Origin of the sequence: Denitromonas iodatirespirans, assembly GCF_018524365.1 — a bacterium.
In the GTDB taxonomy this organism is placed as follows: domain Bacteria; phylum Pseudomonadota; class Gammaproteobacteria; order Burkholderiales; family Rhodocyclaceae; genus Nitrogeniibacter; species Nitrogeniibacter iodatirespirans.
The window spans coordinates 57,298-160,343 of the sequence record NZ_JAEKFT010000009.1 but is presented as its reverse complement, the minus strand read 5'-3'; the positions used below and the strand labels follow the sequence as shown (position 1 = coordinate 160,343).

The window sequence follows — 103,046 nt, the reverse complement described above, 5'->3', positions numbered from 1 at the left end:
AGCGCGCCCAGGCCAGACCCTGAGAGATCACTGCGAACACTTCCTCGTAGGCCGCTTCGGGGTAGAGGCTCAGCGCCATGCAGTAGTAAACCCCGGCCACCGCCGGGAAGCTGCGCACACGCTGACTATTGCAGCCATGTTCATCGAGAATTTGATGAATCTGGTCTGCCGAATAAACCCGAGCGAGCAGACTGGCGCTCAGGTAGTCGCTGAGCCGAGCGCCCGCCCCAAGCAATGCCTTCGTTCGCGCCATGTGACCACCCCTATTGAGATGGCGTTACTATAGCGCCAAATGGCTAAGCGAACAGTATTGAGACCTGACCCAGAACTCTACAGAGCTCTATGACCCCGAGCTCTGCGGGTTCTGTGCGGTACCGCGCACGGCGAGCGCAGGACGGACGCACCAATTCGCGCAATGGATTATTTTGACGGTGAGATCGTGCTGGCAACCGTGGAACGATCAGGGCGTTTGCGTTTTCTACAAAAGCCAAACTCCGTAAGGCCCAATATCCACCATCAAGGCCGGCGCAGGCGTCGATGAACAGTCAAGGAAAGAACGCCCAAACCCGCCAGCAACATCGCGAACTGGCTTGGCTCCGGCACCGGGGCAATCGTCAGAGAACCGGCAGCAAGCAGGTAGTTGAACGCAGCACCTTGCAACCTGTCACTGGTAAGCGAAAAATCAACGGCCAGGTCGACTTGCCCCACAAACGAGCCAAGATTGATCGCGTTATTGACGAAGAAGCCGCGTGCATCGGACAAGGTTGTGAAACTACGGGAAAACAGCGTCTGCCCGGAGTTTGTCACCGAAAAATCCAAGCTCATCGGATTCGATGCGTCATAGCCGGAAAAGTCCATCAACCCGAGCAGAACGTCCGTCGTCTGATCGAACGCATAAGAGAACTCCGCATTCCCCGAGTACGTGCGCTGCCCAATTGCAAATTCGCTGTAGTTTGCGCCGATGACGCCTGCGCCAATCAGGTGACGCCCGGAGCCCGCGGCGAATGCGTTTTCGAGTGCGCTGTGGCTACTGACCAAGGCCTCAAATTGCCCGCTTCCCAGCAATCCATCCGCATAGGAAAACGCCTCGATGCCGTTGCTGCCGGCGGACAGATTTGGCAGCGCTCTGGGCGAGGCGACAGAAAATGCGGTCACGGCAACGCTATTCACCTGCTGCGAGACAAGCGAAGCGTTCGCCGTGTTCTCACCAACCTGCGAGGTGGCGCCAGCCTTCACGACGGGATGAACATATCTGCGCGCAGCGCCGCTACCGACTTCATAGGAATGGTTCGTCAGGCTTGACGCATTGGCGTGACCGCTATTTCCCGCCGCATAGGCATTTGCCTCGGCGAAGCCCACACCGCGTGATCTGGCGACGGCGTCGGCAATGGCTGAACCTCCGCGGGTACTTGGGGTATCAGGGGAAACGGCCCTGGCAGTTGTCCGCGTGGTAGAGCCGTTCATCTGCGATCCAATGGAAATATAGGCCGTGGCGTTCCCGCTGCTGCCGGCAATTCCCGTACTGGTGGTCCCGCCTCTGCCGCCCTCTGCCGTTACGGTCCCAGTCAGACTTCGTTCACCATAGGGCGAGAACGCTGGAGCAAGCCGGGATATGGCGTTACCGCCATTCCCCGCGAGCGCGCTCTCTGAATACCCGCCATTGCCGCCTCTGGCGAATTGGGACAAGGACAAAGAGCCATTGGACGAGCCCCGCGCACCATCAATAATGACGGTGTCGGCACCGTCACCACCCGAGGCCCCCGAATAACCCGACCCACCGTTGCCACCAACCGCATCGGCCCTGACGCTGAGGGTCCCGGAGCCTTGTTGTCCGTAGGTCGAGCCAATGGAGGCAACCCCACCATCGCCGCCACGTCCGCTTCCATAGCTCGCCGTACCGCCTGCGCCTCCAATGGCTTCGCTGACGAGGCTGGCATTGGTGAAACCGATGAAATGCCCCGACGAAGCGGCAACCGCGCTCCCGCCCAGTCCACCGTCACCGAAATAGCTGCCGCCCCCCGCACCACCAACTGCGCGGGCAGACACGCCGTAGAACGACCCGTTGCCGCCGGACATGCCGCGGCCAATCGCTGCAGCACCCCCGCCTTCTCCACCATCGTAACCGGCACCTGCGGCCACGCCACCGAAACCACCGGAGGCCTGAGCAACAACCGACGCACTACCCGACAACACGGTGGAGTTGCCGTCCGCCGTCGCTGAGCCACCATCACCACCGCTACCCGTGACGTTCAGTTGCCCATTGACGATGCCGACGCCCTGCGTCTTGTCGCCTGCCCATCCACCTTGACCGCCCGTTGCCTTCGCGCTGCTGGAGTTGTCATTGTTGAGCGGAAGCGTAGCAGTTGCGCTGCCACCGTTCGTACCGCCACTACCATTGACGCCATCGCTTCCGTCGACACCCACCACATTGGCCGTTGCCGAGTAGGCTGGAAAAACGGGAACGCCAAGACCCGCCACAAGCAATCCAATCACCGACAAAGGCCGGCGAATACGTTCCACTGTCTTCTGACGCATCGTTCACTCCTGGTGACGCTCTCGTGTGTTGATCGGAAGATCGAAATCCTGCCGCATCACGCAAAAAAGATGCCCGGAAAAATATCACCATTCATTACATATGGTTACCCTTCTGAGCTCCAGCGCGCATGGCTGCAGCTGTAAAGCTGCCCGACATCTACCATCCGGAGATCCCGCTGAAGCCGCGGTTCGCGGTGCGTTGGCCACCACCATTGCATCCGGAATGCAAAACTGAAGCCGGAAAGCGCCACCTCCCCTTGGTCAGCTGGCGCTCAGCCCGACTCGGCCTGAGAGACGGCGCTCGGAAAGGACCCTGCTCAGACGAGTGCCGTAAGTCCCTCCCGTATAATCAACGCCCCTACCCCCATCCTCGCCACCCGCATGCCCGCCCCGCACCCACTGTTGCCCTCCCTCGCCGCCCTCCCCGCCGCCAAGCCCGGCCAACGGGTCGATCTGCCGGCGCTCGCCGGCTCGTCCGACGCGCTGGCGATCTCTGCACTGGGTAATGGCACGATGCAGGTCGTGGTGGTGGCCAACCCGATCGATGCGCAGCGGCTGCGTGACGAGATCCTGTGGTTTGCGCCCAACTTGCGGGTGTGCGTGCTGCCGGACTGGGAGACGCTGCCCTACGACGCGCTGTCGCCGCACCAGGATCTGGTCTCCGAGCGGCTGGCGACCTTGTATACGGTGACGCGCGGCGAGGCCGACGTGGTGCTGGTGCCGGCGTCGACGGCGCTGTATCGCATGGCGCCGCCGAGTTTTCTGGCGGCGCACACCTTCTTCGTGAAGCGTGGCGAGCGCATGGACCCAGAAGCGTTCAAGCAGCAGATGACGTTGGCCGGCTACGCGCATGTGACGCAGGTGGTGAGCCCGGGCGAGTACAGCGTGCGCGGGGGCATCATCGATCTGTTTCCGATGGGTTCGACACTGCCTTACCGCATTGATCTGTTTGACGATGACGTCGACACCATCCGCACTTTTGACCCCGACACGCAGCGCACGGTGTATCCGGTGGATCAGATCCGCCTGCTGCCGGCGCGGGAGTTTCCGCTCGACGAGGCGGGCCGCACGCGCTTTCGCAGCAGCTTCCGCGAAACCTTTGAAGGCGACCCGAGCCGGGCGTCCATTTACAAAGATGTGTCGAACGGCATTGCCTCGGCGGGGGTGGAGTATTTTCTGCCGCTGTTTTTTGAAGACACGGCCACGCTGTTTGATTACCTGCCGACGGCGTGCCGCGTGTTGCTGCATGGCGATGTGCCGACGGCGATTGCCGACTTCTGGCGCGATACGCAGTCGCGCTACGACTTGCTCAAGGGCGATCGCAGCCGGCCAGTGATGGCGCCGCGGGCGTTGTTTCTGGATCAGGAGGCGTTTTTCTCGCGCCTGGCGGATCACCCGCGCTTGCAGATTGGCGCGCCGCGCGAGGGCGAGGTGGCCTCACTGCCGGTACCGACCGTGGCGGTCGAGCGCAAGGCGAATGACCCGCTGCAGGCGCTCAAGCGCTGGCTGGATGGCTTTGACGGGCGGGTGCTGGTGCTGGCCGAGTCGGCCGGCCGGCGCGAGACGATGGCGGAGTACTTTGCCGAGTACGACTTGCCCTACACCCAATGCGATGATCTGAACGCCTTCCTGAGCAGCAAAGCGCCGCTGTGCCTGACGGCCGGGCCGCTGGCGCGCGGCTTTATCTTGCCCGAGGCGAAGCTGGCCATCCTCACCGAGACCGAGCTTTACGCCAACACGGCGCGCACCCCGCGCCGGCGCGACGGCGGGCGCAAGGCCACCGTCGAGGGCTGGCTGCGGGATTTGTCGGAGCTGAAGATTGGCGACCCGGTGGTGCATGTGTCGCACGGCGTGGGGCGCTACCTTGGCCTGGTGCACATGGACCTGGGCGAAGGCGATACCGAGTTTCTGCATCTGGAATACTCGGGCAGCGACAAACTGTATGTGCCGGTGTCGCAACTGCATGTGATTACCCGCTACGCCGGCGCCGACCCCGAGGCGGTCGACCTGCACCGGCTGGGCTCCGGCCAGTGGGACAAGGCCAAGAAAAAAGCCGCCCAGCAGGTGCGCGACACCGCTGCCGAGCTGCTGGCGCTGTATGCCCAGCGCGCGGCGCGCACCGGCCACCAGTTCAGCTTCAAGACGCATGACCTCGACGCCTTTGCCGAAGCCTTCGGCTTTGAAGAAACGGCCGACCAGCAAGCGGCCATCGACGCGGTGATCAAGGACATGCAGTCCGGCCGGCCGATGGACCGGCTGGTGTGCGGCGATGTGGGCTTCGGCAAGACCGAAGTCGCTCTGCGCGCGGCCTTCATTGCCGTGGCCGACGGCAAGCAGGTGGTGGTGCTGTGCCCGACCACGCTGCTGGCCGAGCAGCATTACCAGACCTTTGCCGACCGCTTTGCCGACTGGCCGATCAAGATCGCCGAGCTGTCGCGCTTCAAGAGCGCCAAAGAGCAAGCGCAGGCGCTCAAGGAGCTGGACGAAGGCAAGGTGGACATCATCATCGGCACCCACCGCCTGCTGCAAAAAGACGTGCAGTACAAGCGCCTGGGGCTGGTGATCATCGACGAAGAGCACCGTTTCGGCGTGCGCCAGAAAGAGTCGCTCAAGCAGCTGCGCGCCGAGGTAGACATCCTCACCCTCACCGCCACACCGATTCCGCGCACGCTGGGCCTCGCGCTGGAGGGGCTGCGCGAGTTTTCGGTGATTGCCACGGCACCGCAAAAGCGGCTGTCGATCAAGACCTTTGTGCAGCGCTGGAGCAAGGGCATCATCCGCGAGGCGGTGCTGCGCGAGTTCAAGCGCGGCGGGCAGGTGTACTTCTTGCACAACGAAGTCGACACCATCGAGAACGTGCGCGACTCGCTCACCGAGCTGCTGCCCGAGGCGCGCATCGTGGTCGGCCACGGCCAGCTACCCGAGCGCGAGCTGGAGCGGGTGATGCGCGACTTCACCCAGCAGCGCGCCAACCTGCTGTTGTGCACCACCATTATCGAAACCGGCATCAACATCCCGACCGCCAACACCATCATCATGAACCGCGCCGACCGCTTCGGCCTGGCGCAGTTGCACCAGCTGCGCGGCCGCGTAGGGCGATCGCACCACCAGGCCTATGCCTACCTGCTGACCGACGCGCACGCCAAGCCGACCGCGCTGGCGCAAAAGCGGCTCGAAGCCATCACGCAGATGGAAGACCTCGGCTCGGGCTTCTTCCTCGCCATGCACGACCTGGAGATTCGCGGTGCCGGCGAAGTGCTGGGCGAAAACCAGTCGGGTGAAATTCAGCAGATCGGCTTTTCGCTCTACACCGAGATGCTCAAGCGCGCGGTGCGCGACCTGCAAGCCGGGCGCGAGCCAGACCTGACCAAACCGCTGGATGTGGTGTCCGAGATCAATCTGCACAGCCCCGCCCTGCTGCCCAGCGCCTACTGCGCCGACGTGCAGGAGCGCCTCACGCTCTATAAGCGCCTGGCCAACACCGACACCGAAGACGAGCTGCGCGAGCTGCAAGAAGAGCTGATCGACCGCTTTGGCGAGATGCCGGCGCAAACCCTGGCGCTGCTTGAGACGCACCGCCTGCGCGTGATGCTCAAGGATATGGATGTGGTAAAGCTCGATGTGTCGGAAAGCCAGCTGAGCATTCAGTTTGGCGTGGCCGCGCCCATCGACCCGATGAAGGTTATCGGGCTCATCCAGAAAGACCGCAACACCCGCATGGCCGGCCAGGATCGCCTGATCTGCAAGATCCTCGCGCCGACGGTCAAGCAGCGCGCGGCGGCGGTCAAGGAACTGCTCAAGCAGATCTGCTGATCAGATTGCCGCGGCCGCGGCCTCGGCCGCGGTGCGTGACAGCGCCCGCGACAGCGCCGCCGGGCTCTCGTAGCCGGCCGCTTGCGCCGCCCGCTTGAGCCCGCGCCCGGCTGTGATCTCGCGCCGCGCCAGGGTGAGGCGGTAGCCGTTGAGATAGCGCCGCGGCGTGATGCCGAGGCTGCTGCGAAAACGCTCGGCAAAAATGGAGCGCGACAGCCCGGCCGTCTCGGCCATGGCCTCGAGCGACCACGGCGCCGCCGGGCGCGCATGCACCGCCACCAGCACCCGGGCCAGCCCGGGATCGCCCAGCCCGGCCAGCACCCCGCGCGGCAGCACATGGTTGGCCACCAGATGGCGCAGCAGGCCGATCAGCAGGATCTCCCCCGCCCGACTCAGCAACACCCCGCTGCCGCAGCGCGGCTGGCCGACCTCCTGGTCGATCAGCGCAATGGTGCGGGTCAGGTCGGCGGTGGCGGCCGACATCGGCAGAAACAGCGGCACGTCGAAGGCGTCGAGCAGCAGGGGCGCGGCCGGGCCGTCGAAATGCGCCTGGGCGCAGAAGACGCGGCAGGCGTCGATAGAGACCGGCGCAAGCACGTGCGCCTGGTCGGCACGGAACACCGCAATCGCCGGCGCCTCCAGCGTCTGCCGCCCGGCGGGTGTGTCGAAGGCCACGGTGCCGGCCACCAGCAAATGCACATGCAGATGGTCGGCCGCGGCCGCCGGCACCACCGCCGGTTCGGCCTGCGCGCCCGAATGGCCGATGTCGACCCGCGGCATCAAGCCCGTGAGCAAGGCGGTCAGGCGATCGAGGCGAGGACTTGTCATTGGCATTTTCGGACGAACTGCAAACGGATCCGGACAAATGATTGCATATCGTCCGCGATACTCCAAGCATCGAATTTCCGTCTGGAGCGCCGTCCGATGTTGATCCCCCGCCAACCCGTCCCCCCACTGAAGGTGGCCACTCTCGCCGGGGTCCCGTTCGACATCCACGCCGACAACCCCGACACCTTCACCATGGTGGCGTTCTACCGCGGTCTGCATTGCCCGATCTGTGCCAAATACCTGATGGAACTGGAGCGCCTCACACCGGAATTCGCCGAGCGCGGCGTCAACACCATCGCCATCTCCAGCGATGACCAGACGCGCGCCCAGGCCATGGCCGACAAGGTCAATGCCCAGCACCTGCGCTTCGGCTACGACCTGCCGCTGTCGGTGGCCCGCCAGTGGGGGCTGTATGTCTCGGCCAGCCGCGGCAAGACCTCGATCGGCATCGAAGAGCCTGCGCTGTTCAGCGAGCCCGGCCTGTTCATCGTCCGCCCCGACGGCACGCTCTACTACGGCGCGGTGCAGACCATGCCCTTCGCCCGGCCGCTGTTCTCCGAATTGCTCGGCGCGGTGGACTTCGTACTCAAGAACAACTACCCGGCGCGCGGCGAGGTGGTGGCCGACGATTGACGCTACGCCCGGACACCGCGAGGGGCCGCCCGCTGCGGCCCTTTTTTTGTCCACGGCCGACAGCGCAGCGTGCGCCCGGCATAGGCTCGGCCCGGCCCGTGACCACTCAGGTGTTACCCGTCTGACGAATTGCGCGCCGGCGCGATAAACTATCGGTTTTCGCCGCCCGGAAGTGCGCATCATGACCGTCGCCCAGACCGAAAACCTCAATATCCTCGCGCAAGACCACATGCCTTCACCGGAAGAAGTGAAGCAGCAGGTCCCGCTCACCGACACCGCCGCCAAGACGGTGCTGTCCGGACGCCGCGCCCTGCAGGCCATCCTCAACCGCGAAGACCCGCGCCTGTTCGTGGTGGTGGGCCCGTGCTCGATCCACGATCCGATCGCCGGGCTCGACTACGCCCGCCGCCTCAAGGCGCTGGCCGACGAGTTGTCCGACACGCTGCTGCTGGTGATGCGCGTGTATTTCGAGAAGCCGCGCACCTCCACCGGCTGGAAAGGCTTCATCAACGACCCCTACATGAACGACTCGTTCCGCATCGACGAGGGCATGACCAAGGCGCGCCAGTTCCTGCTCGACATCAACGAGCTCGGCCTGCCCACCGCCACCGAAGCGCTCGACCCGATCGCGCCGCAGTACTACGGCGACCTCATCGCCTGGACCGCCATCGGCGCGCGCACCGCCGAATCGCAGACCCATCGCGAGATGGCCTCGGGCCTGTCCACCCCGGTGGGCTTCAAGAACGGCACCGACGGCTCGCTCGACGCGGCCATCAACGGCATCGTCTCGGCAGCCAGCCCGCACAGTTTCCTGGGCATCAACAACCACGGCCGCTCGGCCATCCTGCGCACCCGCGGCAATGCCTACGGCCATGTCGTGCTGCGCGGCGGCGGCGGCCGGCCGAACTACGACACGGTGTCGGTCAACCTCGCCGAAAAGGCGCTGGCCAAGGCCGGGCTAGCGCAGAACGTGGTGGTCGACTGCTCGCATGCCAACTCCTGGAAGAACCCCGAGTACCAGCCGCTGGTGCTGCGCGACGTGGTGCACCAGATCCGCGAGGGCAACCGCTCGGTGGTCGGCGCCATGATCGAGAGCTTTATCGAGGCCGGCAACCAGTCCATCCCCGCCGACCTGTCGCAGCTCAAATACGGCTGCTCGGTCACCGACGCCTGCGTGAGCTGGGACACCACCGTCGACATGCTGCGCCATGCCCGCGACATCCTGCGCGCCACCTTGCCGAACCGGACCTCGCCTCAATGAATCTCGTTGTTTTCGGCCCCGACATTGAAACGCCCCTGCTGAAACAACTGGCCCGCCACTGCGATGCGCGGGCCATCGAACAGATCGATCCGGCCGCCTTTCGCCTCGTCGAGGCGCAGCGCCGCGACGGCGTGGCCGAGCTGTGCGACGCCGCCGGCATCGACTATGCCTTCGTGCCGGCCAAGCGCCGGCTGGCGGATTTCGGCCTGTTCGTCACCGACATGGACTCGACCCTGATCGACATCGAGTGCATCGACGAGATCGCCGACCAGTGCGGCAAGAAGCACCAGGTGGCCGAGATCACCGAGGCAGCCATGCGCGGCGAGATCGACTTCCGCGAATCGCTGACCCGCCGCGTCGCCCAGCTCGCCGGCCTCGACGCCGGGGCACTCGAGACCGTGTTCCGCGAGCGCCTGCGCCTCAACCCCGGCGCCGAGCGCCTGCTCGCCACGCTCAAGGCGAACGGCATCGTCACCGTGCTGGTCTCGGGCGGCTTCACCTACTTCACCGACCGCCTCAAGGCCCAGCTCGGCTTCGACCACGCCTATGCCAACACGCTGGAGGTGGTCGACGGCAAGCTCACCGGCAAGGTCACCGGCCCGGTGGTCGACGCCCAGGCCAAGGCCGACCACCTCAGCCGCATCCGCGACCAGCTCGACCTGAGCGCCGATCGCGTGATGGCCGCGGGCGACGGTGCCAACGACCTGCCAATGTTCCAAGCCGCCGGTTTTCGCATCGCCTACCAGGCCAAACCGGTACTGCGCGCGCAGGCCGACTGCAGCCTCAGGCACAGCGGCCTGGACGCGGTCCTCAAGCTCTTCGCCTGACCGGCGCAGCCCGGATGTTGCCCTTCGCCACCCGTGACCCCGTCGCGCTCTTCGACGACAACCTCGTCGACCAGCATGCCCGGCATCTGCACGGGCTGGTGGACACGATCTGCTGCGACAGCCCGGACACGCTCGACGCCGCCTTTGCCCGCATCGAAGCGGCCACAGCCACCGGCCACTGGGTAGCGCTGGCCGCCGCCTACGAGCTCGGCTATGCGCTCGAGGCGCGCCTCGCACCGCTGCGCCCGGCCAGTGCCACGCCGCTCCTGCGCGCCTGGATCTTCACCCACGGCGAGCTCATCGACGACGCCGGCTGCGAACAGTGGCTGGCCGCCCAGGACGACGGTCGCGCCACCGGGCTGATGGACCTGTCGGCCGACCTCCATGTCGCCGACTACCTGACCGCCGTCGGGCGCATCAAGCAGTACATCCGCAACGGCGACTGCTACCAGACCAACTTCACCTTCGGCAGCCACGGCCGCGCCTACGGCCAGCCGGCGCGCCTCTACCGCAAGCTGCGCGAAGCCCAGCCGGTGCGCTACGGCGCGCTGATCCTGCATGCCGACGGCTGCCTCATGAGCCGCTCGCCCGAACTCTTCGTCGCCCGCCGCGGCGAAACGCTGACCTGCAAACCGATGAAGGGCACGGCGCCGATCGACGCGTCGCCCGCCGCCCTCACCGCCAGCGACAAGAACCGCGCCGAAAACCTGATGATCGTCGACCTGCTGCGCAACGACCTCGGCCGGCTCGCGCCGCCGGGCGGCGTGGCGGTGCCGGCGCTGTTCGAGGCCGAGGCCTACCGCACCGTCTGGCAGATGACCTCCACCATCACGGCCTCGCCGGTGCGCGCGAGCCTGGCCGAGATCTTCCGCGCCCTCTTCCCCTGCGGCTCGGTCACCGGCGCACCGAAGATCCGCGCCATGCAGATCATCCGCGAGCTCGAACACGGCCCGCGCGGCGTGTATTGCGGCGCACTGGGCTGGATCGCACCGGGCGGCGACTTCCAGTTCAACGTACCGATCCGCACCCTCGACATCGCCGCCGACGGCGCGCTGCGCTGCCATACCGGCAGCGGCATCGTCGAAGATTCGGTGGCCAGCGACGAATGGGCCGAATGCCGCCTCAAGCTGGCCTTTCTGAACCGCATGCCGGGCGATCTGCGCCTGATCGAAACCCTTCGTTTCGACGGCAACACCCTGCCCTGGCGCGACGATCACCTCGCCCGCCTCGCCCGTTCGGCCGCCGCCCTCGGCATGGCCTGCGATCCGGACGCGGTGCGCGCCGCCCTCGACCGCGCCACCGCACCGCTGAACGGCGAGCATCGCGTGCGCCTGACCCTCGGCCACGCCGGCGACATCGACATCACCACCGCCGCGCTGACACCGTTGGTCGGCCCCCAAACCGTCTGCCTGGCCGACGAGCCCCTCGACAGCACCGATCCGCTGCTGCCGCACAAGACCACCGAGCGCGCCATCTACGAGCGCCAGCTCGCCGCGGCCATGGCCCGCGGCCATTTCGACGCCTTGTTCTTCAACGAGCACGGCCAGTTGGCCGAAGGCGCCCGCAGCAGCGTGTTCGTCGAACTCGACGGCAACGTCTTCACCCCCCCGCTGAGCGCCGGCCTGCTCGACGGCATCTGCCGCCGCCGCGCGCTGCGCGAGGGCTTTGCCCGCGAGCGCCCGCTCACCCACGACGACCTCGCCCGTGCCAGCCGGCTGTGGGTGGGCAATGCCTTGCGCGGCTTGATCGAAGTGACGCTCGCCGATTGACGCCCCGCCGTTGGCGCCGACCATGGCAGACAGGCATTACACGCTGAACATGAACACCACCGTCGCGACATAGGCGGCCAGCACGAACACGCTCTCGAAGCCGATGTTGGCAAAGCCGCGCTTCTCGCGGTGCAAGAGCCCCATCAACAGCACCCCCGCCTGCAGGATCGCCACGCTGACCAGGAAAACCTGACGTTCGCTGACCGCATGCAGGATCGACCCCTCCCGGTAGAACAGGTCGGAGACGGCGACGAACAAGGTGTCGAAGACGTTGCCGCCGATGATGTCCCCGACCGCCAGCGTGAGCGCGCCCTGGCGCACGGCCGCGATCGCGGTGACCAGTTCGGGCAAGGAGGTGGTCACCGCGGTAAACACGCCGCCGACCGCCGATTCGTTGATACCAGTCTGACGCGCGAGCGCAATGCCGCTGCCCGCCAGCGCCCAGCCGGCGGTGCCGACCATGCCGGCAAGGAGCGCGAACTCGGTCCACAGGCGCGACATGCCGGCAAAGCGCAGGCGCACCCGCGGCGTCTCGCTACGCGTCTCCTCGGTCTGTTCCGGCAGCCACATCGGCCGCTGATGGGCCGAAGACACCAACCTCAGCCCGGCCACGTAGGCGGCGGGCAGCAGCACCGAGACCGGGTGCACACCCCACAGCGCGATCTCGGGCGTAGTCATCGCCACCAGGATCAGCGCCAGCAGGCTCACCAGCATCGCCCCCTGCATGATGTTGGCCGCCGAGGCGGCCGCATGTTCAAGGTTGGCACGCGGATAGGTCAGATCGGCAATGGCCAGGAAGGCCGTCTGCGCGGCGATGCCGCCCAGCGCATTGGCCACCGCCAACTCGGCGTGGCCGCTGGCGGCCGCGGTCATCGACGTGACCGAACCCGGCAACGAGGTGACTGCGCCGAGAAAGAGCGCCCCGGTCACCGCTTCGCCGAGGCCGGTGCGCCGCGCGATGCGCGCGGCCACATTGGCCAGCCGCCAACCGCCGACGCCGATCACCAAGCCCATGGCCACAAAAACCGCAATGTTGATGGCGAGCGGCAGCGCGTCGAAATCGATCATCCTAGCAACCGTAGTTGGACGCGCCCGAGTGTGCGTCTGGCGATATGAGCGCAGGCCCCCACGCTCACTTCGTTCGCTGCCCCCCGAGGGGGCGGTACCCGCTCTTGGGGCGGCCCGGCGAGCGGGTGGGCAAGGCCCGACGACGCACAGCCTGCACGCTGTAAGGAGGAGCTACGCGGCCAGGCGGCCCGCCAGACGTGCAATCGGGTGCGTAGCGCTGTCACCCACCGGGTGATCGGCCTCGAAGCCGAAAAGGTTCGCATGTTCAATACCTTGCTCATGGGCACAAGCGGTCAACTGCGGTTTCTAGGATCATTGCTCTCCTTTCGGCTACTGGCTGGCGTCGCGCAGCGGGCAAACGCCTATGCCAAAGGCAAGCCAGGCGTTGTCACGGCCGCTGGTGATCCGTTAGTCATTGGCTCGCCGCGGCAGTTCAACCGCATGGCGCGGGAACAGCGCGCCGCATGGTTTGTCCCATTTGAAACCGACATGCGGTTCGCGATCCCCCCGCGCCGCGCCCGAATCCCTGGAGCCACGATGAAACGCAATGCGACCCAAAAGCTCATCGCGGATCACTGCCTCGACGGGCGCATGAGCCCGGGCGAGGAGATCACCCTGCGGATCGACCAAACCTTGACACAGGACGCCACCTGCATGCTGGCCATGGGCGCTGAACTGGGCGCCACGGCGACGGTGTTTCCGTCCGACAACGGGGTGCGGCGTTGCCTGGCCGGCCAGGGATCGAGCGGCGAGCACGCGGCCATCGCACCGCGCTTTCTCGGCTGGCGCGCGTTGCCGGCCAAGCGCTTTGCACGGATCCACCGGCAGAACCTGATCAATGTCGGCATCCGGCCCCTGGGCTTCGACGACCCAGCGGACTTTGAGCCGATCGAACGGGATGACATCCTGGCCCCGCACCGGCTTGACGAAGCGCTGACGCAAGACGGCCCGCCGGTCGTGCACTGACCCCGTGGGACGGCAGCGCGGCGCACTCCATCGCTCGGAACACCAATGACCAACGACACCGCAGCCACGACACCGAACGAACGGCGCCCCCTCGATCTGGGCTGGCTGGTCTTCGGCGAACCCGGCCCGGAGGCTGCCGAGGTATTGCGCCTGGCCCGCCAGCGCGTGCTCGACCGCCTCGGCGAACTGTTTCCTCGCTTCGACTGGCAGCTGACGGTGATCCGTCGCCCCAAGGCCGTCCTACACAGCCCGTGCGAGGGGTCGTTGTTGCTGCAGGAGGGATTGGTCGAGCATGACGAACGCGGCTGGGACTTCAGCTTCGTCATCACCTCGGCCGATCTCCAGACCTATTACAAGTCCTACGCCTTCGCCATGCCCTCCCGGGCGCTGTCGGTTGCCGTGGTGTCGCTGGCCCGCCTGCTGCCGCATGACGGCGCTGCGAAGGCCACCGACCATGCGGCACAGGCCGAGCGACTCTGCCACCTGTTCCTGCATCTGCTGGGCGATCTGAACGGCATCGAGCATCGTGCCGAGGCGACGGACTACATGTCCGCCCCCACCGAGGCCGAGGCGCTCGACGCCATGGACCACTTCGACCCGGCGACGGTCGACGCGCTCGGCGCCGAACTGGATGACGTCGCGGACATCCGCCTCGAAGAGCGTCCGCAATCGAGCACGACCGGGATGCTCGGCTTTTACCTGCTGGCCATCTGGCATTTGCGCGGCGACATCTTCAGCGCGGTCATCCAGGCCGAGCCCTGGCAGTTTCCGATCCGGCTCAATCGCCTCACCACCGGTGCGGTGTCGACACTGTTGATTTTGATGATGACGGCCGAAGCCTGGGATCTCGGCCTGGGGCAGCCGCTCGGGCGCATGAGCGCACTCTCGCTGGCGATCCTGGTCGGCACCTCGGTCTTCATCCTCCGCCGCCAGAAGCTGCTGCTGCGCCGCGCCCGCGGGCACTTGTCCGAGCAGATCGTGCTGACTAACACCGCGATCACGCTGGTGGTGTTCCTCGGCATGGCGAGCACCTATCTGCTACTGCTGTCGCTGAGCCTGATCGCCGCGCATCTGCTGTTCAGTCCGGCGCTGGTGAGTGGCTGGGCGCCATCGGTCACCGGACCGATCGGCGCGGGCCACTATGTCGCCCTGGGGCAATTGATCGCGTCGTTCGGCATCCTCATCGGCTCGCTCGGCGCGTCCTTCGAGGGCCATCACTACTTCCGCCACATTGCGTATGTCGATGAGGAACTGTAAGGCGGACCTGAAATGACACAGGGCACTTCCGAAAGAAGTGCCCTGTGCGATCAAACTGGCGCGCTCGGCAGGATTCGAACCCACGACCCCCTGGTTCGTAGCCAGGTACTCTATCCAACTGAGCTACGAGCGCGTTGCCGGCTTGGGGTCAGACAACCCGACCACCGGACTAAAAAAGCCGCGCGTTCCGCGGCTTTTCAAACTGCTTGTTCTGTGTGGCGCGCTCGGCAGGATTCGAACCCACGACCCCCTGGTTCGTAGCCAGGTACTCTATCCAACTGAGCTACGAGCGCAACCGCGAAGCCAGCGATTATACGATGAAGAATAAACGCCGTAAAGCATCTGTGTGGCGGAGACGGAGGGATTCGAACCCTCGATACCGTTTTTGACGGTATGCTCCCTTAGCAGGGGAGTGCCTTCGACCTCTCGGCCACGTCTCCTCACCACAGGGCCGCGATCATATCGGTTTCGCGCCCCGGGGTCAAACCAGTTTAAGACGCCACGCCATCCAGCCCGAAAGCCTTGTGCAGCACGCGTACCGCCAGTTCCAGGTACTTCTCGTCGATGACCACCGAAATCTTGATTTCGGAGGTCGAGATCATCTGGATATTGATGCTCTCTGCGGCCAGCGTGCGGAACATCAAGGAGGCCACGCCCGGGTGCGAGCGCATGCCGACCCCGACGATCGACACCTTGGCCATGGTCGTGTCGCTCAGGATGTCGCGTGCGCCGATCTGCTCGCGCACCTGTTCGAGAATCGCCATCGCCCTGTCGTGATCGCCACGGCTCACGGTGCACGACAGGTCGGTCGTGCCGTCGTGGCTGACGTTCTGGATGATCATGTCGACATCAATATTGGCCTCGGCGATCGGGCCGAGGATGCAATAGGCGGTGCCCGGCTTGTCGGGCACGCCGAGCACGGTCAGCTTGGCCTCGTCACGGTTGAAGGCGATGCCGGAAATGATCGGCTGTTCCATGGGACGTTCATCCTCGGTGGTGATCAAAGTGCCTTCGCCGCCCTCCGCGAAACTCGACAGCACCCGCAATTTGACCTTGTACTTGCCGGCAAACTCGACCGAGCGAATCTGCAACACCTTCGAGCCGAGACTCGCCATCTCCAGCATTTCTTCGAAGGTGATGCGCTCGAGCTTGCGCGCCTCGGGCACGATGCGCGGATCGGTGGTGTAGACACCGTCTACATCGGTGTAGATCTGGCACTCGTCGGCCTGCAGCGCGGCGGCCAGGGCCACGCCGGTGGTATCGGAACCGCCGCGCCCCAGGGTGGTGATGTTGCCGGCGCCGTCGACGCCTTGGAAACCGGCGACCACCACCACATGCCCCGCCTCCAGATCGCGGCGCAGGGTCGTCCCGTCGATGGACAGAATGCGCGCCTTGGTGTGCGCGCTGTCGGTCAGGATGCGCACCTGGGCGCCGGTATAGCTCTTGGCCTTGACGCCGATGGCATGCAGCGCCATGCACAGCAGGCCGATGGTGACCTGCTCGCCGGTGGACACCACCACATCCAGCTCACGCGGATCGGGATTGGCCGTGATGCCCCGGCTCAGGGCGATCAGCCGGTTGGTCTCGCCACTCATGGCCGACACCACGACCACCACCTGATGCCCTTCGGCCTGCGCGCGCGCAACACGCCGGGCGACATGCTGGATGCGCTCCGGCGTGCCGACCGAGGTTCCGCCGTATTTCTGGACGATCAGCGCCATGGCCGCCCCTGAGGGGACGCACCGACCGCCCGCCGGGTGAAGACGACCGTGCTTCGCGATGCGCCGAGGCGAATCGACGCAGCACGGAAGTGCCGAGATCTGCCACTCCCGGGCAAACCCGCGCGCGCCCCGGTCATTGGCTTACCAGAGCCGTTCGAGTGCCGCCAGCGTGTCGTGGCGCGAAAGCTGCCCGACCAGGCGACCGTCTTCCATCACCGGATAGCAGCGCCGATGCTGTGAGACGAACATCTCGGCAGCATCGGTCAGGGTGGATTCGGCATCGATGGAGACCGCCGGTGCGGTCATGAACTGCGAGACCTGACCGCCGAACTCTTCGTAATAGGATGCATTGAGCGCCGCCTTGAGGCAATCGCGCTCCGACAGGAAGCCGACCAGCCGACCGGTATCGTCCACCACCGGCGCACCGCTCAACTCATGCGTGAGCAACAGATGGACGGCCTCGAGGACCTCCATCTGCGGCTTGAACGACAGCGGATCCCGCGTCATGTAATCCTTGACCTTCAACGAACGCAGCATGTTTATTCCTCTTCTTCCGCCTGCGCTTTCATGCGGGCACGACGCTTCGGGCAGGGCTTGGCACAGCCGGCCTCGCACTCGAGGCCGACCGCCCCAAGGCCGCCGCAGCTGCCGCCGATCGGTTTGCGCCCGGCAATGACGCCGATGGCCATGGCCAGCACGGCCAGCAGGATCACCCCAAAGGTAACGACAAAAACACTCATTTCGACCTCCTACACCCGCGGCAACCCGGTCAACCGCCGAAGTCGTCGAGCATGATGTTTTCACGCTCGACCCCGAGCTCGACCAGCATGTTGATCACCGCCGAGTTCATCATCGGGGGGCCACACATATAGAACTCGCAATCTTCGGGGGCCGGGTGGTCCTTGAGGTAGTTCTCGTAGAGCACGTTGTGGATGAAGCCGGTGTAACCCGTCCAGTTGTCTTCGGGCAAGGGATCCGACAAGGCCAGATGCCAGGTGAAATTCGGATTTTCTTCCTGCAGCTTGTTGAACTCGTCGACATAGAAGGTCTCGCGCAGCGAGCGGGCACCGTACCAGAAGGTGATCTTGCGCGTGCTCTTGAGCCGCTTGAGCTGGTCGAAGATATGCGAGCGCATCGGCGCCATGCCGGCACCGCCACCGACGAACACCATCTCGTTATCGGTCTCGCGCGCGAAGAACTCGCCGAACGGCCCATACACCGTGACCTTGTCACCCGGTTTGAGACCGAACACCCACGAGGACATCTGCCCCGGCGGAATGTCGTCGCGGCTGGGCGGGGGCGATGCAACGCGGATGTTGAACTTCACCACGCCCCGCTCTTCGGGATAGTTGGCCATCGAGTAGGCGCGGATGACGGTCTCGTCCACCTTGGAGACGAAGCGCCAGAGGTTGAACTTGTCCCAGTCGCCGTGGAAGCGCTCTTCGATGTCGAAATCCTTGTACTTGACCACATGCGGCGGGCATTCGAGCTGCACGTAGCCGCCGGCCCGGAAGTCGACGTTCTCGCCCTCGGGCAGGCGCAGCGTGAGCTCCTTGATGAAGGTGGCGACGTTCGGGTTGGACTCGACGGTGCACTCCCATTTCTTGACGCCGAACACCTCTTCGGGCACTTCGACCTTCATGTCCTGCTTGACCGGGGTCTGGCAGGACAGGCGCCAGCCTTCGAGACGCTGACGCTTGGTGAAGTGCGATTCTTCGGTGGGCAGCATTTCACCGCCGCCCTCCTCCACGATGCACTTGCACTGGGCGCAGGTACCACCGCCGCCGCAGGCGGACGACAGGAAGATGTTGTGGTTGGCCAGTGTTTGCAGCAGCTTGCCGCCGGCCGGCACCGTCAGCTTGTGCTCGCCGTTGATGTCGATCGTGATATCACCGCTGGAGACCAGCCGGGCGCGCGCCATCAAGATGAAGACGACGAGGGCCAGGACGATCGCGGTGAACATCCCGATTGCGAGGATGATTTCCAGATTGTTCATTGAGTCGTTCCGTCCTTACAGCTGAACACCGGAGAAGGACATGAAGCCAAGCGACATCAGCCCGATGGTGATGAAGGTGATGCCCAGGCCCTGCAGCCCTTCCGGGACATCGCTGTACTTGAGCTTTTCGCGGATGCCGGCCAGCAGCGCGATCGCCAGTGCCCAGGAGAAGCCGGAGCCGAGGCCGTAGACCACGCTCTCGGACATGTTGTAGTCGCGCTCGACCATGAACAACGTGCCGCCCAGAATGGCGCAGTTCACGGTGATCAGCGGCAGGAACACGCCCAGCGCGTTGTAGAGACTGGGCACGTATTTGTCGAGCAGCATCTCGAGGATCTGCACGATCGCCGCGATCACGCCGATGTAGGACAGCAGGCCGAGGTAAGACAGATCGACGTTGGGGAAGCCGGCCCATGACAGCGCACCTTCGCGCAACAACAAATTGAAGATCAGGTAGTTGGCGGGCACGGTGATCGTCTGCACCACGATCACGGCAATACCCAGGCCCACCGCCGTCTCGACCTTTTTCGAGATGGCGATGAAGGTGCACATCCCGAGGAAGAACGCCAACGCCATGTTCTCGATGAACACGGCCCGGACGAACAGGCTGATCAGATGCTCCATGTCAGTGAGCCTCCTGGTTGGCCACTTGCGGGGCAATCGTGAAGGTGGGCGCTTCGACCTGGCTCTTCTTCCAGGTCCGCAGCCCCCAGATGATCAGGCCGATCAGGAAGAAGGCCGACGGCGGCAGCAGCAGCAAGCCGTTGGGCACATACCAGCCGCCATCCTTGGCCAGCGACAGCACCTCGAAACCCATCAGCTTGCCGGCACCGAGCAGTTCGCGAATCACGCCCAGTACGATGAGCATCACGCTATAGCCCAGGCCGTTGCCGATACCGTCCATGAACGAGAGCATCGGCGGGTTCTGCATGGCGAAGGCTTCGGCCCGACCCATGACGATGCAGTTGGTGATGATCAGGCCGACGAACACCGACAGCTGCTTGGCCAGGCCGAAGGCATAGGCGCGGAGGATCTGGTCGACCACGATCACCAGCGAGGCGATGATCACCATCTGCACGATCATGCGGATCGAGCTGGGGATCTGCTTGCGGATCATCGAGATGAACAGGTTCGAGAACGCGGTGACCAGTGTCAGCGCGATCGACATCACCAGCGCCGTCTTGAGATTGGACGTGACCGCCAGCGCCGAACAGATGCCGAGAATCTGCAGCCCGATCGGGTTGTTGTTGAAAACCGGATTGAACAGTACTTCCTTGACGGTGGGTTGTGCCATGGTCAGACCCCCTGTGAACGCAGTTTTGCCAGATACGGGCCAAAGCCCTGCTCACCCAGCCAGAATTGCAGCAAGCGATCCACGCCGTTGCTGGTCAGCGTCGCCCCGGCGAGCGCATCGACCTGATGCACCGCCGACGCACTGGCCGGATCGACACCGCCCTTGACGATGTGGATCACCGGCTTGCCGGTATCGTCGAAGAGCTGCTTGCCCGGCCAGATGGCCTTCCACTTCGGATTGTCCACCTCGCCGCCGAGGCCCGGCGTTTCGGCATGTTGATAGAAGCCGAGACCGACCACGGTGTTCAAATCGGCCTTGACGGCGATGAAGCCGTGCAGCGTCGACCACAGCCCGTAGCCGCGGATCGGCAGGATCAGCGACTCGAGCTTGCCGTCCTGCTCCACCGTGTACACCGTGGTGTAGCGCTCACGCCGTTTGATCAGGGCGATATCCTCGCTGCCCGGCAGCGCTTCGGACAGCTTCGGGTCGCGCGCCGCCTTGAGCGGATCGAAGGTGGCAGGATCGAACTTGTCGACATACTCGCCCGTCTCCAGATCCACCACCTTGGCGGAGATCTTCTCACCGAACACGCGCTTGACGTCGCTGCCGCTCATGCCCTGCTCGCCGAGCCCGGCGATGGCCAGGATGCTGCGCTGCTTGTCGAGTTGACGGTTCTCGATCTGGATCGGCTTGAGCGACACCGCCGCGCCGGCCACGAAGATCGAGCTGACCAGACTGACCGCCAGCGCGACCATCAGCGTCCGGGAGGTCGTTTCCTTGTTAGACATTGCGCGCCAGCCTCCGCTTGATGTTTGCCTGCACCACGAAATGGTCGATCAGCGGTGCGCACAGGTTGCCGAACAAGATCGCCAGCATCATGCCTTCGGGGAAGGCCGGGTTGACCACGCGGATCATCACCGCCATGCCACCGATGATGGCGCCGAAAATCCACTTGCCGGTATTGGTCATCGACGCCGAAATCGGGTCGGTGGCCATGAACATCATGCCGAACGTAAATCCGCCCAGCACCAGATGCCAGTACCACGGCATGGCGAACATCGGGTTGGTGTCGGAGCCGATGGCGTTGAACAGCAGGCTGATGCCGATCATGCCCAGCATCACCCCGGCGACGATGCGCCAGGCGGCGATCTTCATGATCAGCAGCGCAATGCCGCCGATCAGGATGGCCAGCGTGCTGGTCTCGCCGATCGATCCTTGCATGAAGCCGAGGAAAGCATCGGTCCAGCTCAGCCCGGCCATGACGATCGCGTCCACGCCGCCGGCCGCGCCGTTGGCCAGTGCCGTGGCACTGGTGTAGCCGTCGACCGCGGTCCATACCGCATCGCCCGACATCTGCGCCGGATAGGCAAAGAACAGGAAGGCCCGTCCGGCCAGCGCCGGGTTCAGGAAGTTTTTGCCGGTACCGCCGAACACTTCCTTGCCGATCACCACGCCGAAGCTGATGCCCAGCGCCACCTGCCACAGCGGGATCGACGGCGGGAGCGTGAGCGCGAACAGCACGCCCGTGACGAAGAAGCCCTCGTTCACCTCATGCCGGCGCACCGCGGCAAACAACACCTCCCAGAACCCGCCGACCACGAAGGTCACGAAATAGATGGGCAGGAAATACGCGGCCCCGTGTACCAGGTTGTCCCACACGCTGCCCGGATCGAATCCCGCCAGCGACTGGATGAACCCGATCCGCCAGCCCTCCAGCGACGCCATCAGGTCGGCATTGGCCGCCAGCGCCGTATTGGCCTGGAAGCCCACGTTCCACATGCCGAAGAACATCGCCGGGAAGGTGCACAACCACACCGTGATCATGATCCGCTTCAGGTCGATGCCGTCACGCACATGGGCGTTCGACCGGGTCACGCTCCCGGGACGGTAGAAAAAGGTATCGACCGCCTCGAAAAGTGCATACCACTTCTCGTGCTTGCCGCCTTTGACAAAATGGTGCTCGATCGAATCGAGGTATTGACGCAGCCCCATGCTCAGCCTTCCTTCTCGATGCGGGCCAGGGTATCCCGCAGGATCGGACCGTATTCATATTTGCCGGCGCACACATAGGTGCACAGCGCCAGATCGTCTTCGTCCAGCTCGAGCGCACCGAGCTTCTGTGCCATTTCGGTATCGCCCACGACCAGATAGCGCAGCAGCTGGGTCGGGAGGATGTCCAGCGGCATCACCTCTTCGTAGTTGCCGATCGGCACCATGGCCCGCGGGCTGCCGTTGGTGGTGGTGGTCATGTCCAGACGCTTTTCGCCCAGCAGCTTGGAGATGAAGATATTCATCACCGAATGCTTGTTGACCCCAGCGCGCATGAAATGCATGAACTCGCGATCGTCGCCCTCCTTCAGGCAGGAGACCTGCTGGTGAAAGGGGCCCAGATAGGCCAACGCGTCGCGTGCGGTGCGCCCGCCGAAGACCGATCCGGAAATCACCCGGTTCTTGCCCCCTTTCAGCATCCCCTCCGTAAGCTCGGCGAGACTGGCGCCGACCCGGGTACGCAACAGGCGCGGCTGCTTGACCACCGGCCCGGCCAGCGACACCACCCGCTCGACATGGAGCTGCCCGGTGGTGAACAGCTTGCCGATGGCAATGACATCCTGCGCGCCGACATACCACACCGACCGCCGCTCGCTGACCGGCGTCAGAAAATGGATATGCGTGCCCGGCAGGCCTGCCGGATGCGGCCCGTCGAAATCGGCCCGCTTGATCTGCGACACGCCGTCCGGCAGCGCGATCTTGGCGCCGGAAGAGGCACACACCCAGACCGCACCCTCGGTCAGGTGCGACAGGACCGTCAGGCCATTCTGGAAATCGACCGGGTGCTGAGCCACCACCAGGGCCACGTCGGCAGCCAGCGGATTGGTGTCCATGGCGGTGACGAGGATGGCATCGGGCGTGTTGTCAGGATCGGGCACCTTGCTGAACGGACGTGTGCGCAAGGTCGTCCACAAACCCGACGCACAAAGCTGCGCCACGACTTGTTGACGGTCCAGACCGGCGAGTGCGGCCGCATCGTGTGCCCCGAAATCCACCGCCTCCTCGGCGTCATCGATCCGGATGACCGCCGACAGCAGCGCGCGACGCGCGCCACGGTGGATGGCAACGACTTCGCCGCCGGCGGGTGCGGTGAAACACACACCCGGCAACTTCTTGTGCTCGAACAACGCCTGACCGCGCTTGACGCGATCGCCCTCGGCAACGCGCATGGTCGGCTTGAGGTCGATGTAGTCCACACCGACGACCGCAACATGCTGAACTGGCACTGCCTCATGGATGCGCTGCTCAGGCACTCCGCTGATGGGTAGATCCAAGCCTTTCTGGAGCCTGAAATGCATGAAAACGTGACCTATCGATTGAGAGTGAGCAACAGGGCCACCGCCGTATCGACAAGATCACGGCGCCCCCCAGAGCAAAACGAGTCGATTTTACCGATTGAAGGGCCATGCATCCAACTTTATGGAAAATCGTTGCGCGAGCACCCAACCGACCAAGCACACTCTTCCCGGAACGTGCAAGCGCTCCCGTCAAGTGAAATCAACTTTCAACCAACGGAATACGCGCGCCGATCAGATGCCGACCCGGACGCCGTGCCCACGCCGGCAACCCATGTGTGATTTTTGATACACTCGGCGACCATCCGACGAACGGCTAAAAGCGGGGCTTTCGCAGCCTTTTCAGCCCCTCGGTTTGCACTGCCCCGGCTCGCTCGAAAAGCGCCAACGCCTGCAACGGCGCAGCTTGCGCCCGACCAGGGTAGCAATATGCTCGCCGGCATATCCAGGCACCAGTCCCGACCACCCTGATTAGATATTCAAAAGAACTAGCCAAAGATTGCGAAAAAATGCTTGTGTGGTTTCGATGGAGTTTTTTATACTCGCCACGTCGTATGACCAAAGTAGTACATCGAACTCTTTTCAGGAATTCCGGTCATACCCCGGTGAAATACGCAACATCGATATGCGAGGAACCCATCATGAAATCCAGTGACAAGATCGACGTCCGCGAAGTGCGGCGCAAACTCGGCCTCAATCAGTCCCAGTTCTGGTCGCGCATCGGCGTCACCCAGAGCGGCGGATCCCGTTATGAGAGCGGCCGCAACATCCCCCGCCCGGTGCAAGCCCTGCTGCGCCTGGTGCACATCGAACAGGTCGACATCGAGAAAGTGAAGCGTGACGACATGGAGATGGCCGAGTACCTGAAGAAGTCCAACCCCGAGTTGTACAAGACGCTCAAGAAAGAAGCCCGCGCTGCGCGCAAACCAAAGAAGGCCTGACCGGACCCGATCCGGCGCTCAGGGGCTGACGCGAACCGTCAGCCCTTTTTCTTTGATGCGCTCGGCAATCGTCATCAACACCGACTCCGGCAGCGCGGACACCCGCGGCGCTTCGGGCTGCATCGAGACCCGCGCCACGCCGTAGAGCAAGACCCCCTGCAAGGCATCGACACCTGCCGCCGCGATACAGTCCACATAGGCATCGATCGCCGCCGTATCCGGCGCCTCGCCATCCCAGGCGAACATGCAGGTCTGCACCCAGGTCGGACACAGCCCGGCACACAGCGCCAGCGCACGCGACACCGAGGCCGGATCGAGCTCCACACCGTTGATCCGGGCGATATCCTCGCGCCGCCCGCCGTCGACCTTGAACCACACCTCCCCGCCGCCGGCCGCCAGCCGCCGCAGGCCTTCCTGCACCGCCTCGCGCCGCACCAGGCTGCCATTGGTGATCAGGCGAACCGGCACCTTCGCCAGGCCGGCCGCATCACGAATCGCCAGCACATCCGCGACGATCTCGGCAAAGGCCTTGGCGCTGGTCGGCTCGCCATTGCCGGAAAAGGCGATGTCCTGAATGGTCCGCAAGCCCTCCGGCACATGCTGTTCCATGTAGTCGCCGCTGACCAGTGCGTCCAAAAACCCGGTCAGCTCCGAGCGCAGCAGCGCCCGGTCGATGTCGGGCGCCGCCCCACGCACGAGACCCGGCACCTGGCAATAGACACAATGCCAATTGCACGCATTGTTGGGATTGAGATTGATGCCGACCGACACCCCGCCTGCGCGACGCGACAGCACCGGATAGACGTAAGTCATACCTGCGAAATCCCGCCGGTGATCCGACACCTTCAGTTGCGTCATGCCTGCCATCCTCGCCTGCCAAAAAGCTCGTTGGGAAGCCCCAATGATATAGAATTCGGCCCCAGATCAAGGGGAAACCAATGCGCATCACCCGCCGACTGGAATTCGACGCAGGCCATCGGATTCCCGACCATGCCAGTCAGTGCAAACACCTGCACGGGCACCGCTACGTCATCGAGATCACCCTCACCGGCGACATCATCCGCGCCGACGGCAACCCGGCCAACGGCATGGTCATGGACTTCGGCGACATCAAGCGCATCGCCAAGGAACACTTGGTCGATCTGTGGGACCACGCCTTCCTCGCCTATCGTGGCGACACGCCGATCGTCGACTTCCTCGCCACCCTGCCCGGCCACAAGACCGTCCTGCTCGACGCCGTGCCGACCGCCGAAAACCTCGTCGTCATCGCCTTCCGCCTGCTCGACGCCCAGTATCGCGACACCTTCGGCAACCATCTGCGCCTGGAGCGGGTGCGCCTGTTCGAAACGCCCAACTGCTGGGCCGATGCAACCCGCGACATGATCTGAGCATCGCGCGCCATATCGGTGCGCACGGCCGCGCGGCATGCCTCGCGACGGTGAAAAATCCCGCGATCTGCACCGGTTTTCAAGCGTTTACAGCTGGCACGAAGTGTGCGAACAGCCCGCTGACAGCGTCTCTCCGGATATCCGATGCCGCAGCTCCACCGCGCCCCGCAGTCCAACGGCCAACGCACAAGCCCTGTCGCGAGCAGGTCGAATGCCGCGCGGGCCGGCCTCCCCGGCAGCGCGATCCTTGCTATGCTGACTCACAACCCGAGGCCGCCTCGCATCCATCAACCGATCCGCCCCGTCGGCGCGCGCCGGCATCGTACTGAGCAGCAGATAAAGCGATGGCCCCGCCACCTGCCATTGCGCCGAATTCCGACCCCACCGACTACAGGAGTCCAACCGTGTCGATCCACGTTGCCCTGAATCACGTCACCGAATACCACTACGATCGCCCGGTCAAGCTCGGCCCGCAGGTCATCCGGCTGCGCCCCTGCCCGCATTCGCGCACACCGATCCGCGCCTACAGCCTGAAAGTCACCCCCGACGACTACTTCCTCAACTGGCAGCAAGACCCGCAATCGAACTGGCTGGCGCGGCTGGTGTTTCCGAACCCGACCGAATCGCTGCGTATCGAGGTGGACGTGGTAGCCGAGATGTCGGTGATCAACCCCTTCGACTTCTTCCTCGAACCGCACGCCGAAGAGATCCCCTTCACCTACGAAGCCTGGCAGCGCCACGAGTTGGCGCCCTATCTGTATTGCCTGCCACTGACCGACGGCAGCGCGCCGCTGTTCGCCAAGTATCTCGACAGCGTGGATCGCACGCCGACACGCAGCGTGGATTTTCTGGTCGCCATCAACCAACGCGTGCAGCAGGACATCGCCTACACCATCCGTCTCGAACCGGGCGTCCAGACGCCCGAAGAGACGCTCGAAAAACGTCTCGGCTCCTGCCGCGACTCGGCCTGGTTGCTGGTCCAGTTGCTGCGCCATCTCGGGCTCGCGGCGCGCTTCGTCTCGGGTTACCTGATCCAGCTCACCCCCGACGTGAAAAGCCTCGACGGTCCGCAGGGCACCGAGGTCGATTTCACCGATCTGCATGCCTGGTGCGAGGTCTACCTGCCCGGCGCCGGCTGGATCGGCCTCGACCCGACCTCCGGCCTGTTCGCCGGCGAAGGTCACATTCCCCTGTCCTGCACCCCCGAGCCCGCCTCGGCGGCGCCGATCACCGGCGCGGTCGATGAGTGCGAGGTCGAGTTCGCGCACTCGATGGAGATCTCGCGCATTCACGAGGCGCCGCGCGTCACCAAACCGTACACCGAGGCCCAATGGTCGGCCATCGAAGCGCTCGGTCACCGCATCGACGAGGTGCTGGTGGCCGAGGACGTGCGCCTGACCATGGGCGGCGAGCCCACCTTCGTCTCCATCGATGACCCCGACGGCGCCGAGTGGAACACCGAAGCCCTCGGCCCGACCAAGCGCCTGCTGGCTGCCGACGTCTTCCATCGCCTGCGCGAAAAGTACGCGCCCAACGGCCTCACGCACTTCGGCCAGGGCAAGTGGTATCCCGGCGAACAGTTGCCGCGCTGGAGCCTGAACTGCTTCTGGCGCACCGACGGCGAGCCGATCTGGCACAACCCGGCGCTGATGGCCGACGAAAAGAAAAACGACGGCGTCAACGCCGACACCGCCGCCCGCTTCCTGCGCAAAGTGGCCGAGCATCTCGGGCTGGCAGCGCGCCATGTGTTCCCGGCCTTCGAAGATGTCTACTACTACCTGTGGCGCGAGCGCAAGCTGCCGGTCAACGTCGATCCTTTCGATTCGCGCCTCAAGGATCCGCTCGAGCGCGAGCGCCTGCGCCAGGTGTTCGACCGCGGTCTGGATGCCGCCATCGGCCATGTCCTGCCGGTAGCCAAAGATCCCGCCTCCGGTCGTTGGCGCAGCGGCGAATGGTTCTTGCGCAACGAGCGCTGCTACCTGATCCCCGGCGACTCACCGGTCGGCTATCGTCTGCCGATCGACTCCCAGCCCTGGGTCAAGGAGAGCGACTACCCGCACGTGCTGCCGCCCGACCCGATGCAGGCGCATGGCGCGCTGCCGCCACGCGTTCAGATCACTGAACAGTTGCGCGCCCGCCGGCAGGCCCACCTGGGCCTCACCGCCACACCGGTCGACATGGCCCATGCACCGACGCCGGGCGAATCGGCCGACTGGATCACCCGCCTGGCCATGTGCGCCGAGCCGCGCGACGGCCGCTTGTATGTCTTCATGCCGCCGACCGAAACGCTGGAGGACTATCTCGAACTCGTCGCTGCGGTCGAAGCCGCCGCCGAGTCCATGAACCAGCCGGTCATCCTCGAAGGCTACGAGCCGCCCAAGGACCCACGCATCACGGTGTTCCGCGTCACGCCCGACCCGGGCGTCATCGAGGTCAACATCCACCCGGCCGGCCGTTGGGACGAACTGGTCGAGCGCAGCACGCATCTGTACGAAGCGGCGCGCCTGAGCCGGCTGAGCACCGAGAAGTTCATGATCGACGGTCGCCACACCGGCACCGGCGGCGGCAACCACTTTGTGCTCGGCGGCGCCACGCCGGCCGACTCGCCCTTCCTGCGCCGGCCCGACCTGCTCGCCAGCCTGATCGCCTACTGGCACAACCACCCCAGCCTGTCCTACCTGTTCTCGGGTCTGTTCATCGGCCCCAGCAGCCAGGCGCCGCGGGTGGACGAGGCGCGCAACGACAGCCTCTACGAGCTCGAACTGGCCTTCCGGCAGATGCCCGACGCCAGCCGCGAATCCCTGCCTTGGCAAGTCGACCGGCTGCTGCGCAACTTGCTCATCGATGTCACCGGCAACACCCACCGCGCCGAGTTCTGCATCGACAAGCTCTACTCGCCCGACGGCGCCACCGGCCGCCTCGGCCTGCTCGAACTGCGCGCCTTCGAGATGCCGCCGCATGCGCAGATGAGCCTCGCCCAACAACTGCTGCTGCGCGCGCTGGTCGCCCGCTTCTGGCAAACGCCCTACCGCCCCGACCGCCTCGCCCGCTGGGGCACCGAGCTGCACGACCGCTTCATGCTGCCGCACTTCGTGGCGCAGGACTTCCACGACGTCATCGAAGAGACCCGCAACGCCGGCTTCCCGCTCGAGTTCGCCTGGTTCGCTCCGCACCTGGAATTCCGCTTCCCGCGTCATGGCGAATTCACCGTGCGCGGCATGACGGTCGAAGTGCGCCACGCCCTCGAACCCTGGCATGTGATGGGCGAAGAAGGCGCGGCCGGCGGCGCGGTGCGTTTCGTGGATTCCTCGGTCGAACGCCTGCAGATCAAGGTCACCGGCATGGCGCCGGACCGCTACCGGCTCACCTGCAATGGCGAGGCCGTGCCGCTGCAGAACACCGGCACGGTTGGCGAATACGTTGCCGGCATCCGCTATCGCGCCTGGCAACCGCCCTCCTGCCTGCACCCGCTGATCGGCGTGCATGCGCCGCTGGTGTTCGACCTGGTCGACACCTGGTCGCAACGCTCGCTGGGCGGCTGCCAGTACCATGTGGCCCACCCGGGCGGGCGCAGCTTCGAGACCTTCCCGGTCAATGCCTTCGAGGCCGAAAGCCGGCGGCTGGCGCGCTTCTTTGCCTTTGGCCACACCCCGGGCAAGATCGAGGCGCCGGCGGTGACCACCAATCCGGAGTTCCCCTTCACCCTCGATCTGCGGCGGCACTGACGCCGAGTGGCCTGCCCGGACCGCCTCGGCGGCCCGGGCACAAACAGAGGCTCGCCGGGCACCGGCCGGGGTCGAGCAGTTCAGGGGATCGATGCTTCGTGAGGCGCTATCGCGTCATGGGATGGTTTGTGCGTTCCGTCGTCTCGCCGGCCGATCACATCCGGCCCAACTTCCGGTACAAGGTGTTGCGGCTGATTCCCAGCCGGCGCGCGGCCGCCGAGACATTGCCGCCCTCTTCTTCCAGCACCTGGTCGATGGCCCGCCGTTCGATGGTTTCGAGCGACTCGGCGCCTTGCAGCGGCGCCACCTCGATCCGTCGCGCCCGTGGCTCGGCCTTGTCGAGCAGTTCGTCGCCATCGCTCTCCATGGCGAACAGCTCCTCGGGCAGATGCGACGAATCGATCACGGTTTCATCGTCGTCGAGCAGTGCCACGGCCACGCGCAGGGCGTTGTGCATCTGGCGGATATTGCCTGGCCAGCCGTAGCGTTCGAAGAACTCGAGCACCTTCTCCGAGACGGTGATGTCGCGCATGCCGTCGGTTTCGATGGTGATGATATTGGCGACGATGGCGCGGATGTCGTCGCGCTCGCGCAGTGACGGGAGCGTCACGGTGAGGCCGTTGACCCGGTAGTACAGATCCTGCCGGAAGGCGCCGGTCTTGACCGCATCGACCAGATTGCGGTGGGTGGCACACACCAGCGAGATATCCACCGGCACCGGTTTGGCACCGCCGAGCGGGATCACGACCCGGTCTTGAAGTACCCGTAGCAGGCGGGCCTGCAGGTTCAGCGGCATGTCGCCGATCTCGTCGAGAAACAGCGTGCCTCCGCAGGCTTGCTGGATCTTGCCGGTATAGCCCTCTTTGCGCGCACCGGTGAAGGCGCCGCCCAGATAGCCGAACAGCTCGGATTCGATCAGGTTCTCGGGAATCGCCGCGCAGTTGAGCGCCACGAAGGGCGCCGCCCGCCGCGGGCCGGCCTCGTGGAAGGCCTTGGCGAACATTTCCTTGCCCACCCCGGATTCCCCCAGGATCAGCAGCGGAATGTCCTTGCCGACCATCCGCGTGGCACGCCGGATGGCGGCGCCCATGCGGGCATCGCCGGTATCCAGGCAAGAAAAACCCACCCGCCCCTCCGTACACTCCGGCTTGCGCGGACGGGCCGGAGCGCTCACCGCGGGGCTCGGCGTGGCGACCGGACGCGGCGGCACCAGCACCGCCGGCAGGTTCATGCGTGCATACACCCGTTCGCCATGACGGCATGGCAGCGACGACAAGGCATGCGGATCGCGCACGCTACGATCGACGAACATGCCGAAGGGTTGGTCGAACAACATGCCGAAATCCACCTTGCCCAGCATGTTGCGGTTGAGTTGGAGCAGATCGAGCGCGCAACGATTGGCGCCGAGCAACTCGCCGCCTTGGTTGAAGGCCAGCATCCCCTCCTGCAAGGAGCCCACATATTCCATGCGCGGATGGAAGAACACCAGGAGTTCCCGACCGAACTCGGCCTCGAACAGGCGCTTTTCGAGCAGCTGGGCCGACATGCGTACCAGCCCGAGCGTGTGGCGCTCGTACGAGCGCGAATCGCCGGAAATGTCGAGCACGCCGAGCAACTGCCCCGCGGCATCGAAGATGGGCGACGCACTGCAGGTGAGAAAGGCGTTGCAGTCGAAGAAGTGTTCGGCGCCGACCACCTCCACGGGTTGCTGCTCGGCGATCGCGGTACCGATGGCATTGGTGCCGCGCTGCCCCTCGCCCCACTGCGCCCCGGCCTTGAGCGCCACCTTGTCGGCCCGATTCACGAAATCGGGGTCGCCCAGCCCTTCGAGCACCAGGCCGTTGCTGTCCGAGAGGATCACCACACTGCCGGTCGAACGGATCTGCTCATACAGGTGGCTGAGCACGCCGCGCGCATGCGACAGCAGGAAGGCATTACGGTCGCGGATTTCGCGCAACTGGGTCTCGGACACCGGGCCGATGTCTTTGGCCGACGGCACATGGGCGTCCAGGCCGATCTGCACGCAGCGCGACCAGGACTTGACCACGGGGCCGACCACGGGCACGAGCGTATCGGCCGGCGTGCCCTCTTCGAAGAACGCCGTTCGCGCATCTCGGACCCGAAGATCCCGTCCCTCCACCGAGAACAGTGGATTCTCCATATCTCCTCCTCCGTACAGCCGTTTCTTATTTTTTTTCTGATAGTTATGGGGGCCTGTTCATCAACGTAACACTTGCTCCAAGGTGGAGCAAGCGGGACAGGTCCCGGTGATTCGTCATCACGCAACTACTATGCCAGCCGATACTTACGAAGGCCTGACCCCCGGTGCGGACCGGCGCTGTGGCATGAGACTTGACCAACCCGAACAACTGGCACAGCCTTTGCGGGGGAAGGGCACAGCGCTGCCACCACGCAGCAGATTGCACTCAACCCACGCAAGAGGACTCAGCCATGACTCACTTCCCCTCTCTCCGCCCGCTTCGTCACGCAGCGGCGATTCTCGCCCTGGGCCTGTCGAGCCAAGTATTTGCCCATGGCGACGTCACCCCCCAGGCCGTCGACACCTCGACGCTCAAGCAGATCGGCACCGAGTGGCTCGCCGAGAACCCCTACCGCGGCGACAAGGAAGCCATCCGCATCGGCGACTCCGCCTACAACCAGAACTGTGCCCGCTGCCACGGGCTGGGCGGCATTTCCGGCGGTATCGCACCCGACCTGCGCATGCTGCCCGAAGGCGCCGAGGGCGACGAGATCTTCATGCAGCGCATCCGCAACGGCGCCACCCGCAATGGCAAGGTTTACATGCCTCCGTTCGAAGGTATTCTTCAACAGGAGGCCATGTGGTCGATCCGCGCCTGGTTGGAGACTGTCCATGAAGAATGATCCTTTCCGCCTGTTCCGCCACGGTCTGGCCGTGGCCGCCTGCCTGGTTGCCGGCGTGAGCTACGCGGCAGCGGCCGACGCGCTCGAAGTCCAGCAGCCCGGTCGCCTGCGTATCGCCGTGTATGCCGATTTCCCGCCTTATTCCCACAAGGGGAAAGGGGTAGACATCGCCATCGGCCGAGAGTTGGCCAACCGCCTCGGGCTGGCGGCCGATGTCGTCGAAGTGGCCGCCGACGAGGACATGAACGACGATCTGCGCAACATGGTGTGGAAGGGGCACTACCTGGGCACCCGGCCAGGTGACGTGATGCTCCATGTGCCGGTCGACCAGTATCTGGCCGAAAAGAACGACAAGGTCCGCATCTTCGCCCCCTATCATCTCGAATCGCTCGCCGTGGCGCGCGATCCGGCCCGCGTCCCGCCGGTCAAGGGCTCGGCGGCCACGGCCCTGGAAGTGTTCACCCGCGAGAAGATCGGCGTCGAAACCGCCAGCCTGGCCGACGACTTCCTGCTCAGCGTGCTCAATGGCAGGCTGCGTGACAACGTGGTGCACTTCAAGACGGTGGCCGACGCGGTCGCTGCGCTCAAGGCGGGCACCATCGCCGCCGTGATGGCGTCGCGTGCCGAGGTCGAAGGCGCACTGGGCGCGCCTGGCAAGATCGACGTCAGTACCGTCGCCATGCCTGAGCTGCGCATCAAGGGCTGGGCACTGGGTATGGCCGTCAAGGCCGACAACACCCAGCTGGCCGACGCGCTGTCCAAGGCGATGGTCGACATCCAGCGCGACGGTACGCTCGGCCGCATCTTCCGCGAGCACGGCGTCACGCATCAAACCCCTTGAACCCCCTGAAACAACGATCGATGGACTCACCGTCGACGAGGAGACATCCATGAGAACACCCATGCTGCGAACCAGCCTGACCGTGATGCTGAGCGCCTTGAGCAGCCTGGCACTGGCCGCGCCGTTTGCCTATGTACCGAATGAAAAGTCTGGCACCGTCAGCGTCATCGACACCGCCAACGACACCGTCACCCGCACGCTGACCGTCAGCGAGCGCCCACGCGGCATCGCCATCGCGCCCGATGGCAGCCGCCTGTACCTCACCAATTCACCGACCGAAGCGCTGATCGTCGTCGATCTGGCCTCCGGCAAACCGGTCGATAGCTGGAAGCTGGGCGACTCGCCCGAGGGGCTGTACATCTCGCGCGACGGCAAGCTGCTCGCCGCGGCGGTCGAAGAGGACAACAGCGTGGCCCTGCTCGAAGCGGCCACCGGCAAGACGCTGGCGCACATCAAGGTCGAGGGCGAAAACCCCGAGCACGCGGTATTCAGCCCCGACGGCAAGTGGCTCTACGCCAGCGCCGAAGACGCCGAACAGGTCGACGTGATCGACGTCGCCGCCATGAAGCAAGTGGGCCACATCCCGGTCGCCAAACGGCCCCGCGGCATCGGCTTCACGCCCGACGGCAGCCGTGCCTATGTCGCCTGCGAGCTGGCCGACACGGTGTTCGCCATCGATGTGGCCTCGCACAGCGTGATCGCCAAGATCCCCGCCGGCAAGTTCTCCAACGGCATCACCGTCAGCCCCGACGGCAAGCGGGTTTACGTCTCCAACGGCAAAGACGCCACGGTGATGGCCATCGACACCGCCAGCAACACCGTGGTGGGCACCGTACCGGTCGGCAAGCGCCCGTGGAACATGGCGATCACCCCCGACGGCGCCAAGCTCTACGTGGCCAACGGGCGCTCCGACAGCGTCACCGTGATCGACACCGCCAGCCTCAAGGCGATCAAGGACATCCCGGTCGGCAGCTTCCCCTGGGGTGTGGTGATTCAATGAGCACGCGCTATGGGCGTGTCGCCATGGGCCTGCACTGGCTCATGGCGGTGCTCGTGATCGGCATGATCGGCTGGGGGATGTGGATGGCCGATCTGCCCAAGGGGCCGGAGCGCGGCTGGGCCTTCGGCATCCACAAGTCCTTCGGCCTGCTCGCCCTGCTGCTGATCGCCGTCCGGCTGGGCTGGCGCATCGGCCACCGCCCGCCGCCCAATCCCGCACTCACCGGGCTCGAAACCCGGCTGGCCAATGCCACGCATCATCTGCTGTATACGCTGCTGGTGCTGGTCCCGGCGATGGGGCTGACCTCGGTGAACTTCACCAAGTATCCGCTCAAGTTCTTCGGTATTCCCCTGCCCAAGCCGGGCTGGCCGGACGAGACGCTCAACGCGCTGTTCAGCAGCACCCACAAGGTGCTGGCGTGGACGCTGGCGGCCTTGATCGTGCTCCATGTCGCGGCAGCGATCCGCCATGCACTGCGACGCGACGGCACACTCCAGCGCATGCTTCCGGCTCGACGCGGCGCGGAGTAGTTCTGTCCAAAGATGCAACACCTGCTCCAATGTGGAGCAGGTGTTACATATGACACATCACCTGCCGGCCGGCATCAATCGTCACGCGGCCCGATCCAGGCGAACGGATTGTGGGCCAGCTCCCACAGATAGCCGTCCAGGTCCTTGAAATAGCCGCTGTAACCGCCCCAGAAGACCTTCTGCGGCGTCTTGACCAGCGTGGCGCCGGCCGCCAGCGCCTGCGCCATGACCTGATCCACCTCCGCTTCCGAGGCCAGATTGTGGGCCAGTGCGAAACCGGGAAAGCCGCCACCCTCGGCACTGACCTGGGCATCCTCGGCCAGCGCCTCGCGCCCGTAGAGCCCGAGCCAGGTGCCATTGAGGGTGAAGAACGCCACCGTCGGCGGCGACTCCATGCGCGGAAAACCGAGGCTTTCGTAGAAATGGATGGCGGCGGGCAGATCGCGCACCCCCAGGGTGATCATGCTGATGCGAGGTTTCATGCGTCATGCGCTCCTTGTCGAAAATTCATCCATCTGCTGTCGCTCGCGCCACACCTGCGCCGACAGGTGGTACCAGCAATGCGCTCTGAGCGGGCTGCCGACAGGCACCGACGGGTGCATGAACTGCCCCGCCTGGCGCATGCCGAGGCGTTTCATCAAGGCCCGGGAACGGGCATTGCCGAGGGCCGTGAATGACACGATCTCGGCCAGCGCCAACCGGCCGAAGCCAACCGCCAGCACGCCCTCCGCCGCCTCGCCCGCGTAGCCCTGCCCCCAGTGCGGCAGGGCCAGCCGCCAGCCGATCTCGACACAGGGCGAGAACGGCAAGATCACCATCGGCACATGCAGGCCGACAAAACCGATGAACGCGCCGCTGGCCTTCAGTTCGACCGCCCAGAAGCCCCAGCCACGCTCTGCAATGAGCGATTCGCAACGCTCGGCCAGCGCGTCGCTGCCGGCACGCGACAGCGGCGACGGAAAATGCGCCATCACTTCCGGGTCGGCGTTGAGCGCCGCAAACGGCGCCCGATCGGATTCCTGCCACTGACGCAAGCGCAAACGGGGCGTTTCGAACTCGATGATTTCCCGCGGTGCCGGCATCCCGTGCATCGTCTCTCCCGAACCGTCTTGTCGTCCCGACCGATGTCTACAGCATACGAAGCCCCTCGGAGCACGTCCACATCAGATGGCCGCGCAACGCAAAACGGGCCGGTCTGCCGGGCTGATGCGCATCAGCCCGGCAGACCGGCCCGTCAAGGGTCCGGCAAACGGCGTCGGCTTACTTCTCGGCGCCGGCCAGGATCCAGTCGATCGCAGCCTTCAGGTTCTCGTCGCTGATCTTGGCCTCGTCGTTCGGCGTCATGGGAATCTGCCCCCACACACCGGCGCCGCCTTCGCGGACCTTGGCAAACAGCTTGGCGGGCGCGTCAGCCTGGCCGGCGTACTTGGCGGCGATTTCGCGATAGGCCGGGCCGACCATCTTCTTTTCGAGCGCATGGCAGCTGACACAGCGCGCTTTCTTGACGATGTCGTAGGAGGCCGACGCGGGCAGCGAAACCCCGAGGGCCAATGCAGCAACGATGAGCATGTGGGTGCGCATGAAACAATCCTTTCGATGATTGGGTCAGACCAGGCCGGCGGCTTCGAGCTCGGCCCACTCCGAATCGGTAAATAGACGGGATCGGGTGTGAAACGAGACGCCTTCGGGCCCTTCGAGCGAGAAGGTGCCGCCGCCACGCGCGTCGATCACGTCGATGATCAGTTGGGTGTGTTTCCAGTACTCGTATTGCGAGCGGCTGATGTAGAACGGGCAACCGCCGATCTCGCCGAGTTTCACGTCGGCATCGACGGTGAGCTCGCCCTTCAGGTAGCAGTTGGCAGCGCTGCCGTCGCAGCAACCGCCCGACTGGTGAAATATCAGGTCGGGCCCGTGCTTGGCCTTGAGCCGTTCGATCAGGGCCAGTGCGGCGTCGGTGGCAATCACTCGGTCGATCATGAAACGCTCCTTGGACAATCTGCCGGTCAAGAAAAACGGGGCGGCCTAAGCCGCCCCGAAAGACTCCTGACTGCGAGGAGGGAGAACACGGTGTGCGACCAGACCCGGGGCATCCGCGTCTGGCCGCCTGCGGCTCGCGCTTAGAAGAAGCCCAGCTTCTCTTCAGCGTAGCTGACCAGCAGGTTTTTGGTCTGCTGATAGTGGTCGAGCATCACCTTGTGCGTCTCGCGGCCGATGCCGGACTCCTTATAGCCGCCGAAGGCCGCGTGGGCCGGATAGGCGTGATAGCAGTTGGTCCACACCCGGCCGGCCTGGATGGCGCGGCCCATGCGGTAGGCGACGTTGCCGTTGCGGCTCCACACACCGGCGCCCAGGCCATACAGGGTGTCGTTGGCGATCGCCAGCGCTTCGGCCTCGTCCTTGAAGGTAGTCACGGCCAGCACCGGGCCGAAGATCTCTTCCTGGAAGATGCGCATCTTGTTGTGGCCCTTGAACAGCGTCGGCTGGACGTAGTAGCCCTCGGCCAGTTCGCCGCCCAGCTGGGCGGTGCTGCCACCGCACAGCACGGTAGCGCCTTCCTGACGACCCAGATCCAGGTAGGAGCTGATCTTGGTCATCTGCTCACGCGAGGCCTGAGCACCCATCATGGTTTCGGTGTCGAGCGGGTTGCCTTGCTTGATGGCCTTCACACGAGCCAGGGCGCGGTCCATGAATTCGTCGTAGATCGACTCCTGGATCAGCGCGCGGCTCGGGCAGGTGCACACTTCGCCCTGGTTGAAGGCGAACAGCACCAGACCTTCGATGGCCTTGTCGAGGAAGCCGTCGTCCTTCGCCATCACATCCTCGAAGAAGATGTTGGGCGACTTGCCGCCGAGTTCCAGCGTGGCCGGGATCAGGTTGTTGGCAGCGGCCTGGGCGATCACGCGGCCGGTCGAGGTCGAGCCGGTGAAGGCGATCTTGGCGATGCGCTTGCTGGTGGCCAGCGGCATGCCGGCTTCGCGGCCAAAGCCGTTGACGATGTTGAGCACGCCCGGGGGCAGCAGGTCGGCGATCAGCTCGACCAGCAGCAGGATCGACACCGGCGTCGATTCGGCCGGCTTGAGCACCACGCAGTTGCCGGCGCCCAGGGCGGGAGCCAGTTTCCAGGCGGCCATCAGGATCGGGAAGTTCCACGGGATGATCTGGCCGACGACGCCCAGCGGCTCGTGGATGTGATAGGCCATGGTGTTTTCGTCGATTTCCGAGATGCCGCCTTCCTGCGAGCGCAGGCAACCGGCAAAGTAACGGAAATGATCGATCGCCAGCGGGATGTCGGCGTTGAGCGTCTCGCGGATCGGCTTGCCGTTATCGACGGTCTCGGCATAGGCGAGCAGTTCGAGGTTGGCTTCGAGGCGGTCGGCGATCTTCAGCAGCACGTTGGAGCGGGTGGTGGCATCGGCCTTGCCCCACTTGGGGAATGCGGCATGGGCAGCGTCGAGCGCCAGCTCGATGTCCTCGGCGGTCGAGCGGGCGACCTGCGTATAAGGCTTGCCGGAGATCGGCGTCACCACATCGAAGTACTGACCCTTGACCGGAGCGACCCACTTGCCTCCGATGAAGTTGTCGTAACGGGTTTTGTACTGGACTTTGGCGCCAGACTGGCCAGGCATCGCGTAGATCATGGTGTCTCCAGTTATCTGAGATGTATGGGTGCGGACACAGGTCCGTCGCAGAACACCGACGCAGGGGGCGTGCCAGTTCACCTTGGCCGGCCCGTCATCGCCGAAAACCCGCTCTGGGCAAGGCATTGGCGGCACACTGCCTGCGCTGCGCCCCATGCGCCCGATCTGTCCCACACCGCCAGGCTGCTTCGAAAGAGCACACCTGCTCCATGATGCAACGCTTGCGAGCAGGCCGGCCGGCCCGAAACGGCCAGTTCACGGGCACCGACAGGCGGCACGAATCCTGCTGACATCCTTCCCATGTCTACCCGAAAGCCCTCCGAGCCGAACGCGCCGCTGATCCACGCTTCGTGGCAACGCTCGTCGGACTATGGCCTCAGTCCCGAGCACGCGCTGCATCTGGACATCGCCAGCCGTTCACAACTGAGCGAACGGCTCGAGGCCAATGCACGCCTGATGAGTTTCGCCCAGCCGGTCATGGAGCACCTGCACTGCCAGCTCGCCCGTTCGTCGTCCATGGTGCTGCTGGCCGATCGCGACGGTCTGGTGCTGCGCACTGTCGGCGACGGCGATTTTGTCGACCGCGCCCAGCGTGTCGCCCTCGCCCCCGGCGCCCATTGGCGCGAAGCGGTCATGGGCACCAATGCCATCGGCACCGCAGCCCATGAAGAGCGCACCGTGGCGGTCTATGGCGACCAGCATTTCCTGGCGCGCAACCGCTTTCTGACCTGTATTGCCACGCCCATACACACCCCCACCGGGGGCATGCTCGGCATTCTCGACCTGTCCAGCGACGCGCGCGTCACCCTGCCCCATGCCCAGGCACTGCTCACCAGCACCGCCGAGATGATCGAGCACCGGTTGATCGAATCGCTCGACACAGGCCGGGTACTGGTGCGCTTCAGCCCGCATGCCGAAATGCTCGGCACGCCCATTGAAGGCATCGCCGTCTTCGACGACACCGGCCACATGATCGGCTGCAACCGGCGCGCGCGGGCCATCTTGGGTGTCGGCGGCAGCGACCCCCTGCCACATTTCGACGCCTGCTTCCAGCACGACTGGCAGCGTCTGCCCGTCCTGGTCGAGGCCAGCACCATCGCCCCGGTGCACTTGCGGACCTCCCCGCCGCCGGGGCTGTCCGCCCGCCTGCAATGGTGTACCCCACCCAAGCCGATACCGCGCCAGCCGCCCGCCCCACCCCCGGCACCGGCCAAGACGCCCCTCAAGGGCGGCTTCGACCTGCTCGACCATGGCGACCCGCGCATGCAACTGGCCATCCGGCGCGCCCGGCGCGTGGCCGGGCACGACATTCCGCTGCTCATCCAGGGCGAAACCGGTTCGGGCAAAGAGCTCTTCGCCCGCGCCTTCCATGTCGAAGGGCCCCGCAGCCACGCGCCCTTCGTGGCGGTCAACTGCGCGGCCATTCCGGCCACGCTGATCGAATCCGAACTGTTCGGCTACGCCCCGGGCGCCTTCACCGGCGCCAAGGCCAAAGGCGCCCCCGGCCGCCTGCAGGACGCCGACGGCGGCACGTTGTTTCTCGACGAGATCGGCGACATGCCGCTGCCCCTACAGGCGGTACTGCTGCGCGTGCTCGAAACCCGCTGCGTCACCCCGCTCGGCAGCAGCAACGAAATCCCCATCGACATCGCCCTGGTGTGCGCCAGCCACCGGCCGCTGCACACCCTGGTGAGCGACGGCCGCTTCCGCGCCGACCTGCTCTTCCGCCTCAACGGCCTGTCCGTCACCCTGCCCGCCTTGCGCGAGCGCACCGACTTCGACCGCTTTCTCGACTGCCTGCTCGCCGAAGCCGCCGACGGCCGCCCCGTCCGCCTCTCCGAGGCCGTCCGCAGCCAGCTGCGCGCCTATCCCTGGCCGGGCAACGTGCGCCAGCTCAAGAACGCACTGCGGGTCATGGTGGCCTTGCTCGACGACACCGACACCGTCATCGAACCGGCCCATCTGCCCGAAGACCTCGTCACCGCCATGGCCGACACACCTCCCGTGGTCGCAGCCTCGGAGGATCTGCGCAGCTGCGAGCAGCGCCTCGTGCGCGCCTGTCTGCAGCGCCACGGCGGCAATGTCTCGGCCGCCGCGCGCGAGCTGGGCATCACGCGCACGACGCTGTACCGCAAGCTGCGCCAGGACGAAGCCACGCCGGGCGGCAACGCCAACGCCTGAGCCGGACTCACTTCGCTACCGGCTGCAAGGCGATCACCGCCATGCCGACGAGCACGATCGCTGCGCCCGCCACATCCCAACGCGTCAGCGGCACGCCATCGACGAAGCGCAGCCACAGCAGCGCCATGGCGACATACACGCCGCCGTAGGCCGCGTAGGTTCGGCCGGCGGCCATCGGATGCAGCGTCAGCAACCAGGCGAACACCGCCAGCGACACGGCCGCCGGCAGCAGCAACCACAGGCTCCCGCTCTGCCGGATCACCAGCCACGGCAAGTAACAGCCGACGATTTCGGCCAGGGCGGTGAGGGCAAACAAAGCAGCGATGCGTAGCAGATCCATGGTGACAGCTCCGTCGTTCGGGCAGCGCCCGATTGTGACACCGGAGCGCGCCGACGGGCCGTCGGGCGGCGCCCCGAAACTTTTGCGGCGGCGCCCGGCTCACACATAACACCCGACCCGCCGCGGCATGCCTCGGCCGCTGACCGCCGACGCGTCAGGCATGACATCGGACGACACGGAGGCGCCCCACGATGACCGAATCCATCCATCAAACACAGATTGCAGCCGCGACCGCCTACGAAGCGCTGCATGTCCCCGCCCTGTTCAAGCAATGGGCGCAGCCGGTGCTCGACGCGGTCGGGCTGGCCCCTGGCGATCGCCTGCTGGACGTGGCCTGCGGCACCGGCGTGCTGGCGCGCGAAGCGGCCGCGCGGCTGGGCGCCGACGGGCAGGTGACCGGCCTGGATCCCGATCCGGGCATGCTGGCGGTGGCTCAGGAACTGGCGCCCGGCGTCGTGTGGCAAGACGGCAACGCCGAGTCGCTCCCCTTTGGCGACCACAGCTTCGACGCCGTCGTCAGCCAGTTCGGGCTGATGTTCTTTGTCGATCGGCTCCGCGCCCTGGGTGAAATGCGACGTGTTTTGCGGCCCGGCGGGCGGCTGGCGATTGCCGTCTGGGATTCCCTCGCCAATGCCGAGGCCTACCCCATCGAGGTGGCGCTGCTCGAGCGCATCGCCGGCGAACCCGCAGCAAACGCCTTGCGGGCGCCGTTCGTGCTGGGCGACAGGCAGGCACTGGCGAGCTTGGTCGAAGGCGCAGGCTTCGCTTCGGTTGCGGTTGACACCCAGGTGGGCAAGGCGCGTTTCCCCAGTCTTCGCCACATGGTCGAAGCGGATCTGCGGGGCTGGCTGCCGGTGATGGGGGTCACGCTGGACGAGGCGCTCATCCAACAGATCCTCGAAGAGGCCGAGCACGCCCTCCAGGCCTATGTCACGGCGGACGGGCAAGCGGTTTTCGACGCGCCGGCGCATATCGTCACCGCCGTCAGGCCCGCCGCCTGACGGCGGACCCGCCCGGCCGCAACCGCAGCCCCCGGCGGCCACTTCTCTGCCATCATCGTCCCACGGCGCCTCGCACACGAGGCGCACTCGGGCATCCATGAGGAGAGGACCGATGAAGGGCTACCAGATCATTTTTTTCACCCAGCAGGACAAGCGCCATCACCACAAGCCGATGGCCGAATGGCTGATGCTGACCGCGCGAGACATGGGCCTGCGCGGCGCCACCATCCTGGCGGGCAGCGAGGGCTTCGGCCAGCATCGCCGCATCCATTCGGCGCACTTTTTCGAACTGGCCGATCAGCCGCAGGAAGTCGTCATGACGGCGACGGCGGAAGAATGGGAACGGCTCGCCGCCCACCTCACGGCCGAGGGCGTGCGCCTGCCCTATGTGAAGTGCGAGATCGAGTTCGGCATCCTCGGCGAACCCGAGCAGTAAGCGCACCGTGGCCGGCTGCACGCGCGAAACCGCAGGGGCCGGCGTGTGGGCGCCAGCCCCTGCCCGCTTCGCAGAATCGGGCCGCCCTCCCTGGTACGGCCCGCCCCTTTTTACTCCTGGTAGTAACCCACCCCGATCAGGGCGCCGGCCTCGCGGCGCACATACGAGCGCTTCTTCTCGACCGCGTTGGTCACCGGGTTGCGCCACACGTAGTCGACCACCGCCTCCTGGCCGGATTCGGTCTTGTCGATCATCTCCTTGACGATGGCGTCGCCCTCGGCGTCGGTCAGGCCCACGGCGTCGGTCCCGGTCAGGGACGGGTTCATGCCCATGGCGATGAACTTGCCACTGGTCAGATCCACCGCGAACACGTAGAGGTCGTCCTTGACGAAGACGCCGTGGCGGTCGTTGAAGGCGGCGACGGCCTTGTCGAGGCCCTGGGTCTGGGTGTAGCCGATGGCCCGGGTCAGCATCTTCTCGGCGTCGGCCGCGGTGGAGCGCGGCGCGAAGTAGCCCACGCCCAGCACGTAGTCGTCGACCTTGCGCACATAGCTCACCTTGGGCTCGACATGGTTGGTCTTGCGGTTCAGCCACATGTAGCGCACCTGGCCTTCGCCGTTGCGCGCGGTGGTGTCGATCATGTCGCGAAACAGCGGATTGCCGGCCGCGTCGGTGGTGCCCAGCACATTGAGCCCGACCAGCGCTTCGGGCGCCGCGCCGCTGGCGTGGTAAGTGCCCTTGCTGTCGATCACGAAGACGTACAGGTCCTTGTTGACGAAGTTGCCCTTCTGGTTGTTGAAGGCGGCAAAGGCACGCTCGGGGCCGTTGGCCTGCATGTACTTGACGGCCTTGTCGAACATGGCATGGGCTTCGCGCGGGGTGGCGCGGTCAGCGGCGAAGGCGCCAGTGGCCAGACAGAGGCTCAAGGCCGTTGCAGCAGAAATGCTCAGGTATCGGCGGTTCATGGTTTCAGGTTCCCTTGAGAGTTGAAGGTGATGAAAGTCAGCATGGCAGCGAGCTTGGGGTCGGCAGTTCGACCAAGCCATGCCGGGCGGCCAGCCTGAGAAGCGAAAAGTCGGATTCGGTATCGAGCTTCTGGCGCACGGCCGACAAATGGTTGAGCACCGTCTTGTGGCTCAGGTGCATCTGGCTGGCGATGCGCGGCGGCGATTCGCCGCTGGCGGCCATGCGCAATACCTCAAATTCGCGCGGGGTCAGCCGGGACAGTACATCGTCCTTCTCGATCGCCGCATTGGCAAGCGCCTGGGCCACGTCGGGCGACAACACCCGCCGGCCACCGGCCACTTGGCGAATGGCACCGATCAGCTCGCCCGGATCGCTGCTCTTGGTGAGGTAGCCGACGGCGCCGGCGCGAAAGGCCTGGGTGACGAAGCCCGGGCTGTCGTGCATGCTCAGCACCAGCACGCGGATGCCGGGCGCCCGGGCCAGGATGCGACGAATCGCTTCGATGCCGCTGGCACCGCGCAGGCTGAGGTCCACCATCGCGACATCGAGCGCGATATCGCGCGCGGCGGCATAGGCCTCATCGACCGTCGCCGCTTCGGCCATCACGCGCATATCCGGTTCGGCGTCGACGAGACGCCGATACCCTGAACGCACGATGGCGTGGTCGTCGAGAAGAAGAATCCTGATCATGCGCTTTCGCCTCCTGTGCCTTGCTCCAGCAGAAGTTCCCAAGCAATCATCACGCCAGACGGATCGCCATCCTCGAAGCGCAGCTGCCCCCCCACCATGGCCGCTCGCTCGCGCATGCCGCGGATCCCGCACCCGGCATGTCTTTCGAGGGTCTCGGCACGGCCCACGCCGTCGTCGGCGATGCGCAGCACGAGGCGCGTCGCGCCAACCTCCAGGGCAATCTCGACCCGTGTCGCACGGCTGTGCCGCAGCACATTGGTGAGCGCCTCCTGAACCACCCGGTAGAGGGCCAGCGCCGCCTGCGCGGGTAAGCTAGGCAAGGCATCGGGCAGCGCGATGCGGACATTCATGCCGGCCGCCCGCGCGGCCCAGCCATGCGTATAGTCCCGCACCGCCGCCAGCAAGCCCACCTGTTCGAGCCCGTGCGGCCTGAGCCGGGCGAGCAACTGGCGCACATGGTCTTGCACCCGCCCGGACTCGCGCCGGATCTCGGCCGCCGAGTCTGCCAGCGCCTTGGGGTCGGCTCGCCCGGCATTGCGTTCGATATAGGCGGCGGTCACGGCCATCGCGGCAAGCGACTGACCCAGCTCGTCATGCAACTCGCGCGCGATGTCGCGACGCTCCTCTTCCTGGACGCGAATCAAGCGCCGCGTCAGCGCACTCTCGCGCTCGCGGGCAGCAGCCAGGCGGGTTGCCAGCTGATCGATGGCTTGTGAGATCCGCACGAACTCCGGCAACTCGAACTGGGCCGGCGCCGCGCTCGGGCTGCCCTGGTCGATCGCCGCCAGACGCCGTTCCAGCTCGCGCACCGGCGACAAGGCCCGCCCCACGGCCATCCACACGGAGACCAGCGCCACGGCTCCGAAAGCCACCAGCGCGAGCAGCAAACGTGACGCGTCCTGAACGATTTCGGCCACTTCGCTGCGCGGGTCGGCCCGGATCAGGAACACCTCGTCCCCCATCTCGACACGTTGCACCACCGGCTCGGCCAGGCCCTCGCGCTGCAGCCACGCGGCCAGCCAATCGACCAAATCGGTTGATCCGTTCTGGAGCGGTCGCTCCATATCGGAGCGCTCCTGAGTCACCGACAGGTGACGCAGCGGCGCATCGCCGGCCGAGGCCAGCGCCGCCGGCCCCTCGGTGGCGAGCGACAACATCACGCGGGCAAGCCGCGACGAGGCGGCCATCTCGTCGGCCACATCCTCGCGTAGCGACGCTGCCACCAGCGCGCAGGCCACCACCAGCAAGGCCAACAGCACGCTGCCGAGATACAGCAAGAGTTTCCGTCGCAGATCCATCATCGGGTGCCCTCGGTCATGCCTTATTCCCAGCAAGGGACATGCCCGGCAACCGACAGGCACGGGCGCGACCGTCGGGCAAATGCCCACAGCCCCCAGGCCGGGAAAATTTCCCGGCCCGCACGGGACGGGGTCCCGGGCCGACGCGGCATCGCACACCGATACTGAATGCGTCGCCCGTCGCGGCGGTGCCTCGTGCCATCCGGCACCGGAGCGGCGGACATCGCGATACCACATCGATTCTGGAGACAAGGAACAACCATGACACCGACCAACCGCCCCCTGAGGGTTCCCTACCGCCCCCTCGCCATCGCCATTGCCATGAGTCTGAGCCTGCCGGCCGTGGCCGCGAAACCGGTCACCTGGCAAGACATCCAGAACGACCATGCAACGCCTGGCGACGTGCTGTCCTACGGACTGGGTCTCAAGGCCCAGCGCTACAGTCCGCTCACACAGATCAACACCGACACGGTGGCCGCGCTGACACCGGCCTGGAGCTTCTCCTTCGGCGGTGAGAAACAACGCGGCCAGGAAGCGCAGGCGCTGGTGCACGACGGCGTGATCTATGTGACCGCCTCCTACTCGCGCTTCTTCGCCATCGACGCCAAGAGCGGCAAACGGCTGTGGGAATACGAGCACCGCCTGCCCGACGACATCCGCCCGTGCTGCGACGTGGTCAACCGCGGCCCCGCGATCTACGGCGACAAGGTTTTCTTCGGCACACTCGACGCCGCCATCGTGGCGCTCAACAAGGACACCGGCAAGGTCGCGTGGAAGAAGAAGTTCGGCGACCACAAGGTCGGCTACACCATGACCGGCGCTCCCTTTGTCGTGAAAGACCAGAAGAGCGGCAAGGTCCTGTTGGTACACGGCTCGTCCGGCGACGAATTCGGCGTGGTCGGCTGGCTCTTCGCCCGCGACCCCGACACCAGCGAAGAGATCTGGGCCCGCCCGATGGTCGAAGGCCACATGGGCCGCCTCAACGGCAAGGACAGCACCCCCACCGGCGATGCCAAGGCGCCGAGCTGGCCCGACGATCCGAAGTCCCCCACCGGCAAGGTCGAGGCCTGGAGTCACGGCGGCGGCGCGCCCTGGCAGACCGCAAGCTTCGACATCGAGAACAACATGGTGGTGATCGGCGCCGGCAACCCGGCCCCGTGGAACACCTGGAAGCGGACCAAGGAAGGCGACGACCCGCGCAACTGGGACAGCCTCTTCACCTCCGGCCAGGCCTATGTCGACGCCAGCACCGGCGAGCTCAAGGGCTTCTATCAGCACACCCCGAACGATGCCTGGGACTTCTCCGGCAACAACTCGGTGGTGCTCTTCGAATACAAGGACCCGAAGAGCGGCAAGATGGTCAAGGCCTCGGCCCACGCCGACCGCAACGGCTTCTTCTTCGTGACCGACCGGCAAAAGCTCGCCACCGGCGCCGGCTACCCCAACAAGCCCACCTCCCTCATCGGCGCCTGGCCGTTCGTCGACGGCATCACCTGGGCCACGGGCTTCGACCTCAAGACCGGCAAGCCGATCGAGAACGGCAACCGCCCGCCGCAGCCCAAGGCCGGGGCCGACAAGGGCGAATCGGTATTCGTCTCGCCGCCCTTCCTCGGCGGCACCAACTGGATGCCCATGTCCTACAGCCCGGACACCGGTCTGTTCTACATCCCGGCCAACCACTGGGCCATGGACTACTGGACCGAGCACCTCACCTACAAGGCCGGCTCGGCCTATCTCGGCCAGGGCTTCCGCATCAAGAAGCTGCATGACGATCACGTGGGCATCTTCCGCGCGATCGATCCCAAGACCGGCAAGATCGTCTGGGAACACAAGGAAGAGTTCCCGCTTTGGGCCGGCACCCTCACGACCGCCGGCGGCTTGCTGTTCTCCGGCACGTCGGACGGCTACGTGAAGGCCTTCGACGCGAAGAACGGCAAGGAACTATGGAAGTTCCAGACCGGCTCGGGCGTGGTGTCGGTGCCGATCACCTGGGAAATGGACGGCGAGCAGTATGTCGGCATCCAGTCGGGCTATGGCGGCGCCGTGCCGTTGTGGGGCGGCGACATGGCGGATCTGACCCGCCAGGTCACCCAGGGCGGCTCCTTCTGGGTCTTCAAGCTGCCCAAGCAGCTGGCGGCCAGGTAATACGGCAAGCCGGGGCGGCCCCCTGCCGCCCCGGCACCCACCGGAACCCAAGCGATGATTCGATACCGACCCCTTGTGCCCCTGCTCGCGACGCTGCTGACCGGTGGCGTGGCAGCCGGCGAGGCGACGACGTCCGACACGCTGGTGATCAACGGCTGCCCGATCTGGCCATACACCCGCTGTCCGGGGGCCGACCTGCGCCATGCGGACCTGGTGGGCAAGAACCTGGCGGGCGCCGATCTGCGTGGGGCCAACCTCACGCGAGCCGACCTGCGCGGCGCCAACCTCGCCGGCGCCAACCTCGAGGGCGCCAACCTCACCGCGGCCCGGCTGCAAAAGGCCAACGCACCCGCCGCCAATTTCCGTCACGCCAAGCTGATCGGGACCGACTTCGAAGCGGCGCGCCTGATGCGCAGCGATCTGTCCGGCGCCGACCTGACCGGTGCCAGCCTCGAATTCGCCCGGCTGAACTTTGCCTGGCTGGCCGGTGCGCAACTGATCTCCACCAATCTCCAGGAAGCCAAGTTCGCCACCGTCAATCTGCGCGGCGCGCGCATGTCGGGCTGCCTCACCCGCTTCACCATCTTTCCCGACGCCGATTTCGAAGGCTGCCAGGGCTGTCCGACCGACTGGTAGGCCACAGGCTGCAACAGGAGACACCCCATGCCCACCCCCTGCCGCCCGACGATTCTCCCTCTGCCGCCGCGCCTGAGTGCCTGTGCCATCGTCCTCCTGAGCGCTTACGCGCTGCTGCTGCCCGCCCCCTCGCAGGCGGCGGATCTCGCCGCGCCCGATGTCGACACCGCCGGCCTGGCCGCGCTGAGCGACCCCGACACGGAGCGCAACCCCTATCGCGGCGACGCACGGGCGATCGCCATCGGTCGCGAGGCCTTCAACCAAACCTGCGCCGTGTGCCACGGCGCCGATGCCGACGCCCACCGGTCGCCGGCGCCGGACCTGCGTCGCATCGGGCAAAGTTGCCGGCGGGTGGCCGAACCGGCGCTCAGGCTGCGCTGCCAGACCGACGCGGACTACTACTTCCGCAGCACGGTCGAGAAAGGCAAGATCAAACTCGGCATCGAACACATGCCGCCGTGGAAAGGCATCCTGTCGACGGAACTGATCTGGGCGATTCGCAGCTTTGTCGAATCCGCCCCCCGGACGAGCCACCCATGACAGCGGCAACCGCCCGCCCGTCAACGACAAAAGGGCGGCATGCGCGCCGATGCACGCATGCCGCCCCAAGGGCACGAATCAGCGACGGTGGATCAGCTCTTGTGGAGCTTGAACACCCACACCGAACCGCCCTGCTCGAGGAAGTTCACCCGCTTGGCCACTTCGCCGCCCCACAAGGGCACGGCGCCGCCCCAACCGGAGACCACGGCGATGTACTGCTCGCCGTCCTGTTCCCAGGTCACCGGAGGTGCGACCACACCCGAACCAGTCTGGAAGCTCCACACTTCCTTGCCGGTCTTGGCGTCGAGCGCCTTGAGGTAGCCTTCAGGCGTGCCATAGAAGGTCAGGCCGCCACCGGTGGTCAGCACACCACCCCACAGCGGGGCGTAGTTTTTGTTTTCCCACACGATCTTGCCGGTCACCGGATCGACCGCGCGCAAGGCCCCGATGTATTCCTCGTTGAGCGGCTTGATGGTGAAGCCGGCGCCCAGGTAGGCGGCACCCTTCTTGTACGAGACCGGCTCGTTCCAGATGTCCATCGCCCACTCGTTGGCCGGCACGTAGAAATAGCCGGTCTTCGGGTTGTAGGCGATCTGCTGCTGGTTCTTGCCGCCGAGGAAGGATGGTGCGGACAGTACGACCTCGCCTTTCTTGCCATCGGCGCCCTTGGCGGGGTCGCCCGGGCGGTTGCTGTCGTCATACACCGGACGGCCGGTCTTCAGGTCGATGCTCTTCGCCCAGGTGATCTTGTTCACGAAGGGGAAGGCATTGAGCAGATTGCCGTTGGTGCGGTCGAGCACGAAGAAGAAGCCGTTGCGGTCGGCCTTGCCACCGGCCTTGATGGTCTTGCCATCCTTCACGTAGTCGAAGGAGACGAACTCGTTCACCCCGTCGAAGTCCCAGCCGTCATGCGGCGTGGTCTGGTAGTGCCAGACGATCTTGCCGGTGTCCGGGTTGATCGCCACGGTGGCGGAGGAGAACAGGTTGTCGCCCGGGCGCAGGTGGCTGTTCCACGGGGCCGGGTTGCCGGTGCCGGCGAAGATCAGGTTGGTTTCCGGATCGTAGGTCGCGCCGTTCCAGGTAGCCGCGCCGCCGGTCTTCCACAGGTCGCCCGGCCAGGTGGCGTTGGTCGTGCCCGAAATACCGGCCTCTTTGGCCTTGCCGTCGGCGCCGTAGGTGTAGCCCATGTGGCCTTCGACCACCGGGCGGATCCACTTGAGCTTGCCGGTCTTGGCGTCGCGCGCCTCGACCCGGCCGACCACGCCGAACTCGCCGCCCGACACGCCGGAGATGACCATGCCCTTGACGATGATCGGCGCCGCCGTCATCGAGTACCCGGCATGGTAATCGTCGACCTTCTCTTTCCACACGACCTTGCCGGTCTCGCGGTTGAGGGCCACCAGCTGTGCGTCGAGCGTGCCGAAGATGACCAGATCGTCATACAGCGCAGCGCCGCGGTTGACCACGTCGCAACACGGCATGATGCCGTCCGGCAGGCGATGCTCGTACTTCCACAGCTTCTGACCGGTCTTGACGTCGATGGCGTAGAGGCGGCTGTAGGAGGCCGTCACGAACATCACGCCATCATGGATCAGCGGCTGCGACTCCTGGCCGCGCTGCTTCTCCCCGCCGAAGGACATCGACCACACCGGCACCAGATCCTTCACCGACTCGGTGTTGATCTGCTCCAGCGGCGAATAGCGCTGACCCTGCGTCCCCATGCCGAAGGACACCACATCGTTCGCGGTCGTCGCGTCCTTGAGGATATCGGCGTCACTCACGCCCTTTGCCTGAACGCTGCCCATGGCCATCACCGACGCGGCGATCAGCGAAACTGCGGCGGCCCAGTGCTTATTGGATTTGCTCCTGCCTTCCATCGAGTTACCTCCTTGAGTTTTTATGTCCTGCCCGCTCTCGCCCGACAGGGCCAAAACCGGACATGGCAGGGATCTTCCGCAAGAGCCATGCCACGGCACTCGGCCCGCGCCCGCCACGGCGCCAAAAAAACCGCACATTCCCCGCGGCCCCGCCAGTCGCGCCCCTTGAAGCACCCCGCCTGTCACACCTGTCGCAGCGCCGCTGCGCCAGGCGTGCTGCTTCGAAACACGTCAACTGTCCCAAAGTGACACATCACGCCTGACACGCCACCGCGCCATCCGCCCACCAACACCGGCGCCAGCGCGCCTCATCGCCCGTAACGGCACGGAATCCCGGCCGGCCGCCGAGCTGGCACGCGGCTTGCGACGTCATCCCCAAGCCATAGAGCGGGCACACAGTCCGCCGACCCGGAGACATTCATGACTGCGTTGTCACGCCTTGCCGTGTTCGCGCTGGCCCTATGGGCCGCCCACGCACTTGCCGAACCCGACCCGCTCGACTCCGCCCGCTGGGGCGACATGCGCGCCCAGCTGTTCGACGGCGCCACGGTGGTGTTCGACCCGCGTGTCGGCGTCACTGCGCCGCTCACTGCCGAAGACCCGATGAACGTGCCCATCGCGGTGGATGCCTCGGCTTTATCCAATGTAGTTGAAGTTCTGGTGTTTGCCGACTTCAATCCCATTACCAAGGTGCTGGCCTTCCGGCCCCTCGGGGCGCGTGCCGAACTGGCCTTCCGCATCAAGCTGCAGCAGTCCTCGCCGGTGCGTGCCGCCGCGCGTACCGGCGACGGCGTATGGCATGTGGGTGGCACCTGGGTCATCACCACCGGTGGCGGCTGCACCGTGCCGTCCACCGGTTCGGCCTCGCCCGAATGGCAAAGCCGGCTCAACGAAGTCAGCGGCCGCATCTGGTCGCGTCCGGAGGGCAACCGCGTGCGCGTACGCATCATCCATCCCATGGACACCGGCCTGGCCGCCAGCATCCCGGCCTTCTACATCGAGCAGTTGGCCGTCACCGACAGCCAGCAACGCGTGCTGATGGAGATCGACGCCTTCGAGCCGGTGAGCGAAAACCCGCTGTTCACCCTCGACCTGCCGCCCGAGGCCGGCGAGCTGGCCGCGATACGCATCACCGGCCGGGACAACAACGGCAACCGGGTCGACGCGCAGGTGGCCCGATGACACGCCTGCTCGCCCTCCTCGCACTGATCGCCGCGGCCGGCAGCGCCATGGCCGCCGGCTTCGACTACCACCTCGCCCCGCGCCAGATCGCCCCCGGCACCTGGGTGCTCGAAGGCAAGCAGGAAGACTTCACCTTTGCCAACGGCGGGCGCATCGTCAATACCGCCTTCGTCGTCACCGAGGCCGGCGTGGTGGTGATCGACAGCGGCCCCTCGCGCCAGTACGGCGAGCAGACCGTGGCCGCCATCGCCCGCCTCACCGGCCAGCCCATCGTCAAGGTGTGGATCACCCACCACCACCCCGACCACTTCCTCGGCAACCAGGCCTTCCCGCCCGCCACGCTGAGCGCGCTGGCGCAGACCACCACCAGCATCGAGACCGAGGGCAAGGCCTTCAACGAGAACATGTACCGCCTGGTCGGCGACGCCATGCGCGACACCGAGGTGGTGCTGCCCACCCAGAGCGTAGCGCCCGGCACGGTGGACATCGGCGGCCACCGCTTCGAGCTGCTGGCGCTCGACGGCCACACCGCGGGCGACCTGGCGGTGTTCGACCACCGCACCGGCGTGCTCTTCGCCGGCGACCTGGTCTTCCACGACCGCACGCCCACCACCCCGCACGCCACCATCGCTCGCTGGCTCAAGAGCCTCGACACGCTCGACGCCCTGCCCTTCAAGCAGGTCGTGCCCGGCCACGGCCCGGTCGCCGCCGACAACGGCCCCATCCGCCAGACGCGCGACTACCTCCACTGGCTCGACGGCGTGCTCAAGCAAAGCGCCGCCGCCGGCCTCGACATGACCGAAGTCATGCATCTGCCGCTGCCGAAGATCTTCCGCCAGCTGGCGGTGATCGATACCGAATATCCGCGCTCCGTCAGCCACCTGTACCCGGCCGTCGAAGAAGCGGCCCTCAAACCCAGCGCCCACTGATTCCCATGAAACCCGTCCTCCCCCTCGCCCTGCTGATCGCCTGCACCGCCGCCCACGCCGCCGACCCTGCCACCCTCGGCACCGTCGAAGTCGTCGGCACCGCGCCGCTACCCGGTCTCGATGTGCCGGCCGACCACGTGCCCGCCGCCATCCGCACGCTCGACGACCAGGCCCTGCGCAAGGCCGGTGGCGCCTCGCTGGCCGAAAACCTGCAGCGCCGCCTGCCCGGCGTGTCGGTCAACGACATCACCGGCAACCCCTTGCAGGCCGACCTCAACTACCGCGGCTTCACCGCCAGCCCGCTGCTCGGCACGCCGCAGGGCCTGTCGGTGTTCATGGACGGCGTGCGTCTCAACGAAACCTTCGGCGACGTAGTCAGCTGGGACCTGATCCCGCAGTCGGCCATCGCCGACCTCACCCTCGCCCCCGGCGCCAATCCGCTCTACGGCCTCAACACCCAGGGCGGCGCCATCGGCCTGCACACCAAGCGCGGCGACACCCACCCGGGCGGCGAGGCCTCGCTGGAGAGCGGCTCCTTCGGCCGCACCCGGGCCAGCCTGTCGCACGGCGGGTCCAAGGACGAACTGTCGTGGTTCGTCGCCGGCGACGCCCTGCATGACGACGGCTGGCGCGAGCACTCGCCCTCCGAAGCCGGCCAGCTCTTCGGCAAGCTGGCATGGACCACCGCCACCACCGACATCGCCCTCACCCTGGCCCAGGCCAACACCGACCTCATCGGCAACGGCCTGACCCCCACCAGCCTGCTCTCCGAGAACCGCCGCCACATCTTCACCCACCCCGACCAGACGCGGAACCGCAGCACCCTGCTGGCGCTCAGCGCCACCCACTGGCTCGGCGACGCCGACCGCCTCGCCGCCAACGCCTACCTGCGCCGCACCCGCTCGCGCACCCTCAACGGCGACGCCAACGACGACTACGAAGACGCCTACGAGACCTGGGTCGGCGGCGGCATGATCGGCCCGGCCCCGGACGAGACCGGCGTGCTCAACCGCACCGCCACCGACCAGAACGGCGCCGGCCTCGGCCTGCAATGGACGCATTACGCCGAGCGCCACCAGTTCGCCCTCGGCGTAAGCCACGACCGCGGCCATGCCCGCTTCTCGCAGACCGCGCAGGAAGGCGAGCTGACCGACAACCGCGGCGTGGATACCGACGAAGCCAGCGAACTGGAAAACAAGCTCTCCGGTCGTACCCTCACCAGCAGCATCTACCTCACCGACACCGTCGCCCTGGCGCCCACCGTGCAGCTGACCGCCTCGGCCCGCTACAACCACACCCATGTCATCAACCGCGACAAGCTCAATCGCACGGCCCCCAACCTCGATGGCGACTTCACCTACAACAAGCTCAACCCCGCGCTCGGCCTCACCTGGCAGGCCAGCCCGGCGCTGACCGTATATGGCGGCGCCAGCCAGAGCAACCGCGCGCCCAGCCCCATCGAGCTCGGCTGCGCCGACCCGGCCAACCCCTGCACCCTGCCCAACGCCCTGGCCGCCGACCCGTTCCTGGCGCAGGTGGTCACCCGCAGCCTCGAATTCGGCCTGCGCGGCCGTGCCGGCGAGGGCCTGCGCTGGCATGCCGGCCTGTTCCGCGCCACCAACCATGACGACATCCTCTTCGTCGGCACCTCCACCAGCGCCGGCTACTTCACCAACTTCGGCCAGACCCGCCGCCAGGGGCTGGAGCTGGGCGCCAGCGGCAATGCCGGCGTTTTCGACTGGCGTGTCGACTACACCTGGCTCGACGCCACCTTCCGCAGCAGCGCCTGCCTGCTGGCCGAAAACAATTCCAGCCGCGGCCAGAGCGCCGAATGCACCGCCGACGGCCAGGACGACGAGATCCTCGTCTCGCGCGGCGACCGCATGCCGGGCCTGCCGCGCCACAGCCTCAAGCTCGGCCTCGACTGGCGTGCCGGCGAGCGCCTCACCGTCGGCGCCAGCGTGCTCGCCTACAGCGGCCAGACCGCCCGCGGCAACGAGAACGGCAAGCACCGCGCCGGCAGCGCCACCGACCGCTTCGGCAAAACCCGCGAGTTCGACGACAAGGGCGAGCTGCCCGGCTACGCCATCGTCAACCTCTCGGCCGACTATCGCCTCGGCAGCGGCTGGACGCTGTTCGGCCGCATCGACAACCTCTTCGACCAGCGCTACGCCACCGCCGCCGCGCTGGCCGAGAACCCCTTCGTCGATGGCAACTTCCAGGCCGACCCGGACGACTGGCGGCGCGAGCGCTTCGAAGCGCCGGGCACCCCGCGCGCCGGTTGGATCGGCCTGCGCTACGCCTGGGGCGCACGCTGATGCACCGCCCGGCCCGCCTCGATACCCGCGTCAGCCTGGTCGTCACGCTGACCGCCGCGCTGCTGCTGGCACTCGGCGGCGGGCTGTGGCTCGCCGCCACCCGCGACGCCATCCATGAAGAAGTCGAAGCCGCCAGCCGCGTCGCCGAGCAATGGGTGACGGTGCTGGTGCGCGATTCGGCCGCCGATACCGAGCATCTCGTCGGCCAGCTCGCCGCCGTCGGCCGGGTGCGCGCCAACCTGCTCGAACTGCACGACGCCGACGGCCGCCTGCGCTACCGCTCGCCCGGCCCCACCTACAAGGCCGGCCGCGAGGCACCGGCCTGGTTCGCCGCGCTGCTCGCCCCGCAGTTCGCCCCGCGCCAGATCGCCGGCGGCGATGTCGTGGTCCGCCTGCTGCCCGACGCCTCGCGCTCGGTGCTCGACGCCTGGGACGCCGCCACCGCCGTGGCCGGCTGGGCACTGGCCCTGCTGGTGCTGCTCGGCGTGGCCGTGCGCCGCGCGGTCGATCGCGCACTGGCGCCGCTGGCCGAGCTGGAGTCCGCCCTCGACCGCACCGGCGACGGCCGCTTCGACATCCGCCTGCCGCGCCAGCGCAGCCTGGAGCTCGACCGCCTCGCCGAACGCTACAACCAGATGGCCGCCCGCCTCGCCGACTCGCTCGACGACAACGCCCGCCTCGAAGAAGACCAGGCCTTCGCCCGCGCCCTCACCGCCCGCCTCGAAGACGAACGCCGCCAGCTGGCGCGCGAGCTGCATGACGAATTCGGCCAGGGCATCACCGCGGTGCGCGCCATCACCGGCGCCATCGCCCAGAAAAGCCGCAACGACGCCAGCCTGCACGGCAACGCCCAGGCCATCCTGGCCATGACCGGGCAGATGCAGGACGGCGTGCGCGCCATCCTCGAGCGCCTGCGCCACCCCGCCGCCGAACCCTGCGCCCCGCTCGGCGAGGCGCTCGCCACCTACTGCGACCACTGGCGCGGCTGCTACCCGGCCATGGATCTGGCGCTCGACCTCGCGCCGCTGCCGCCGGGGCTCGATGCGCGCTTCAGCCTCAACGTGCTGCGCCTGGTGCAGGAGGCGCTGACCAACATCGCCCGCCATGCCGACGCCCGCCATGTGCGCCTGCAACTGGCCACCTCGGCCCACGCGCTGCGCCTGCACATTTCCGACGACGGCCGCGGCTTCGACGCCTCGGCCCCCACCGCGCGGCTCGGCCTCACCGGCATGCGCGAACGCGTCGCCGACTACGGCGGCCGCCTCCAGCTCGACACCCGCCCCGGCGCCGGCACCGCGCTCGGCATCGACCTGCCCTGGCCCGCCAAGGCCAGCGCCCCCTCCACCACCTTCGCCTCGGGAGACTGTCCATGAGCACCCACCCCCTGACCGGCCTGCGCCTGGTCATCGCCGACGACCATGCCGTCGTACGCATGGGCTTTCGCCTGCTCCTCGAAGGCGCCGGCGCCACCGTGGTGGCCGAAGCCGAGAGCGGCGAGCAGGCCCTCGCCCAGGTGGCCGAACACCGGCCCGACGCGCTGATCATGGATGTCTCCATGCCCGGCCAGGGCGGCCTGGCCACGCTGGAGCGCCTGATCGCCCGCCACCGCGGCACCCGCGTGCTGATGCTCTCGGCGCATGACGACATGCAGATCCCCGCTCGCGCGCTCAAGGCCGGTGCCACCGGCTACCTGTGCAAGCGCGCGCGGCCCGAGGAACTGGTGCGCGCAGTCGGCTGTGTGGCCCGCGGCGAGCGCTATATCGACCCCGAGCTGGCCCCGCGTCTGGCGCTGGCCCAGTTCGCCGACAGCGATCCGGCGGCCTGTCTGTCGGAGAAGGAGTTCGCCGTCTTCCAGCAGCTGGCGCGTGGACAGTCGGTGGCCGAGGTGGCCGACACCCACCACCTGGCGCCGAGCACCGTCGGCACCCACCTGTATCGCATCAAGCAGAAGCTCAACGCCAGCAACGCCGCCGAGCTGGCGCTGATCGCCGTGCGCAGCGGCCTGATCGAAGTGTGACCCAACGTCTTCGGGCGCTGCGCGCGCTCGCCTTCGCCGGGCTGGCCTTGCTGACAGCGGTGGCCGGCGCCGGTCAGCTCAGCCGGGCCGATGTCGCGCGGCGCATCTCGCCGCCGCTGCAGGTCGGCGAGCAGCCCGTGGACACGCCCGCCTGGCCGATCACCAGCGAGCTCACGCCCGAGGCCGGGCCGGTCGGCTGGGTGTTCGAATCCATCGACCTGGCGCCGATCCCCGGCTTCGAAGGCACGCCCTACAACCTGCTCATCCACATCGACAGCAAGGGCACGCTGGTGAGCGTCGAGTTGCTGCGCCAGCATGAGCCGGTTTTCCTCAGCGGCCTGGGCGAAGCGCCGCTGCGCGACTTTCTGGCGCAATACGCCGGCCTCACCCTGAGCCGCCCGATCACCGTGTCCACCGCCTATGGCGAGCGCGGCGCGCGCGGCGACGATGGCCGCGTGGTGCTCGACGGCGTCACCAAGGCCACCGCCTCGGTGCGCATCGCCAACCAGACCGTGCTCACCGCAGCCCTCGCCGTGGCCCGCGCGCGCCTCGGCTTTGCCGGCGCGTCGCAGCAGGCGCCACCGGCCGAGGTGCGCGACGATGTTTACGACGCGCGCAGCTTCGACGCGCTGCTGGCCGACGGGTCCATCGCCCATCTGCGCCTCAGCCATGCCGATGTCGACGCCCTGTTCGCCGACAGCGACGGCGCCGGGCGCGACCCGCCGGACGCCACAGTCACCGAGCTGTACGTCGCCTACCTCAACCCACCGACCATCGGCCGCGCCCTGCTCGGCGAGGCCGGCTACGCGCACCTGCGCAGCTTTCTCGAACCCGGCCAGCACGCCTGGTGGGTGGCCACCGCCGGCCCGGACAGCTTCATCGACGCGCAATTCGTGCGCGGCACCTCCCCCGCCCGGCTCGGCCTGCGCCAGGCCGGCACCCCCTTCGAGCTGCGCGACTTCGACATCGCCCCGCCCCCACCGCCCGGCGCGCCGCCGCTCAACGCGGCGCTGGTGCTGCGCACATCGCCGCTGTCGGGTCTCGACCCGGGCGCCGAACAGCAGTTCTCGCTGAGCTTCACCCGCGAACACGGGCAGATCCTGCCGCAGCGTGTGCTGCGCGAAGCCACGCTCGACTACACCCCACCGGCCGCCTACTTTCACTTTCCGCCCGCACCGCTGCCGGACTGGCTGATCGCCTGGCGCGAGCGCGCGATCGAGCTGTCGGTGATCGCCGCCGCACTGGTGCTGCTCAGCCTCGCCTTGGCGCGGCCGCGCTGGCTGAGCGTGTCGGCCACACGGCTGCGGCGCTTCCGCCTCGGCTTTTTGCTGTTCACGCTGGTCTATCTGGGCTGGTATGCGCAGGGCCAGCTGTCGATCGTGCAGCTGACCGGCGCGGTCAAGACGCTGGCCGCTGGCCAGACGCTCACCAGTTTTCTCTACGACCCGGTGTCGCTGCTGGTCATCGCCTTCACGCTGGTGAGCTTCTTCGTCTGGGGGCGCGGCACCTTCTGCGGCTGGTTGTGCCCCTTCGGCGCGCTGCAGGAGTTCGCCGCGCTGATCGGCGCGCGGCTCGGCCTGCGCCCGCGCCGGCTGCCGCCGGCCCTGGCGCGCGTGCTCGACCACGGGCGCTACGTCATCCTGCTCACGCTGTTGCTCTGCGCCGCGCTGGCGCCGGCGCTGGCCGAGCGGCTGGTGGAGGTCGAGCCCTTCAAGACCGCCATCACCGTCGGCTTCGACCGCGCCTGGCCCTTCGTGCTCTACGCGCTCGGCCTGCTGGTGCTCGGCGCGCTGTACTACAAGTTCTTCTGCCGCTACCTGTGCCCGCTCGGCGCAGCGATGGTCATCGGCGGCAAGCTGCGCCGCTTCGCCTGGCTGCCGCGCCGCGCCGAATGCGGCCAACCCTGCCAAACCTGCCGCCATCGCTGCGCCTATGACGCCATCGACCGCAACGGCACGATCCGCTACGACGACTGCTTCCAGTGCCTGGACTGTATCGGCATCTACCATGACGCCGAGCGCTGCGCGCCGCTGCTGCTGTACCGGCGCAAGGGGCGGCGGGTCGCCCCGGCGGCACCCCGGCGACGGACCGCCGCCAGTGCAACACTGCCGCGCTAGGGCTTCCCGAGCCTTGGCCGCGGCGGCGGTGTCGCTCCGCGAAAGGGCACGCCCTTGACCCATAGCCGGAATGCTTGCCAGTGGATGCGCAGCATCACGCCGGCGGTCAGAAACGGCATGCGCAAAAAGGCGCCCAGCAAGCGACGGGTGCCCCAGGGCTGTGGCCGGCCGGCGATGACGGTGCGCAGCAATTCGCCCTCGGCGTCGTCATAGTCGATGTGCACCCGCGGCATCGCGCCGTCGAGATGAAAGCGGAAACGATAGCGGCCCACGACCTCGCAGAAGGGCGATACATGAAAGACCTTGTCGGCGGCCAGCGTTTCGCCGTCGCGCAGCGGTGCGCCGTCGGGGTGGTGCAGCAGGTAGCTGTGACGGCCGCCGAAGGTGTTGTTCACCTCGGCCAGCACGGCGATCAGGGCGCCGTCCGGCCTATGGCAGAACCAGAAGCTGACCGGGTTGAACACATAGCCGAACACGCGCGGAAAACACTGCAGCATCACCGGCCCGTCGTCGGGCAGGCCGCGCTCGCGCAGGCGGGCACGGATCCAGGGCGCCAGCGCACTGCCATCACGCGGGCCATGGTCGGCGGTGCGAAAACCGAGCACGCCCCAGCGGTCGACGGCGAACATCGGCCCGCGGGTGGCCGCCGGCTCGGCCACCGGTAGCTGCACATAGAACACCGGATAGGTGAAGGCGTTGTGTGCCGGGCGCAGACGACGATGATGGACCTGGCCGACGAACAGGCGCGGGCGTGTATCCATGCGCATCAGGGCGCCAACCCCGGCAGTTCGGCGTCGGCCTCGTGCTGGCGGCAGGGAGCGACGATCGTCGCGGTATTCATGGGGGCGCTCCTGATGGCATCGGCGACTCGGCGAACGTGCCAGGCGACGACGCTTTTTGTCCTAGACAATAAAGCTCATGGCCGCTACGATAGCCTCATCGAAAAATGCCGTCAATGAGCGCCACGCGCTTGGGCAGGATACCCATGGAAACCCCCGCTTTCAGCATTGCCGCCGTCGAGCGCGACACCGGTCTGTCCAAGGACGTACTGCGCATGTGGGAGCGCCGCTACGGCTTCCCCACCCCGGGCCGCGACGCCAACGGCGAGCGCATCTACCCGCCCGAACAGGTGGAGCATCTGCGCCGCGTCAAACGCTTGATGGATCTGGGCCATCGCCCGGGCAAGCTGCTCGCCGCCTCGCCCGAAACCCTTGCCGCGCTGGGGCCGCGCCGGGCAGCCGTGCGCGAGGCCGAGGCCGGCCCCGAGGACGAAGCGCTGGCGGAATTGCTGGGCCTGATCAAGCAACATGATGCCGCCGCTTACCAGCACGCCATGCAGCAGCGACTGGCCCGCCAGGGCCTTCAGGATTTTGTCCAGCACACGGTGGCGGTGCTGACCCGGCGGGTCGGCACGGCCTGGGAAGACGGCAGTTTCGAAGTGTTCGAAGAGCATCTGTTCACCGAACTGACCAAGCGCCTGCTGCGCCAGGCCATCGCCACCCTGCCCGGCGGCGCCCGCCGGCCGCGCATCGTGCTCACCAGCGTGCCCGACGAGGAACACGCCCTCGGCCTGTTGATGGTCGAGGCCCTGCTGGCGCTGGAAGGTGCCGACTGCATCCCGCTCGGCACCCAGACGCCGCTGCAGGACATCGGCCGGGCCGCCGATGCCCACCGGGCCGATATCGTGGCGCTGTCGTTCTCGTCCGCCTTTCCGCAACGCCAGATCGGCGCGCTGATCACGCAGTTGCAGGCGCTGCTGCCCGGGCACACCGAGCTGTGGGTGGGCGGCGACGGCGTGGCGCGGGTGAGCGCGGCCGAGCGCTTGCGGGTCTTGCACTCGCTCGACGACACCACCGCCGCGCTGCGCGACTGGCTGGCCACCCACGGCTGAGCCCCGGCACCGGTCAAGTCCCGATCGGCGCCGCCGTAGACCCTCGGGTACGGGGCCTCGTCCCCCGCCTTGTAGGAGCGGCACCCGATGCCGAAGTCACTCAAGCTGTCCCAACTCATCGGCGCGCTCAGCCACGCCCTCGACATGACCGAGGGCCAGCCGCCCGGCCATTGCGTGCGCTGCTGCTGGATCGGCGTCCATATCGGCCGCGAGATCGGGCTCGACGACGCGAGCCTGTGGGAGCTGTACTACACCCTGCTGCTCAAGGATCTGGGCTGTAGCAGCAATGCGGCGCGCATCTGCGAGCTGTATCTGGTCGACGATCGGCAGTTCAAGCATGACTTCAAGCGGGTCGACGGCAGCCTGCCCCAGGTGCTCAATTTCGTGCTGCAGCACACCGGCCTGAAAACCGGGCTGGCCGAGCGCTTCCGCGCCCTGCTGACGATCTTCCGCGACGGCGAGCGCATCGCCCAGGAACTGATCCAGACCCGCTGCCAGCGCGGCGCCGACATTGCCCGGCAGCTGCGTTTCGGCGAGCGGGTGGCGATGGGCGTGCACGCGCTCGACGAGCACTGGAACGGCGGCGGCCGGCCCGACCGGCTGGCCGGCGAGGCGATTCCGCTGTATGCGCGCATCGCGCTGCTGGCCCAGGTGGTCGATGTGTTCCACACCGCCGACGGCGCCGCGGCGGCGCTGGCCGAGACCGAGGCGCGCGCCGGCGATTGGTTCGACCCCTCGCTGGTGGCGGCGCTCGGGCGGGTCGGTGCCGACCCGGCCTTCTGGGCGATGTTGTCCGACCCCGGTCTCGATGCCGCAGTCTTTGCGCTGGAGCCGGGCCGCGCCGAAGTGGCGCTGGACGACGACTACCTCGACGAGATCGCCGCCGCCTTCGGCCAGGTGGTCGACGCCAAGAGCCCCTACACCTCGGGGCACAGCGCGCGCGTGGCGCTCTACACCGACATGGTGGCCGAAACGCTGGGCCTGTCGGCCGGGCGCCGGCGCTGGCTCCGGCGCGGCGCGCTACTGCACGACGTGGGCAAGCTCGGTGTCTCGAATGCCATCCTCGACAAGCCCGGCAAGCTCGACGCCGACGAATGGGCGGCCGTGCAATTGCATGCCACCCACACCGAGACGATCCTGAAACGCATCCCCGCCTTTGCCGAACTGGCGCGGGTATCGGCCGCGCATCATGAGCGGCTCGACGGCGGCGGTTATCCGCGCGGCCTAACGGCCAAGAACATCTCGCTCGAGACCCGCATCATCACCACCGCCGACATCTTCGACGCGATCACCGCCGAGCGCCCCTACCGCGGTGCGATTCCGATCCCGAAGACCCTGGAGATCATGGCCGAGAACGTCGGCACCGCCATCGACGCCGACTGCTTCGCGGCGCTCAAGGCCGCGCTCGCGCGGCTCGACGCCGCCCCCGAGTGCACGGCACGCGCCGCCTGAAGCGCGAGCGGCGCGCCCTCAGGTCGCCGCGTCGATCTCTTCGGAGAGCACTAGCCAGCGCTCTTCATGCGCGGCCAGCTCATCGGCCAAGGCCTGCACCTGGCGGCCGATCTCGCCGATCTGCGCCGGCGGCAGCGGTGTGGCCAGGCGGGATTCGAGCGTGTGCTTCTGGGTCTGCAGATCGAGAATCACCTGCTCCAGCCGGCCCAGATCGCGCTGCAGCGCCTTGAGCTCGTTCGCGGATTTCTTGCTGGCGGCCGGCGCCGGCGTGGCCGCAGGCGCGTTCTTCTGCGCCTTTTGCGCTTCCTTGACGCTCTCGCGCACCCGCTTGGCTTCGTCGAGCAGGTAGCGCTGGTAGTCGTCCAGGTCGCCCTCGAAGGGCTCGACGCCGCCATGCGACACCAGCCAGAACTCGTCGCACACCGAGCGCAGCAGCGATCGGTCGTGGCTGACCAGCATCACCGTGCCTTCGAACTCGTTGAGCGCCATGGCCAGTGCCTCGCGGGTGGCCAGGTCGAGGTGGTTGGTCGGTTCGTCGAGCAGCAGCAGATTGGGCCGCTGCCAGACGATCATGCACAGCACCAGCCGCGCCTTCTCGCCGCCGCTCATGGTGCCCACCGGCTGCTTGACCATGTCGCCGCTGAAATTGAAGGTGCCGAGGAAGGTGCGCAGATCCTGCTCGCGCCCGCTCTGCCCGGCCGGCACGCCTTCCTTGGCCATGCGCACCATGTGTTCGAGCGGGTTGTCGAGCGGGCGCAGCACGTCCAGCTCCTGCTGGGCGAAGTAGCCGATGTTCAGCCCCTTACCTTCGACCACGTCGCCGCTGATCGGCGCCAACGTGCGCGCGATGGTTTTGACCAGGGTCGACTTGCCCTGCCCGTTGGCGCCGAGGATGCCGATACGCTGGCCGGCCATCACCGACTTGCTCACATTGCGCACGATCACCGTCGGCGGCGTGCCGGCCGGGGCGTCGGGCAGCGGCGGGTAGCCGAAACAGGCCGAATCCATGGCCAGCATCGGGTTGGGCAGATTGGCCGGCTCCTTGAATTCGAAGGTGAAGTCCGCACTGGCCAGCACCGGCGCCAGTTTTTCCATGCGGTCCAGCGCCTTGACCCGGCTCTGCGCCTGCTTGGCCTTGCTGGCCTTGGCCTTGAAGCGGGCGATGAACTTCTGCAGGTGGGCGATCTTGTCCTGCTGCTTGGCGTAGGCGTTCTGCTGCAATTCCATCTGCAGCGCGCGGGTGTCCTCGAAGGTGCTGTAGTTGCCGCCGTAGCGGGTGAGCTTGGCGTTGTCGATATGCAGCGTCACATCGGTAATCGCGTCGAGGAATTCGCGGTCGTGGCTGATCACCAACAGCGTGCCGGTGTAGCGCTTGAGCCAGGCTTCGAGCCACACCAGGGCGTCGAGGTCGAGGTGGTTGGTCGGCTCGTCGAGCAGCAGCAGGTCTGACGGGCACATCAGCGCCCGCGCCAGTTGCAGGCGCATGCGCCAGCCGCCCGAAAAGCTGTTGACCGGGTTGCACAGCTCGGTGGTCTTGAAGCCCAGGCCCAGGATCAGCGCCTGTGCGCGGGCCTGAGCGTCGTGTGCGCCGGCGTCATGCAAGGCCATGTAGGCATAGGCCATGCGCTCGCCGTCGCCGCTCGCCTCGGCCGCGTGCACCTCGGCCTGCGCCGCCACCAGCGCGGTGTCGCCCTCGATCACGAAGTCGGTGGCCGACTGCTCGGTCTCGGGCATGTCCTGTGCCACCTGCGCCATGCGCCACTGCGCGGGGATCGAAAAATCGCCCGCGTCTTCATGCAGCGTGCCGTTGAGCAAGGCGAACAGGCTCGACTTGCCCGCCCCGTTACGCCCCACCAGACCGACCTTTTCACCGGGGTTGAGGGTGGCCGAAGCGTTGTCCAGCACCACCTTGGCGCTGCGGCGCAGGGTGACGCCTTTGAGGATGATCATGCGGGTGGAACTCCAGCGGGGTCTGGCAACGACATGCGGCGAGACGGAAAAAGAAGCGTGCCGGACGAACGCCCGGACGGCAAGGGCGGGAGTATCCCCGCCCGCGCCGGCAGCCGTCAAACGCATCGGTCTGCGAAATGGGTTTGTCGTATTGAAGCCGGAGATCCCACCGCGATGGATCACAGGCGGTCGAACGCCTCGGCCATGTAGCGGCGCAAGGCCGCGTCCGGCAGCGGCCCCGACAGCGCGCCCATGTTCTCGTGCATGTGCGCCAGCTGTGAGGTAGCCGGAATCGCGCAGGTGACCGCCGGATGCGAAATGACGAATTTCAGGAAAATCTGCGCCCAGTTCGCACAGCCGATCTCGGCTGCGTAGCCGGGCAACGGCCTGCCGCGCACATGGTCGAACAGCCGCCCGCCGTCGAAGGGCCGGTTGATGATCACCGCACAGCCGCGCTCCGCCGCCAGCGGCAGCAGGCGCGCGTCGGCGCCCCGGTGGGCGATGTTGTAGGTGAATTGGACGAAGTCGAAAGCTTCGCGCCGCATCAACGTCGCGAACTCTCCCTGCCGGCGGCCGTGCGAGGTGGTGATCCCCAGGTAGCGCAGCTGCCCCTCGGCCTTCATGCGGCGCAGCACGGGCAGGTGCGCCTCCCAGTCGAGCAGGTTGTGGATCTGCATCAGATCGAAGCGCGGTAGCCCCCATAGCGCCAGCGAGTGCGCCATCTGCTGCTCGCCCAGCCAACGCCCCGGCGTCCACACCTTGGTGGCAGAAAAGAGCGCTGCGGCGCCCGGGCTTTGTGGCAGCAACTCCCCCAGCACCGCCTCGGCGCTGCCGTACATCGGGGAGGAATCGATCAAGCGTCCGCCCGCGGCGAAGAAGGCCTGCAGAATCTGCCAGCGGGTCGTGAGCGCCTCGCTCGCCGTCAGCAAGCCGCCTCGGCCGACGTCGAAGGTGATCCAGGTGCCCATGCCGATGGCCGGCAGGCGCTCGCCGGTGGTGGGCACCGGCCGGCGCAAGATCGCCGCCGCCGGCACCCCCAGTGCCGCCAGCATCGCCCCGCCCAGAAAGCGGCGGCGCGCGGCCGCAAAACGGGAAACAGCGCGCGGGCATGTCATGCCGGGCGTTCGCATGGCCAGTTCCGTTTCTCGCTTCGAGACGGGTTGGACCACCGCGTACGGCCTGCGGTTCGGAGCAGTTTCTTCCCTGGGGACGGTCGACCAACCTGATCCGGAACGATCGGCAGATCGTCGACAATGTCCCGCGTACTCGATGTTGCATGAGGGCAATCCGCCCTGGGGCGCTTCATCCCGCGCTGTTGTGCCGGCCCGGCCATTACCCGCGCGCGAGCTGGCGCAGCACGTAGTGCAGGATGCCGCCGTGCTGGTAGTAGTCCCACTCCTTGGGCGTATCTATCCGCACCCGGGCGGTGAAGGCCTCGCCGCCCTCGACATGGATGCGCACTTCACGGTCCCCCGGCGAGAACGGCTCGATGTCGAAAGACTCCTTGCCGGTCAGGCCGAGCGATTCGGCCGACTCGCCGTCCATGAACTGCAGCGGCAGCACGCCCATGCCGACCAGATTCGAGCGGTGGATGCGCTCGTAGCTTTGGGCCAGCACGGCGCGCACGCCGAGCAGCAGCGTGCCCTTGGCCGCCCAGTCGCGGCTCGAGCCGGTGCCGTATTCCTTGCCGGCGATGACGATCAGCGGCGTGCCCTCGGACTGGTAGCGCATCGCCGCATCGTAGATCGTCATCTTCTGATCGTCGGGCTGGAAGCGCGTCCAGCTGCCCTCGGTGCCGGGGGCGAGCTGGTTCTTCAGGCGCACGTTGGCGAAGGTGCCGCGCATCATCACCTCGTGATTGCCGCGCCGCGAGCCGTAGGAGTTGAAGTCGGCGGTGTCCACGCCGAGGCTGTGCAGGTAGTCGCCCGCCGGGCTGTCGGGCTTGATCGCGCCGGCCGGCGAGATGTGGTCGGTGGTGATCGAGTCGCCCAAAAGGGCCAGCACGCGCGCGCCTTCGATCGGCGCGATCGCCGGCGGGTCCTGCGTCATGTCCTGGAAGTACGGCGGGTTGCGGATGTAGGTCGAGTCCTCGGGCCAGTCGTAGCGGCGCTCTTGGGGGGTGTCCATGTCCGCCCAGCGCGCGTCGCCCTTGAACACGTCGGCGTAGATCTTGCGGAACATCTCGCGGTCGATCAGCGCGATGGCGTCCTGCACGACCGTCAGCGAGGGCCAGATGTCCTTGAGGTACACCGGCTTGCCGTCGGCGTCGTCGCCGAGCGGGTCGCGGGTGAGGTCGACGTCCATGCGCCCGGCCAGCGCATAGGCCACCACCAGCGGCGGCGAGGCGAGGAAGTTGAGCTGCACTTCGGGATGCACCCGGCCCTCGAAGTTGCGGTTGCCCGACAGCACCGAGGCCACGGCGAGCTGCTTGTCCTGCACCGCGTCGCGGATCGGATCGGGCAGCGGGCCGGAGTTGCCGATGCAGGTGGTGCAGCCATAGCCGACGACATCGAAGCCCAGCCCGACCAGGTCGTCGAGCAGCCCGGCGCGTTCGAGATAGTCGGTGACGACGCGCGAGCCCGGCGCCAGCGAGGTCTTGACCCAGGGCCGGGTCTTCAGCCCGCGCGCCAGCGCGTTGCGCGCCAGCAGGCCGGCGGCCATGATCACGCTCGGGTTGGAGGTGTTGGTACAGCTGGTGATCGCGGCGATCACCACGGCGCCGTCGCTCAGATCGAAGGACTCGCCCTTCATGCTCACGCGCGCGCTGCCGGCCGGCTGCAGCGCGCTCTCGCCCACCGCGGTAGTGCCGCCTTCGTCCTGCAGGCGGGCGATGGCCTCCTGTTGCGTCGGGTTGCCCTCGCGCGAGGCCTGCAGGTCGCGCAGGTGGTGGCCGATGACGGTCTTCGCCTCGGCCAGCGCGATGCGGTCCTGGGGCCGCTTGGGCCCGGCGATGCTGGGCACCACGTCGCCCAGGTCGAGCTCGACACGCTGGCTGTACTCGGCCTCGGGACTGTCGGCGGTATGGAACAGGCCCTGCGCCTTGGCATAGGCCTCGACCAGCGCCACGGTGTCGTCGTCGCGCCCGGTCAGGCGCAGGTAGCGCAGGGTTTCGTCGTCGATCGGGAAGATGCCGCAGGTGGCGCCGTACTCGGGCGCCATGTTGGCGATGGTGGCGCGGTCGGCCAGCGGCATCGCCGCCAGGCCCGGGCCGAAGAACTCGACGAACTTGCCCACCACGCCCTGCTTGCGCAGGATCTCGGTGACCGTCAGCACCAGGTCGGTGGCGGTCACCCCTTCGGCCAGCTGGCCGCTCAGGCGGAAGCCGACCACCTCGGGGATCAGCATGGTGATCGGCTGGCCAAGCATCGCCGCCTCGGCCTCGATGCCGCCCACGCCCCAGCCGAGCACGCCCAGGCCGTTGATCATGGTGGTGTGCGAGTCGGTGCCGACCAGGGTGTCCGGGTAGCTCAGCCGCTCGCCGTCCTGCTCGACGGTGAACACCACGCGGGCCAGGTGTTCCAGATTGACCTGGTGGACGATGCCGGTGGCCGGCGGCACCACGCGAAAATTGGAGAACGCCTGCTGGCCCCAGCGCAGGAACTGGTAGCGCTCGCGGTTGCGCTGGTATTCGAGCTTGGCATTGAGGTCGAGCGAATCGGCCGAGCCGTAATGGTCGACCATCACCGAATGGTCGATCACCAGCTCGGCCGGCGCCAGCGGGTTGATCTTCTCCGGGTCGCCGCCCAGCGCCTGCATGGCGTCGCGCATCGCCGCCAGATCGACGATCGCCGGTACGCCGGTGAAGTCCTGCATCACCACCCGCGCCGGCGTGAAGGCGATCTCGCGATCCTGATGCTCGGCCGGGCGGTTGGCGGCCACGGCGAGGATGTCGTCGCGGGTAATCGACTCGCCGTCTTCGAAACGCAGCAGGTTTTCGAGCAGGATCCGCGTCACATAGGGCAGACGCCCCAGGTCGCAATGATCGCGCAGCGCATCCAGGCGGTAGTAGACATGGTCCTGGTCACCGACCTTGAAGCTGGCGCGGGCGTTGAAGCTGTCACTCATGGCGTGCTCTCCCGGGTTCTTATTCACATTTCAGTCTAGTGGCTCATCTGGCGGGCCGCCGATCAGGCATGCCCACCGGCTATTCTTCGAACACCAGATGCTGCGGGTCGGCGCCGAGCGATTCGAGCGCCGCCATCACCGCCTCGGTAAAACCCGGCGGGCCGCAGACATAGAAGTTCTGCCCGAAATCGCTGATCTTCTCGGCCAGAAACTTCTCGTCCACGCGGCGTGACGCCAGCCCGGGCGCCGACTCGCCGGTGCACGTGAAGCAGCATCGCTCGCCCAGGTAAGCCATCAACTCCTGCTGGCAGATGATGTTGGCCGGCGTCTTGTTGCTGAAGATCAGGCTGTGCCGGGCGATCGTGCCCGCCTGCGCGAGCTCGCGCAGGATGGCGATGAAGGGCGTGATGCCCGCGCCACCGGCAACGAACACGCCCGGCCCGCGATAGGCGATGGTGCCGAAGGGCTCGGAGATCGTCAGCGTCGCGCCGGGCTGCAGGGTATGCAGCTTCTTGGTCATGCCGTCGTGATCGGCATAGCCCTTGATGGTGAACTCCAGGACGCGGTCCGATCTGAGCGAGGTGGGCGTGAAGGGGCGTTTCTCGTCACGCCACTCGGGCAGGTCGATGGCCAGTTCGACGCCCTGGCCCGGCGTGAAATCAAAATCGTCCGGCCGCGTGAACACCAAGCGCTTGGTGTCGTGCGTGACCGGGGTGCTCATCAACAACTGGATGGTCTGCGCCATGGCTCTCCTCCTTGGCCGGGGTGGATGCAGGCGTTGGCGCCTGTCATGAGCTCGGGCCACCTGTCCGGCGGCATACCGTCGGCTCTTCCGGCTTCCGGAGGGTCTGACGACAAACGCTCAGCGATGTTCAATGCAATTGGAAAACCCAGGCAGACGCCCCGGGTGCGCGCCGAGCCCTCAGCGCTTGGTGTGGCTGGCGAACTGCTCGACCTTGCGGGTCGGCCCCGACACGATCAGCAGATCGTCGGCGAGGACCAGGGTGCCGGGGGTGGCATGCTGGAAGTCCTCGTTGGCGCGCTTTACCCCGACGACGGTCACGCCGAACTTTTCCCGCGCACGCGATTCGGCCAGCACGCAGTTGTGCAGGGGGGCGGGCGCGTGGACCTTGGCGATGGCGAATCCATCATCGAATTCGATGTAGTCCATCATGCGGCCCGACACGAGATGCGCGACCCGCTCGCCCATGTCGGCCTCCGGATAGACCGCATGATGCGCGCCGATGCGCTGGGCGATCTGGCCGTGCTCGGCGGTCAACGCCTTGACCCAGATGTCCGGGATGCCCAGCTCGGTCAGCGCCATGACGGTCATCAGGCTCGACGCCAGATCGGTGCCGATACCGACGACGGCATGCGCAAAATCGGCAACGCCGAGCTGGCGCATGATGCCGACGTTGGTCGCGTCGGCCTGCACCGTGTGCGTGAGCAGATCGGCCCACGCCTGGACCGGCTCGGCGTCGCTGTCGATGCCCATCACGTCGTGCCCCAGCCGCATCAAGGACTGCGCGACCGAACTGCCGAATCGCCCCAGACCGATGACAACCACGCTGTCGCCCTTCGAGAAGGCGAACTGTTCGGTAAATAGCCTAGCCAACAATGGGATGCTCCTCGGGATATCGATAGGGCATGCGCCGCTCGCCCAGCGCCAGGGATGCGGCCAGGGTGATCGTGCCGACCCGGCCGACGTACATCAGCAAGGTGAGCATCAGTTGCCCCGACTCGGGAAGATCGGCCGTGATGCCGGTCGACAGACCGACGGTGCCGAACGCGGAAATCACTTCGAAGATGACCTGATCGGTCGGGATGTCGCTGCCGCGCAGGATGAACAGCGTCCCGACGACGACCATGGCGCTGCCCAGCACGAGCACCGTGATGGCCTGGCGCTGCGCCGAGTGGCTGACCCGGCGGCCGAAGCCCTCGCTGTCGCTGAGCCCGCGGATCTCGGCGACCACCAGCATCAGCAGGATCGCGACGGTCCCCACCTTGACGCCGCCGGCCGTGCCCGCGCTGCCGCCGCCGACGAACATCAGGAAATAGTGCAGCGCCCAGCTCTCGTGGGTCAGCGCGCCGATGTCGATGGCGTTGAAGCCCGCCGTGCGCGCCGACACCGAGGCAAAGGCCGCCGCCAGCAGTTTGCCGGGGATCGACATCGGCCCAAGCGTCTTCGGGTTCGACCACTCCATGGCCAGCAAGGTCGCGGCACCGCCGACGAGCAGGATGGCGGTGGCCGACAGCGTGAGCTTGGTGTGCAGCGACCAGTGCCGCGGATCGTGCCACTTGGTCCGGAGGTCGTGCAGCACCGGGAAGCCGATCCCACCGACGATGATCGCCACCATCACCGGCAGCAGGATCAGCGCATCGCCCGCGTAGCGCATCAGGCTGTCCGGGTAGATGGAAAAGCCCGCGTTGTTGAAGGCCGACACCGCATGGAACAGCCCGCTCCACGCCGCCTCGCCCCACGGCAGCCCATGGCTGACATGCAGCCTCAGGGTCAGGAGGGTGGCGATCAGGCATTCCGAGGCGAAAGTCGTCACCAGCACCAGCCGGGCAACGCTCGACACATCGCCGAGACCGAGCGCATGGGTTTCGACCTGGGTGATCAGCTTGGTGCGCAGGCGCAACGAGCGGTTCACCATGAGCCCCAGCAAGGTGGCCGCGGTCATCATGCCGAAACCGCCGATCTGGAACAGCACCATGATCACCGTCTGCCCGAAGGTGGACCAGTAGGTGCCGGTGTCCACCACCACCAAGCCGGTCACGCACACCGCCGACACCGCGGTGAAGAAGGCGGTCAGCCACGGCACCTCGCCCGCCGTGGCATGCGACAGCGGCAGCAGCAACAGGACGGTGCCGGTGACGATGGCGAACAGAAAGGCGAGCGCGACCGCCCGGGTCGGATGAAGCAGGGTTTTCATGCGTTCAGACCGGCGATCGCAGCGTGACCGAACAATCGACGATCAGGCAGGTGACCGACACGATGTTGGCCAGCAAGGCACCGCCCGTCAGGGCGACGGCGCCGGCCATGAACCCGGCGCCGACGGGGCCGCTCGACGCCCCCCAGGCCAGCGCCGCCGTCAGCAGCTGAACGACCACCACCAGGCGTGCGGCCAGCGCGACCGCGTCGAGGCCGGTTCTGTGCCGGAGGCTCACCACGAGGGCGAATCCGCTGGCGACGAGGGTCGCCAGCCACATCGCGGCCTGGTGATGCATCGGACGATGGATGTCGCCCACGAAGAGCGCCAGGTTCAACGACGCCGCGAGGACGACTAGCCATGCGAAAACGATTGTCTTGAGCCTCATCTCCCGACCGCCCCTCCGGGCTTCCCGATCTGGTCGGAAGCCTACGCACATGGACGTAAAGATGGCGTAAAAATCGCCCGCGCCGCGGACGGCAACCCCTCACACCTGAAAGCGGTACCCCACCCCGATTTCGGTGCGCAGGTGCTGCGGCTGCGTGGGGTCGGCTTCGAGCTTCTGGCGCAGATGCCCGATGTAGATGCGCAAGTAGTGTGTGCTCTCGACATAGGCCGGCCCCCACACCGCGCGCAGCAAATGCCGGTGGGTCATCACCTTGCCCGCATTGGCGAGCAGGACGGTCAGCAGGCGGTATTCGAGCGCGGTCAGATGGACCGGTGCCCCGCCCCGCTGCACCGCGCGCCGCACCAGATCGACCTCGACATCGCCGAAGCGCACCAGCGTCTCGCCTGGGGCGGTCGACGCGGCGGCTCGGCGCAGATGGGCACGCACCCGGGCCAGCAGTTCGCCCACCGAAAACGGTTTGGTCAGGTAATCGTCCGCACCGGCATCGAGCGCCGAGATCTTGTCTGCCTCGTCGGAACGCGCCGACAGCACCAGCACCGGCATCGACGACCATTCGCGCACGGCGCTGACGAATGCGGCGCCATCGCCGTCGGGCAGTCCGAGATCCAGCACCACCAGCGCCGGGTGCGCCGCCGCGGCTTCGACGAGCGCCTGTTTCAGCGTGCCGGCCTCGCACACCCGGTAGCCGGCGCGTTCGAGTGTCTGCCGGACAAGGCGCCGGATCTGCTGCTCGTCATCGACCACCAGGATGCAGCTCTCGGCGGCCATCACGCGCCCTCTCCCGCAGGCAAGGCCGGTTCCGGTTCGAGGCTCGGCGGTTCGCCGCCGGCCGGCAGGGTGAAGCGGACGCAGGCGCCGCCCTCCGCCAGGTTCGAGGCGTCGATCTGCCCGCCGTGTGCTGCGACGATGGAGCGGCAGATGGCCAGCCCCAGCCCGACACCCGAAATCGACGAGGGCGAGTTGCCACGCGCGAACAACGCAAAAACCTGCGCCAGGCTGTCCGGTGAAAACCCACCGCCGCCATCGTGCACCTCGACGACCACGCCTCCGGCGTCGTTCCGCACCTGCACCACGATGCCCGAACCGGGCGGCGAGTATTTCGCCGCATTCTCGAGCAGGTTGCAGAACACGCGTTCCATGAGCACCGCGTCCATCGCGACGAGCGGCAACGCCGGTGCCAGCAGGACTTTCACGGGGTGCTCGTTGAGCGCATCGCCGAGCATCTGGATGCTGGCGCCGATCACGTCGTCGATGGCCTGCCATTCCTTGCGCAAACACACTTGGCCGGACTGCAGCCGGGCCATGTCGAGGAGTTTTTCCACCATCTGGTTGAGGCGCCGCGCCTGGTCGCGGATCGCCCGCGCCGCCTCGCGCTCCTCGGCGCCGAGCGCCCCCTCGGCCAGCGACAACGCGTCGGCCTGGCCGAACAGCACCGTGAGCGGCGTGCGGATGTCGTGCGAGATCGACGAGAGAATCGAACTCTTCAACCGCTCTGCCTCGGTTTCCATCTGGCTGGCCTGGGCCCGCGCCACCAGATGCAGACGCTCGAGCGCGATGGCCGTCAGCGAGGCGACCGCTTCGAACATCGGCCCGAGCCCATCGACGGCTTCGCCACCCGGCAGGCCGACCGACAGGACACCTTCGCAACGTGTCGCGCCGTGCAGGGGAATCAACAGGCCCGATGCTTCGGGCGCCTGGGCATGGCGGACCGGCAGGCGCCCCCCGCCGCGATAGACCTGCTCGAGCGCCGCGGCATCGACATCGGCGGGCCGGGTCGCGGCCTCGGGAAATCCGCGCAAGGTATCGCCGGCATCGGGCAGGAAAAACCGGGCCTCTGCCCAGGTGCGCTGATGCACGAAGCTCGCCACCCGTGCCACCACCTCGTCGGCCGACATGGCCCCCGCCAGGGCTTTTGCCAGTGCGTAGAGCGCCTTCGACTCGTGCTCACGGTCGCGCGCCTCGTCGACGCTGGCCTGCAGGTGGGTCGTCAGATGGCTGATCACCAGCGACACGACCAGCATCACGGCAAAGCTCACCAGGTACTGGACATCGCTGACCAGAAAGGAGAGATGGGGCGGCACGAAGAAGAAATCCAGCAACGCGACGCTGACGAAGCTGGCGACGATCGCCGGCGAGCGCCCCAGCCAAACGGCGATCAGCACCACCGTCACCAGCAGCAGCATCGCGATGTTGGTCAGATCCAGCAGATGACGCAGCGGCAGGCAGACCGTGGCGGTGAGGATGCAGGCGACGACCGCGACAACCTGGCTCGCCACGGGCGAAAGATGATGCTGGCGAAGGTTTCCCATGGCGGCTATCGGTGTCCTGCAGTCTTGCAACAGCACTGAATTCTGCGGCGGTGCGCATAAAAACGGCGTAAACGCGGCATGCAACCCGCCATCGGCGCACCGGCCGCTTGAACGATCATCGGCCCCGGTTTGCGCAGCACACCCGCCGGAGGGCGCCCCTCACTCCCCCTTGCCCAGCAAGCCCTTCAACCCGGCGAAGGGCGAATGCGTGGCGACCGGGCCGCGCTCGGTCTGCCTGCTGCCGCCGGCCGCGGCTTCGGCCTGGCGTTGATGTTCGTTGTCGTGGCAGTAGAGGCACAGCAGCTCCCAGTTGCTGCCGTCGGGCGGGTTGTTGTCATGGTTGTGGTCGCGGTGGTGCACCGTCAGTTCGCGCAGGTTGGCATGGGTGAAGGTGCGCGCACAGCGGCCGCAGATCCAGGGGTAGATCTTGAGCGCGCGCTCGCGGTAGCCCTGGGCGCGGGTGTCGGCGGCGCGGCGGGCGTCGGCGACGATGCGGTCGAGTTTGTTGGGATCAGGGGTTTTCATGCGGGGGCTCCAGTCGGTTCCTTGGCATGATAGCGGTCTCGCTGCATGGCGGGCGACTGCCTCAAAATGCAGCAGCGGATCGATCATGAGTGAATCCACTCATACGTCCGTTTGTCCAAAGACTTATCCACAGAAATTGTGGACAACTCAATATCGGTTCCGATCCGGTTGGCCGTCGGCGGCGCCACGGTTAGACTGCGGCCGCATCCACCCAGCACTCCGAGGACTCCCATGCGTAAATCCGGCTCTGGCGGGCTCGTCTATTCCACCGACAGCGGCCGCATGTGCCCCGACTGCCGCCAGCCGGTGGCCGACTGCCGCTGCGCCTCGGCCGCGCCGGTGGCCAAGGGCGACGGCATCGTGCGTGTCAGCCGCGAGACCAAGGGGCGTGGCGGCAAGGCGGTGACCGTGGTGCGCGGCGTGGCGCTGAACGCCATCGAACTGGCGGCGCTGGGCAAGAATCTGCGCGCCGGCTGCGGCACCGGTGGCACGGTCAAGGACGGGGTGATCGAGATCCAGGGCGACCACTGCGAGCGGGTGATCGAAGCGCTGAAGAAGGACGGCTTCACGGTCAAGCGCGCGGGCGGTTGAGGCCGGACGCTGAGGCCGAGCGCCGAGGCCGGCGAATCATGATTTTCATGAGTCGGACACCCGGCAGTCGCGGTCGCCGACGGCCACGCGGGGTGGCACACTGAGGGCACATTCAGGCCCCTCACGGAATCTTGCCCATGCGACGCCCCCGCTCTACCCCCCGCCCGCTGCTCCTCGCCCTGCTCCCGGTGTTCGCCGGCAGCGCCGCCGCGGCCGATACCGCCGTGCTCAACCCGGTGGTGGTCACCGGCAGCCGCGCCGAGGCCGAGAGTTTCGACCTGCCCTACTCCATCGACGTGGTCGACAGCCGCACGATCAGCGAGGGCAAGCTCGGCGTGAATGCCTCCGAAGCGCTGGCCGGCGTGCCCGGCCTGGTGGTGCAGAACCGCAACAACTATGCGCAGGATCTGCAGATCTCCTCGCGCGGCTTCGGCACCCGCGCCGCCTTCGGGGTGCGCGGCATCAAGCTGATCACCGACGGCATCCCGGCCAGCACGCCGGACGGCCAAGGCCAGGCAGCCACCTTCAACCTCGACACGGCCGAGCGCATCGAGGTGCTGCGCGGGCCGTTCTCGACGGTGTATGGCGCCAGCTCCGGCGGCGTCATCCAGCTCTTCTCGCGCGATGGCAAGGGCGCGCCCAGCCTCAAGGCGGGCGTCACGGCCGGTTCGTGGGGCACCAGCAAGATCGAGCTGGGCGCCGAGGGCGAGGTCGGCAGCACCGGCTACCTCCTCAACACCTCGCGCTTCGACAGCGACGGCTTTCGCGACCACAGCGCGGTCACCCGTGACCAGGCCTTCGGCAAGCTGACCTTCCGCCCCGACGCCGACAGCGCGCTGCGCCTGACCGTCAGCTCCCTGGCCCAGCACGACACGCAAGACCCGCTCGGCCTCAAGTGGGAGACCTTCAAGCACGACCCGCGCTCGGTGGAGAGCAACGCCACCACCTTCAACACCCGCAAGAGCATCGACCATGTGCAGGGCGGCCTGCAGTATGCCCGCCAGTTCGGCGCCGGGCGGCTGGAGCTCAGCGCCTACGCCGGCACGCGCAGCGTGATCCAGTATCTGTCGATCCCCAAAGGCGCTCAAACGAGCAACACGACCCACTCGGGCGGCGTGGTCGATTTCGAGCGCAACTTCCATGGCCTCGGCGCGCGCTGGATCCACACGCTCGATGCCGGCCCCGGCGAACTGACGCTGACCGGCGGCATCGACTACGACCGCTCGGAAGACGACCGTAAGGGCTACGAGAACTTCATCGGCAGCACGCTGGGCGTCAAGGGCGCGCTGCGCCGCGACGAGATCGACACCGTCACCAGCCTCGACCCCTATGTGCAGGCGGCCTGGAAGCTCGGCGACGTGACCCTGCAGGCCGGCCTGCGCCACAGCCATGTGGAGTACGAGGTCGAGGACGCCTATCTGTCGAACGGCGACGGCAGCGGCGAGGTGAGCTTCCGCAAAACCACCCCGGCCGTGGGTGTGTTGTGGGCGGTCAGCCCCACGCTCAATCTCTATGCCAGCGCGGCGCGCGGCTTCGAAACGCCGACCATCACCGAGATGTCCTACGCCAGCGTTGCAACCGGCGATTTCAACTTCGGCCTCAAGCCGGCGCGCAGCGTGCAGTACGAGCTGGGCGCCAAGGCCTTCCTGAGCGACGATACCCGGCTCAACGCAGCCATCTTCCAGATTCGCACCGATGACGAACTGGTGGTCGCGGACTCCCAGAACGGGCGCACCGTGTATGCCAACGCCGCCAAGACCCTGCGCCAGGGCATGGAGCTGGCGCTCGACTCGGAGTTTTCCGAGCACTGGCGGGCCCGCCTGGCCGTCACCTGGCTGCGCGCCATCTACGACGGCGCCTTCTCCAACGGCAGCCGCTCGGTGCCCGACGGCGCGCGCATGCCCGGCATCCCTGCCGCCAGCGCCTTCGGCGAGATCGTGTGGCGCCCGCGCCAAAACCTGTCGGCCGCGCTGGAGGCCCAGTACCGCAGCAAGGTGTATGTGGAAGACAGCAACACCGACCGCCCGGCGCCGGCCTACACGATCTTCAACCTGCGCCTCACCGCCGAGCAGACGATGGGCCCGTGGAAATTCAACGAGATGGTCCGCCTCGACAACCTCTTCGACCGCACCTATGTCGGCTCGGTCATCGTCGGCGACGGCAACGGCCGCTACTACGAGCCGGGCAGCGGCTTCGGCTGGTTTGCCGGGGTGTCGGCGCGCTACGCCTTCGACTGAGCACCGGCGACACAGCACCTGCCTTGGGCCCGCTTCGGCGGGCCTTTTTCATGCCATGCCCTCACCCACCGCCGGCGTCCGGCTCGCCGCAATGCGCCAGGATGGCCTGCCGCACGGCATCGCGCAGTTCGAGCATGTCGTGCCAGCCCTCGCCCTGCGGCGACACTGGCGGGCAGACGGTGACGCGCAGCGGGCCACGCCGTGGGCGCCATGAGCCGGCCGGCAACACCTGGCGGGTGCCGGCGATGGCCACCGGCACCACCGGCAGCCCGTGCTGCGCGGCGATCTGGAAAGCGCCGAGCCGGAACCCGCGCAGCCCCGGGCTGCTGCCGAAGGTGCCCTCGGCAAAGAACAGCAGCGGCGGCGGCTGGCGCGCGATGTCGCCAAGGCGCTTGAGATCGCCCACGCCCTGACGCGAATCGAAGCGCGACACGAAATGCGCGCCCATGCGCTCGAACAGCGGCCGCATCACCGGGTTGCCCTTGAATTCCCCCTTGGCCACGAAGGCCACCGGCGATGGCAAGGCGGCACCGAGCACCAGCCCGTCGGCGTAGCTGGCGTGGTTGGCCACCAGCAGCACCGGGCCGTCCGGCAAGTTGTCGAGACCGCTCACCGTCATCGGGCAGCCGCTGAGCGTCTGGAAAGCGCGCGCCAGGCGATGCGTTGCGCGCCAGCGCGCGCCGACGCTCGGCAACACGAAGATGGCCAGCGCGGCGAGCGGCGCGAGTAGCCAGAAGGCGGCCCACACCCAGGCGCCGTAGCACCATCCGCCCGCCCGCCGGGCCAGTCCGCGCAGCTGCCCGGCCAGACTGGCCGTCTGCAGGCGCAGCACCTGTAGCCAGGGCGGTCGGGTCGAGGCGCCCAGCGTGTCGTTCAGGTAGGCCTCGCGCACGGCCGCGCGGCGCAGCTTGCCGCTGGAGGTCTTGAGCACCGAATGCGGCAGCGCCAGCACCACCACGTCCGGCGGGATGCCGATCTGCTCGACGGCGGCGCCGGCAATGCGCTGCTCGAGCGCCGCGCGTCGCTCGGCATCGGTCTCGCGGGTTTCGGCCACCACCACCAGTTGCTCGTCCGCCGCCTGCACATCGACCACGCCGAAGACCGCCACGCAGCCCTTGCGCACGCCGGCCAGCTCGCCGACAGCCTGCTCCAGATCGTAGGGGTAGAAGTTGCGCCCGCCGCGGATGATCAGGTCTTTCTCGCGGCCGGTGATGTAGAGCTCGCCATCGGCCAGGTAGGCGTAGTCGCCGGTCACCAGCCAGTCGCCATCGAACAGCTTGGCGCTGGCGGCCGGGTTGCGGTAGTAGCCGCGGGTGGCCGAGGGGCCGCGGAATTCGAGCCGGCCGACACGTCGCTCGGGCAGCGCGCGGCCGTCGCCATCGACCACGCGCAGACTGTGGTCGGGCAAGGGCTGGCCGCAGGCGATGAAGCGCAGCGCCTCGGCGCTATCGGGCACCGGCTCCGCCAGGCCGCGGGTGCGCATCGGCTCGGGCGCCACGCGGTCGATGCGCACGCCGCGCCCCGGCGGCGGCACGCACAGGCCAACCGTTGCTTCGGCCAGGCCATAGACCGGCGCCAGCGCCTCCGGGCGCAGGCCGTAGCGAGCGAAGGTCTGCGCGAAGCGGTCCAGCGTGTCGGCATTGACCGGCTCGGCGCCGTTGGCCGCGAGCCGCCAGGAGGACAGGTCCAGCCCGTCCAGCGTCTTGTCGGCGAGGCGCTTGACGCATAGTGCGAAGGCGAAATTGGGCGCCGCGGTCACCGTGCCGCGATGGCGGTGGATGGCCCACAGCCAGCGCTCGGGCCGGGCGAGGAAGTCGAGCGGCGACATCAGCACCAGCGGGCAGCCGTGGTAGAGGCTGCCCAGCCAGGCGCCGATCAGCCCCATGTCGTGATAGAGCGGCAGCCAGCTGACGGCGACATCGGTCGAGCCCAGCCCCACCGCCCGCCCCCAGGCGCGGATGTTGGCCAGCAGGTTGCGATGGCTGAGCATCACGCCCTTGGGGTCGCCGGTGGAACCCGAGGTGTATTGGATCAGCGCGAGATCTTCGGCATCGGTGGCCACCGGCGCCATGGGCGGGGCATCGAGGTCGGCGGGAGTGAGCACAGTGCGCAAGCTCGGTGAGAGCCCGGTCAACATGCGCGCCAGCGGGCGCACCTGGTCGAAGGTGATCAGCACCGGCGCCTCGCAGTTGCGCAAGATGCCGGCCTGGCGATTGAGGTGGTCTTCGAGCTGCGCGGGGCGCGACGGCGGATACATCGGCACCGGCACGGCGCCGGCCATCAGGATGCCGAAAAAGCAGCGAAAGAAATCGAGCCCCGAGGGCAGCATCAACGCCACGCAGGCCCCGGGCCGCACACCGGCGGCGGTCAGCGCGGCGGCGATGCTGCCGGCGGCCTCGGCCAGCTGGCCGTAGCTCAGGGGCTCGGTCGCGTCCGGCGTGCGGTAGAAGCTCACATGGGTGCGCTCGGGATGGCGCGCCACATGCCACTCGAGCACGTCGATCAGGCGCGGTGCGGCCTCGGGCAGGCCGTCGGCACGCGCCGGCGCGGCCATGCGCGCCTCGTCGGGGGCCGCCGGCCGCGGCCGGTAGCCGGCGCTCACCACCGCGGCCAGCACCTCGCGCGGCGTCAGCGCTTCGCCGAGCACCTCGGACGGCAGCTGCACCTCGAACTCGCGCTCGACACGCGCCAGCAATTCGACCCGGGCCAGGCTATCGAGCCCCAGATCCCGATCGAGCAGACTGTCGAGCCCGGCCTGCAGCCGCGCCCCCGGGCGCAACTCGCCCACCACGGCATCGACCTGCCGCAGGAGTCTGCCAGCGTCATCGTGATTTTCGGGGCCTGGCGGCTGCGCCATGCGAAGCTCCGGTGCTCAGTCCGGGGACGCTTCACCATAGCGTCCGCCCACGGCGATGGGCAAGTTGCCCGCGCAGGCCTTCGCCGTCGTGGCGCGGCCGGTGTTTTCGTGTGCCGCAGAACTGGCATGCGTCACCCCGCCGGCCGGGCACCTGCCCCATCGCGCAGCACCACTGTCCATTTGCTGGACAGCCGCCCGGCCGCGGCCGCGCACCCCTTTTGAATGACCCGCTGGCGAAAACCCGCATCGATGCGGGCTTTGCGCTCGTTTCGCCTGATGAAACGAGCAGTGCTCGCGGCGCGGGCACGAAGATCGCGACTGATCGTTCGCGCCGTGACGGGGTGGAGCACATCCGCCACAGGGAGGCGACCGCGCAATGTCGCGGACATTCAATAAAGACTAAGTATCGGAGACGATCACATGCAAAAAACGCTCATCGCTCGCGCCATCGGCGTGGCCCTCATCGCTGCATCCGGCACCGCCGGCGCGGTCAGCTTCAGCGAAGGCGACAAGACGCTGGACATCAACGCCACGGTCAACGGCTTCTACGCCTTCCGCACCGCCGAGGACGATCGCGGCAAGGTCAACAACTCGGGCATCACCAACGGGCTGCTGCCGGGCTGGATCAACTTCGTGTTCACCACCAAGGCCGAAGGGCTGGACATCAAGGCACACGTGGGCTTCGCCCCGGGCCTGAACAACGATTCGAGCGTGGTCGGCCTGCCGATCTCGAAGAGCGGCAGCGGCCGCCAGGACCCGTACTCGCAGATCGACGTGCGCAACCTGTACTTCCAGTTCGGCAACGCCGACATGGGCACGGTCAAGATCGGTCGCGACATCGGCCTGTTCGGCCAGAAGGTGATCCTCTCCGACATGACCCTGCTCGGCCTGGGCGGCAACACCAACGCCTCGATCCCGTTCAACACCACCTTCGGCATGATCGGCCACGGCTACATGTACACCGGCTTCCAGCCGCAGATCACCTACACCACGCCGGACATGAGCGGCTTCTCGGCCTCTGTCGGCATCTTCCAGCCGAGCGACTTCATCGGCAGCGGCGAAACCTCCACCCCGGGCCTGCAAGCCATCGCCAGCTATGACTGGAAAGGCAACAACCCGGGCTCGGTGTGGGCCGGCCTGATCCATCAGAGCACCGACGAAGGCCTGTCGAACACCGACACCTTCAGCGCCCGCGGCTTCGAGCTCGGCGCCAAGATGGCCTTCGGCCAGTTCGAGGCGATGGCCTACGGCTTCAACGGCAAGGGCCTGGGCCTGTCGACCGTCGGCGCGCTGTTCCACTCGCCCAACGGCGAGACCGACAGCTCCGGCTACTTCGTGCAAGGCACCTACAAGTTCGGCAAGACCAAGCTCGGCCTGAACTACGGCGAGAACAAGGACAAAGGCGGCACGCTGACCGGCAGCAACAAGTTCCGCGGCACCACGCTGGGCGTCTATCACACGCTCAACAAGTACATCACCCTGGTGGCCGAATACAACCAGGAAAAGGCCACCGGCCCGGACGCCATCAACTCCGGCGGCAACGGCGATCTGAAGACGCGCACCATCTCCCTCGGGGGCATCGTCTTCTTCTAAACCCACACGAGCAGACGATCTCCCTCGACTTGAACGGCGCCTTCGGGCGCCGTCTTTTTTTGCCAGCGCCGGTAGAATCGACGCTCCACTTTCGGGAAACCGCCATGCCCCGACTGCCGCAACTACTCGCCGCCTTGAGCCTGACACTCGCCCTCGGCACACCGGCGCGGGCCGACGACATCGTCCATCAGCGCCTGCCCACCGACGACTACGCCACCGCCCGCATCGCGCTCGACGACGCGATCATCGACGAAGGCCTGCGCGTGGCCTCGGTGAGCAATTTCGGCGCCATGCTGACACGCACCGATGCCGATGTGCACCACGGTGCGGCGGTGTATCGCCATGCCGAAGTCTTCGCCTTCTGCAGCGTGCAGGTGGCGGCCCGGCTGGTGCGCGAGACGGCCGAAAACATCGCCCTTTGCCCGCTCACCATCGGTCTGTATCAACTGGGCGCCGGCGAGGACACGCGCATCCACCTCGTCTACCGCCCGCCCGCCGGCCATTCCCCCGGCGCCGAGGCCGGCCGGGCCTTGCTGGCGCGCATCGGCCAGCGGGTGCGGGAGAATTTTCCGGCGGGGCGCTGAGCGCCGAACCGCCCTCCCCCAAACGCTGCGAGGGCGTCAGTGCCGGGGCCGCTCAGCGGCGCTTGGGCTCGGCCTCGGAAACCGGCATCGGCGCCGCATCGCTCGGGCGCACGGCCTGCCCCGCGCCAGCCGCCCGGCGCGACGCGACGCGGGCGGCCTGGTCGCGGAATGCTTCGAGGATCTGGTGGCGCAGGCGCGCTTCGTCCCAGGGTTTGGTAAAGAACTTGTAGATCTCGCCACTGCTCACCGCGGCATGCAGCAGTTCGGATTCGGCATGGCCGGAGATCACGATGCGCAGCATGTCGGGGTAGCGGGTGCCGACCCGCGCAAGCAGCTCGGCGCCGTCCATGTCGGGCATGCGCTGGTCGGTGACGAGGACTTGCACCTCGTTGCTGGCCAGCAGGGCCAGCGCTTCGCGGGCGCTGCGGGCGGTGAGCACGCGGTAGCCCTGACCGTCGAGGGCGAGCGTCATCATCGCCAGCACGGCGGGTTCGTCGTCCACCACCAGCAGGGTTCGGGCGACGGTGGCGTCGGCTGCAATCAGTTTCTTGCCGCTGGCCAGCAGCACGGCGCAGGCCGAGGCGGGCATCGGGGCGCTGTAGTAGTAGCCCTGGATTTCGTCGCAGCCGTGGCGGTTGAGGAATTCGAGTTGCTCCTCGGTCTCGACCCCTTCGGCAATGACCCGCAGGCCCATCTGGTGCGCCAGGGCGATGACCGAGGTGGAGATGGCTTCGGACGCCGCGTCGGTGGCGATCTGCGTGATGAAGCGGCGATCGATCTTGAGCTGGTCGACCGGAAACTCGCTGAGATAGGCGAGGCTGGAGTAGCCGGTGCCGAAGTCATCGATGGCCAGGCGCAGGCCAAGCGCCTTGAGGCGGCGCAGCACGTCGTTGGCCTGCTCGGGGTCTTCCATCAGCGCGCTTTCGGTCAGTTCGAGTTCGAGCAGCGAGGGCGGAAGACCGGTTTCGCGCAGGATCTCGGCCACGGCCTCGACCAGGTTCGGCTGACTCAACTGGTTGGCCGAGAGGTTGACCGCCACCACGATGCGCGGCAGCCCGGCATCGAGCCAGGCCTTGTTCTGCAGACAGGCCTGGCGCAGCGCCCAGGCGCCCAGATGCTGAATCAGCCCGCTCTCTTCGGCGATCGGGATGAAGCGCGACGGCGGCACCTGCTCGTGGGTGAGCGGGTGCGCCCAGCGCGCCAGGGCCTCGACGCCGACGATGCGGCCGGTGATCAGATCCACCTTGGGCTGGTAGTGCAGTTCGAGCGCACAGGACTCCAGCGCGCTGCGCAGCGCGCCCTCGAGCGCCAGCCGTTCCTGGGCATCCTGGTCGAGCGCTTCGGTGCACAGGCAGACGCCGAGGCCGTGGCGCTCGGCATGGTGCAGGGCGATGGTGGCCTTGCGCAGCAGCACGTCGAGATTCCCCCCGTCCTGCGGCATCATGCTGACGCCGGCGTTGATGCTCGGCTGCAGGCGTTCGCCCTGGATGACGACGGGCAGGTTCAAGGTCTCGATGATGCGCGTGACTTTTTCGTGCAGCGTGTCGCGCAGCAGGAGTTCGGGCGTCATCACCACGAACTCGGTGCCGCCGTGGCGCGACACCGTGTCGCCCGCCGCCACGCAGTCGCCCAGCCGCTGGGCGATCACCTTGAGCAACTGGTCGCCCACGTCGCGCCCGAGGCTGTCGTTGATGCGCTTGAAGCGGCCGATGCCGATGGTGATGAAGCCGATCATCGTCCCCCGGTGCTCGGCCTCCGCATGGATCTCGGCAAAGCGCTGGGCCAGCAGGCTACGGTTGGGCAGGCCGGTCAGTTCGTCGTAGGCAGACAGGAAGTTGAGCCGCTCCTCGATGCGCCGGCGTTCGCTGATGTCGCTCTGGATGCTGATGAAATGCGTGATCTGCCCCGTGTCGTCAGTGACCGGGCTGAGCAGCATCGAAGCCCAGTACAACTCGCCGTTCTTGCGCCGGTTGATCATCTCGCCTTCCCACACCTTGCCGCTCAGCGCGGCCTCCCACATCTCGCGGTACAAGGCGGCGGCGGTGCGCTCGGAACGCCAGAAGCCGGCCTTGCGACCGATGGCCTCCTCGCGCGTGTAGCCGGTGATGGCGGTGAATGGCGTGTTGGCATACTCGATGACGCCATGCGCGTCGGTGACGATCATCGCACTGGCGCTTTGCTCGATCAGCGCATCGAGCTTGCGCAGCGCCTCGGTGTCGCGCTCGCGCTGGTGCCGGTCGGCCAGCAGGGTCTGGCGCATGCGTTCGAAGGCCTCGCCGAGCCGGCCCAGTTCGTCGGGCCGCTGTGCCGGCAGCGCCTGGGTGAGATCGCCCGCGGCGATGGTTGCCGCCGCACGCTCCAGTGTCAGCAGCGGATGCAGCACGCGACGGCGCACGCCTTGCACGGCCACACCGAACAACACGGCCATGGCCATGAACAGCAGGATCAGCATGCCTTGGGTATTGACGGCATGGGTGCGCAGCTGGGCGATGTCCGCGTCGAACTGGGCGCTCAGCGCCGAGGACAATCCGAGAATGGCGTCGACTCCGTTGGTGGCCTCGCGATACCACTCTCCGGCGTCCACCGGATAGGGCTCGCCGGCCAGGCTGCGGGCCATGATCTGCGCGCGCAGCGCCTCATAGCGGCCCAGGTAGTCGGCTTCGAAGCGCAGCCGTGCCTGCATCAGTTGCGGCGTGCCCGGCAGGTGCGCCAGGATGGCCTCGGCACGTTGCCGTGCCCGGTCGGCCACCACCCGCTGATCCTCCAGCGTGCGCCACGCATACGCGCTCAAGGGCGCATGACCGGCAATGGCCACGCCGATGGCCGCGCGCTCGCGTCCGGCGTATTCGCTGAGGGTAAACAGCACATCCTTGATGACCAGCGCGGAGGCCAGCGTGTAGCGATTGCCACGCAACGGCTGCATGCTGATCGCCGCCAGATCCTGCAGGCTGCCGATGCGCTGCGTCATCAGCGCGATCCACCGGTCGGCATCGAGCCCGTTGTCCTCGCCGCTCAGGCGCGCGTCGACCTGCGCCCGGAGGGACGCCATGCGGGGCGGGTCCAGCGGCAGCTCGTGCAGCTTCGCGAAGACGGGATGGGTTGCGTCGCGCCGGGCCAGGGATGCCGCCGTCGCATCGAGTCGGGCATGGCGCGCATCCACCGCGGCACGCACACGGTGCATTTCGTCCAGCATCGAGGCTTGAGCAGCGGCCGGGTTGGCGAGAATGGCCGCGGTGATGCCCCGCTCCATCGCCAGCGCCGCACTGGTCTGCTGCGCCACGTCGGCCAGCCGGTTGGCCGCCTGAATCCATTCGACGGCCTTCTGCTTGTCCCGGCTGTCGGCCAACTGCCAATAGCCGGCAGCGGCCGATACCAAGGCCACCAAACAAGCCATGACATAAAACGAAAGTCGTATGTTCATGAAAAGTTGAATCGCAGACGGACGAAGCGCCGGCACGAGCGCAGCGCACCCGAGCGACATCTCGACAGAGTTGCCAAACACCGCATAAATACGTCGTTACAGCAAACTCTCAGCAACAATAACCTCCGCCTCACATCGGACAACAGGTGAGTATCTCGGTCGAAACGACCACGGCAAACCCCATCCTGGATACTACGACCAAAGACTAGCAGAGAATTTTCGCTCCCCATATTGACTGGCCTCAATACTTCTCGTCATGGGCCCCCGTCCCAGGCACCGGCGCCATGCCGCACCGACGCTCAAAGACGAAAGGCGCGCACCGCATTCAACGTGCTGTCGGCCAGCGCCTGAAGCTGCGCCGCCGTGGCATGGGCCTGCCGGGTGGCGGCGCTGTTCTCCTCCGACATCTGCGCAATGCGCTCGACATTGGCGGCAATCTCGTTGCTGGCCACGCTCTGCTCGCGCAAGGCGCTGGATATCTCGTTCACCGCCGCTACCGCCTGCTGCGTGCCGCCGCTGATGGCCTGCATCGACTCGCCCGCCCGGGTCGCCAGATCGACGCCGTCGCCGACCCGCTTCACGGCCTGCTCCATGGTGCTCACCGCCGCGCCCGAGCTGGATTGCATGGTGCCGATCATGTCGCTGATGTCGGTGGTCGCCTGTGCGGTGCGCTCGGCCAGCTTGCGCACCTCGTCGGCCACCACCGCGAAACCGCGCCCCTGTTCGCCGGCGCGCGCTGCCTCGATGGCGGCATTGAGCGCCAGCAGATTGGTCTGCTCGGCCACCTCGCGGATGACCTGCACCACATGCGAGATCCGCTGCGAGCTGTCGCCCACCGCCTGGATGGTGCGCGCGGCCTCCGACACGGTCCGGGCGATACCCTCCATCTCGGCCACCGTGCGGACGATGACCTCGCTGCCGGCCTGCGACAGCCCACCGGCATCGCGCGTCACTTCACGCGCCTCGCCGGCACTGTCGGTGACCTGGCCGATGCTGACCGTCATCTGCTCGACGGCGCTGGCCATGCTGGCGGCGGCGTCGCTCTGATGGGCCGAGCTGCTGGCGATCTGCGCCGAAGCGGCCGCCAGTTGCTCGGCCGCGCCGGCAACGCTGTTGGCGTTGTCGGTCAGGTCGCGAATCATCTGGCGCAGATTGCCCTGCATGGTGCGCAATGCGGCCAGCAGGCTGTGCGTATCGCCATCTCTCACCGCGATATCGACGCTCAGATCGCCCCGGGCAATGGTGTCGACCGCGGCCTTCGCTTCGTCCGGCTCGCCACCCAGCGGCCGCGTCACGGCCATCACGATCCATCGCGTCAACACCAGCGCCAGCACCACCGCCACACCGAGGAAAGCCAGCAGTTGATTGCGCGCACTGGCATAGCTGGCCTTGGCGGCGGCCCCGCTTTGCTCGAGGATGCGGCCTTGCAGGTCGATCAGGCGATCCACCGAAGCCAACAGGGCGTCGAGCGCCGGCACCGTCTCGCTCGCCATGCGGCGCGAGGCGTCCTCGCGCGCGCCCGCTTCGAGCATCCTGGAGACTTCTAGAAACGAGTCGACATAGGTTTTGCGCTTGCCACGGATCTCGGCCAGCATCGCCTTGCCTTCCGGCAGGTAGAGCAAGCCATCGAGTTCGTCGATCAAGGCAGTGATGGCCTTGACGTTGGCCGCGATACGCTGACGGACCGGCGCCGGGTCCGCCGCATGAAACAGCAGGAAGGTTTCGCGGGTGTTGGCGTTCATCAAATCCATGGTGTCGTTGGCCAGCTCGGTCTTGCGCCAATCGACATCCACGATGCGCTCGACCATGCCTTCGAGCGATGCGAGGCGGTTGAGCCCCAGCGCCACGGCCAGCAACAGCAGGCACAGCAACACGCCGAAGCCCAGCGTGAGCCGCAGCGCGATGGTGAGTCGTCCAAACATGGTGGTCAGCCCTCAGAGCAGCGCCGGCCGGCCCATGGCAGGGTCCGGAAGGGGTTCAGCGCGAACGACACGGAGGGCAGGAAGTGGGCCCGGCAAAGACTCGCCGCGTCAGTCTAGGCGGCAGCAACGGCCAGGGCGGCGGGGAATGGGCCGCCCGGGGCGTACGGGTCTGATACGAGTTGCCATGAGACCGCGCACAGTGGGTATTGAATCGGCGGTCCCGGGGCATACTTTAGCCCATACGCCAGCGTCTGGTAAAAATTCGCTTCGGGAATATCGCCGCCCGCCGTGACCTTCCGCACGCCCCGCCCCCGGGACGGCCCAACGGGCTACTCGCCAGGGCGTGGTGCGGCGGTCACGACCGGCGCATCGATGCCCACCTCGACGCGAACCCAACCGTCCGCCTGGTGAAACGACACCTGCATGCCGGGCACCGGAATCAGTGCACGCACCAGGCCCAGGCCGGTCCCGATCCCGCGTCGCGCGTCGAAATCGAAATCGGGCGCCAGCCGGCCGGGGTTTTCGATCGACACGTGCGCGCCCTGGCCATGGCGGTGCATGGTGACCCGCGGCGGCGCACCGGTGGCGTCCGGCGCTGCATGTTTCACCGCATTGGTCATCAGCTCGTTGAGCACCAGCGCCACCGCCACGGTTTCGCTCTCGCGGATGAGTAGATTTCCGTCGGCGCGCGACAGCCCCGCCAGGTGGATCGGCACGCCGCTCAGCTCCGACACGCTGTTCACCACCGCCGGCACCAGCTCGCACAGCATCACGCTATGCCGCGTCACCTGCCCGTAGAGGCCATGCACCACCGCCACCGCCTGCACCTGAGCGATCGCCGATTCGATCGACGCGCGCGCATCGGGCCGCTTGTCCGCCTCGCGTCGCAGCAGCCCGATCACGGTCTGCAGATTGTTCTTGATGCGATGATGCACCTCGCGCACCAGCGCGTCGCGCAAGCGCTCCGCTTCGGCCAGGCGGGCCGCCTCGGCCTGCTTGCGATCGGTGATTTCCCGGTCCACGCCCCGGTAGCCGAGCAGCCGGCCCTGCCCATCGAAAAACGGCTGGCCGCTGCTCTCGAGCACCACGCGGCGGCCGCTCTTGTGCCAATTCACGTTCTCCAGCGCCACGATGGGATGGAGCGCCGCCCGGGCGGCATCGGCCAGTGCGCGCACCCGGCCGGCCTCGTCGGGCGGCATGAGGTCGAACGGTGTCTTGCCGATCAGCTCGTCCGGCGAATAGCCGAGGATCTGCCGGATCTGAGGGCTGACGTAGGTGTAGCGCCAGGCCTCGTCCACCTCCCATACCCAGTCGCGGAAGGTCTCGATCAGGCCCTGGAAGCGCAGCTGGCTGTCTCGCAGCGCCTGCTCCCCACGCGTTCTTTCATCGATCAGCCGTCGCAGGTTGTGCTGCATCGTCTGCATCGCAGCGAGCAGGCTGTCGCGATCATGCGTGCGCAGGGGGATCGGGCTATCCAGGTCGCCAGCGGCAATGCGCTCGACCACGGCGCGGACGGTCTCCGGCTCGCCGCCGAGCGGCCGGATGACGGCGCGGATGATCCAGCCCGACAGCATCAGTGCCGCGATCACCGCCACCACCAGAAAGACCGTCAGCAATCTGCGCGCATGCTCGAAGGTCGCGAGCGAGCGGTTGGCTGTCTCGTGCAACACCGTGTCCTGCATGGCGATCAGCGTGCCGATCGACGCCTTGAGGCCATCCAGGCGTGGCACCGTCTCGGTCAGGATGGTGCGCAGAGCATCGGCGCGGCGACCCGCCGTCCGAAGCCGCGACGCCTCGAGAAACGACGCGACATAGGCCTTGCGCTCCTCGCGCACCTGCGCCAGTAGGCGCCGACTGGGCGCATGGTCGAGTTGCGTGTCGAGCTGTTCGATCGTCGCGCCGATGAGGTCGACCCGCGCCGCGATGCGCGCTCGCACCGCCGCCGGATCCGCCTCGTGAAACAGTAGCAAGGTGTCCTGCGTCTGCTCGTTCATCAGATCGAGCGTCCGGTTGGCGAGCGCGGTGTTTTCGCGCTCCCGCGTCACCACGCGGTCGACCGTCTCGTTGAGTGCGGCCAGCCGGTTCAGGCCCAGCACCACCGAAGACACGAGCAACAGCAGCACGAAGCCAAAACCCAAGCCGAGCCGTTCGGCAACCGTCAATCTGCCCAACATGGTCCTTCCTGGCGGCGGCGCTCGTCGGCACGCTTGCGCCGGCGCCGGCCGATACGGTGATAGAGGGGCGGGCGAGGTTCAGGCCCATTCATGCCGGCACGGCGGCCGGCCATGCCGTTGCGCGACACGGCGATCGGGCGGGGATTCGGCCCGGCGCCTCGGCAAGGTCCGTCTGCGACGGCCCCTTGCGTGCAGCATGCGCAATTCGGCGTCGAGCCTGACACAGGCGCCCGTGAAGCGGAAGCCCCCGGCAATCAGGAATCGAGCAGAATCCGGTTGGTCCCCTCGACGGCGGCGATCAGGTCTTCGGACAGATCGCCGATCTTGCGCCGTTGCGACCGCGCCTGCGCACGCAGGAAGTCGAAGGCCTGCTGACGATCCAGCCCCTTGCGCACCATGATGATGCCGACCGCCGTCCGCGTCTTCTGCTCGACCGACAGCGCCTGTTCAAGATGACCGGTGGTAGTGCGAAGCTGCGCCATTTCCTTGGCGCGCGCCATCGAGGCTTCGAGAAAGGGCACCAACTGCGGCACGTCCACCGGCTTGATCAGATACCCCATCGCGCCGGCCTCCGCCGCCTCCTGGACGATGGCGGCGTCGCCGAAGGCCGAGAGGAAGACGAAAGGCGGGCCCCCTTGCTCGCGCAGCGCGCGGGCCAGCGCCAACCCCGGCATGCCGGGCATGCGCATGTCGAGCACGGCCAGATCGAAAGCGCCAGCCGCCACCTGCGCCAGCGCCTCCTCGCCTGTCGCGGCCGTCATGACCTCGTAGCCCAGGTCGCGCAGCCCTTCGGCGAGCAGGTTCAGAATCACCCGGTCATCATCGACTATCAGCACCCGCTTCATCCCTGCCTCCTCCCGAGCTAAGCCGCCCGGCACGCGCGCCGGAAAATCCGACCGTTCAACCCTGGCATGCCATACCGCGCCGGACCGGCCATGTGCGCTATTGAAAGATGGATGCCAAGGAAATGGAAACGCGGCCAAATGCCGCGCTGGATGAACGGATGGCGGAAGCGGTGAGATTCGAACTCACGAAGGGTTGCCCCTTGCCGGTTTTCAAGACCGGTGCAATCGACCACTCTGCCACGCTTCCGTAAGCCTGCCCCGTCGCAGACGCGGCCGGAGTATAGCCGATTGCGCCTGTGGCGTCAGTCGCGCTCGAACAGCGCGATCGACTCGACATGCGAGGTTTGCGGGAACATGTTGGCGATGCCCGCGCCCTTGAGCCGATAGCCTTTCTCATACACCAACACGGCCGCATCGCGGGCCAACGACGCTGGATTGCACGAGACGTAAACGATCCGGCCCGGGGCATCCGCACCGAGGGCCTTGACCACGGCCATGGCCCCATCGCGCGGCGGATCGATGAGCAGTTTGTCCAGCTTGCCGAGCGCGGCAATACTGTCTTCGGTCGCTTCGAACAGATTGGCGGCATGGAACTCACATTGGTCCGCCAAGCCATTGGCACGGGCGTTTTCCGCGGCCCGGGCAACCAGCGCATCGCTGCCTTCGATGCCGATCACGGTAGCGCCGGAGCGGGCGATGGGCAGGCTGAAATTGCCCAGTCCGCAAAACAGATCGGCAATGCGCTCGCCCGGCTGCGGATCGAGCAGATGCATGGCACGACGCATCAGCACGCGGTTGATCGGGACATTCACCTGGGTGAAATCATTGGGCCGGAAAGTCAGCGTGACATCGAACTCCGGCAAGCTGTAGGTCAGTGGCGGCGCGTCGGCCGGGTGCAGGCAAAACGCCGTTGCCGGCCCCCCGGGCTGCAGCCAGACCTGGAGGGCATGGGCCTCGGCAAAGGCGCGCAAGCGCATGTCGTCGGCCTGCGTGATATCGACCAGGTTGCGGAAGACCAGCACCGTCTCGGTGTCGCCGACGGCGATCTCGATCTGCGGAATGCGGTCGGGGATCGACAGCCCGGCAATCAGCTCGCGCAGCTTCGGCAGCAGATCCGAGATGTGCGGCGGCAGGATCTGACACGAGGTCATGTCGGCGATGTAGCTGCTGCGCCGTTCGTGAAACCCCACCAGCACCCCGCCTTTGGACGGGATGTCCCGCACGCCGATGCGGGCACGATAGCGGTAGCCCCATGGCGCGCCGACGATGGTCGGGTACACGATCTGCGCCTTGAGGCGCGCGATGTGCCAAAGCGCATTTTCGAGCACCCGCTGCTTGACCGCCGCCTGCGCCAGCGAATCGAGATGCTGCATCGAGCAGCCGCCGCATTTGGCGAAAAACGCGCACCTGGGCGTCACTCGCTGGGCGCTGGCACGGATGATCTTGCCGATATGCGCCTGTTCATAGGTCTTCTTTTTACGAAAGACGGTATATTCGACCTCTTCGCCCGGCAGTGCCCCTTCGATGAAAACCGCCTTGCCTTCCGGCGAACGGGCGATCCCGCGACCTTCGTTGTCGAGCGATTCAATGATGGCGATGGGCATGGTCGGCGAGCGGAGAAAAAGGCGGTATTGTAGCGACCCCTCGGTCGACATCAATCCTTGGATGCGGCACACGCAATGGCCGCACAGCCCGCCACCTCCTCCACACCGCGTCCCGCGCCCACCTCGACACACCGCACAATCTGAAACAATTTAGCTGATCTGCCAAAACCCCAACAAGGGCGCTGGAACTAGGCCTTTCGGCCGTTAAATGAAGTTGCCGCATAGCAACATCCCTCTTGAATCGCATAGAGCCCATGCTAGTATTTTTTGGCGTCCCGCTTTCAAGCGGGATCAACGTCAAAGCCATGCCCAACAAAATAAAGGTTATTGGATTATGAAGAACTCGCTCCTCGTCGCCGCTCTCGTCGCTCTGGCCGTGTCCGCTTGCGGTAAACAAGAAGAGCAGGCTCCGGCAACCGCGCCGGCCGTCGAAGCGCCGGCCCCCGCCACTGAAGCGCCGGCCGAGGCACCGAAGGACAGCGCCGCCGCTGCCGCCGACTCTGCCGCTGCTGCTGCCGACTCCGCCCAGCAAGCCGCTGGCCAGGCCATGGAAGCCGCCAAGGAAGGCGCAGCCGCCGCTGGCGAAGCCGCGACCGACGCTGCTGCTGCCGCCAAGGACGCTGCCGGCGCCGCCGTCGAGGCTGCCAAAGACGCCGCTGCTGGCGACAAGCCGGCCGAGGCACAAAAGCAGTAAGCAGCACGCTGCACCAGCGAAACACCCCGCCTCGGCGGGGTGTTTTGTTTTCAGCCTTGCAGCGTCATCCAGTCGGAGCCGGCCGCCTGCGAGGCAATCTGCCAGGCAACGGGATTATCCCCGAGCACCTCGCCAAGCTGCTTCGCCACCTGCGCCGGATGATTGTTGGTTTCGCTCAGATGCGCTGCCAGCACCGCTTGCAGCGAACCGCGATGAAGCTGCCGGAGCAGGTCCGACGCGGTATCGTTGTCGAGATGCCCCTGCCCGCCGGCGATTCGGTTTTTCAGCCGCGCCGGATACGGGCCGTTGGCCAGCATCGTCGCGTCATGATTGAACTCGAGCATCAAGCCGGCACAGCCAGCCAGGGCCTTGCGCATGGCATCGGTCACGCGCCCTGCGTCGGTCAATATCCCTAGCGAGAGCCCTTCGGCATCGAGCACGAACTGGGTGGGCTCGGCCGCATCATGCGGCACGGCATAGGGCCGGACCTGGAAGTCCTGGATGGGGAACGCGGCCGACACCTCGAACTCGCGCAGATGAGGAACGGCATGCTGCCGGCGCTCGAGCGCCCGCCGGGTACCGGGAGAAAGATAGACCGGGCAGCAGAAGCGCTTCGCCAGCGCGCCGACACCGGCCACATGGTCGCTGTGCTCGTGGGTGAGGAGCACAGCGTCGATCTGCTCGGGCACGACACCCAGACGGGCCAGACGCTGCGCCAGCACCCGGGGTCCGAAACCGCAATCGATCAGCAGGCGCGTTCGCCCCGCCTGGACCAGCAGCGCGTTGCCGCGACTGCCGCTGCCCAGCGAGGCGAAACGGATCATTTCAACTGGTCGTGCAACAGTCCGAGAATCTTGCTGGCGGTCTGGGAGGTGTCTTCGCCACCTTCCTTGGTCAGCACACGGACCCGGCTGCGGTCGGCCTGATCGCCGGCCACCTGGATCCGGTACTCGCTGCCCGACACCGCCGGCTTGTCGTCGCTGCGCCAGAAGGCGAGCTTGGCCAGGAAGCCTTCGGGCTTCTTGGTGGCGTTGTCGAGCTCCGGGTCGATGTAGCGCACGTAGTACACGCCTTCGGAGCGGTTGCGGTCCTGCACCGTGAAGCCGATGCGGTCGAGCGCCAGGCCGACCCGGCGCCAGGCGCGGTCGAAGGGCTCGTCGACCACCAACTGCGTCTGACCCGAGGCGTTCGTCAGCTTCGCCTGCTCGGCCTGCGGCGCAACCGCCACGGCCTGCTCGGCACGCTTCTCTTCGGCGCCCAGGTGCACCATCAGGCGACGCAGCATTTCGGCTTCGAGTTCCGGATCGGCCGGACGCGGCTGCCACACGGTGGTGGCTTTCGACTCGTTTTCGTAGATTTCCATCATGCCGCGGTGGCTGATGTACACCTCGACGCTACCCGGCTCGCGCCCCTTCTCGATACGGGTGCGGAACTTGTCGCGCTCCGGCGTCGAGTACAGGCCGTCGAGCACTTGGCCGATGGTCCTGCGGATGATGTCTTGCGGGATCTTGGCGCGATCTTCGGCCCAGTCGGTTTCCATCACGCCGATCTCGGGCGAATCGACGTTGAGGATGAAGCCCAGTTCAATCCAGAAATTGCGCAGCTCGGGCCACAATTCTTCCGGCGACTTCTTGACGACCAGCCAGCGTTGCGAGCCGGCGCGCTCGACATGCATGCCCGACTCGGCACCCAGCACTTCGCGCGCTTCGCCCGCCCCGGCCGGCGCAGCGCGCTCGGCGTTGTAGGTCGAGAAGGTGGCGCTGCCTTTGCCGGCCGTATCGGGCACGGCATAGCGGTCGTTGCGGTTGGGCACCGTCAGGTCGGGCGGCACCTCCAGGGTGGGCGCCTTGGCAGCACTCTTGTAATCGATCTTCTTGGTTTCGATCATGCCATTGCAGCCGGCCAGCAGCAGGCTGGCGGCCAGCACGGAAAGGGTCGCGGTGTGACGTCGCTGCATCGTGATGACTACCTATCGGATTAAACGGACAGCCCGGCCGCACGCATCGCGTTGCGCACCCGGTCATGGTTGGCTTCGCCCAACGGCGTCAGCGGCAGGCGCAGGGCGGGGCCGATCAGACCGAGCTGATTGACTGCCCATTTCACCGGGATCGGATTGGCCTCGCAGAACAACTCGCCGTGCAAGCCGAGCAGCTTCTGGTTGATGGCCCGCGCCGTGGCGACATCGCCCGCGAGCGCGGCCACGCACATGTCGTGCATCATCTTCGGCGCCACGTTGGCGGTCACCGAGATGCAGCCGTGCCCGCCCATCAGCAGAAAGGCCAGCGTGGTCATGTCGTCGCCGGTGTAGAGCGCGAAGTCTGCCGGCGCGCGCGCCACCAGGTCGCAGGCGCGACCGATGTTGCCGGTGGCGTCCTTGATGCCGATGATGTTGGGCACTTCGGCCAGACGCAAGGTGGTGTCGTTGGCCAGATCGGCCACCGTCCGCCCCGGCACGTTGTACAGGATCACCGGCAGGTCTTCGGCCTCGGCAATGGCCCGGAAGTGGCGATACATGCCTTCCTGACCGGGGCGATTGTAATAAGGCACGACCGACAGGCCGGCCATGGCGCCGGCCTTCTTGGCAAAGCGCGTCAGCTCGATGGCTTCGGCCGTCGAATTGGCGCCGGTTCCGGCGATGACGGGAATACGCCCGGCGGCATGTCCGACGGCAACACGGATGAGTTCGCAGTGCTCGTCGACATCGACGGTGGGCGATTCACCCGAGGTGCCGACGACGACGATGCCATCGGTGCCCTCGCGCACATGAAAGTCGATCAGCGAACGAAAACTGTCGAAATCGAGACTGCCATCCTCATGCATCGGGGTGACGATGGCGACAATGGATCCGGTAATCATGGGAAAGTCGGGCCAGAAAGCAAAAGCGCATTGTACCCGAATCGCGCCGCGCGGCACCGGCACGATATGGCCGGCGCGCGGGCGCTGCAACGCCCGCCGCGGCTGTCATGACACTCGATTTCAGATGTCGGCCATCGCCTTGATATGCGCGACCACGGAGCGCGCCAGCGATGACAGCGCATACCCGCCTTCGAGGATGGACACGATGCGCCCCTCGGCATGTTCGGTCGCCAGCGCGCGCAATTGCTCCGTCACCCAGATGTAGTCGGCCTCGACCAGACCGAGCGACCCCATGTCGTCTTCGTAATGCGAATCGAAACCGGCCGAGATCACGATCAGCTGCGGTTTGTGCGCTCGCAGCGCCGGCAGCCAGGTGTCGGCGACGATCTGGCGGAAAACGTCGCCGCGCGTGCCCGCCGGCACCGGGACGTTGATCATGTTCGGCGCCGGGTTGTCGGTGCCGCTGTAGGGATAGAACGGATGCTGGAAGATGCTGGCCATCAGCACCCGCGGATCGTCGCTGAAGATGTCTTCCGTGCCGTTGCCGTGGTGCACGTCGAAGTCGATGATCGCCACGCGCTCCAGCCCGTGTTCGGCCATCGCATGATGCGCGGCCACCGCCACGTTGTTGAAAAAGCAAAAGCCCATGGCCTTGGCCTTTTCGGCATGATGACCGGGCGGGCGCACCGCGCAGAAGGCGTTTTCCACCGCTTTGGACATCACCAGGTCGACCGCCAGGATGCCGGCACCGGCGGCGCGCACGGCGGCCTTCATGGAATCGGGGCAGACGGCGGTATCCGGGTCGAGGTGGCGGATGCCGCTCTCGGGCACATTGGCCAACATCGACTCGACATGCTCGCGCGGATGCGCGCGGGCAAGCTGCTCGACCGTTGCAACAGGTGCATCATGAAAGGCCAGGAACAAATCCAGCCCGGCGGCAATCAACCGATCATTGATGGCGGAGAGCCGGTCGGCGCACTCGGGGTGGTAGGGCCCCATCTCGTGCAACCAGCAATCCTTGTGAGTGATGAACGCCGTCGCTGTCATATCCCCCCTTCCCTGTGACTGAGTATCCGTGGCCTGTCGGGCGATTCAAGTTTTGTAGAATTTTTTCGATTCATTATCCTCTGAACCCCTCATTTTCCCAACCGGCTTTGCATGACTGTTGACCTTGCGCATACCCTGCTGGCGCGCGCCGGCACGATTCTCCTCGGCAAGACGCCGCAACTGCGTCTGGCCCTGTGCTGCATGCTCGCGCGCGGCCATCTGCTGATCGAAGACGTGCCCGGTGTCGGCAAGACCACACTCGCCCACCTGCTCGCCCGCCTGCCCGGCCTGGCCTTCCAGCGCATCCAGTTCACCAGCGACCTGCTGCCGGCCGACATCCTCGGCGTGTCGGTGTTCGACCGCAGCGCCAACGGCTTCCACTTCCATCGTGGGCCGATCTTTGCCCAGCTGATTCTCGCCGACGAGATCAACCGCGCGACACCCAAGACGCAAAGCGCGCTGCTCGAAGCCATGGAAGAGCGGCAGATCACCGCCGACGGCAGCACCTACCCGCTGCCCGCACCGTTCTTCGTCATCGCCACCCAGAACCCGAGCACCCAGGTCGGCACCTTCCCGCTGCCCGAAAGCCAGCTCGACCGCTTCCTCATGCGCCTGCAGCTCGGCTATCCGGACCCTGCCGCCGAGCGCGCCCTGCTGCTCGGCGAAGACCGCCAGGACCTGCTCGCCGCGCTGGCGCCCATCATCGATGCGGACACCCTGATCGGCATGCAGCAGGCGTGCACCCGCATCCATGTGTCCGGCCCAATCGCCGACTATGTCCAGGCCCTGCTCGAAGCCAGCCGCCGCGACAGCGAAACGCCCGGCCTCAGCCCGCGTGCCGGGCTCGGCATCATCGGCGCCGCGCGCGCCTGGGCCTGGCTCGACCGGCGCGAACATGTGCTGCCCGAAGACATCCAGCACATCTTTGCCCCCGTGGCCGGCCACCGGCTGGGCCTCGATCACTCCGTCGCTGCCGCACAGGCACGCTGCCGCGCCCTGATCGAGCGCGTGCCCCTGCCTTGAACGACCGCACCGCGCCAAACACCTGGCGATCGCGCCTGCTGCAGGCGGTCGATCGTCGGCTCTTGCGCGTGCGCACGGCCGAGCCCCTGCCCCTGCGCCTGCCACAGCGCCGGGTCTTCGTCCTGCCCACGCGCGCCGGCTGGGTCTTCGGGCTGACCCTGATGGCCATGCTGACCGCCTCGATCAACTACACCCTGAGCCTCGGCTTCGCTCTCACCTTCCTGCTCGCCGGCGTCGGCATCGCCAGCATTTTCCACGCCTTTCGCACGCTGATTCACCTGGACATCGACGCCGGCCCCACCCCGCCGGTGCACTGCGGCGAGCCCGGCTGCTTCGGCCTCGCCCTGCGCCACCAGCGCAACCGCCCACGCCAGGCCATTCGCATCCGCAATGCCGACAACGCCGTCACCGTCGACCTGCCGCCCGGCGGCCACCTCACCGTCGGGCTCTCGGTCCCCACCACGGCCCGCGGCTGGCAGGCCATCGGCCGTGTCACGCTCGAGACGGTCTACCCGCTCGGCCTGATCCGCGCCTGGAGCGTGACCACCCCCGACATCCAGTTGCTCGTCTACCCCGCGCTCGAAGAACATCCCCCGCCACCGCCCGCCGGCGACGGCACGACCCGCAGCGCCCCCATGGCCTCGGGCGTGGACGAGTTCGCCGGCCTGCGCGCCCACCGCCCCACCGACTCGCCGCGCCAGATCGCCTGGAAGGCCGTCGCCCGCAGCGGCACGCTGGTGTCCAAGCATTTCCAGGGTGGCAGCGCCGGCCCCTTGTTTTTCGACTGGCAACAGCTGCCGCCCGCGCTGAACGACGAAGCGCGCCTGCAACGGCTGGCGCGCTGGGTGGTCGACGCCGCACGCAGCAACAACAGCTGGACCCTGAGCCTGCCCGGTACCCGGCTCGGGCCCGACCGCGGCGCCCAGCACCTCCACCGCTGCCTGCGCGCGCTGGCGCTATACGGCCAGGATGAACATGTCCCGCCCGGCCGCTGACCCCGCGCTGAGCGCCGGACAACTGCACTGGGCCGCCCTCTGCGCCGGCGCCACCCTGCTGCCCCACCTGCCCCGCCTGCCGCTCTGGCTCGGTGCGCTGGCCGCGCTGATCCTGCTGTGGCGGGTGGCCAGCACCCGCTTCAAGGGCGCGGTCCCGGTCCCGCGCCTGCTCGCACCGCTGCTGGCCCTCGGCGCCGGCGTGTTGATCCTCACCCAGTACGGCACGCTCTTCGGCCAGCAGGCAGGCATCGCGCTGCTGGTGCTGATGCTCGGCCTCAAGTACCTGGAATGCCGCCGCCCGCGCGACATCCAGGTGTTGGTGCTGCTGTGCTTCTTCCTGCAGCTGGGGCTGTTTCTCGACACCCAGTCTCCGCTCACCGGCGCCGGTGCGCTCCTCGGCGCCTGGCTCGCCACGACCACCCTGCTCAGCCTGCACAGCCGCCAGCGCCCGAGCGCCCAAGTGCGCACCGCCGGCCTGCTGATGCTGCAGGCGCTGCCGCTGATGGTTGTGATGTTCGTTCTCTTCCCGCGCATTCCCGGGCCGCTGTGGGGCCTGCCGGCCGATGCCTTCTCGGGGCGCACCGGCCTGTCGGATCATATGGAACCCGGCGCCATCAGTTCGCTGAGCCAATCGGGCGAGATCGCCTTCCGGGCCGATTTTGCCGGCGCCCCGCCGCCGCCGGCCCAACGCTACTGGCGCGGCCCGGTGCTCGTCGATTTCGACGGTCGCCGATGGACCGCCCCGCCGCCGCGCACCGCCAGCCAGCCGGCCTACACCCCGCGCGGCACGGCCTACGACTACGTGCTCACCCTCGAAGCGCACAACCGGCGCTGGCTGCTGGCGCTCGACTACCCCGGCGCCGGCATCGCCGACGCGCTGTACACCGACACGCTGACCGTCCTCGCCCGCCAGCCGGTGCACCAGCGCATGCGCTATGCCGCCACCGCCTATCCCGACAGCCCGGTCGGCACCGACCTGGCCGCCGGGCAGCTGATCCCCGCGCTGGCGCTGCCGGCCAGCGGCAACCCGCGCACCCGCGCGCTGGGCGAAACACTGCGCCAACGCCATGGCCAACCCGAGGCTGTGGTCACCGCCGCCATCGACTGGCTGCGCCAGGCCGGGCTGATGTACACCCTGCGTCCCCCGCGCCTCGGCCTCGACACCGCCGACGCCTTCCTGTTCGACACCCGGCAAGGGTTCTGCGAGCACTTTGCCAGCGCCTTCGTGGTGCTGATGCGCGCCGCCGGCGTGCCGGCGCGTGTCGTCACCGGCTACCAGGGCGGCGAAATCAATCCCTTCGACAATACCCTGGTGGTGCGCCAGTCCGATGCCCATGCCTGGGCCGAAGTGTGGCTGGCCGGCGAGGGCTGGCGACGCATCGACCCGACCGCTGCCGCCGCCCCCTTGCGGATCGACGGTGGTCTGGCCGCCGCCCTGCCCGATGACGCCGCACTGCCGCTGCTGCTGCGCCCCGACCTGGGCTGGCTCAAGACCCTGCGCGACCGCTGGGAGTTTCTCGGCAACGCCTGGAATCAATGGGTGCTCGGCTACGATCAGAAGACCCAGCGCTCGTTCCTGCAGCGCCTCGGGCTCACGCCCGACGACTGGCGCCAGCTCGGCATGGTGCTGCTGATCGCCATCGGCACCGTGCTCGCGGCCCTGGCCTGGTGGGCCCAGCGCCGCACCCTGCCGGCCGACCCCCTGCAGCGCGCCTGGCAGCGCTTCGAGCGCAAGCTGGCGCGCGCCGGCCTGCCGCGGTTGCCCTGGGAGGGGCCAGCCGACTATGCTACGCGCGCAGCGCTCGCCTTCCCCGCCAGCGCCGCCGCCATCCGCGCCATCGCCGGCCGCTACGCCACTCTGCGCTACGGCGCCGCGCCCGCCAGCGCACGCGACGCGCAAGCGCTCCACTCACAGATCAAAAGGTTTTCGATTCAATGCGGCTGACTTTCCCGACCCGTGGTCTCAGAAGTTGTGAAGAAATCGTAGCGAGCGCAGGCAGGTCGGGGGCGGCCGGAGCGCAGCAAGCGGAATGTATTCGAATACATGAGCATTGCGAGCACCGCCCAACCCCGAGATGCCAAGCGCAGTCGATTTGTTCGCAACTTCTCCGGACACTCCTGCTGGCAGCGCTCGCCTGCCTGCCCATCGCATCGCCGGCCGGCAACGGCTACGAGGCCCACCCCGAAGCCATCCGCTTTGCCGACGAGATGGCCCAGGCGCACGGCCTGGCCGCCGGCGACATCCTGGCCACGCTCGGCCGCATCGAGCGCAACGACCGCGTGATCCGCCTGATCAGCCCGCCGAGCCGGCCGGGCGTACGCTCCTGGGCGCGCTACCGCAGCCGCTTCATCGAGCCGGTGCGCATCGAGGGCGGCGTCGCGTTCTGGCACACCCATGCCGACACTCTGCGCCGCGCCAGCGACCGCTACGGCGTGCCCGAATCGGTCATCGTCGCCATCATCGGCGTCGAAACCATCTACGGCCGCCACACCGGCCACTTCGTCGCCGCCGAAGCACTGGCCACGCTGGCCTTCGACTACCCGCCGCGTGCCGAGCTGTTCCGGCGCGAGCTGGAGAACCTCTTCCTGCTGGCGCGCGACAGCGGCCGCGATCCGCTCAGCTACGAAGGTTCCTACGCCGGCGCGCTGGGTTTCCCGCAGTTCCTGCCGAGCAGCATCCGCAACTACGCGGTCGATTTCGACGGCGACGGCCGCATCGATCTCGAAAACAGCCCGGTCGACGCGATCGGCAGCGTGGCCCACTACCTGGCCGAACACGGCTGGGTGGCCGGTGCGCCGGTGGCGGTGCGCGCGCATATCGAGGACACGACACGCGCACAAGCCCTGGTGGATCGCGGTATCGAGCCGAGCGTTCCGGCCGACGCGCTGGCGCTCTACCAGGTATTGCCGCTGGGCGAGGTGCCGGACAATGCGCTGATGACCCTGGTCGACCTGGAAACCCCCGGTGCCGCCACCGAATACTGGCTGGGCTTTCGCAATTTCTATGTGATCACCCGCTACAACCGCAGCAGCTTCTACGCCATGGCGGTATTTGCCCTGTCCGAAGCCTTGCGCACCGCGCAGACGGAGACGACCGTGGCCGGCGCCCAGGGCCGGTAAGCCCCGCAACCGGCGCGCTCGGTCCGCTCACACTTCCATCACGCGATTGCGACCATCGCGCTTGGCCTGGTAGCAGGCCGCATCGGCGGCGGCGACCAGGGCATCGGCCGAGATATCGGGGTTGTCGATGCGGGCCAGCCCGATGCTGGCGCCGAGGTCGAAATGCCGCCCGCCGTCGGTGAAGCGATAGGCGGCAATCGCCTTGCACAAGCCCTCGGCGATGCGCCGGGCGTCGTCCGGCGAACAGCCTTTGAGAATGATCGCGAACTCGTCGCCGCCGATCCGGAAGATCATGTCCTCGGCACGCACGCAGCCGCCGAGCCGCACGCTCACCGCCTGCAGCACGGCGTCGCCGGCCGCATGACCGCAGGCATCGTTGATCGCCTTGAAGTGGTCGAGATCGACGAAACACAGGGTGCCGTGGTCGGCCGTGCGCCGCGACGCCATCACCGCCTTCGTGATTTCGCCATCGAAGGCACGCCGGTTGAGCAGCCCGGTGAGCGGATCGTGCAGCGCCAGATAGTTCAGATGTGCGGTGGCCCGATCCATCTGCCGGTTCAGCTCCTGCTGGGCCGAACTCATCGAATGCGCCATGGCATTGAAGCCGCGTTCGAGGGCCCCCAGCTCTCGCTCCCGGGCCGCCTCGGGCACCTTCACATCGAGCTGGCCGGCGGCCAGGCAATGGACCGCCTCGGCCAGGCGCGCCACCAGCCGGCCGACCCGCCGCGCCAGCCGATAGGCCGGAATCCCCGCCAGCAAGAGCGCCATGGCGGCCAGCAACATGGCCTGCAGCAGCGTTGTCGCGCGCTGTTGTTCAAGGTCGCTGGCATCGAACTCCACATAGGCCCAGCCGATGGGCTCGGTGGCCTCCGCCGGTGCGTCGATGCCAAGCCGGGGGCTCACCACCCGGGCCGAGACGGCCAGCCGGTCCGCCTGCGCACCGACCCTCCGGGTGTCCGTCCCATCGCCGGAAGCGAAGACGGCATGCGCCAGCAGCATCGGCTGGCCCCGCTGGGCG

Annotated in this window: 84 protein-coding genes and 4 tRNA genes (1 of these 88 running past the window's edge); 37 read left to right on the top strand and 51 right to left on the bottom strand. The window is 67.0% G+C overall.

Translation table 11 applies throughout. From position 1 onward, the window contains the following. Together I8J34_RS10390 and I8J34_RS10385 are read right to left on the bottom strand one after the other, a co-directional pair. A partial coding sequence (locus I8J34_RS10390; RefSeq protein WP_214361329.1) for a transposase domain-containing protein occupies positions 1-253 on the bottom strand: 253 nt, incomplete at its 3' end. A 263-nt stretch (positions 254-516) separates the two neighbouring features. Next, positions 517-2,535 (bottom strand): PEP-CTERM sorting domain-containing protein, encoded by a 2,019-nt coding sequence (locus I8J34_RS10385; RefSeq protein ID WP_214361328.1) that lies wholly within the window; start codon positions 2,533-2,535, stop codon positions 517-519. Between the two features lie 381 nt (positions 2,536-2,916). Here I8J34_RS10385 and mfd point away from each other — a divergent pair, with 381 nt between their 5' ends. Then, positions 2,917-6,348 (top strand): transcription-repair coupling factor, encoded by a 3,432-nt coding sequence (mfd, locus tag I8J34_RS10380; RefSeq protein WP_214361327.1) that lies wholly within the window; start codon positions 2,917-2,919, stop codon positions 6,346-6,348. Here mfd and I8J34_RS10375 read toward each other — a convergent pair whose 3' ends face one another. Beyond that, a complete protein-coding gene (locus I8J34_RS10375) occupies positions 6,349-7,176 on the bottom strand; it encodes an AraC family transcriptional regulator (protein ID WP_214361326.1) in 828 nt (275 codons plus the stop codon). It lies immediately after the preceding gene. A 96-nt stretch (positions 7,177-7,272) separates the two neighbouring features. Here I8J34_RS10375 and I8J34_RS10370 point away from each other — a divergent pair, with 96 nt between their 5' ends. From I8J34_RS10370 to pabB, 4 genes are all read left to right on the top strand, one after another. Continuing rightward, positions 7,273-7,809, top strand: a complete 537-nt coding sequence (locus tag I8J34_RS10370; protein WP_214361325.1) for a peroxiredoxin-like family protein — start codon at positions 7,273-7,275, stop codon at positions 7,807-7,809. A gap of 181 nt (positions 7,810-7,990) precedes the next feature. After that, positions 7,991-9,070 carry a 3-deoxy-7-phosphoheptulonate synthase gene (locus tag I8J34_RS10365; protein ID WP_214361324.1) on the top strand — a complete coding sequence of 360 codons (1,080 nt, stop codon included), beginning with the start codon at positions 7,991-7,993 and terminating at the stop codon, positions 9,068-9,070. After that, positions 9,067-9,897 (top strand): phosphoserine phosphatase SerB, encoded by an 831-nt coding sequence (gene serB / locus I8J34_RS10360; RefSeq protein ID WP_214361323.1) that lies wholly within the window; start codon positions 9,067-9,069, stop codon positions 9,895-9,897. Before I8J34_RS10365 ends, serB begins: the two co-directional genes overlap by 4 nt. 14 nt (positions 9,898-9,911) lie before the next feature. After that, a complete protein-coding gene (gene pabB, locus I8J34_RS10355; RefSeq protein ID WP_214361322.1) occupies positions 9,912-11,666 on the top strand; it encodes an aminodeoxychorismate synthase component I in 1,755 nt (584 codons plus the stop codon). 36 nt (positions 11,667-11,702) lie between these two features. Here pabB and I8J34_RS10350 read toward each other — a convergent pair whose 3' ends face one another. Further along, positions 11,703-12,734: a sodium:calcium antiporter gene (locus tag I8J34_RS10350; protein ID WP_214361321.1), complete on the bottom strand. Its 1,032-nt coding sequence runs from the start codon at positions 12,732-12,734 to the stop codon at positions 11,703-11,705. A 261-nt stretch (positions 12,735-12,995) separates the two neighbouring features. Here I8J34_RS10350 and I8J34_RS10345 point away from each other — a divergent pair, with 261 nt between their 5' ends. Both I8J34_RS10345 and I8J34_RS10340 read left to right on the top strand, forming a co-directional pair. Further along, positions 12,996-13,700, top strand: coding sequence for a hypothetical protein (locus I8J34_RS10345; protein ID WP_214361320.1), 705 nt, complete (start codon positions 12,996-12,998; stop codon positions 13,698-13,700). 45 nt (positions 13,701-13,745) lie between these two features. After that, on the top strand, positions 13,746-14,957 hold the full coding sequence (locus tag I8J34_RS10340; protein WP_214361319.1) for a hypothetical protein: 1,212 nt from the start codon (positions 13,746-13,748) through the stop codon (positions 14,955-14,957). A 56-nt stretch (positions 14,958-15,013) separates the two neighbouring features. Here the strand turns inward: I8J34_RS10340 and I8J34_RS10335 are convergent. The 12 genes from I8J34_RS10335 to I8J34_RS10280 form a co-directional block, all read right to left on the bottom strand. Then, a tRNA-Arg gene (locus I8J34_RS10335) sits at positions 15,014-15,090 on the bottom strand. A gap of 83 nt (positions 15,091-15,173) precedes the next feature. Further along, positions 15,174-15,250, bottom strand: a tRNA-Arg gene (locus tag I8J34_RS10330). 54 nt (positions 15,251-15,304) lie between these two features. Next, a tRNA-Ser gene (locus I8J34_RS10325) sits at positions 15,305-15,397 on the bottom strand. A gap of 51 nt (positions 15,398-15,448) precedes the next feature. Beyond that, a complete protein-coding gene (locus I8J34_RS10320; RefSeq protein ID WP_214361318.1) occupies positions 15,449-16,678 on the bottom strand; it encodes an aspartate kinase in 1,230 nt (409 codons plus the stop codon). A 141-nt stretch (positions 16,679-16,819) separates the two neighbouring features. Continuing rightward, entirely contained in the window at positions 16,820-17,215 is a 396-nt protein-coding gene (locus I8J34_RS10315) for a CBS domain-containing protein (RefSeq protein WP_214361317.1), read from the bottom strand. Positions 17,216-17,217: 2 nt separating this feature from the next. Beyond that, positions 17,218-17,418: a (Na+)-NQR maturation NqrM gene (gene nqrM, locus I8J34_RS10310; protein ID WP_214361316.1), complete on the bottom strand. Its 201-nt coding sequence runs from the start codon at positions 17,416-17,418 to the stop codon at positions 17,218-17,220. Between the two features lie 29 nt (positions 17,419-17,447). Next, entirely contained in the window at positions 17,448-18,674 is a 1,227-nt protein-coding gene (gene nqrF / locus I8J34_RS10305; protein ID WP_214361315.1) for an NADH:ubiquinone reductase (Na(+)-transporting) subunit F, read from the bottom strand. Between the two features lie 15 nt (positions 18,675-18,689). After that, positions 18,690-19,298 (bottom strand): NADH:ubiquinone reductase (Na(+)-transporting) subunit E, encoded by a 609-nt coding sequence (gene nqrE / locus I8J34_RS10300; RefSeq protein WP_214361314.1) that lies wholly within the window; start codon positions 19,296-19,298, stop codon positions 18,690-18,692. Between the two features lies 1 nt (position 19,299). Further along, complete coding sequence (locus I8J34_RS10295; protein ID WP_214361313.1) at positions 19,300-19,968, bottom strand: NADH:ubiquinone reductase (Na(+)-transporting) subunit D; 669 nt, start codon at positions 19,966-19,968, stop codon at positions 19,300-19,302. 2 nt (positions 19,969-19,970) lie between these two features. Beyond that, positions 19,971-20,756 carry a Na(+)-translocating NADH-quinone reductase subunit C gene (locus I8J34_RS10290; protein WP_214361312.1) on the bottom strand — a complete coding sequence of 262 codons (786 nt, stop codon included), beginning with the start codon at positions 20,754-20,756 and terminating at the stop codon, positions 19,971-19,973. Further along, entirely contained in the window at positions 20,749-21,960 is a 1,212-nt protein-coding gene (locus I8J34_RS10285) for an NADH:ubiquinone reductase (Na(+)-transporting) subunit B (protein WP_214361311.1), read from the bottom strand. Before I8J34_RS10285 ends, I8J34_RS10290 begins: the two co-directional genes overlap by 8 nt. A gap of 2 nt (positions 21,961-21,962) precedes the next feature. After that, a complete protein-coding gene (locus tag I8J34_RS10280) occupies positions 21,963-23,315 on the bottom strand; it encodes a Na(+)-translocating NADH-quinone reductase subunit A (RefSeq protein WP_214361310.1) in 1,353 nt (450 codons plus the stop codon). Between the two features lie 638 nt (positions 23,316-23,953). Between I8J34_RS10280 and I8J34_RS10275 the strand changes: the two genes are divergently transcribed. Continuing rightward, the gene (locus tag I8J34_RS10275) at positions 23,954-24,253 is read left to right on the top strand and encodes a helix-turn-helix domain-containing protein (RefSeq protein ID WP_214361309.1); all 300 of its coding nucleotides are present in this window, start codon (positions 23,954-23,956) and stop codon (positions 24,251-24,253) included. Between the two features lie 18 nt (positions 24,254-24,271). Here the strand turns inward: I8J34_RS10275 and I8J34_RS10270 are convergent, their stop codons facing one another. Continuing rightward, positions 24,272-25,111, bottom strand: coding sequence for a radical SAM protein (locus I8J34_RS10270; RefSeq protein WP_230411786.1), 840 nt, complete (start codon positions 25,109-25,111; stop codon positions 24,272-24,274). 80 nt (positions 25,112-25,191) lie between these two features. Here I8J34_RS10270 and queD point away from each other — a divergent pair, with 80 nt between their 5' ends. Beyond that, the gene (gene queD, locus I8J34_RS10265) at positions 25,192-25,641 is read left to right on the top strand and encodes a 6-carboxytetrahydropterin synthase QueD (RefSeq protein WP_214361307.1); all 450 of its coding nucleotides are present in this window, start codon (positions 25,192-25,194) and stop codon (positions 25,639-25,641) included. A gap of 404 nt (positions 25,642-26,045) precedes the next feature. Then, positions 26,046-29,366 (top strand): transglutaminase family protein, encoded by a 3,321-nt coding sequence (locus I8J34_RS10260; RefSeq protein WP_214361306.1) that lies wholly within the window; start codon positions 26,046-26,048, stop codon positions 29,364-29,366. A gap of 154 nt (positions 29,367-29,520) precedes the next feature. Here I8J34_RS10260 and I8J34_RS10255 read toward each other — a convergent pair whose 3' ends face one another. Beyond that, a complete protein-coding gene (locus I8J34_RS10255) occupies positions 29,521-31,527 on the bottom strand; it encodes a sigma-54-dependent Fis family transcriptional regulator (RefSeq protein ID WP_214361305.1) in 2,007 nt (668 codons plus the stop codon). A gap of 290 nt (positions 31,528-31,817) precedes the next feature. Here I8J34_RS10255 and pedF point away from each other — a divergent pair, with 290 nt between their 5' ends. From pedF to I8J34_RS10235, 4 genes are read left to right on the top strand one after another with little or no spacing between them, the layout of a single operon-like run. Next, positions 31,818-32,249 carry a cytochrome c-550 PedF gene (gene pedF, locus I8J34_RS10250; RefSeq protein ID WP_214361304.1) on the top strand — a complete coding sequence of 144 codons (432 nt, stop codon included), beginning with the start codon at positions 31,818-31,820 and terminating at the stop codon, positions 32,247-32,249. Next, complete coding sequence (locus tag I8J34_RS10245; RefSeq protein ID WP_214361303.1) at positions 32,239-33,090, top strand: substrate-binding periplasmic protein; 852 nt, start codon at positions 32,239-32,241, stop codon at positions 33,088-33,090. Before pedF ends, I8J34_RS10245 begins: the two co-directional genes overlap by 11 nt. Positions 33,091-33,139: 49 nt before the next feature. Next, on the top strand, positions 33,140-34,090 hold the full coding sequence (locus I8J34_RS10240) for a beta-propeller fold lactonase family protein (protein WP_214361302.1): 951 nt from the start codon (positions 33,140-33,142) through the stop codon (positions 34,088-34,090). Next, positions 34,087-34,620, top strand: a complete 534-nt coding sequence (locus I8J34_RS10235; RefSeq protein ID WP_214361301.1) for a cytochrome b — start codon at positions 34,087-34,089, stop codon at positions 34,618-34,620. Before I8J34_RS10240 ends, I8J34_RS10235 begins: the two co-directional genes overlap by 4 nt. 74 nt (positions 34,621-34,694) lie before the next feature. Here I8J34_RS10235 and I8J34_RS10230 read toward each other — a convergent pair whose 3' ends face one another. The 5 genes from I8J34_RS10230 to exaC form a co-directional block, all read right to left on the bottom strand. Then, complete coding sequence (locus I8J34_RS10230) at positions 34,695-35,102, bottom strand: VOC family protein (protein WP_214361300.1); 408 nt, start codon at positions 35,100-35,102, stop codon at positions 34,695-34,697. Positions 35,103-35,105: 3 nt separating this feature from the next. Next, a complete protein-coding gene (locus I8J34_RS10225) occupies positions 35,106-35,711 on the bottom strand; it encodes a GNAT family N-acetyltransferase (RefSeq protein WP_230411785.1) in 606 nt (201 codons plus the stop codon). 169 nt (positions 35,712-35,880) lie between these two features. Next, positions 35,881-36,201 (bottom strand): c-type cytochrome, encoded by a 321-nt coding sequence (locus I8J34_RS10220; RefSeq protein ID WP_214361299.1) that lies wholly within the window; start codon positions 36,199-36,201, stop codon positions 35,881-35,883. A gap of 24 nt (positions 36,202-36,225) precedes the next feature. Further along, complete coding sequence (locus I8J34_RS10215; protein ID WP_214361298.1) at positions 36,226-36,597, bottom strand: DUF779 domain-containing protein; 372 nt, start codon at positions 36,595-36,597, stop codon at positions 36,226-36,228. Positions 36,598-36,737: 140 nt separating this feature from the next. After that, positions 36,738-38,258 carry an acetaldehyde dehydrogenase ExaC gene (gene exaC, locus I8J34_RS10210; RefSeq protein ID WP_214361297.1) on the bottom strand — a complete coding sequence of 507 codons (1,521 nt, stop codon included), beginning with the start codon at positions 38,256-38,258 and terminating at the stop codon, positions 36,738-36,740. Positions 38,259-38,558: 300 nt separating this feature from the next. Here exaC and I8J34_RS10205 point away from each other — a divergent pair, with 300 nt between their 5' ends. Beyond that, positions 38,559-40,439 (top strand): sigma-54-dependent Fis family transcriptional regulator, encoded by a 1,881-nt coding sequence (locus I8J34_RS10205; protein WP_214361296.1) that lies wholly within the window; start codon positions 38,559-38,561, stop codon positions 40,437-40,439. Between the two features lie 7 nt (positions 40,440-40,446). Here the strand turns inward: I8J34_RS10205 and I8J34_RS10200 are convergent, their stop codons facing one another. Further along, on the bottom strand, positions 40,447-40,779 hold the full coding sequence (locus I8J34_RS10200; RefSeq protein WP_214361295.1) for a YnfA family protein: 333 nt from the start codon (positions 40,777-40,779) through the stop codon (positions 40,447-40,449). Between the two features lie 191 nt (positions 40,780-40,970). On the opposite strand from I8J34_RS10200, the gene I8J34_RS10195 reads away from it, so the two are divergent. Together I8J34_RS10195 and I8J34_RS10190 are read left to right on the top strand one after the other, a co-directional pair. Beyond that, complete coding sequence (locus I8J34_RS10195) at positions 40,971-41,780, top strand: methyltransferase domain-containing protein (RefSeq protein ID WP_214361294.1); 810 nt, start codon at positions 40,971-40,973, stop codon at positions 41,778-41,780. 112 nt (positions 41,781-41,892) lie between these two features. Next, positions 41,893-42,216, top strand: coding sequence for a DUF190 domain-containing protein (locus I8J34_RS10190; protein WP_214361293.1), 324 nt, complete (start codon positions 41,893-41,895; stop codon positions 42,214-42,216). A gap of 110 nt (positions 42,217-42,326) precedes the next feature. Here the strand turns inward: I8J34_RS10190 and I8J34_RS10185 are convergent, their stop codons facing one another. Genes I8J34_RS10185 through I8J34_RS10175 form a run of 3 tightly spaced genes read right to left on the bottom strand, consistent with a single transcriptional unit; the run spans position 42,327 to position 45,173 of the window. After that, complete coding sequence (locus I8J34_RS10185; protein WP_214361292.1) at positions 42,327-43,181, bottom strand: cache domain-containing protein; 855 nt, start codon at positions 43,179-43,181, stop codon at positions 42,327-42,329. Between the two features lie 37 nt (positions 43,182-43,218). Next, positions 43,219-43,872 (bottom strand): response regulator, encoded by a 654-nt coding sequence (locus tag I8J34_RS10180; RefSeq protein WP_214361291.1) that lies wholly within the window; start codon positions 43,870-43,872, stop codon positions 43,219-43,221. Next, positions 43,869-45,173 (bottom strand): sensor histidine kinase, encoded by a 1,305-nt coding sequence (locus tag I8J34_RS10175; RefSeq protein WP_214361290.1) that lies wholly within the window; start codon positions 45,171-45,173, stop codon positions 43,869-43,871. The genes I8J34_RS10180 and I8J34_RS10175 overlap by 4 nt, the downstream gene beginning before the upstream one ends. Positions 45,174-45,431: 258 nt before the next feature. Between I8J34_RS10175 and I8J34_RS10170 the strand changes: the two genes are divergently transcribed. From I8J34_RS10170 to I8J34_RS10160, 3 genes are read left to right on the top strand one after another with little or no spacing between them, the layout of a single operon-like run. After that, the gene (locus tag I8J34_RS10170) at positions 45,432-47,315 is read left to right on the top strand and encodes a methanol/ethanol family PQQ-dependent dehydrogenase (RefSeq protein WP_214361289.1); all 1,884 of its coding nucleotides are present in this window, start codon (positions 45,432-45,434) and stop codon (positions 47,313-47,315) included. A gap of 54 nt (positions 47,316-47,369) precedes the next feature. Continuing rightward, complete coding sequence (locus tag I8J34_RS10165; protein ID WP_214361288.1) at positions 47,370-47,951, top strand: pentapeptide repeat-containing protein; 582 nt, start codon at positions 47,370-47,372, stop codon at positions 47,949-47,951. Positions 47,952-47,978: 27 nt separating this feature from the next. Next, on the top strand, positions 47,979-48,491 hold the full coding sequence (locus tag I8J34_RS10160) for a c-type cytochrome (protein ID WP_214361287.1): 513 nt from the start codon (positions 47,979-47,981) through the stop codon (positions 48,489-48,491). A gap of 92 nt (positions 48,492-48,583) precedes the next feature. On the opposite strand, the gene I8J34_RS10155 is transcribed toward I8J34_RS10160, so the two are convergent. Beyond that, entirely contained in the window at positions 48,584-50,368 is a 1,785-nt protein-coding gene (locus I8J34_RS10155; RefSeq protein WP_214361286.1) for a PQQ-dependent methanol/ethanol family dehydrogenase, read from the bottom strand. 420 nt (positions 50,369-50,788) lie between these two features. Here I8J34_RS10155 and I8J34_RS10150 point away from each other — a divergent pair, with 420 nt between their 5' ends. The 6 genes from I8J34_RS10150 to I8J34_RS10125 are packed head-to-tail and all read left to right on the top strand — an operon-like array spanning position 50,789 to position 58,931. Continuing rightward, positions 50,789-51,550 (top strand): quinoprotein dehydrogenase-associated SoxYZ-like carrier, encoded by a 762-nt coding sequence (locus tag I8J34_RS10150; protein ID WP_214361285.1) that lies wholly within the window; start codon positions 50,789-50,791, stop codon positions 51,548-51,550. Further along, positions 51,547-52,479, top strand: coding sequence for a quinoprotein relay system zinc metallohydrolase 1 (locus I8J34_RS10145; RefSeq protein ID WP_214361284.1), 933 nt, complete (start codon positions 51,547-51,549; stop codon positions 52,477-52,479). The genes I8J34_RS10150 and I8J34_RS10145 overlap by 4 nt, the downstream gene beginning before the upstream one ends. Positions 52,480-52,484: 5 nt before the next feature. Next, positions 52,485-54,797, top strand: a complete 2,313-nt coding sequence (locus tag I8J34_RS10140) for a TonB-dependent receptor (protein WP_214361283.1) — start codon at positions 52,485-52,487, stop codon at positions 54,795-54,797. Then, positions 54,797-56,170 (top strand): histidine kinase, encoded by a 1,374-nt coding sequence (locus I8J34_RS10135; RefSeq protein WP_214361282.1) that lies wholly within the window; start codon positions 54,797-54,799, stop codon positions 56,168-56,170. The genes I8J34_RS10140 and I8J34_RS10135 overlap by 1 nt, the downstream gene beginning before the upstream one ends. Further along, entirely contained in the window at positions 56,167-56,814 is a 648-nt protein-coding gene (locus I8J34_RS10130) for a response regulator (RefSeq protein ID WP_214361281.1), read from the top strand. Before I8J34_RS10135 ends, I8J34_RS10130 begins: the two co-directional genes overlap by 4 nt. After that, positions 56,811-58,931, top strand: coding sequence for a 4Fe-4S binding protein (locus tag I8J34_RS10125; protein ID WP_214361280.1), 2,121 nt, complete (start codon positions 56,811-56,813; stop codon positions 58,929-58,931). The genes I8J34_RS10130 and I8J34_RS10125 overlap by 4 nt, the downstream gene beginning before the upstream one ends. Here the strand turns inward: I8J34_RS10125 and I8J34_RS10120 are convergent. Continuing rightward, a complete protein-coding gene (locus I8J34_RS10120) occupies positions 58,928-59,692 on the bottom strand; it encodes a DUF1365 domain-containing protein (protein WP_214361279.1) in 765 nt (254 codons plus the stop codon). The genes I8J34_RS10125 and I8J34_RS10120 overlap by 4 nt on opposite strands. A gap of 224 nt (positions 59,693-59,916) precedes the next feature. On the opposite strand from I8J34_RS10120, the gene I8J34_RS10115 reads away from it, so the two are divergent. Both I8J34_RS10115 and I8J34_RS10110 read left to right on the top strand, forming a co-directional pair. Continuing rightward, positions 59,917-60,822 carry a MerR family transcriptional regulator gene (locus I8J34_RS10115; protein WP_214361278.1) on the top strand — a complete coding sequence of 302 codons (906 nt, stop codon included), beginning with the start codon at positions 59,917-59,919 and terminating at the stop codon, positions 60,820-60,822. A gap of 87 nt (positions 60,823-60,909) precedes the next feature. Next, the gene (locus tag I8J34_RS10110; protein ID WP_214361277.1) at positions 60,910-62,274 is read left to right on the top strand and encodes an HD-GYP domain-containing protein; all 1,365 of its coding nucleotides are present in this window, start codon (positions 60,910-60,912) and stop codon (positions 62,272-62,274) included. An 18-nt stretch (positions 62,275-62,292) separates the two neighbouring features. Here the strand turns inward: I8J34_RS10110 and I8J34_RS10105 are convergent, their stop codons facing one another. The 10 genes from I8J34_RS10105 to I8J34_RS10060 form a co-directional block, all read right to left on the bottom strand. Next, on the bottom strand, positions 62,293-64,224 hold the full coding sequence (locus I8J34_RS10105) for an ABC-F family ATP-binding cassette domain-containing protein (protein WP_214361276.1): 1,932 nt from the start codon (positions 64,222-64,224) through the stop codon (positions 62,293-62,295). 179 nt (positions 64,225-64,403) lie between these two features. Further along, positions 64,404-65,354, bottom strand: coding sequence for an aldo/keto reductase (locus I8J34_RS10100; RefSeq protein WP_214361275.1), 951 nt, complete (start codon positions 65,352-65,354; stop codon positions 64,404-64,406). Between the two features lie 202 nt (positions 65,355-65,556). Beyond that, complete coding sequence (acnA, locus tag I8J34_RS10095) at positions 65,557-68,289, bottom strand: aconitate hydratase AcnA (RefSeq protein WP_214361274.1); 2,733 nt, start codon at positions 68,287-68,289, stop codon at positions 65,557-65,559. 79 nt (positions 68,290-68,368) lie between these two features. After that, positions 68,369-69,034, bottom strand: coding sequence for an FAD-binding oxidoreductase (locus I8J34_RS10090; protein WP_214361273.1), 666 nt, complete (start codon positions 69,032-69,034; stop codon positions 68,369-68,371). Positions 69,035-69,211: 177 nt separating this feature from the next. Beyond that, complete coding sequence (locus I8J34_RS10085; RefSeq protein WP_214361272.1) at positions 69,212-69,904, bottom strand: potassium channel family protein; 693 nt, start codon at positions 69,902-69,904, stop codon at positions 69,212-69,214. Then, positions 69,897-71,225, bottom strand: a complete 1,329-nt coding sequence (locus I8J34_RS10080) for a TrkH family potassium uptake protein (RefSeq protein WP_214361271.1) — start codon at positions 71,223-71,225, stop codon at positions 69,897-69,899. Before I8J34_RS10080 ends, I8J34_RS10085 begins: the two co-directional genes overlap by 8 nt. A gap of 4 nt (positions 71,226-71,229) precedes the next feature. Further along, positions 71,230-71,610, bottom strand: a complete 381-nt coding sequence (locus I8J34_RS10075) for a DUF6394 family protein (protein ID WP_214361270.1) — start codon at positions 71,608-71,610, stop codon at positions 71,230-71,232. 99 nt (positions 71,611-71,709) lie between these two features. Continuing rightward, positions 71,710-72,399 (bottom strand): two-component system response regulator KdpE, encoded by a 690-nt coding sequence (gene kdpE / locus I8J34_RS10070; RefSeq protein WP_214361334.1) that lies wholly within the window; start codon positions 72,397-72,399, stop codon positions 71,710-71,712. Continuing rightward, positions 72,399-73,940, bottom strand: coding sequence for a DUF4118 domain-containing protein (locus I8J34_RS10065; protein ID WP_214361269.1), 1,542 nt, complete (start codon positions 73,938-73,940; stop codon positions 72,399-72,401). Before I8J34_RS10065 ends, kdpE begins: the two co-directional genes overlap by 1 nt. A 159-nt stretch (positions 73,941-74,099) precedes the next feature. Then, positions 74,100-74,465 (bottom strand): YajD family HNH nuclease, encoded by a 366-nt coding sequence (locus tag I8J34_RS10060; protein ID WP_214361268.1) that lies wholly within the window; start codon positions 74,463-74,465, stop codon positions 74,100-74,102. A gap of 231 nt (positions 74,466-74,696) precedes the next feature. Between I8J34_RS10060 and I8J34_RS10055 the strand changes: the two genes are divergently transcribed. Together I8J34_RS10055 and I8J34_RS10050 are read left to right on the top strand one after the other, a co-directional pair. Next, positions 74,697-75,056: a translation initiation factor Sui1 gene (locus I8J34_RS10055; RefSeq protein ID WP_214361267.1), complete on the top strand. Its 360-nt coding sequence runs from the start codon at positions 74,697-74,699 to the stop codon at positions 75,054-75,056. Between the two features lie 137 nt (positions 75,057-75,193). After that, complete coding sequence (locus I8J34_RS10050; RefSeq protein WP_214361266.1) at positions 75,194-77,293, top strand: TonB-dependent receptor family protein; 2,100 nt, start codon at positions 75,194-75,196, stop codon at positions 77,291-77,293. 61 nt (positions 77,294-77,354) lie between these two features. Here the strand turns inward: I8J34_RS10050 and I8J34_RS10045 are convergent, their stop codons facing one another. After that, entirely contained in the window at positions 77,355-80,150 is a 2,796-nt protein-coding gene (locus I8J34_RS10045) for an AMP-binding protein (RefSeq protein ID WP_214361265.1), read from the bottom strand. A gap of 420 nt (positions 80,151-80,570) precedes the next feature. On the opposite strand from I8J34_RS10045, the gene I8J34_RS10040 reads away from it, so the two are divergent. Then, complete coding sequence (locus I8J34_RS10040) at positions 80,571-81,743, top strand: porin (RefSeq protein WP_214361264.1); 1,173 nt, start codon at positions 80,571-80,573, stop codon at positions 81,741-81,743. Positions 81,744-81,847: 104 nt separating this feature from the next. Continuing rightward, positions 81,848-82,327 (top strand): DUF302 domain-containing protein, encoded by a 480-nt coding sequence (locus tag I8J34_RS10035; protein WP_214361263.1) that lies wholly within the window; start codon positions 81,848-81,850, stop codon positions 82,325-82,327. Between the two features lie 52 nt (positions 82,328-82,379). Here the strand turns inward: I8J34_RS10035 and I8J34_RS10030 are convergent, their stop codons facing one another. From I8J34_RS10030 to rlmD, 6 genes are all read right to left on the bottom strand, one after another. Then, a complete protein-coding gene (locus I8J34_RS10030; protein ID WP_214361262.1) occupies positions 82,380-85,748 on the bottom strand; it encodes an EAL domain-containing protein in 3,369 nt (1,122 codons plus the stop codon). Between the two features lie 299 nt (positions 85,749-86,047). Then, complete coding sequence (locus tag I8J34_RS10025; protein ID WP_214361261.1) at positions 86,048-87,670, bottom strand: methyl-accepting chemotaxis protein; 1,623 nt, start codon at positions 87,668-87,670, stop codon at positions 86,048-86,050. Positions 87,671-87,999: 329 nt separating this feature from the next. Beyond that, a complete protein-coding gene (locus I8J34_RS10020; RefSeq protein WP_214361260.1) occupies positions 88,000-89,844 on the bottom strand; it encodes a PAS domain S-box protein in 1,845 nt (614 codons plus the stop codon). A gap of 254 nt (positions 89,845-90,098) precedes the next feature. After that, a complete protein-coding gene (locus I8J34_RS10015) occupies positions 90,099-90,689 on the bottom strand; it encodes an ANTAR domain-containing response regulator (protein ID WP_214361259.1) in 591 nt (196 codons plus the stop codon). A 159-nt stretch (positions 90,690-90,848) separates the two neighbouring features. Further along, positions 90,849-90,936 (bottom strand) — tRNA-Ser (locus I8J34_RS10010). Positions 90,937-90,991: 55 nt separating this feature from the next. Then, positions 90,992-92,293, bottom strand: coding sequence for a 23S rRNA (uracil(1939)-C(5))-methyltransferase RlmD (gene rlmD / locus I8J34_RS10005; protein ID WP_214361258.1), 1,302 nt, complete (start codon positions 92,291-92,293; stop codon positions 90,992-90,994). Between the two features lie 334 nt (positions 92,294-92,627). Between rlmD and I8J34_RS10000 the strand changes: the two genes are divergently transcribed. Next, the gene (locus tag I8J34_RS10000) at positions 92,628-92,987 is read left to right on the top strand and encodes a hypothetical protein (RefSeq protein WP_214361257.1); all 360 of its coding nucleotides are present in this window, start codon (positions 92,628-92,630) and stop codon (positions 92,985-92,987) included. A 50-nt stretch (positions 92,988-93,037) separates the two neighbouring features. On the opposite strand, the gene I8J34_RS09995 is transcribed toward I8J34_RS10000, so the two are convergent. From I8J34_RS09995 to I8J34_RS09980, 4 genes are all read right to left on the bottom strand, one after another. After that, positions 93,038-93,811 (bottom strand): MBL fold metallo-hydrolase, encoded by a 774-nt coding sequence (locus tag I8J34_RS09995; protein ID WP_214361256.1) that lies wholly within the window; start codon positions 93,809-93,811, stop codon positions 93,038-93,040. Beyond that, complete coding sequence (bamC, locus tag I8J34_RS09990) at positions 93,808-94,944, bottom strand: NlpB/DapX family lipoprotein (RefSeq protein WP_214361255.1); 1,137 nt, start codon at positions 94,942-94,944, stop codon at positions 93,808-93,810. The genes I8J34_RS09995 and bamC overlap by 4 nt, the downstream gene beginning before the upstream one ends. Before the next feature lie 20 nt (positions 94,945-94,964). Next, positions 94,965-95,843 carry a 4-hydroxy-tetrahydrodipicolinate synthase gene (dapA, locus tag I8J34_RS09985; protein WP_214361254.1) on the bottom strand — a complete coding sequence of 293 codons (879 nt, stop codon included), beginning with the start codon at positions 95,841-95,843 and terminating at the stop codon, positions 94,965-94,967. Between the two features lie 120 nt (positions 95,844-95,963). Beyond that, entirely contained in the window at positions 95,964-96,890 is a 927-nt protein-coding gene (locus tag I8J34_RS09980) for a histone deacetylase family protein (protein ID WP_214361253.1), read from the bottom strand. 111 nt (positions 96,891-97,001) lie between these two features. On the opposite strand from I8J34_RS09980, the gene I8J34_RS09975 reads away from it, so the two are divergent. The 4 genes from I8J34_RS09975 (at position 97,002) to mltB (ending at position 102,028) form a co-directional block, all read left to right on the top strand. Beyond that, the gene (locus I8J34_RS09975) at positions 97,002-97,913 is read left to right on the top strand and encodes an AAA family ATPase (RefSeq protein WP_214361252.1); all 912 of its coding nucleotides are present in this window, start codon (positions 97,002-97,004) and stop codon (positions 97,911-97,913) included. Beyond that, on the top strand, positions 97,910-98,908 hold the full coding sequence (locus tag I8J34_RS09970; RefSeq protein WP_214361251.1) for a DUF58 domain-containing protein: 999 nt from the start codon (positions 97,910-97,912) through the stop codon (positions 98,906-98,908). The genes I8J34_RS09975 and I8J34_RS09970 overlap by 4 nt, the downstream gene beginning before the upstream one ends. Beyond that, positions 98,889-100,853: a transglutaminase TgpA family protein gene (locus I8J34_RS09965; RefSeq protein WP_214361250.1), complete on the top strand. Its 1,965-nt coding sequence runs from the start codon at positions 98,889-98,891 to the stop codon at positions 100,851-100,853. The genes I8J34_RS09970 and I8J34_RS09965 overlap by 20 nt, the downstream gene beginning before the upstream one ends. Positions 100,854-101,026: 173 nt before the next feature. After that, positions 101,027-102,028, top strand: coding sequence for a lytic murein transglycosylase B (mltB, locus tag I8J34_RS09960; protein ID WP_370661885.1), 1,002 nt, complete (start codon positions 101,027-101,029; stop codon positions 102,026-102,028). A 27-nt stretch (positions 102,029-102,055) separates the two neighbouring features. On the opposite strand, the gene I8J34_RS09955 is transcribed toward mltB, so the two are convergent. Continuing rightward, on the bottom strand, positions 102,056-103,046 hold the 3' portion of the coding sequence (locus tag I8J34_RS09955) for a GGDEF domain-containing protein (RefSeq protein ID WP_214361248.1). The gene runs 290 nt beyond the window's last position; the window shows 991 of its 1,281 coding nt (coding positions 291-1,281); its start codon lies beyond the right edge, outside the window; the stop codon is at positions 102,056-102,058.

Excerpts from the sequence above, each read along its gene's own strand:
- I8J34_RS10345 (WP_214361320.1), top strand. The coding sequence starts at position 12,996 with ATGTTCAATACCTTGCTCATGGGCACAAGCGGTCAACTGCGGTTTCTA.
- nqrE (WP_214361314.1), bottom strand. The coding sequence starts at position 19,298 with ATGGAGCATCTGATCAGCCTGTTCGTCCGGGCCGTGTTCATCGAGAAC.
- I8J34_RS10165 (WP_214361288.1), top strand. The coding sequence starts at position 47,370 with ATGATTCGATACCGACCCCTTGTGCCCCTGCTCGCGACGCTGCTGACC.
- I8J34_RS10100 (WP_214361275.1), bottom strand. The coding sequence starts at position 65,354 with ATGCGAACGCCCGGCATGACATGCCCGCGCGCTGTTTCCCGTTTTGCG.
- I8J34_RS10285 (WP_214361311.1), bottom strand. The coding sequence starts at position 21,960 with ATGGGGCTGCGTCAATACCTCGATTCGATCGAGCACCATTTTGTCAAA.
- I8J34_RS10275 (WP_214361309.1), top strand. The coding sequence starts at position 23,954 with ATGAAATCCAGTGACAAGATCGACGTCCGCGAAGTGCGGCGCAAACTC.
- I8J34_RS10200 (WP_214361295.1), bottom strand. The coding sequence starts at position 40,779 with ATGGATCTGCTACGCATCGCTGCTTTGTTTGCCCTCACCGCCCTGGCC.
- dapA (WP_214361254.1), bottom strand. The coding sequence starts at position 95,843 with ATGATTACCGGATCCATTGTCGCCATCGTCACCCCGATGCATGAGGAT.
- I8J34_RS10170 (WP_214361289.1), top strand. The coding sequence starts at position 45,432 with ATGACACCGACCAACCGCCCCCTGAGGGTTCCCTACCGCCCCCTCGCC.
- I8J34_RS10240 (WP_214361302.1), top strand. The coding sequence starts at position 33,140 with ATGAGAACACCCATGCTGCGAACCAGCCTGACCGTGATGCTGAGCGCC.
- I8J34_RS10290 (WP_214361312.1), bottom strand. The coding sequence starts at position 20,756 with ATGTCTAACAAGGAAACGACCTCCCGGACGCTGATGGTCGCGCTGGCG.
- I8J34_RS09980 (WP_214361253.1), bottom strand. The coding sequence starts at position 96,890 with ATGACAGCGACGGCGTTCATCACTCACAAGGATTGCTGGTTGCACGAG.
- I8J34_RS10270 (WP_230411786.1), bottom strand. The coding sequence starts at position 25,111 with ATGACGCAACTGAAGGTGTCGGATCACCGGCGGGATTTCGCAGGTATG.
- I8J34_RS10220 (WP_214361299.1), bottom strand. The coding sequence starts at position 36,201 with ATGCGCACCCACATGCTCATCGTTGCTGCATTGGCCCTCGGGGTTTCG.
- I8J34_RS10030 (WP_214361262.1), bottom strand. The coding sequence starts at position 85,748 with ATGAACATACGACTTTCGTTTTATGTCATGGCTTGTTTGGTGGCCTTG.
- pabB (WP_214361322.1), top strand. The coding sequence starts at position 9,912 with ATGTTGCCCTTCGCCACCCGTGACCCCGTCGCGCTCTTCGACGACAAC.
- I8J34_RS10205 (WP_214361296.1), top strand. The coding sequence starts at position 38,559 with ATGTCTACCCGAAAGCCCTCCGAGCCGAACGCGCCGCTGATCCACGCT.
- rlmD (WP_214361258.1), bottom strand. The coding sequence starts at position 92,293 with ATGCCCATCGCCATCATTGAATCGCTCGACAACGAAGGTCGCGGGATC.
- I8J34_RS10045 (WP_214361265.1), bottom strand. The coding sequence starts at position 80,150 with ATGGCGCAGCCGCCAGGCCCCGAAAATCACGATGACGCTGGCAGACTC.
- I8J34_RS10370 (WP_214361325.1), top strand. The coding sequence starts at position 7,273 with ATGTTGATCCCCCGCCAACCCGTCCCCCCACTGAAGGTGGCCACTCTC.
- I8J34_RS10025 (WP_214361261.1), bottom strand. The coding sequence starts at position 87,670 with ATGTTTGGACGACTCACCATCGCGCTGCGGCTCACGCTGGGCTTCGGC.
- I8J34_RS10020 (WP_214361260.1), bottom strand. The coding sequence starts at position 89,844 with ATGTTGGGCAGATTGACGGTTGCCGAACGGCTCGGCTTGGGTTTTGGC.
- mfd (WP_214361327.1), top strand. The coding sequence starts at position 2,917 with ATGCCCGCCCCGCACCCACTGTTGCCCTCCCTCGCCGCCCTCCCCGCC.
- I8J34_RS10105 (WP_214361276.1), bottom strand. The coding sequence starts at position 64,224 with ATGATCATCCTCAAAGGCGTCACCCTGCGCCGCAGCGCCAAGGTGGTG.
- I8J34_RS10050 (WP_214361266.1), top strand. The coding sequence starts at position 75,194 with ATGCGACGCCCCCGCTCTACCCCCCGCCCGCTGCTCCTCGCCCTGCTC.
- I8J34_RS10320 (WP_214361318.1), bottom strand. The coding sequence starts at position 16,678 with ATGGCGCTGATCGTCCAGAAATACGGCGGAACCTCGGTCGGCACGCCG.
- I8J34_RS09995 (WP_214361256.1), bottom strand. The coding sequence starts at position 93,811 with ATGATCCGTTTCGCCTCGCTGGGCAGCGGCAGTCGCGGCAACGCGCTG.
- I8J34_RS10035 (WP_214361263.1), top strand. The coding sequence starts at position 81,848 with ATGCCCCGACTGCCGCAACTACTCGCCGCCTTGAGCCTGACACTCGCC.
- I8J34_RS10090 (WP_214361273.1), bottom strand. The coding sequence starts at position 69,034 with ATGGCGCAGACCATCCAGTTGTTGATGAGCACCCCGGTCACGCACGAC.
- I8J34_RS10055 (WP_214361267.1), top strand. The coding sequence starts at position 74,697 with ATGCGTAAATCCGGCTCTGGCGGGCTCGTCTATTCCACCGACAGCGGC.
- I8J34_RS10060 (WP_214361268.1), bottom strand. The coding sequence starts at position 74,465 with ATGAAAACCCCTGATCCCAACAAACTCGACCGCATCGTCGCCGACGCC.
- I8J34_RS10160 (WP_214361287.1), top strand. The coding sequence starts at position 47,979 with ATGCCCACCCCCTGCCGCCCGACGATTCTCCCTCTGCCGCCGCGCCTG.
- I8J34_RS10150 (WP_214361285.1), top strand. The coding sequence starts at position 50,789 with ATGACTGCGTTGTCACGCCTTGCCGTGTTCGCGCTGGCCCTATGGGCC.
- I8J34_RS10155 (WP_214361286.1), bottom strand. The coding sequence starts at position 50,368 with ATGGAAGGCAGGAGCAAATCCAATAAGCACTGGGCCGCCGCAGTTTCG.
- I8J34_RS10040 (WP_214361264.1), top strand. The coding sequence starts at position 80,571 with ATGCAAAAAACGCTCATCGCTCGCGCCATCGGCGTGGCCCTCATCGCT.
- nqrF (WP_214361315.1), bottom strand. The coding sequence starts at position 18,674 with ATGAACAATCTGGAAATCATCCTCGCAATCGGGATGTTCACCGCGATC.
- I8J34_RS09965 (WP_214361250.1), top strand. The coding sequence starts at position 98,889 with ATGTCCCGCCCGGCCGCTGACCCCGCGCTGAGCGCCGGACAACTGCAC.
- I8J34_RS10015 (WP_214361259.1), bottom strand. The coding sequence starts at position 90,689 with ATGAAGCGGGTGCTGATAGTCGATGATGACCGGGTGATTCTGAACCTG.
- I8J34_RS10140 (WP_214361283.1), top strand. The coding sequence starts at position 52,485 with ATGAAACCCGTCCTCCCCCTCGCCCTGCTGATCGCCTGCACCGCCGCC.
- queD (WP_214361307.1), top strand. The coding sequence starts at position 25,192 with ATGCGCATCACCCGCCGACTGGAATTCGACGCAGGCCATCGGATTCCC.
- I8J34_RS10195 (WP_214361294.1), top strand. The coding sequence starts at position 40,971 with ATGACCGAATCCATCCATCAAACACAGATTGCAGCCGCGACCGCCTAC.
- I8J34_RS10180 (WP_214361291.1), bottom strand. The coding sequence starts at position 43,872 with ATGATCAGGATTCTTCTTCTCGACGACCACGCCATCGTGCGTTCAGGG.
- I8J34_RS10235 (WP_214361301.1), top strand. The coding sequence starts at position 34,087 with ATGAGCACGCGCTATGGGCGTGTCGCCATGGGCCTGCACTGGCTCATG.
- I8J34_RS10075 (WP_214361270.1), bottom strand. The coding sequence starts at position 71,610 with ATGAGGCTCAAGACAATCGTTTTCGCATGGCTAGTCGTCCTCGCGGCG.
- I8J34_RS10130 (WP_214361281.1), top strand. The coding sequence starts at position 56,167 with ATGAGCACCCACCCCCTGACCGGCCTGCGCCTGGTCATCGCCGACGAC.
- I8J34_RS10375 (WP_214361326.1), bottom strand. The coding sequence starts at position 7,176 with ATGACAAGTCCTCGCCTCGATCGCCTGACCGCCTTGCTCACGGGCTTG.
- I8J34_RS10255 (WP_214361305.1), bottom strand. The coding sequence starts at position 31,527 with ATGGAGAATCCACTGTTCTCGGTGGAGGGACGGGATCTTCGGGTCCGA.
- I8J34_RS10230 (WP_214361300.1), bottom strand. The coding sequence starts at position 35,102 with ATGAAACCTCGCATCAGCATGATCACCCTGGGGGTGCGCGATCTGCCC.
- I8J34_RS10080 (WP_214361271.1), bottom strand. The coding sequence starts at position 71,225 with ATGAAAACCCTGCTTCATCCGACCCGGGCGGTCGCGCTCGCCTTTCTG.
- I8J34_RS10340 (WP_214361319.1), top strand. The coding sequence starts at position 13,746 with ATGACCAACGACACCGCAGCCACGACACCGAACGAACGGCGCCCCCTC.
- kdpE (WP_214361334.1), bottom strand. The coding sequence starts at position 72,399 with ATGGCCGCCGAGAGCTGCATCCTGGTGGTCGATGACGAGCAGCAGATC.
- I8J34_RS10145 (WP_214361284.1), top strand. The coding sequence starts at position 51,547 with ATGACACGCCTGCTCGCCCTCCTCGCACTGATCGCCGCGGCCGGCAGC.
- I8J34_RS10065 (WP_214361269.1), bottom strand. The coding sequence starts at position 73,940 with ATGGGAAACCTTCGCCAGCATCATCTTTCGCCCGTGGCGAGCCAGGTT.
- I8J34_RS10115 (WP_214361278.1), top strand. The coding sequence starts at position 59,917 with ATGGAAACCCCCGCTTTCAGCATTGCCGCCGTCGAGCGCGACACCGGT.
- I8J34_RS10280 (WP_214361310.1), bottom strand. The coding sequence starts at position 23,315 with ATGCATTTCAGGCTCCAGAAAGGCTTGGATCTACCCATCAGCGGAGTG.
- I8J34_RS10000 (WP_214361257.1), top strand. The coding sequence starts at position 92,628 with ATGAAGAACTCGCTCCTCGTCGCCGCTCTCGTCGCTCTGGCCGTGTCC.
- pedF (WP_214361304.1), top strand. The coding sequence starts at position 31,818 with ATGACTCACTTCCCCTCTCTCCGCCCGCTTCGTCACGCAGCGGCGATT.
- I8J34_RS09975 (WP_214361252.1), top strand. The coding sequence starts at position 97,002 with ATGACTGTTGACCTTGCGCATACCCTGCTGGCGCGCGCCGGCACGATT.
- I8J34_RS10135 (WP_214361282.1), top strand. The coding sequence starts at position 54,797 with ATGCACCGCCCGGCCCGCCTCGATACCCGCGTCAGCCTGGTCGTCACG.
- I8J34_RS10245 (WP_214361303.1), top strand. The coding sequence starts at position 32,239 with ATGAAGAATGATCCTTTCCGCCTGTTCCGCCACGGTCTGGCCGTGGCC.
- I8J34_RS10350 (WP_214361321.1), bottom strand. The coding sequence starts at position 12,734 with ATGATCGATTTCGACGCGCTGCCGCTCGCCATCAACATTGCGGTTTTT.
- I8J34_RS10120 (WP_214361279.1), bottom strand. The coding sequence starts at position 59,692 with ATGGATACACGCCCGCGCCTGTTCGTCGGCCAGGTCCATCATCGTCGT.
- nqrM (WP_214361316.1), bottom strand. The coding sequence starts at position 17,418 with ATGAGTGTTTTTGTCGTTACCTTTGGGGTGATCCTGCTGGCCGTGCTG.
- I8J34_RS10185 (WP_214361292.1), bottom strand. The coding sequence starts at position 43,181 with ATGAACCGCCGATACCTGAGCATTTCTGCTGCAACGGCCTTGAGCCTC.
- I8J34_RS10175 (WP_214361290.1), bottom strand. The coding sequence starts at position 45,173 with ATGATGGATCTGCGACGGAAACTCTTGCTGTATCTCGGCAGCGTGCTG.
- I8J34_RS10110 (WP_214361277.1), top strand. The coding sequence starts at position 60,910 with ATGCCGAAGTCACTCAAGCTGTCCCAACTCATCGGCGCGCTCAGCCAC.
- I8J34_RS10295 (WP_214361313.1), bottom strand. The coding sequence starts at position 19,968 with ATGGCACAACCCACCGTCAAGGAAGTACTGTTCAATCCGGTTTTCAAC.
- I8J34_RS10315 (WP_214361317.1), bottom strand. The coding sequence starts at position 17,215 with ATGCTGCGTTCGTTGAAGGTCAAGGATTACATGACGCGGGATCCGCTG.
- bamC (WP_214361255.1), bottom strand. The coding sequence starts at position 94,944 with ATGCAGCGACGTCACACCGCGACCCTTTCCGTGCTGGCCGCCAGCCTG.
- I8J34_RS10385 (WP_214361328.1), bottom strand. The coding sequence starts at position 2,535 with ATGCGTCAGAAGACAGTGGAACGTATTCGCCGGCCTTTGTCGGTGATT.
- I8J34_RS10215 (WP_214361298.1), bottom strand. The coding sequence starts at position 36,597 with ATGATCGACCGAGTGATTGCCACCGACGCCGCACTGGCCCTGATCGAA.
- I8J34_RS10190 (WP_214361293.1), top strand. The coding sequence starts at position 41,893 with ATGAAGGGCTACCAGATCATTTTTTTCACCCAGCAGGACAAGCGCCAT.
- I8J34_RS10365 (WP_214361324.1), top strand. The coding sequence starts at position 7,991 with ATGACCGTCGCCCAGACCGAAAACCTCAATATCCTCGCGCAAGACCAC.
- serB (WP_214361323.1), top strand. The coding sequence starts at position 9,067 with ATGAATCTCGTTGTTTTCGGCCCCGACATTGAAACGCCCCTGCTGAAA.
- acnA (WP_214361274.1), bottom strand. The coding sequence starts at position 68,289 with ATGAGTGACAGCTTCAACGCCCGCGCCAGCTTCAAGGTCGGTGACCAG.
- exaC (WP_214361297.1), bottom strand. The coding sequence starts at position 38,258 with ATGATCTACGCGATGCCTGGCCAGTCTGGCGCCAAAGTCCAGTACAAA.
- I8J34_RS10225 (WP_230411785.1), bottom strand. The coding sequence starts at position 35,711 with ATGCACGGGATGCCGGCACCGCGGGAAATCATCGAGTTCGAAACGCCC.